The following is a 115343-nucleotide window of genomic DNA, read 5'->3' as shown; positions in this document are numbered from 1 at the left end:
AAACTGAATACTAATGGTTGCAACCTGTGCTTTGGCCATTAATGTTGTTTGCACCACGCTGACCTGCTGCGCTTTAAAGAGCTCACACACCGTGAGCACACTGCCAATTAGGCCACTGCGATGGATTAAAAACTCCTGCCCTTGATGACTGACTAACTGCCAGCCAAGACGCTTGTATATACAATAGTGGTAAAGCGCTAAAGGCAGTATTAACAGCGCCAACGCAATGAACGCCCAATGTAAAAAAGCCGCCAATGAACAACTCACTGTAGCTAATGGCAATGCGGCCAATAAACCGACGCGATGCCAAAAGTAGCGCCGAGATACCGGCTGCAAATCACTGTCATAGTTAGCAAACCAAGGAAACATCGTTGCCATCATCTGGGTCATCTGCGCATGCGTTAACACCGGCAATAACAGCGATTGCTTATCCTGCTGGTGTTTCGGGCCGAACGTAGCCACTTGCGCAAAACTCAGGGTATAACGGCGCAATAATACCGCGACCCAGTTTTGCTTAATGGTCGCGCTTTGCACCTTGGTAAAACGCATACTGAGTTGCTGGCGCTCTAACAACCCAGCAACTCGACGAAAACGGGCCTGCTCGATAAAAAGTTCAAAATTATAAAACCGTAATAACGCCATGATCACTGAACCACCGACAGTAAGTATCACTGCGGCGATAAGCAAAGTGATCAGGGTTAACTCTTCAGCGTATGCAGCCAAGAGGTCGTGAGCATTGAAAAAGGCATCTAAGTTAGCGATCACCACTTGCTCAAATAGTCCATCGACCATATTCACAATAGGCATGAGGGCCGCTAGCGCCAGCAATGCCATATTCGACATCAACCCATATTTAGCCACTTCATGGTTCGGCAAGGCTAAATCAGCCGAGGTTGCTACTTGAGCCTCTTGCTCTGTATCAGCCTCCTCTTCATCACTGCGCTGCTTCGACGCTAAAATAAAGCGACGTAATTGCTGCGCATGGGCATTACTCAAAGCGGGTAAGACTATCTCTTTGTCACTGCTACCAGCAGCGTCAAACTGGCAGTTTGTTCTTCCCAGAGGAGCAAAGTAAAAAGGCGTGGCAAGGTTAATATTTTGTACCCGTGTAAAACGTAACGCCAGACGCTCTTTAGTAAACACACCTTTATGAAGCAACACTTGAGCATCGCCTTGCACCCGAAAACGAAATGTAGCGTAATAAGCACAGCCATACGCAACTAATGCCAGCAGCGCGATTCCTCCACCCCATGTTGCCCAAAATATCTTACGTTCAACATTTACAACAAAGAGCACCAAGACCGGCAACATATTTAAGAAGCCATCAGCGATAAGTCGGTAACCGGTATTCACAATGAAATAAAGAATCGCCCATGGGCTCAAGCGCTGCCATTGCTGCGCAGGTTCAGCTGTATTACTGCTATTATTGCTCATCGTTGTGGTACTGCTGTATAACGTCGCGCAGGGCTTGGTTTTGTTGATGATGCAGCCCACTCATGGTTAGGTCGGCAGCAAAACCACCGGCACTAAATAACTGCAAGGTACTTACAGACCAGAGCCGCTCAAGTGGCCCATGATGAATTTCACTGTGCTGAATACGAGCAAAAGGAAGCAGGGTGGTTGTTCGCCAAATAACCCCCCGTTGATACATCACATCATGCTCGCGAATCGCATAGCCGCTATGGCGATAAGTAAGATACTGCCAGAGTATGTGTAGGCATGCATAAGCTGGGAGAACGTAGGGCAACCAGGGGCGCAAAACGGCAAAATCAAGCGGTCGCAAATACGCAACAGCGGCTGTAGCAACGAGCAACCCCACTAACCACAACAAGGCCCGTGTTAGGCGATAACCTAACGCCGCTCCCGGCAAAGGTTGCAATTGCACGGTTTGGTGCTGTGGCAGGTGCTCAATCTGCTCATTACTAAATGACGAGCCCATAGACCGTTACTAGCCCCAGCGAATAATGGTTGCTAGTGTATGGCTTTGCTGCGCCGCAAGTTCAACTTTATCGTCAAGCACATTTGCGGCCTCTAAACACAGCATTTTGTGGTATTCGTCGTCCGCAAAGTTAGATAACCGCTGAGACTTATCTACCCAGGGGTTCCATAAAACACACGAACGCGAGTTTTCCCGGGCAACCTCAATGGTGCCGTCAGGGGTGCGAATACGCTGCAATGGCTGTGCATCACTGTAGACCATATCGGTTTCACGGCCAAAGTGAACCACTTCTTGTTGCTCAAAGGGCCCTTCACCAAACTCAATGTACTGTGCCCCCTGCAAGCCGTCTACGGATGTTTGCGTAATATCTGGGGTCGGTAAGTAGCTATGCAGTGCTTGTGTTAGTTGCACTGAGCTGTCACCTAAGTTGGTGTTAGTCAACCGTACCTCGAGCTGTTTATCGCTCAGTACATATTCAACCTCTAACTTGGTGTTGTGAGGCCAGTAGGTTTTATCCACCTGCGCCATCGGCAAAGACAAGCTGATGCGAATGGCGTCTTGTTCTTCTTTTACTTCTTCTGCACGCCATAACGATACTCGAGCCACACCATGAATGGGCCATTCGGGATTTTGATGCACTCCAAACCAAGGCCAACAGATGGGGATCCCGCCACGAATACTTTTGCCCTCTTGGTAATCCTCCTCGCTCGATACCCAAATAAGTGGTTTTTGGTTAGCTGGAGTGTATTCGGTCAGTTGTGCGCCTTGGAGAAAAATACGGGCTTGGCACAAGGGTGAATTAACCTGTAAGTATTCTAAACCCGACTCACATCGAGCGATAGTAACACTAGGTGAAAGCTGCATACTTCGTTCCTTCTTAAAAAAGCCAATGCAGCTTCACCATACCCAAATAATCATAATTAAGTAAATATATCGCGAAAATAATTCATCTCGCGGTCATGTTTTTACTTTGCATTTAGGTTTTAAAGCGCCCAACTAGAGCGGCCAATTGTTTCGCAAGCGCATCTAAACGCTGGCCACTGCTGTCTGTTTTAGTCGCCACCTCACTGACTTCATCAGCGGCGGTTTTAATCTCTACGACATTACGATTAATATCTTCCGCCACGTGCTGCTGTTCCTCTGCAGCCGTCGCTATCTGCGTATTGAGATCACTAATATCCATCACTGAGCGATTAATTTCCACAAACTGCTGTTGCGCCGCATTGGTTTGCTCAACAGTTTGGGTGCTGCGAGCCAAGCTTTGATTCATCTCCCCCGCAACCCTCTCGCTCATCGCTCTGAGCTTATCCAGTTGCGTGGCGATTTCTTCTGTCGATTGTGAGGTTCGTTGCGACAGCGCCCGCACCTCATCGGCAACAACGGAAAAGCCACGTCCATGCTCACCGGCACGGGCCGCCTCAATTGCGGCATTGAGTGCTAATAAGTTAGTTTGCTCAGCAATGGCACGAATAACATCCAAAATGGAGGTAATACTTTCGCTCTCTTGTGCGAGCTGGGTAATGTCACTCGCCGCCGAGGTAATCGCCTGCGACAACTCAGTGACACTGGCCACGGCTTCGGTTATGACTTCTTGCCCTTGCTCGGAGGCATCGCGTGTTTGCTGCGCTAAATCGGCAGCATTGGCACAACTTTGCGCCACTTCATTTGCGGTTGCCGCCATTTCGTTAATGGCCGTAGCAGCCATTGCAAGTGCCTGCTGCTGCTGGTCAGTATAACCATTTAAGCTACTCGAAAGTGACAGTGAATGTGTTGCAGCCTCATTCACTTCTTTCGCGGTGTCATTTATTTGTGCCACCAACTTGGCAATAGAAGTTAAGAACACATTGAAGTTCGCTGCCAAAGCACCCGTCTCATCTTTCGAGCTTACTTGCAGCCGCTGGGTAAGATCGCCATCCCCTTCGGAGATATCCTCTAAGCCTTTGCTAACAGTAATAATTGGGCCGCTGATGAGCCCCGCTATGGTATTACCTAACAACGCAAATATCCCAGCAAGTACCAAGCAAACGATTATAATCGTCCACGTCATGGCGTTAGCCGCCGCCATCACCTCGCTTTGCGGTACTAAACCAATGAACTTCCAACCTAGCTGTGGCGAGGTATAGAGGTGGGCATAGTAGTCCTCACCGGCCAACGTCACTTCAAAGTCGCCATTACGGCTTTGCGCCAATTCGCTAAAAGCGCCGTTGCTGACTTGGGAGAATTGTTTAAAATTATGCTCTGGATCCTTAGGGTTAACTAATACCGTACCGCTATCCTCTACCAGCATGAGGTAACCCGACTCACCCAAAGTGATTTTTTTAACCATATCGGTGAGTGCCTTTAACGACACATCCATCCCCTGCACACCCACGACTTGCCCGCCTTCTTTCACCGCTTTTACGGTGGACACGATTACCGTATCATCAGCAGCCCAATAATAAGCATTGGTGCGCACCGTCTCGCCATTTGCATTTGCACCATGTTGATACCACGGACGTTGGGTCGGGTCGTAGCGAGGGCCAACTGCTGATTGTGGCCACTGAATATAGCCGCCCTCTTGGTTGCCCATATACACATAGGCAAGGCCTGGATGGGTTTCGCCAAAATGGCTAAACAACGTAAACGCCTGCCGCTCAATTTGCGAGCCAGCTAGCGCATCGAGTTCGCTGCTGGTGTCACTGTTTTTATACAGAGTGACATCCGTGGTTGCTGCCAACACTTTGGGATGTGAGGCGAGAAAGTCCACATCTTTCACAACCTCGGCAAAAAACGAACTGAGGCCTCTATCAATCTGGATGACTTCGCGATTAGTTAAGTCTTGAAAGTTACTCAGCGCTTGGTCACGCGCTTGATTAATAACAATAACAGCAATGATACCCAGAGGTAGAATAATTGCACTGACAAAGGCCAGTAATAACTTGCTTCTAATACTCATAGTTGTATTGCGCTAGGTAATAATGATTAACTTTAGTTTCAATAGCCTAAACTCGCCACGTTTTTATAAACCTTAAACGTAACGGTTTTTATCAAGGGGGTGTAGTCCGCTTGGTATTTAAAGGTATAATGGCTGCTTTAGTCAGTTGGAGGTTGGAAATGCAAAAGTATGACGAGTTATTAATTGCCCTGCGTAAGGTCATCCGCGCCATTGATCTGCACTCCAAACAACTGAACAAAACGTCCGGCCTCACTGGCCCCCAGCTGCTAATTATGCATGAAGTGGCACAAACCGATGGCATCACGGCCAGTCGCATTGCCCAAAATGTAAATCTTAGCCCGGCAACAGTCACCAATATTTTAGATAGGCTAGAGAGTCGAGCGCTGGTAAGCCGCGTGCGCAGTCAACTTGATAAACGCCGAGTGAGCTTATATTTAACCGAGCAAGGTAAAGCCTTGCTTGATCAGGCACCACAGCCACTTCAAGATCACTTTATCGAGAAGTTCAGTAGCCTCTCTGAATGGGAACAAACTCTGCTACTTTCGTCGATGCAGCGCATCGCCGCAATGATGGACGCAGATAACATAGATGCCTCTCCGCTACTGGAAGTGGGTGCAATTACCCGTCAGGTTGACCCTGGAAAATCAGAATAACTCTAATATTAGTAAACACTTACACATTTCCCCAAAACGGTTCCTCTTGCTACACTAAAGCACGGTTTGGCATAGAGGGGTCGTATCTAGGATGATCCCTTAACGCCACTGGCCAGTATTTAATCTGGTTAATCAACTTCGAAAAATTCAAATACTTAGTCTAGGCTAAGTGATTATGGCAACAACATAGGGCAATTATGACTACGTTCAAGAAGACCGCATTGGCTCTTGCCATTACCTGTGTTTCTGGCACCGCAATGGCGAACCCAGAAATGGAGGCAATGAAGGAGCAACTGGCACAGTTGCAAAAGCAAATGCAGCAGTTGCAGAAAAAGCTTGATGCCGCTGAGCAAAGTGCAGAGCAACAAGCACAGCAGCAAGAAGAGATTAATACCCGTATTGCTCAACAAGAGCAGCAGCTTGAGCAAACAGTGGCGATGGAAAAGAGCGCCGAGAAAGAAGATGGCATTCATGTAGGTGGTGCAGTACGTACTAACTTCAGCCATACCTCTTACGATGATGATAATAAAAATCGTGGCGGCGACTTTGACTTCGATATCTTCCGGTTAAATTTCTCTGGCGATATTGGTGATGTCGAGCTCAACGCTGAGATTCGCTTCTTCGACTACATGACGGCCGTGAAATATGCCTATGTTGGCTACGATTTCGCAGAAGACTGGCAAGTACAGGCCGGTATTACCAAAGTGCCTTTTGGTAATTGGCCGTACAACTCACACAACTGGTTCTTCGGCACCACTTACTACATTGGTTTAGAAGATGACCATGACATGGGTGTGCTATTTAAGCGTAAAGTAGCCGATAACTGGCAACTCGATCTTGGCTTTTTCAAAAATGATGAGCTAGGTGGCGTTGATGGTTACGTCGATAATCGCAGTGATCGTTACTCTTATGATGTTGTTGGCTTTAGAAATGTGGGTGATGGTATCTACGCAGAGCCAACCAACCCGATTGGTGAATACAACACCTTTTCAGGTCGTTACGCTTATCACTTAGAGCATGAAGGTGGCAAAACTGAGATTGGTGTTTCTGGCTTAGCCGGTGGCCTGCATGATGGTAATGACCGTGCCGGAGATTACCAAGCGTGGGCTGTACACGTAAATAGCAACATCGGCCCCTGGAACTTCCAGTTGCAACATGGTGACTACAACTACGATATCGACAACGTCGATCGCATGGCGGTAGGTGCTTACTCCTTCTATGACAGTATTGCCGCAGAAGCCACTATGACCAACGCCAACATTGCCTACAGCCTCCCTGTTGAGTGGGGTCCGGTCACCAATCTGCAGTTTTACAATGACTACGGCATCATCTACGACAAGTCTGACAACAGCGAAGACACGTGGATGAACGTAACCGGCGTTTCTGTTGCCGCAGGCGGGTTATTCACCTACTTTGACTTAGTACATGCTAAGAATCAGCCATTTGTAGGGGGTTCTATTGCTGGTGACAGCGACGAAACAGAACGCCGCTTCAATATCAATATTGGTTATTACTTCTAAGTAGTGAGTGATTTGAAAAAGGGCCTAGTAGCCCTTTTTTATTGCCCTGTGCGACCCGATTTACCGTTATTTTATTTCACCGCACCTTAGATGGGTGTGAAGTCAGATATAACTAAAGCTTATTTGAACAAACATTCAAATAAGCCTAGTCTACTTCCTACACACCAAAAGGAGATAGCGATGAAAGAATTTACTTTACATACCCCAGAGACCGCGCCAGAAAGCAGCAAACCCTTACTAGAGAAGTCACAACAAGCTTTTGGTAGTATTCCTAATTTGCACGCAGTCATGGCCGAATCGCCACAGCTTTTACACGGATACCAAGTATTGCATGAAGCCTTTTTAAACAGCTCATTCAATAATGCCGAAAAAACAGTGGTATGGCAGAGTATTAACGTTGAACACGAATGCCATTACTGTGTCCCTGCGCACTCAGCTATTGCCAAATCAATGAAGGTAGATGACGACCTTAATCAGGCTTTGCGTGACCAGGCGCCATTAGGTGACGACAAGCTAGAAGTACTGCGTGATACCACGCTCGAAATTGTGCGTCAGCGTGGTCACTTGAGCGATGAACAAAGTAAGACCTTTTTCGCTGCCGGCTATAGTCAGCAGAATTTATTGGATATTATTCTTGCTCTCAGCCAAAAAGTGATGAGTAACTACGTAAATCACCTCGCCGACACACCTCTGGACGATGCCTTTAAACCTTTTGCCTAACACCATAAAAAGGGCTGCGCTTGCAGCCCTATTCAGTTTTTATATTTGCGCACCTTGGTGCGCGTCGTCAGCACGCCAACCATAATGTTGCGCCAATTGTGCAGCCTGTTGAGGCACATCGGTTGCTACAAACTGCTGATGCAATACCTGAACGCCAATCATGTGATTAATCACCGCATCCAACTGCACCTTCAATGCATCATCAGTGTCAGGGGCATCGTGAAGGGCAAATAAATCCGCCACAGCTTGCGGGTCTAACAGGCCTGATTGTGCTAATGCCTCGTCGCTTAGGTACTTGTCAGCTAACTGCTTCATCGCTTGCCACTTTTTCTCATCGGTGTGAGCGGGCGGCGCCATAAAAGCAAACTTTTCTCGTTTGTATAAGGTCTCCGGCAGTAACCCTTTCATTGCTTCACGTAACACGTATTTTTCTTTGTTGTCTTTAATACGCAGGTGAGGGGGAATGTTAAAAGCAAACTCAGCAAGATGATGATCTAAGAACGCTGGCCGCGCTTCCATCGAGTTAGCCATATCGACTCTGTCACCACCCCAAGTGAGAATCTGCCCTTCGAGCATGGTTTTAATCCATACATACTGCGCCTTATCGAGAGGGTGACGCCCTGCTAACATATCGTTGTCAAAGGTGTCCGCAATGGCTTTGCCAGCATCATAATCAGCTAAGGCTGTTTTATGTTGCTCAGCCACCAACCCATCGGCGAACTCACCACAAGCCAGCCAAGGTTGTAAACAACTGGGGGTAAAACCAACTAGGCTTTCCAAGGCCTCATTACGACACTCATTGCGCGAGAGCATCGCGCCCTTAAAGAGCTTATTGGTTTTTTGTAACATGCTCTGCCACTTTGCGCGCTCATCGGCATCCACTTCATCCATACCATAAAGGAACAAGTCGTTACGGAACGAAGGGTAGCCAGCAAAGAGCTCATCAGACCCTTCTCCAGTCATCACCACTTTATAGTTTACGTCGTTCACCTGCTGGCTCATGAGGTATTTTGCCACACCTAAGGTGTTGTAAATGGTGCGCTCGGTATGCCATAAGGTGCGCTCAAAATGACTGTAAAGCTCATCACCGCTTAGTGACATGATGTGATGATCAGCCTGCGTGGCTTCGGCCATTTCTTTTGCTATGGGGGTTTCATCATAATCGTCGCTATCAAAGCCAATGGTGAATGCCTTGATAGGTTGCTGACTCGCCGCCGAAGAGAGCCCAAGAATCGCGCAAGAATCAATGCCACCCGACAGGTAACAGCCAACTGGCACATCTGCTGTTAAACGCAGCTGCACCGCTTCTAGTAACTTTTCGCGGACTCCTTGTATATACAACTGTTCATCGGTGTCATTTTGGTGCTCCTCAGCGCGGGGAAAGTTAACGTCCCAATAGCGGTTATCCGTGATTTGCCACTGCCCATTTTGCCGTTTAAAACTGACAACATGACCCGGCTTGACTTGGTGTACGTCAGCGAATGCCGTGCTCCCCGGCACCATCACTTGAATAAGCTGATGATAGAGCCCAGCACTGGAAAACTGTCGCTTAACCTTGGGGTGCGCAAACAGCACTTTTAGCTCTGAGCCAAACACCACTTCGTCTTGTGTTTGCGTGTAATACAGGGGCTTTATCCCGAAGCGGTCACGCACTAAATGCAGTGTGTCTTCTTTATTGTCATACAGTGCAAAAGCAAACTCCCCACGCAGTTGATCCAGCATCGCTTGCATCCCTTGGCGCTGATAAAGATGGAGCACAATTTCTGAGTCACTTTTCGATTGAAAACGAGCGCCTTGAGCCACTAAGTCGGCACGAATTCGGGCATAATCATAGAACTCGCCGTTGTGTGTAAGCATCAGTTGCTCATCACTGTTCATAAAAGGCTGTCGTGCTCGTTGCTCATTCAGGTCAATAATAGAAAGGCGGGCATGACTGAAGCCGATGCCTTTACCCTCAATACGACGGTAACCGAAACCATCGGGGCCGCGATGGTGTTGGATAGCCGCCATATTGACAAGCAGCTGTGGATCAATGGATTGAGTTGGATCGAGATTAAATACTCCCGCTATACCGCACATGTAAAATCCTTACTAAATTAAACTGCTAGCTAAATGACATCCATCACTGTATCGGCTCGCTGCACCATACAAGTGAGAAGTGCCATGCGTAAAAATACTGCGCCTCGCGCTTGGGAGAAATACCAATTATGAGGCGTATCATCTAAACAGGTGGAGAGCTCTTCACCTCGAGCTAAAGGGTGCAAGATGATGGCGTCTTTTTTCAGCTGAGATTTGCAATTGAGGCCGTATTTTTTGCCATAGGTTTCAAAGCTATCGCCTACCCAAGCAATGGCATTGATGTACACCACATCTAGCTGAGGCAGAACCTCATCCATCTCCTTGCTGGTACGAATATGGATACCGGCATCAATGAGTTGCTGTTTTTGGCCAGAGTCGAATATGGTGTCTTCATCTTGGTCGTTGAGTAATACTATTTCATCGACAATCTCGGGGAAATGCACAAACATTTTAAGCAGACTACGCACCGTGCGCATTTGATTCGGAACGCCAACAATGCCGATTTTTAGCTGGCGAAAATCCTCATGCTCTGGATTAAGTAGCGCTGGGCACCATTTGAAAATAGTGTATAGGTCGGACATTGCTTGTGTTGGGTGTTCATCAATACCGTTACCGGCATTAATAATAGGAATACGCAGCGGCCCAACCATCTCCGCGATAGACTCATTGGCATTGTCTCGCAGTACTACACAGTCGCCGTAGTTATTAAACATCTCTGCGACATCGGCGAGAGACTCGCCTTTGGCAATGCCTGTAGAGGAACGATCGGTAATTGACATGATATCGCCACCTAGGCGATGCCAGGCACTTTCGAATGATAACCGCGTACGCGTACTTGGTTCATAAAAAGCACTGATGAGAATCTTCCCTTGCAGCGGCGAGCGATAGCGTGCAGGGTTACTTTCATATTTCGCAGCCAGACGAAATAGCTGCACCAAAATATCGCGGTTCAACTGATCAGCACTGATGATATGCTGATTTTCGACTTGATGGAGTAAGTCTCCATCCTCTTCAATTGCTCGTAATAACGCCTTCGGATGAGCATCACCGTAAACATCAGGGCGAGCTCTATCAAAAGCGGCTTTTTCAATGGCGAGGGCACTTACCATAATTTTCCCTTAATATGATCGCGAACAAATAAGGTCACGAGTAAAATAGGACACAACAACGCCAGCACCAGAGCGGCGTATATCAACAGAGAAAACAAACTGCTAGAGATCATGGTTGTCCTCCATTGGTGTCTTTAGTTGCTGCCAATTAAAGGGCGTGTTATTCAGCTTGCATGCAATGATGCAAACCACCAAGGACACGGCACAGGAAATTAATGCCGCGACGTAAAAACCAATTGCAAAGTAACCAATCAACCCACTTGTTGTGCCCAAGAGCATAGCCAAACCAGCACTTTTGCCAATTAAGCGGCGGTAATATAAGCCAAGTACGATGGGCCAAATGGTGCTCGCAACGAACGCACCGGCAAAATTAAGTAAGGCACCCAGAGTCGCTAGTTTGGGCAGGCACAACACCCATGTAGCGACCCCTAGAATGACGATAACTCGCTTACCGATACGCATTAACGTTTCAGAGTCAGCATCAGGATTAATATGCTTGTTATAAATATCCTGAGTAATAAGGTCAGAGGTGGCTGCTAAAAGTGAATCAAGACTCGAGGCAAGCGCGGAGAAAACAATGATAAACAGTAAAATAGCGCCCCCATAACCAAGCACATTTGCCGCCACCATGGGGCCGACCATATCCGCACTGGGAGGGAAAATACCTAAGGTTGGCGCGGCAAGGGCAATAAACCCTGTCACTATGGGTATCGGTAACCATAATAATCCGGCGGTGAAGTACGCTTTTTTAGCGGTATCCACACGAAAGGCGAAAGCCCGTGACCACCATACGTTAGAGTGAAAGATCTCTCCTAAGCCAAAAAAGATGTTGTTAAACAAAAACAGTAATGCCGCAGGAAACAATAAATCCAACAGCATCGGATGCTCTGCGGCGAGGTTCTGATGCACCGTTTCCAAACTGTAGTTATCGATCACCACACCAGCCACAATGATCACGCCAATCACGATAATCAGCGCTTGAATAAAATCGGTAGCGATCACCGCGCGCATCCCACCGAATAAGGTGTATAGCACGCACATGGTGAGAATTACAGTCATCCCCAAGTGATAATCTAGGCCACTGAGTGATTCCAGCAAAATCCCCCCTGCCATGCCTAAACTGACTAGCCAGCTAAAGGCGTAAACCAAGGAAATAATGAGAAATATGCGCCAACTAAAGCGACCAAAGCGTAAGCGAATAAAGTCGCCACTGGTAAACCCTGTGGGCAACAGCCGCTTAATGCGTTGACTAAGCGGAGCAAATAACAACAGCCCTAACGCGGCAAAGGAGTAACCTACCATCCCCCAAATACCAAATTGGTACGTCAATTGTGGTGCCACCAAGGTGGTATTACTGGTGACCCAGGTTGCCATAGCAGTGGCGGTTGCAAAGGCAAAGCCAACATTACGTCCTGCCAAAGCAAAGTCTTCATGGGATTTAATATGACGTCCAAGCCACCAGCCGAAAACAACCCAAACGATAGCAAAAATAGCGGTGATAATGAGCGCAGTTTGCGTATCTAGCATGCTACTTCCTAAGAACCCGGCGCTCGGTTATCGGCTACATAGCCCCGCATTAGCACCAGGAACAAAGCGATGAAAAGCACCAAACCAAGCGTAAATAGTGGCCAAACCAAAGTCATACTGTGGTGCTGCACAACAACAGTGGCGTTGTCGCTGAGTGCTTGACCCTCTGCAACTAAATTGACGGTGTAATGACCCTCTGCCAAACCACTAATAGTAACGGCTTGCTGGCCATTGACTGCAGCTTCTATGGGAAACAGGTGGGAATCAGATTCAATATGCAAGTGCGCATTGGCTAATATTGAGGTGAGTTCTTGCTCACTAAGGGCCAAGGACGGTGCAGCACGCAACTTTACATCAAAGTAGCCGGCGCTGACCTTCTGCTCTGCGGGTTCAATAACAATAGGACGCTGACTCTGCGCACCAGCCACACCCCATCCCATTGCAAGCGCAAAGATGGTGAAGCTTACCAATACACACTGACTTAGTAATTTCATACTGCCGCAGGCGTCCCTAATGCGTAAAAATTAACCCTAACACTCAAATTTTTTGAATTCAAACTAAGCATTTAATTAAAAAAGTTTAGTGAAATAAGCCTAGTACATCTTTATGCAATTGCTGTTAACCCACTTTTTTATTTGAGTTATTAGCAATCTTTGTGACTTTTTTATCGCCTTTACGCGTCGCTTTGACTAACCCAGAACTGGTTGCTTGGGTGGCAACGCAGGCCAGCAACAAGTTGGCTCCGGCCTCTACGTCATGCCAATGCGACCACTCATCAGGGGCATGGCTTATGCCATTGACCGAAGGGATAAATATCAGCCCAGTTTCTGTGAGACTGGTAAAAAACTGACAATCATGGCCTGCACCACTGGGCATACGTTGATAGTTCAGCCCCAGCTGCTGCGCTTGCTCGGCAATAAAGTCTGTTAACACAGGGCTGCAATGCTGCGGTGCTAACCAACTTACCTGCTCGTATTCAAACATTAATTGATGGCGTCGAGCGATAGCAGAAAGGGCTTTACGGCAGGCTTGGCTCAACGCCTCCATGATATGTTGGTCCATATCACGAACCACTAAGGTGAAATCCACCTCACCGGCAATAGTGTGGGCAAACCCGGGCTTTAACTCTGCTTTGCCTACGGTAATACGGCTGTACTCAGTGCCATCTTCATCAATAATACGGTTTATTTCATGGGCAAAGTCCGCCAGCCCCATAAACGCATCAGAACGCATTTCCATCGGCGCGGTGCCCGCATGGTCGGCCTTACCCACCAGCTTCACAATCCACTTAAATACACCAGAAATGCCATCAACAACGCCAATTTGTATACCGGTTTGGTCAAGTACAGGGCCTTGTTCGATATGCAGTTCAATAAAGCATTTTAAATCCTCTGGGCTAAACGCTGCGCTCAGCGCTTGCATAGGATCAAGGCCGCAACTTTTCATAGCGTCACTAAGTAGGTAGCCGTCTGCATCATGCATAGTGAGAATATCGTGCGGGGTTAATTTACCGGTCAGTGCCTGCGCACCAAACATCCCGCCAAAGCGCCCTTCTTCTTCTGCAGTAGCAACTACCCGCACAGGGTGCTTCAAGGCAACGTCATGGTGTTTCAATACCCGTAAACATTCGAGCCCAGCAATCACCCCCAAAGTGCCATCAAACATGCCTCCCGCAGGCACGGAGTCAAGGTGTGAACCGACTACAACCGCACTGGTATTTTCCGGTCCATACTCAATGTGTACATTGCCTGCACCATCCATGTGGGTGCGAAAGCCTTCGCTTTGGGCCAAATCCATGAGCCAATTGCGCGCCTCAAAATCGGCGGCGCTAAAGCCAGGACGATAAATTCCCTTATCTTCCTCGTTATACCCGATCCGCGACAAAGTAAATAAAGTCTCTTTTAAGCGTTCGATATTAACGTTGTACATACTCCCTCCAAAAGCAGAACAGCTGTCCCCACAGTGTAGAAGAAAGCGCCTGTTTGTCAGGTGAACACGTCATATTGCCTGTTATTTCCGACACATGGGCTTATTGACACAACAGCAAACTGGTCTGAGTTGTACTTAAAACACAAACAATATGTGGAAAAGTTAATACGAACCATTATCATACGCACCTTCTTAAATAGGAGCACATTGTGAAAAGCAGTACAATTTACTCATTATTACTATGCAGTTTTTATGTTTCCGCCAACCCCTCTTCTCTTCAAGAGCCCATTCAAGAAATAGAAGTGATCACCGTTGAGGGTCAGCAGCTGTATTTAAAGAAGCGTGAAATCGAGCATGCCAAAGGGTTTAGCAACGCCGATATTTTCTCCACCTTTGCCAGCATTGATGCCAACAATTTACGTAATGAAGCGGGGGCACTCGATATTGGTATTCGCGGCGTGCAAGGCGAAGGGCGAGTACCCATTTTTATTGATGGAAGTTTACAATCGACCCACACTAACCGGGGGTATATGGGCACTTCTGACCGCACCTACATTGATTCAGATCTCCTCAGCACAGTGCACATTAGCAAAGGAACCAGTGTCAGTGCAGCGCCTTTCTCAGCCGGTGCGATTGGTGGTTCCGTGACTATGACCACGCTAACACCCGCTGATATTGTTAGTGGAGGTAAGCAGTATGGTGGGCTAATTAAGCTTAAAACCTACAACAACAATAAAATGCCCAACGTCAGCGATGATGCAAGGCAACAAAGTTATTATCAGATTAGCAATGACAGCGATGTCACCGATTTCAATCACGGCTCTATGCTTGTAGCCTCTGCATTTACCGGTTCACAACTCAGCGCCGTACTTGCGTACAGCGATAAGAAAACAGGGAATTACTTTGCCGGCTCTCATGGCTACCACGAATTTGTCGAACACAACGATTGGGGCGACGTTTTACCGCCAGTAAACCGTGGCGGTGAAGTGGTTAATACTAGCTTTGAGAGTCAATCGGCTCTGGCCAAGCTGAGCTACCAGCTCAGCGATGAGCACCTATTTGAACTCAATACCCGCCACCATCAGCAAAAAGCCGGGGAGATGCTCGCGTCTTATTGGTATAAACAGCAGGCTGACGATATTTGGCAACTCCCAGATGGCTCTTGGGAAGTCATGCCCGAAGGCGTCGAAACCATGCCACAGTGGCAGCCCGGCACAGCACAAGTCAACACTGTGAGTGCTAGCTACCGTTTTCTACCGACAAATAATGCGCTTCTCGATGTTCGCCTGAACGCTTGGAGCACACATGCCAAGTTAGAGCAATACAATGCGCTAGGCAGTAACTTTGGCCCCAATGCCCTGCAATACTTCCACAAATACACGAATAAACGTCATGGTATTGGCGCATACAATACCGCCTCTTTGATGCTCGCCAACACGTTACCGACTACGCTCACTTATGGCTTGTCTTGGCAATCTGAACGTTTGCAGCCAGAAAAGGACGCTGCTAATTACTTTTATGGCGACCAGCCCACTTCTCGCAATGGTAAACAAGTGAAGCGCAGTGCGTTTATAGATGCTGAATTTGATCTTGCGCCGTTCGAGTTAGCCCTTAACTTTAACCATCACGATTCCGAAACTGAAGATTACCAAGGTCATTACAGACTCGAGTTCAACGGCAAAACTGACGCAATCGCACAGCTAACCTATCGCTTTTCCAATAACGCCTATGTATTGGCTAAATATAGCAGCGCCTATCGCATGCCGAATGTCTATGAAACAACCGTCTCCAATGAGGTGTTTTCATATTCACCCTACTACCCACTCTCACCGGAGCAAACGAAATCATTTGAGCTAACTCTGGGTCAGCAACTCTCCGACTTATTAACGCCAAAGGACACCCTTGCCTGGTCAGCCACCTATTTCCACACCCGTATTGATGACATGCTAGGAACCGCGCAGTTGGCCAATCCAGACCCTCAGGCGCAGGGATGGCAAAAATCAGCATTCACCTTTACCAATTACGATAGCTTTACCCTTCCAGGTATTGAATTAACAGTTAATTATCGCGGTGCCCAATTCTATGGCTCTATCGCTTATACCCAATATACGGGGGCACAGATCTGCGCCACTGATGCGGCTGCGTTTAACGACGCTCAGCGCTGCAGTGCGCAAGGTTTCTCTGGCAGCCTAACGCCACTGCGTATTCCACCGAAACGAAAGTTGGTTGCCACTCTAGGTAAAACCTTCTTTGCTGATACGCTTGATGCTGGCCTGATTTACAAGGGGCATTCGCAAAAATATCATCCGGGCGGATTTTTAGTAGGCACCGGAGTTGATGCATTACAAAGGATCCCTGCAAGTTACCAGCTAGATATGTACCTTGACTACAAGATAAGTGACGCACTATCAAGCTCCCTTGCTATCACTAACGTCACCGATCGATACGTGGTTTCCTCGGGATCAATTGTTGCCATGCCAGAGCCGGGACGAACTGTCACGGTCGCTTTGGAAGTGAAACTTTGATGGTCACTCACCAGTGCCGCCATGCGCTGGTGACTTACATCCACACCTTATACCTATAAACCGTTTAAAGACTACCCGGAGTAATACATGACCCATAGCGATACCCTACTCTCTCGCAGTGAACGCCTTAAGCAAAGCACTCACGACTTGCATGAGAAAATTGATACCACCATTATGGCCAAGCACCCCTTCGAAAGTACCGAAAACTATTTACGCTTCCTGTCTTTGCAGTTTTATTTTCTGCGCGATGTGGAGGTTCTTTACACTCACCCCGCATTGCTTGAATGCATTGATGATCTGCCCATGCGCTCACGCATCAGGTTATTGGAGCAAGATTTTTTCGACCTCGGCTATCCTTTACCCAGTGGTCGTTTAGAGCCAGTGTTAAGTGATACCACAGAATTAGCTCGCGCTTTAGGTTGGCTGTACGTGGTAGAGGGCTCTAAAGTGGGCGCGGCGATGCTGGGTCAGCAAGTACAAAAGAAGTTATCTTTAAATGGTGAATACGGCGCACGCTTTCTTGCTGGACCGGGTGCAGGACGTGGCAGTGCCTGGCGACATCTAGTACACTTAATTGACAATATTGAGCTCGATGCGTACCAAGAAGAAGCCATTGTGTTTGGCGCGCGTCAAGCATTTACGCGCTTTCAGCTTTATCAAGCACAAGTGTATTCAGGGTAACGGAAGTACAAGTGAGCAAAACCACTGCTGCGGGTCTGATGACCCGCTATAAAAACTACTGCTTACAAGGCCTAGGGCTTGGTTTTGTTGGCCTCGGTATCATTGGTATTGCGCTGCCAGTGATGCCCACCACCATTTTCTTTATTCTTGCCTTGGCATGTTTCACTCATTCCTCACAACGCCTGGAAGAATGGCTACTCAATCACGCGCGCTTCGGGCCAATTTTACACAACTGGCAGAGCCATAAAGTAGTGCCACATAAAGCCAAGTGGCTCGCCGCGATAGGAATGAGCATAGGCCTATATTTTATGATGCACTCCTCTGCCCCGACGTGGGCTGTTGCGATAGTTGCGGTAATTGAAGCCTTGGTATTAGCCTATTTAGCTTATTGCCCAAGCTATCCTCAACAACCTGCGCACCGCGCTCGCGCCATTATTGCCATTGTAAGCGCGATGCTATTTCTAGGTGGGTGTTGTCTTATGGCCTGGCTAATGAATAAATTTTAGTCACCCTCTTCACATGTTCTCGCTTAAACTTTAAGCTAGCTAAGGAAGGTGTTTCGCACCGCCATTTTTTATTACTGTAAACAAGGATGTATTATGCTTAAAACCATACCACTGGTACTGGCGCTGGCAGCCAGTGCTTCAATTGAAGCCAAAGAGGTGATTCACGCCGATGTGAAAGTGCACTATCTAGTAAGCCAAGACGGGGAGCAGCTTTGGCAGCCACTTGATACCATAAATACCCCCCGCTACCCTATTGAACTAGCACGGGATGGAATTGCTGGCTGTGCAGTTGTAGGCTTTGATATTAGCCCTGAAGGCCAACCTAAAAATATCGAGGTCATTGCTCGCCAGCCACAGCGCCATGCTCGAGAGCTTCGTAAGGCAACACGCGAGTACATTCGCAATTGGCAATTGCCATCCAGAGAAAGTAGCGAGGATCTGCCTATGGCTTTACGCTTCGATTATTGCATTGGCGGTAAAAACGACGAACAAGCCCAGGCTTTATGCGCTAAGGCGGTTACCAAGCCCTGCGCTTAGCCACGATCAATTATGCGCCACAAGCCCATCGTCATTGTGCTCATTACTGTTACGGCGATGTGGCTTGCTTGGCAGAAATTATTACCAATCGAGCAACAAACGCACGAAACCAGCACACCAAGGGTTACAAGCTCCACGAGCTTAACGGTTGATAAAGAGCCAGTGCTATCACTCAGTGATGCGTCCACTTCACTAGCGAAGCCCAGCATCCATCAATGCACCAACGAATTGGCCCAGTATGAAAATCAACGACTCAGGTATTTCACCACTTTGAACTACCAGGCCCTATTACGCCAAGGGTACTCCTTAGATCAAGTCACTCTTGCTATCGCGCACTTTCTCGGGCCAAGCCATGCAACAACATGGCGCTATCAACAATTAAAAGCCAATACGCAAATGGCGCAGCGAATCGCGACTGCCAGCCAGCAATTCAGTGAAAATACCGCAACGGAGCTACTCGTTCAGCCCCACTCTCCACAACCTTGGCTACTGGAAAAGTTAGCTCATCCTTCATTCTCCCTCGCGCCAGGGCAACAGTTATATGTCGACGATATAGCCTGGCTAATTAGTAATATTGACATTTTAGATGCGCAGATTGTCACCGTTATTAAGCACTTTGATGATATTAACCTCGTCGTATCACAAGATTATGCTGATGCCTTGCGGTTAATTGATTTAGCCGCCAGAGCAGGACGAATAGAGGTGGTTAAAGCCCTATTAAACAAAGGGGCCACGCTGAGTGACGACAATTATCTACCTTCCACATTAGAGTGGGCAATATGGGGGTTGAGTAACGCTCCACAGTCTCGTTGGCCGGACTATGTCGAGGTGATTGAGTTATTGACCAGCCAGGGGGCTAGAGCAGCATTTATCTACAACGAAAAGGGCGACATTATTGAAGCGCAGGGGCGTCGCTTTAAGTTGACCGCTGAGCGTATACAGCAAATATATACTCACCACCAACTCGATTTTGACAGCCTGTGGCAAAGAGATGCTTTGCACTTGGACCTTGCTCAGCCGCTGATCCAACAACTGCAGCAGCGCGCCGACCAGCAACTGGTTATAAGCCAACAGTTGAAGAGCCGCTTAAGCCAGTGCCCCAGTTTACTGAGAGAGTTTCGTACTGACTGGCAACCGCTCGGGTTAGCGCATGCTCTGGCACAGGTGAGTTACGAAGGCGACGTTGATTTGGCCACGTTGAATGCTCGCTCCGTGCAACTTTACGAGTGTTACACCCGCAACCAAGCGCGCAACGCCGAGCGTACCGTTCATCACAGTCAAGCTGCAAAAGCTTATTTAAAGGTGCTGCGCAGAGAGGGGTTAGAGGCCGCCTTAGCATCGTTATATCGGCAACCACTCACCGAAGCGTTACGCCGAGATCTATTTTACGCCTCACTGAGCCGCGTCGGGGCACAGTCATTCACACGACTGCAGAGCTCACAGCTGGGTCAATCCCAGCTGGACTACGTGCGCTTGCCCGCAGGTTTGACGCTCCCGCAACTACGGGAGTATTTGCCGCGATTCGATAGTCACGGACATTCGCTACTGTATTATGCGATTAGCCACTACGATACCGAGCTACTAACGCAATTAGTGGCCGCTGGCGTCCCTTACCATCAAGGCATAACCGCGATGGATCCGCTTGCCCTGAGCCTACAGGGCATTGAGCTATTCGCGGGCCAAGCACCGAGCTTGCAGGTACTCGATGAGGTGATGACCTATCAGCCTTCGCTTACACCCTGGCACCGTAGTATGTTGGCACTCATCGCCCGTAAAAACCCAGCACTATACCAGCAGTTGCACACTCGTCACCCACAGCTACGCCATCAAGACGCGCCGCTGCCTGAGTATGACTGTAGCAGCCAGTTTTAGCGAAGCTGCTTGCCCTCACTAAAAGTCAAAGCCGATGGCCACTCGATTCCAGCCGTTAATTTGAATAATAACCGCGCATAAAGCCACTATTTGCTCTGCACGGTAATGCGCTTGCAGCCTTTGTATATCAGCCTTCAGCGGTTCATGCCCCGAAAGTGAGGTTAATGCCTCAGCCCATTGCAGCGCCGCCCATTGAGCCGCTGTAAAAGTTGATGCCGCTGGCGAGTTTAGCAATGCAGCTATCGTCGCCTCAGTAATATTGCTTTGCTGGGCTTCACGAGTATGCATGGCAATACAAAAGCGGCAGTCATTAATAGCCGATACGCGCAAACGCACCATATGTATTAACTCTGGTTCAAGTTGATGCTCTGCGGATTCGGTCATCGCCATCAATGCTTCAGGGAGTTGTGGTAATAGTTGATAAAGCTGCTGCTGAGATAGCATGGTTAGTTCCTCCTATGAATAATCACTATCAGCTTACAGCGCGCCACAATGGAACACTTGAACGTTTACGTCATTTCATTCTTTTAAAACGAACGGAATAGCGCAATTTAACTAATTTTCATTCTCTCAGGTTAAACCTATAGTGATTACATCGCCACTGCGGTGGCACACTTTTATCGAGGAGAGAACCATGAATATCATTAACATCATCCACACCGAAGCCTTTAACAACATTACCAAGCTACTTGCTCGTTTTGCTTTAGCAGCGCTGTTCATACTTACAGGACTCAGTAAGGTTGAGTTTTACGATGCGACCGCCCAGTACATGGCAACAATGGGTGTACCCGGCGTCTTACTGCCTTTAGTTATTGCTCTTGAGGTGATTGGCGGCGCAATGGTGGTACTAGGTCTACTTACCCGCTTAACCGCACTGGCCTTCGCCATTTTTAGTATCGTCAGCGCCTTACTATTCCACTTTGACTTGGGTGAGCAAACACAGTTTTTGATGTTTTATAAAAATATCGCCATTGCCGGTGGCTTTTTAGCTCTCGCAGCTAGTGGCGCAGGAAAATACAGCCTAGATCAGCTATTACTTAAAGACCGCAGTTAAGAGCACAGAGCCAGTGCCAAAGCGCTGGCTCACCCCATATACTATGGCAAAAATACTAGAAGCAACGCAGCACGATATTGGCGGCCTCACGGTCAAGCGGATACTGCCACACCTAGAAAAGAAAATGGTCGGCCCCTTTATCTTCTTTGATCATATGGGCCCCACCACGTTTGCGCCGGGACAAGGTGTGAATGTTCGCCCGCACCCACACATAGGTCTCTCTACCCTCACCTACTTATTTACTGGCAGCTTGTTACATCGCGACTCGCTAGGAAATCACGTTGAGGTAAGCCCTGGCGATGTTAATTGGATGACCGCAGGACGCGGTATCGTCCATTCTGAACGCGAGTCGATAGAAGTCCGAGCCAGTCACCACGATATAAATGGCTTACAATGCTGGGTCGCGCTACCGCCAACTTTATGTGAAATAGCGCCTAGTTTTACACATATCAATAAGGCCGCCTTGCCACAGCGTATTGTTGATGGGGTCACCATGCGCCTTATTGCTGGCGATGCCTTTGCCATGAGTTCCCCGGTAAAAACCTACTCACCGCTGTTTTACCTCGATATTATCGCCACGGCTCATAGCCGTATTGCGCACCCTAACCCGCTGCAAGAAGCGGCCATCTACGTTATTTTTGGCGCTGTCGAAGTAGGCGAGATCACTGCAACAGCTCATCAGTTTGTTCTTCTGCAAGAGGGGGACACCGAGCTCAAATGCCAAAGTGACTGTCGCTTTATTCTGCTCGGTGGCAATGCCTTTAATAAAGCGCCTTATTTGCACTGGAATTTTGTTGCTCACAGCCGCGAACGCATCGAGCAAGCTAAATCGGATTGGCAACAACGCCTCTTTGCCGATATTCCCGGAGACGATAACGAGTTTATACCGTTGTAATTAGTTTGTAGTTCCGCCACTCTAAGTGGCCTAACCGTGATTGAGTAGGATAACCTATGTTATTGATGGCCCTTATTTATTTGGGAGCAGCGATTATTGCTGTGCCGCTTGCTAAACGCCTTGGTTTGGGCTCGGTATTAGGTTATCTGCTCGCCGGTATCCTAATTGGCCCCTATGCCTTGGGCTTGGTCGGCGACCAAACCGAGGTGATGCACTTTGCCGAATTTGGCGTAGTGATGATGCTCTTTCTCGTCGGTCTAGAACTGCACCCGGCACGGCTTTGGCGCATGCGTCATGCCATTCTCGGCCTGGGTGGCTTACAAGTCACCTTAACGGCGGCAGTGCTATTTGCCCTGTGTTACTGGCTGTTGCCATTACCTTGGCAAAGCGCATTAGCCATTGGCTTAATGCTGGCGCTGTCATCCACCGCCATCGTTTTACAATCGCTCGAAGAAAAAGGCTGGTTGCGTATTGAGGCGGGACAAAACGCATTTTCGGTGCTGTTATTTCAGGATATCGCCGTTATACCCATGCTCGCCCTGCTACCACTGTTGGCGTTTGCACCCACGTCTGCGGCAACGGCCCACAGTAACCTTATTCAAGATTTGCCGGTGCTGGCGCAAGTAGGTATTTCCACCGCCCTTATTGCCGCAATTATTCTCGCCGGCAAGTATGTATCCGCACCGCTGTTTAGGTTTATAGCGGAAACCCGTATGCGCGAAATCTTCACTGTGTTTGCGCTATTCTTAGTGGTGGCGATCGCTTTGCTTATGCAGCTGGTGGGGCTGTCCCCGGCGTTAGGCACCTTTCTCGCAGGCGTAGTACTGGCAGAGAGTGACTTTCGTCATGAGTTAGAAGCCGATATCGAACCCTTTAAGGGGTTATTATTGGGGCTATTTTTTGTTGCCGTTGGCGCCAATATCGACTTTGCCTTGTTGGCCGACAACTTCGCTGACGTATTACTGATGGTGTTGATACTAATCACCGTTAAGGCAGTGATTCTATTTGCCCTTGCCCATATATTTAAGCTCGCAAGTGGTCACAAGCTGCTATTTACCCTGGCGCTCGCTCAAGGGGGCGAATTTGCTTTTGTGTTGCTGACCACTTCTTCATCACTGCAAATCTTAACCACCGAGCAAGTCAATCTAGTGACCTTGGTGGTGGCCATTTCGATGTTGATGGCCCCCCTTTTACTGATCCTTTATGAACGCTTACAACGTCGTAGCAATAGCAATAATACACCGGCCTATGATAAACCCGAACACATCGCGGCCAGCAAAAATGTGATCATCGCTGGCTATGGTCGCTTTGGCCAAGTCATAGGGCGCCTACTCAGCGCTCAAGGCTACGATATCACGGTGCTAGACCATAGCCCTAGCCAAATCGAGTTGTTGCGACGCTTTGGTACGCAAGTTTTCTACGGCGATGCGGGCCGCAAAGAATTACTCGATGCTGCGGGTGCTGAACATGCGCAAATGCTCGTTATTGCCATTGATGATGCCGATAAAACCTTGACCATTATCGAGCTGGCGAAAAAACATTATCCGCACCTGAAATTGGTCGCTCGCGCACGTGATAGACGCCATGCTTACCAACTGATTGGTGCCGATATTGATGCCTTTAATCGTGAAACAGTCGACTCCGCCATTAACCTTGCCGTTGAGTCACTGCAACTACTAGGAAATAGCACGCCCGATGCACAACGCGCCGGTGAGCTGTTTCGCAACCATGATCGGGAATCGCTATTGCAATTGGCTGAGTTATGGGGCGATGATCACAGTTATGGTGTCGCGGTACGCCAGCGTATGGACGATTTAAAACATGTGTTAGCGCAAGATAAGCAAGCACAGCAGAAACTCAATACCTGTGATAATGGTGATTGTTAAGTGTTAAGAATAACGTTAGAACAGTGGCGCATGTTTCGCGCCGTGGTGGAATATGGCGGCTTCAACCAAGCAGCCGCAGGCGTGCATAAAAGCCAGTCCAGTATCCATAATGCCGTGGCAAAAATAGAGGCCGCTTTAGGCGTGAAGCTATTTACCGTGCATGGCCGTAAAACCACCCTGACCGAGGCCGGTAATATGATGCTGCGCCGCGCTCAGTACCTGCTTGATGAGGCCGCCAAGGTCGAAGCCATGGGCCATACTCTAGGTGAGGGCATTGAGTCACAATTGCGTATTGCCGTTGACGAGTTACTCCCCAAAGAGCTGCTATTCAGTGTGCTTGAAGCCACCAGCAGCCAGTTTCCGCTGCTGCGCATTGAACTGTTTGAATCGGTATTAGCCGGTGCCAACGAACTACTGCAAGACAATAAAGTGGATATCGCCATCTCGCCATTGGCCAATGATGATTTTTGTGAGGAGCTTGGCCACTTTGAGTTTATCGCGGTTGCGCATCCGCAGCACGCATTGCAGCAAATCCCCCGCGCCCTCACCTTTGAAGACCTCAAAGCACATCGGCAAATCGTGGTGCGCGATTCAGCGCTAAATACGCAGCAAAGCTCCGGTTGGCTTGGCGCTGAGCAGCGCTGGACGGTCAGCCATTTACACACCTCTATCAATATGATCAGCAAAGGGCTGGGCTTTGCCTGGCTGCCCCGCATCGCTATTACCGAGCAGCTTGAGCAGGGCACCCTCAAGGCGCTTAATATTGCCGGCGCAGACACCCGTACGGCGTTGTTATATCTGCTCTTTAAAGATGGTGACAATCTCGGCCCCGCCGCGCGTACATTTATTGGTGAGCTGCGCTACCGACTGATGGCAGACGAATAAGCCCGAGGCCTTAAGCAAATACATTCGTTAAAAACGAACGCTAAGTACTTTTTTAACTCATTTTATTCACTTTTGTATGCTCTTAAACTGGCTCTATCAACATACTTTTGGAGTCTACTATGAACTATATTCGTCGCGCTGAGCAGCGAGGTCAGGTTAATCTAGGTTGGTTACAAAGCCAGCATAGCTTTTCATTCGGTCATTACTATGACCCTCAGCATATGGGCCTGTCCACCTTACGCGTTATTAACGAGGATAAGGTGGAACCGGGCCAAGGCTTTGCCACCCACGGCCACCGCGATATGGAAATCATTTCCTATGTCATTGAGGGCGCTTTAACCCATCAAGATAGCCAGGGCAACACTTTTACCCTCACTGCCGGCGAAGTACAACGAATGAGTGCCGGCAGCGGCATTATGCACAGCGAATATAACGCCTCGCAAAGCGAGCATGCGCATTTCCTACAAATTTGGATCCTGCCAAAGTTTAAAGGGATCACCCCTAGTTATGAGCAACGGCGCATACCACAGCAGGGGGCGATGACCCCGCTAGTGACGCCGCAAGGTGAAGGCAACACCCTAAGCATTAACCAGCAAACGCGCTTATCGCGGCTGATGCTCACCGCGCAGCAAAAGTTTCGCTTACAAAGCGGTACTAACCTTGGCTATGTGCATATTGTCAAAGGTGCATTAACAGCCGATGGCGCGCATTTTTCCAGCAGCGATGGATTTGCCTTGGAGCGCGAGCAAAGTATAGAGCTACAGGCTGAAAGCGCGCTAGAAGCATTGTATTTCGAGCTGCCTTAATGACCTTACTGACTCTTGCTGTTATCGCTTTGGTCGTGGTGCTGACCGGCATTTCCAAATCCGGATTTGCTGGCGCCCTCGGGGTGTTTGCTGTGCCTCTGTTACTGCTGGTGATGCCGGCGGTGGATGCTATCGCCCTGATGCTGCCAATTTTAATTGTTGCTGATGTATTGAGCTTAAAAAGCTACTGGCGTCAGTGGCGGGGGGATTTAATTACCCAGCTATTACCTGCGGTGATAGTGGGTGTAATTGTCGCGCAGTGGCTCATTACTGCGATCGATGGGCGCTGGTTAAGCGCGGCCATCGCCACTTTTAGTGCAGGTTTTGCCATTCGCAGCCTATTTTTTGCTAATACTCGTTATGCGTTGTTGGCCAGTCATTGGGGAGCGAAAGCAATGGGCCTGCTCTGTGGTTTAGCCAGCACCTTGGTTCATGCCGGCGGCCCACCACTGATTATGTACTTTAATGCTAAAGCACTGCCGCCCCACCACTATGTTGCCACCGCCGCTGCCCTGTTTGCACTGATGAATGGCGTAAAACTGATTGCCTTTAGCAGCCAAGGGTTGTTAACCCTCGATATCCTGCTGCTCGCCCTGGCTTTCTCCCCTTTAGCGCTAGTAGGTAATTGGCTGGGGGTCAAAATTCGGCAAAGATTCGACGCCCAGCGTTTTGTGCGGGTGATGAATGGGTTACTGCTGTTACTGACCACCGTGTTATTTATCAAGCTCATGCTCAGTTAACAAAGCCACAGCAATGCTGTGGCCTAATGTTATAGATACTTTAGCCACCACCGATGATGAGTGCGCTTGTAATCGCTAAACCACTTCACAGGCAAGTAAAGAGCCACGGCAAGCACCACAGCGATAAGCCATATCCAAGCAATGTGATTAACCCCCACATACTTGCCCTGGTTATTTCCCACCAGCCAATAAGCAGCTTGGTACAATACTAGCAACACGTACAAATGGACGACGTAAAAGAACATGGGTACCGAACCAAAGGTACGCAATATGTTGGTGACACTTCCCAGCGGCTTTTCAAAGACATAGAGGCCGACAAACATACCCGCCAGAGTAATGAGTAAAAAGCTCAAAGAGGGGGGATACTTAGTGATATTGAAAATCGACATGGTCGTTTGCATCGCCGAGTCGAAAGAATGCCAAGGCAATGTTTCACCATAAATATTGCCACCGCGTAACAAAGCAAAGAGCAACACACAGATTAACGCAAGCCCTAATAGCCAAGCCTGACGTCGTGGCATCGCGATGCCTTTGCCATACAGCGGTCCGGCACAATAACCAAGCAAGATTACGCCAATCCATGGTAGCACTGGATAGCTGACCTTCACATTGAGCCAACTTGTTTCCAAGATGTAGCCGCGATCATGCAGAATACGCCACAGCGTATACCCCCACTCATTTTCATTAAACTCGATGGGGGTGAGCATGTTATGAGTAAATACAATGGTTAAACCTAAGGTCAGCAACACCGGCATAGGTAGCTTGTGCAATATCGCCAGCACCAGCATACACAGGCCAATCGCCCACATAACCTGTAGCCATAGGGTATGGTAACTGCCCATCCACGAGTAGCTAATCAGGGTTACTTCAAGGGCTATAATAAAAAGCCCACGTTTGAGCAAAAACCCGGTGGCACTGCGTGGTTGGCCTTGCCTGGCGTGCTGATATAACCACGCCGACATGCCAGTTAAAAAGATAAATGCAGGCGCGCAAAAATGAGCGGCGAAACGACTCCAAAATAACCCCGGCGAAGTCGTTTCTATGACCATAGGGTCGCTCACTTGCATGTGTAAAAAGAAACGCTCACGCACGTGATCCACCAGCATTAGCAGAATCACCACACCGCGCATAATATCAATGCTATGAATACGCTTCTTTAGCTGCTCAGAAGTCATAACCGACACTCAGTTTAAACTGTGTTGGCGCACCCGGATACGCCCACATAGCATTGTAACTACTGGCAATATAGTGCTCATTAAAAATGTTATCGACATTCAGCGCCACCGATAGCTGCTGTGATGCAAACCATTTTGCGTATAGACCTACAAGTTGGTAGCTGGGAATACGAAAACTGAGATCGGCGGGGTCGCCCAAGCGGTCGGAGTTATACTTGTAATGAGCCCCTACTTTTATGTCTTGCTGCCACAGTGTCAGGGCATGGTTTATAGCCACAGCAGCATTATGCTTGGGTACGTTTACCAGCGGGCTGCCTTCGGGTATCGGTACTAACCAGTCAGCGTTAATTACGTCGTTGGCCGTTTTCGCATCAACATAGGCATAAGACAAGGTGTAATCGCTGTTACTACCGAGCGAGCCGGATAGATCAAGCTCAACGCCTCGGCTATTCGCCTCGCCTACCGGCGCTGAGTAACCGACATTGATTGGATCAGACACCAGCATGTTACTCTTGGTCGCATCAAACCACGCCAGCGTACCGCTAAGGTGTTCGGTACTAAATTTTATTCCGACCTCAAACGAGTCACTTTCCTCAAAGCCAAACGGCTTGCCGTTGGCATCGGTGCCACTGAGCGGTAAAAAGCCTTCTGAATAGCTGGCATATAAATTAATAGCGCTATTAACGTCGTAAACCACACCAAAGCGCGGGCTTATACGATTTTTAGTGCTTTTTGAAGCCACCCCAGACTTGGTTTCGAAAATATCTTGGGCTATTTCATCAAATCTGAGCCCGAGCATCACTTTGAGCGAATCACCTAGGTCGAGCTGATCTTGTACATAGATACCATAGGCATCTTGCTGTTCATTGTTCTCGTATTGCATGCTCACATCAGGGCCCGGCATAGAGTTATAATCAGGCTCGAATATATCTAGGGTATAGGTGCCGTAGCCACCCCGATACCGATATAGGCCCGTGCGCAACTCATAGTCATAACCATCCACACCGATCAGCACATGGTTAGTAATGCCGGCAACCTCAAAGTGGCCGCTTAGCTCGATACGTGCCGATAGATCATCAGACTTATAGTCGCGATAACGATGCTGACGCGTGAGAGTACGACCATCATCGTATACAGACTGTCTTGACGGCGACAATTCCGCATCAGAAGAATAACCCGTTAATGTACCCGTTCGATAACTGGCACCGACAAGCAGTGACCAATCGCTATTTAAATCATTATGATATTGCAGCTGGTGGCCGCGCGAATGTACCTTGGTAGGCGTATCGTTGGGGTTTCCTAAAAATCGCGACTCAGGCAGGGTTTCAATATCACCATTTAAAACCACAATACCGCGATCGTACATTTGCTGCTGATCAACATACTCAAACTCATAGGTCAGTGAAGAGTCATCCCCCACTTGGTAGTAAAGGGACGGCGTAATTGCGAACTTGTCATGGTGCACATAATCCCGGTAACTATCACTGTCTTGCCAAGCCCCGTTGATGCGAAAAGCAACATCGTCGTTAACTGCGTTCGTGTAATCTCCTTGCACACGCGTGTGATTGTCACTGCCTATCTCAGCTTGTAACTGTCCTTGCTGATAAAACTGTGGCTTTTTAGTAATAATATTAACTGTACCGCCCGGCTCTGAGCGCCCATATAATGCCGAGCCTGGCCCTTTAAGTACCTCAATATATTCAATATTGGATACGTCTCGCGGCCCAGCAAAGCCACGGCCACCGCTAAAACCATTGATAAGGTATCCCGAGGGCATATTTTCGTTGCCCGACAGGCCACGAATCGAATAGCTATCCCACAGCGCGCCACCATTATTTTTGCGCGAGATACTAGCAGAGAAATCAAGAGCATCACGAAAACGTGTAATGCCGTTATCGGAAATTAAGTCTTTGCCCAGTGTGGTAATTGATTGTGGCAACTCTTGTGCGGGAATATCACCGCGAAAAGCTTGCTTGTGCTCAACGGTAATCGTTTCTATGTCATTGTTTTGCTGTGCAAATGCCCAACTCGGCAAAGCCAGCACTAAAAGCGAAAGTGGATACTTCATAACATCACCCAAGTAGAATTTGTTATATCATAGCAAATGATATAAAGTAACAAAATACTTGTATGATAAATATGACTTATCGCGACCAACCGATGCAGTGATGGGCTAATTCTTATGGATAGGTTAAAGCGGCTCTACGCTACCCATCAGATAGCTAGTGCCAGGGAGTTTGGTTTTCTATATACAACAGGGCCAACATGTCTTCCTCATCGTCATCCATGCCCTGTTCAATGAATCCAAATTGGCTGTAAAACTGCTTCGCAACAGGGTTGGAGGGGTTATAGCAAATTTCAATTTCTGTGATCTGTGGCTGTTCTTTAATTTCGGCAATGGCCAACGTTAAGGCATAACGGCCATACCCTTGGCGCTGATAGCGCTCGTCAATCATAAACCGCCAGATTGATACCTTGTGCGCACTTTCCTGTACCCACATAAAGAACCCGATAGGCTGCTCACCCAAGTAAATTGCCCGGGTGCTATAGCCGCTATTAAATTGCGCTTCAACTAAGGACCACATATTACAGGCCACATAATCTTGTTGCTGCTCACTTACATCAAGGTCACATACGGCCTCATAGTTGCCTTTAGTAATCGCGCGCAACGACAAACTTATTGCTCCCATGTTGCGACCCTCTTTTTAGCGTTGGCGATAGTTTGAGCGTAATTTGCAGGGATGGGCATCACTTTAAATGGGCTGACATTAGCGCCACCAGTATTCCCCCTAGGCACCCAACCCAAGGCGGTTTTGCTGGCGGCCCCGAGAACTCTTACCAATTGCCCTGTGAATTCTGGTAAAACGCGGTTACACCACGCCCAACGTAACATCAACATATGCACATAAGTATGCCAATAGGTGGACTCTTGCCCCAATACATGGGCATTTTGCAAATGAAAAAACTGTTTATTGGGGTCGTTGGCATGCTGGGCTTGGCGTGCATACACCAACTCACGTAATACACTAAACCGAATGGCTTGACTAAAGGTCATGGACGCTCTTAAAAGTGAACAAACTTTCATCTAGCATACTACTTAGAGTTAGCTCCAAGGCAAGCATTAAATGGTGACTTCTTAATCGCTGAGCTGTACTCGCAATTGTTTTAAGGTATGTTGGCTAAACACACTCACGTGATTTGCTCGTAGCAGTGCACTCACGACCCCTTGCCCCGGCACCTTGCGAGCACCAAACTCGCCATTGTAAATGGTATTGCTACCACAGGAAGGGCTCGATTCTGTTAACACCGCATAGCGAATGTCGTGCTGTTTGCACAATGCTAGTGCCTGGCGAGCGCCTTGCAAAAACACCGCTGTGACATCCTCACCATCTGCGGTCACTATTTTAGCGCGCCCTGCGAGCACATCATCGCCATCACCCCCTACAATTTCTGCTGCCGCTCTGGGAATCGGCAAGCCCGCAGCAACCTCTGGGCACAATGGCATGATATGACAATGGCTACGCAGCCATTGCATATGTTCGCACTCTGCACTTACGCAGGTGGCGTTATAACGCACTTTACTGCCCAACAGGCAGGCACTCACTAAAACTGGGGTCATCACGATAATAAATGGCTGATATCAGCCAGTAACTTAGCGAAAATATCAGCGCTCGGCTAGTAAGGCGCTGTAATGACCCGTAATGGTTAATAATTTTCAGGGTGTTGTACTAATGGCATGCTTTTTCGGCTTTTTTTACTATGTGTCAGAATCATCAACTCAGCGGACAAGTAGCCGCATTTGCGCAGCTCTCGCTCTGTTTTTCGCCGTTGGATATTCTCAATTCATTGCCTGAGTTAACAACTCTGCCTTGGGTTCCTCATGTAAATACCCAACATTATCAGGGCCAGTGGGATGTTGTTCCGTTACGTTGCCAAGCCCACCATAAAAGCGCCCATGAGATCTTACAAAGCTTTAGTATTGACCAAGGCGAACATTGGACCAACTTAGCGTTATTACAAAACAGTCATGCGCTTGTTGAGGTGTTGGCGAGTCTGCCTTGTCCGGTAAAAGCTGTGCGACTCATGCGCTTACGAGCCGGCGCGGAAATAAAACCCCATCAAGACCCAGGGCTCGCACTGGAATTCGGCGAGGCCAGATTACACTTGCCATTGCGTAGCGACGAGCACCTTATATTCAACGTAGCTGATCATCGTGTGCCGATGCAGTGCGGAGAGCTTTGGTATCTCAATGCCAACATGACACATAGCGTGCACAACCGCAGTACTGAAGACCGCATCAATGTGGTGATCGACTGCCAAAGTAACGCCTGGCTTACTCACCAAGTTTATAACAGTGCTAATTGCCTATGGGTGTAAGCGTCATCGCGAAACCAGTGTTGCATAACGGGAAACCCCTGTGGTTGCTCGGGTGCAAGACACATAAACCAACTATAAAGTAGCGGCACACCCGGGCCTGGGTTAGTGCTAAAGGCAGTAATTAAGTTAGCGGCAGCGCCGCGATAGCCGTGTTCGTGAAACACGACACTAGGCGGCAGACCTATCGCTTGAAGTGCTGCCCACGACCACGCCATTGCCGCCATTTCTTCGCCGCCTTGGTGCCCCCATTGTTTAACATCACCGCTGAGTGTGGCGCGGTGATGCCAGTCTGTAACCGCTAAGTGCCCAGCCTCATGGAGTAAATCCCCTTCATGGGCTAAGCGCTTTTTATCAATCACTAATATCCCTTGATGAATATTGATACCCGGAAGAAAGCTCTCTTCAGTCACTGGAGCAAAGCGATAAGGCAGCTCGATATCATCGAAGAACTGCAAAATAGCAGGCAAGTGAGTGTGCACCATGATCACCTCGTCAGCTGTTGTGATACTTGCAGCTTACAGCGGCGACACTCACGCTTGCTATTACAGGCCATTACCCGGCTTTTGAGCTTAATGCCGCGTAGAGAGTGTCTAAATGTTTCACTAAGTCGAGGCCTAAATCGGTTAAATACCCCCCATCGGGACTATCGGTAATGCCTTTATCGAACAATCGCTGCGCTGCATCACGCAACGTTGCATCAGCATCACTGTGTACCTTTATGCCCTGCATGTGGCTAGCACGTGGAAACTTTGCCAACAGCTCCATTTCATCAATCATGGTTTTATTTATGCGCACGGTGATTCCTTATAATTGTTGTTGCTATCACTTTAATGCTAGTTGAAGATCAAATTTATGCCGCTTTTTTAAAGTACTTTATTTCTTGCTAAGTAGATGAAAGTAAATGCTTTACAAGGGCAACTAATGCGCCCATATTAAGGCCATAAAAGCCAAGATGGCGGAGGAACAATGTTGCTTGCAATAACAGCGATTGTAGCTGGTTTTATACTACTGGTTTACAGTGCCGGACGCTTTGTAGACGGCGCTGCGGCCACAGCGGCACACGCAGGGTTACCCACTATTTTGATCGGTATGCTTATTGTCGGGTTTGGCACATCCGCACCGGAAATGGTTGTCTCGGCGATGGCTGCGAGCGATGGCAATCCGGCGCTAGCACTAGGCAACGCTCTTGGCTCAAACATTGTCAATATTGGCCTAATTTTAGGGGTCACTGCACTGATTGCTCCCATCACAGTGCACTCGAATATTGTTCGCAAAGAGCTACCACTGCTTTTGGCTGTGGTGTTGCTGTGTGGCTATTTGCTCTACGATGGTCAATTGACCACATTCGATGCCACCTTGCTGCTTGGTGGCTTTGTTAGCGTGGTGGCATGGTCAATATATTCAGGCCTGCGCCACCACAACGATCCACTGGCAAACGACACCGAGCAGGGTGTTACCAGCCAAAGCATGGGGTTAAAAAGCGCACTGTTTTGGTTAGTGTGTGGCTTAGTGGTACTGGTGCTAAGTTCACGCATATTAGTGTGGGGTGCGGTGCAAGTCGCCTCAGCATTGGGAGTCAGTGATTTAGTCATTGGCCTGACTATTGTCGCTTTGGGCACTTCACTACCAGAGTTAGCTGCGTCTATTATTGCGGCAAAAAAAGGCGAGCATGATATCGCCATTGGCAACGTGGTGGGCTCGAACATGTTTAATATTCTTGCCGTTATTGGTATTGCTGGAGCGATTGAACCCTTCGGCCTTGGCGCAGATATTTTTTATCGTGATTGGGGAGTGATGCTGGTGTTAACGCTTGCTTTGCTGGTCATGGCCTATGGCATCGGCCGTCAAGGCCGTATCAACCGGGCAGAAGGGGGGCTATTGCTCAGCGGTTATCTCGCCTACAACGGCTACTTGCTGTGGACCTTAGTGTAAACGCGAGTGCGGGCAAACCCACTCTCTAATCATTGAACACCTTAGTTAAGGACAACCTATGCAATATAAGAAAACATATTATGCAATTAAGGCACTTGCTGTTTTATCTTTTGCTGCCATTGCTTTTACATATTGGGGAGCCGGTCTGGCTCTGTTATTGCTGCTATCGCCCTATGCTATCTTGTATTTTTTGGCCAACAGTCACAGCTATCGCAATACAAAATTAGCCGTGATGCGAGCCACGCCGGCGATATTCAGCTTTTTCATCATGCTGGGATTAGTGTTTGGGATTCAATCAGACCCACAGTCAGGTATCGGCGTTATGCTAGGCGTAACGGCGCAATTGGCCTCCATTAGCCTCGCCGAGTTAATCATTCTATTTTTCTTGCGAACGCCAGAATACGCACCTTAATCTGTGCGATAAACGCATAACTGTTATCCTTTGATAAAGTGTGCGCTTTAATCAAGTACTGCCCAGGTGATGCAGATGCAACACGCCAACGCCTCTGCCCACCACAGCCAGCAGGTACTCACTGGCTTTGACGTCGCCCTAGGCAACTAGGGCAATGACTGTTAACTCTGTGGGCACGCAGGGTGTTCTAAAAGCACTTGCGTGACAATTTGCCCAAACAGCGCTTGCTGCTGCTGGTCTAGCTGAAGCGCCGGATTATAAGGAATGGCGTCCGCCAATTCGCCAGTAATGATCTCATAAAAGGTCATTGCAGTGAGCACCTTCCCTGCATAAGATGCATGATTACCATCTGCATGATGTAGCTCAACCGTTGGCATAACGTCTAATACACGGTTCCAAACCAAGCCTACGGGCGCGACACAGCTAAGCTCTTGTTGGCTAATTGATTGATGTAAATTGTATACCCGCTCTGCCTCAGATGGGTCACCACGTTGTGGGTGCTCTGGAAATAATATCGGTGTGATGTTGTTTGATTTAGCCTTTGCGATTAAACGCTCAGTTGCGTGCGTTGGATAGTCGGTTGCGCCGGACTGAGAGTACTTTTGCCCTTGAAATATGGCGTGGCTCCAAGTGCTTTTTTCTAATTGCTCTACGTTTGCAGTAACCGCAGCAATTTCATCTAAAAACCGCCCACTAATTGTTACCGTTTCAATCGTTTTATTTGGAAGTTGGTCACTGATCAGTGTTTCAATGATTGAACCTAATTGTGAGCTATGACTGTTACCATAAATAACCAACCGATAGTCAGCAACAGCACTATTATCAACGATGTTACCTGTCGGTGTTGGTGTCAGTTGCTTCGGCTCATCATTTTTTGTGCCAGAGCCACAGGCCGTTAGGTTTAGCCCTATAAAGGCTATGAAGGATATCGCTAAAGGTTTTATCGACATGATCACCTCCCTGTTACATTGCGCAAAAGCGCATAGACGATAGATATATGATTCTTTTCGAAAATACACACATTAGTAGGCAACTGCAACAGTAAAAAAGAACAAATAATGTGCAGCGCCAGATAAAAGAATCAAAGGTTTACTATAATAATTAAGCGCGATAAAAACCCATAATGGCAATAACTTACATTATTTGATATTAATAAATCAGCGACCAAAGTAAACTTATCATCATTTTAGTCAGTGGAGGTTTTGTGCGCAGTTTTGAAAGTCACGGAGGTCATATGTCTCAACGGGAAAAGGTTACAACATGGTTAATGTTAGTGATTTCATTCGCTGTATTTATTGCTGCAACATATATAATTGGTTCGCTTATTGGCAGTCTATTTATCACCGCAACGGTTGAGTTATCAATTCTGCAAATCGGCATTATTTGTGGGGGGATCACAGCAATATCAGTATTTATACGTTGCGTGAAAAAGTTAAAAAATCATGCTGAATTAGCTCGCACTTCTAGGTCATAACAGAGGAAGCTTAGAGCAAGCGTCAGACGGCCACTCCCACCAAAACCACAGTGATACACCCATAATCGTTGAGTTTCTCCCATAGTCAGGAAAACGACCCTCAGGGTCGTTTTTGTCGAGTCTACGGTTAAAGCTATGTCGCGTAACTTCAACGCTAGTAAGTATTTCCTAAATTTGCTATCAATGGTCTAAAGACTAAAACGAGACAGGTTGCGGCAGAAAAACGACCCAATTGCTCGATATTAAATTGTTAGGGCTCCAAGGAAAATTAGGATGAAAGACGAAAATAAGAGTTTAGATTTGCTTGGAATAAAGCCGGTGGCTGACTCTGTAAATACTGTGACAAAAGGAACCGTTGATGGCGCATCCGCGTTTCTAAGTAGAATATGCTTGCCAGCCGCCGAGGAGTTTGGACTTCTGCTACGTGATAAAGTTAGTGCATGGCGCTCAAAGAATGCTATAGCAATAGCAAACAAAGCTCAAAAACTTCTCGAAGATCAAGTGCAGGACATCGTTTTAAGCGCTCACCCCAGAATAATCTACTCTACTATAGAAAACGGTTCGTGGGCTGAAGATGACTTTATGCAAAATCTATGGGCTGGGCTCTTGGCATCATCTTGCACTTCTGATGGCAAGGACGAGAGCAATCTTATTCTTATAGGTCTTTTATCTCAGCTAACCTCTAGCCAAGCAAAAATAATTACTCATATTTGCTCAATAGCTAAAACTTACAAAAGTAAAAGCGGTTTTATCGCGTGTGACTTTGTTTATTTAGAGGCAGATGAATTAATAAAAATATCGGGCATAACTGATCTCCATCAGCTAGATCGAGAGTTAGATCATCTTCGGGGGCTTGAACTAATCAATAGTGGGTTTCACCCTGATCATCTTAGAGCTGATGTAACACCTCATGCATTGTGCTTGCAGCTATTTGTAAGAGCACAAGGCTATGTGGGATCGCCTATTGACTATTTTGGTGCGGTGGAGAAAAGCCCTAACAAATCAAGTAACTCGGACGCTGCAAGCAGCGCCGGTTCTTGAGGCGTTATGTGACTAGGGAAGTTCAGTGTTTCTGGAGTACGAATTTTATTTCTGGATTTTATGGTGTTTAGTTACCTTTTTCTCTGCGAAAAGGTTCGGTTATCTTGGTCTGTTTATCGCCCATTTAATTGTCCTCTTATCCATTGCTATTAGTGATATTCATTTAATGTCAGAGTTTATGAAAAAGCCAGAGTGGGATGGTACTCCTGATATGGATATATTGTTTTTCCTAGGGATAATTTTTAGAGTAATTATCATTAATACATGTCTTTTACCAATAGGGCTTATAGGCAAGCATTTAGGTAAAAGAGTTAAAGTCACATAACAAATTAATTAAACCGTGGACGCAAAACAGTAGGCTTGCGCTCCTTCGTCGCTTATTTTAGCCTACTATTTTTCGCCGTTTATTAAGGCGTTAGGTGTTTTAAGGCATGGATGACTTTCCTGAGCAATACGAACTATTAGGATTCTTTGAGTCTGAACCTGAATTCACTGATAATATTGATGAAGTCCCGTTTTATTACAACAGAATGACTTACAGTACCAGTAGAGGTTCAGATGCCATCTATTGTGTTATTGAATTAGCAAGTGGATTGTTAAATTTGGTCTGGGAAAAAAGTGGTATTTTAGTTTCATCATTACATCTAGAGGAAATCACTTCCTTAATAGTTACCAGTAAAAATGGCGAAGATAAACTTATTGCTAAGTTTGGTGAGTCTAGTGGCTTACTAGATTTTGAGCTTCAATTAAAACCTAGTGTCCACGTAAAATGGGGCAATGAAAGATTGATGTAAAAAAACACCTAACAAGCCATTTCAGTGCGGGACTTTTAACAGTTGGCTTTCCTCACTGCGTTCGTTATTTTAGCCAACAATTAAAAGCCCCTGAATGGCGCGTTAGGTGTTGCATGAGAATTTTGCCAATTTTATTAATGTTAGGCTTTTCAGTTTCTAACTCTTCTACTGCCGCAGAATGTCCAGTGAAATGTGATACAGAACACATGTACTCTATCTTTTTCCATACCGCTTATAAACCAAACCCCGAAGAGCCAGGAACATATATCTATCAAATTCCTGAAAAATCTAAAGGTAATATTGCTTGGGCGTGTCTGGAAAAAGCGGCTAACTTAAAAAACTGCTCAGCAATTCGATCAATGGAAATGTATTATAAACATGGCGTTGGGCTTAAAACTTTTGGTATTGCCGCTAACTCTGAAAAGGCTGACTTTTATACTAGCCAACGAGTAGAGTACTGCGATAATAACACCTAACAAGGCAATTATGTGTGGGACGTCTAAAGCTTGGGTGACTAATGGTTGAATGGCGGTTAATGGCACTGCGCTGACCGTTGGGCTAACTACTAATAACCGTTCGCTCTAACACTTTATGCCATTGCAACAAAAAAGGCGCTTGCGCGCCTTTTTCAATTTCTTCTTATTCCACCGTTACCGATTTGGCTAGGTTTCGGGGTTGGTCAACGTCGGTGCCTTTAATAACCGCAACGTAGTACGAAAGCAATTGCAGTGGAATAGTATAAACCACTGGGGCAATGATGTTTTCCACATGGTTTACATTGATTACGCGCATGGTCTCGTCCGATGCAAAGTGTGAGTCCTTATCGGCAAACACGTAAATGATACCGCCACGGGCACGCACTTCCTCTACATTCGATTTCAGCTTTTCGAGCAACTCGTTATTCGGCGCCACGACGATGATCGGCATATCGGCGTCAATCAAGGCTAATGGGCCATGTTTGAGCTCACCCGCAGCATAGGCTTCGGCGTGAATGTAAGAGATCTCTTTGAGTTTCAATGCCCCTTCCATAGCAATAGGATACTGCGAGCCACGACCCAAGAATAACGAGTGGTGTTTGTCGGCGAACTCTTCCGCTAACTCCTCAATGCCTTCGGCTAGGGTCAACGCTTCTTCGAGCTTGTTAGGCAAGGTCTTAATTGCACTTACAATAGCACGTTGATTAAGGCCTTTTTCTTGGGCGATAGACGCCGTTAGCATCAATAAGCCAACTAACTGAGTAGTAAAGGCTTTTGTTGAAGCCACGCCAATTTCAGCCCCTGCTTTGGTCATAAAGGCTAGATCAGACTCGCGTACCAGCGATGAGCCCGGCACGTTACAAATGGTCATCGACGCCATGTACCCCTGCTCTTTAGCCAAACGCAAGGCAGCCAAGGTATCAGCCGTTTCACCCGATTGGGAAATCGTTACTAATAGGCTGTTTTCGTGCACAAACGACTCGCGATAGCGGAATTCTGAGGCAATTTCGACATTACAGCTGACGCCGGCAAACTGCTCTAGCCAGTAACGCGCGACCATTCCCGAGTGATACGAGGTACCACAGGCGATAATTTGCACATGTTTTACGTCTTTAAAAATTTGCGTTGCGCCCTCACCAAAGGCATCAACACTAACGCGCTCATCGTGTAAACGACCATCCAAGGTATTACGCACTGCCAATGGCTGCTCGTAAATTTCCTTCAGCATATAATGGCGATAGTCGCCCTTGCCAGAGGCGTCTTGAGTAATGTTAGACTCCACCACTTCACGCTCAACACTGTGACCGTTGCTATCGAATATTTCCACACTATCGCGGGTAATACGAGCCACATCGCCCTCTTCTAGGAAGATAAAGCTACGAGTTACAGGTAATAGTGCAAGCTGATCAGAGGCAATAAAGTTCTCGCCGAGTCCTAAGCCGATAACTAGCGGGCTTCCTGAGCGCGCAACAATCACTTCATTATCGTTGGCTTTATCAAATACCACCGTGCCATAGGCACCTTCTAGTTGCTTCACCGCCGCTTGTACGGCACTGAGCAAGGAGTTGTGCTGTTGGCGCAATTGATGGATAAGGTGCACCATAACTTCGGTATCTGTTTGCGATACAAACTCGTAGCCATCGCCTTGTAGCGCTTCGCGCAAACTGGCATGGTTTTCGATAATGCCGTTATGAACCAGTGCTAATTCATTGTTAGAGACATGCGGGTGGGCATTAGCTTCGGTAACGCCACCATGGGTCGCCCAGCGAGTGTGGGCAATGCCCGTTGTGCCGGAAACATTGGCTTCATTGAGCGCACTTTCCAACGCCGCCACCTTACCCACAGCTTTAACGCAATTTAAGGTGCTTTGTTGCGATAGCGCTACGCCTGCTGAATCGTAGCCACGGTATTCAAGGCGCTTAAGGCCCTCAATTAAAATTCGGTTCACAGGGCGTTCGGCAACAGCCCCTACTATTCCACACATAGATTCTCCATTTGCACAGTATGTGTTGTTAAAAAGCCCGATGTTGTCGGTCGGGTTATGTGTTTATACCTTGGCACAAATTAAATGTACGCCATGCGCGCTGATCTCTTGGCGCAAGTCTGCAGCCAAGGTGTTGTCGGTGATCAAAGTGCTGACCTTGTGCCAAGGCAGTTCTAAATTTGGGATACGGCGGCCTATCTTGTCAGACTCCACCATCACCACCACTTCACGGGCCGCTTCAGCCATCACTTGGCTTAGGCCGATAAGTTCGTTGAAAGTAGTGGTTCCACGGGAAACATCGATGCCATCAGCACCGATAAATAAAGTGTCGAAATCATATGAGCGCAATACCTGCTCTGCTACTTGCCCTTGAAAAGACTCTGAATGTGGATCCCAGGTACCACCGGTCATCAATAAGGTCGGCTCGTTCTCTAACGCCAGCAAACGATTAGCAACATTAATGGCATTGGTCATCACCACTAGGCCTCGTTTGCTCGCCAGTTCAGGGATCAAGGCGGCGGTGGTGCGCCCGCTATCGATGATAATGCGGTGATGATCTTTAATAAGCTGAGCGGCTGCCTTGGCAATAGCGCGTTTACGGGCTGAATCTTGCGGCTCTTCACTGGCAACGATTTCATTGGGTAAGGCAATCGCGCCACCGTATCGGCGTAGCAAGAGGCCGTTTTTTTCAAGTGTTGCTAAATCCTTTCGAATCGTAACTTCTGATGTTTGCAGCTGCTCCGCTAACGCCTCTACTGAGACTTCACCCACTTCATTAACTTGGCTAAGAATAGTATGGCGGCGTTGCTGGGTATTGCGCTTAGTCATTCAGTTACACTTAAGTTTCGATTCGAAAGATAAAACATTATAGTCGAAACTTTATGTTAAGCTCAATGCACAAATGGTATGCGCACAAAAATAGTCGCAAAACCCTTAATTACGGCTTAAGCACAATCAGTGAGTGATCAACACTGATACGAGCAACGTAATAATTTCATTACTTAATTTGCGCTTGCTCTCGCCAGCGCCTAGCCTAAAACAACGGAGTGTTTAATAAAGGAAGTTCAACTTGGTTAAATCCTCATCATTGTTCATATCGCTGTTTATTATTCTCACCGTTGAGTCGCTGGCACTGGGTCTGTATTACGACAACATCGGGCAAGGCTTAGTCATCAGCTTTATTATCGCTTCTTTACCCATATACCTGCTTAAAAGTGCCCCGCAGAGCCGGCTGACACATCATGTGAGTGCTGCCGCATTGATGATGTTCTCATTTTTGCATATTCACCAAGCCTACGGCCTGATTGAAGTGCATTTTGAGATTTTTATCTTTATGGCGATTTTGGTCATTTTTAAAAACTGGCGCATTTTTATCACCGCACTTTTATTAGTCGCTGCGCATCACATCAGTTTTTACTTTATGCAAACGGGCGATGTGGGCGTTTACGTATTCGACCCACAAAGACTCGCCTTTAGTACCGTGCTTATCCACGCTGTATACGCCACAGCAGAAGCACTCATTGCTGCTTATATCGCACACATGTTGTATCAGGAATATCAAGGTGGAAAAGCGCTGGAGTCTGCCATAGAGAAGATAGCCCGCGACCCAATGAAGCTAGACCTTTCTGTGCGTGTTGATGCGAAAGGTAGCAATGCACTGGCACAATTCAATACTCTACTCGATCAACTCAGTAGCGTTGTTGATTCGGTCCATAAAGAGCAGCAAGCGCTTATTCAAGGCGCCACCAAGGTGGCTGAGCTACAACAATTACTCACCCAAAACGCCGAACATAAGCAAACGCAAAATAACCTGATTTCTCAAGCAGGAGAGCAAGTGAGTGATGGCTTTAGCCAGGTTCAAAGCCAAAGCGAGCACGTGGCCGATCAATACGCGATGATCTCAACGCAACTGCAAGGTGCCATGAAAGAAGTCCATGAGACCGATGCACAAAGCCATGCTTTAGCGCAAATGCTCGACACCACGCAGCAGCAGTTAAAGGATTTGGAGTCTAGCTGTGCGCTTATCTCTAACCTGCTCAATGACATAAATGCCATTGCCGAGCAAACCAATCTATTAGCATTGAATGCCGCTATAGAGGCAGCCCGGGCGGGCGAACAAGGCCGAGGCTTCGCGGTAGTCGCCGATGAAGTAAGATCGCTTGCCAATACCTCAAAACAAGCCACCGACAAAATAGCGCATACGCTTAAAGAGCTGGTCGCTAACAGCGATAAATCGACCACCTCCATGGGGCACTGTATTGATAAAGTGAATATTGTCGAGCAACTGAGTTCCTCAGTCCTAGAGGCTATCTCAGCGGTGGAACAAACCATGATAGTGATTAAGGATGATTCTGATAATGTTAAAGAAATTGTTTTGCAGCAAGCCAGCAATACTCAGCAAATAGCCCAGCAAAGCGTTCATGTTCGCGAACTATCAGAAAAAGACAGTATCAACATCCATCAGCTTGATGAGCAGGTGGCCAACATGCTCAATGCTTTAGATGGTTTGAAGGCTCAGGTATCTCGTTTTGTCCAGCGCTAACAAACAAATATTGAAGTTGGTTATCAGCGGCCTATGGCTGCTATGCAGTGCAGTGGCTTTGTGGTTTGTGGCCGACAAACGGGCCACTGTATTTGATCCAAACAACATGTTGCAGCAGCCACAGTGGCAACGCTCGTTACTGCCGGTAATGGCGGATATTGATAGTGAAAAGCACAGCACCACCTTGCTATTGGTGGGCAATGAGCAATGTCATTGCCAACGAGTCGCTGCGCCTCACCAAAGTAAGGTCATAGCTGATGCTCGCCGAGCAGGAATAAAGGTTCGCCAGGTCGATGCATCGTCACTGCCCACAGGCCTGCTACCTGCTGTGCCCGCAGCCATTATGTTAGCGCAGGGCAGCGTGCTTTACGCTGGCCCCCTCTCTGTGGGGCTCGGGTGCGCCATCGAAGATGGCATTATTGATACCGTTATAAGCAACTACGAAAATGGCTATCACAGCTCGATGCTAGTAAGCAAGGTCTCTGGCTGCTACTGCCGTGTGTAGCAGCGCTACACCGTTGAGCCGGCTCGCTTGAGCTGACGAATTTCCATATTGCTGATGCCATCACCACAAAAATCACTGGGTCCTATTTCTTCATACGCAGACTGCATTTTCAATAATGCTTGAGTCGCGCCGAGTTCAACCAGCGCACACTCGGCTTCACGCAAAGAATTAAAGGGTTTCAATGTGTCGTTGTTATCGCTCAGAATATGATAATTACCGTCGGTATCAAGGGCTCCGGCTAAATAATGATTAGCATCGGCATAACTAAGGATGATGGCGCGATATTGGCTATCGGCTAACGCGGCTTTAAGTTGATTTGCTTGCATAAATTGCACTCCTCACTCTATTAACTGTTAAACGCAGCAACAGCGGGAATGGATTAAAAAAAGCGCACTTTCGTGCGCTTTGAGTAGGGTTGGGTTAATTATTCATAGCGCAGCGTTAACGAAGGCCGGGTGCTAGCCGCTCTAAAGGCGAGGCTAGCCACAGTTAACCAGGTGATCATGGCTACCAAAGCGGCGGCGACAACGTAAAACCATATAGCCTGATCAATACGCTCGTTAAAGTTGGCCAGCCAGTCACCCACTAACCAGTAGGTTAATGGAAAGGCAATGGCAGTACTTATGGCCACCAGCAGTAGGAACTCTTTGGCGAGTAAGTTAACGATACTTAACCTAGATGCACCGAGCACTTTGCGCACAGCCACTTCTTTTTGACGGCGTAAGGTAGAGAATGCAGCTAATCCAAAGGTACCTAAGCAGGTTAATAAGATTGCCAAAATACAGAAGATGGCAACTAAGGTAGAAACACGTTCATCGTTTTTATATAACGCGCGGTAGTTATCTGCTACCAGCTCAATATCAGCATTGTGCACATTTAACTGGTCACTGACGATCTGCTGCACCTGCGTTTTTACCGCGTTAAGCTGGCTCGGCTCAAAGTTAATAATCAACTTGCCCTCGTTGGCCCAGCTAAAGCCGCACACCAAGATTAAAGGCGATGCCGAAGCCTCACGCGCTGAACCAATGGTGACATCATTGATCACGCCCACAATTTTGAGCACTTCCTGGTTGTCTCCGGAGCTGCTGTAAAGCTCTTTGCCAATGGCTTGCTCAGCACTGTCATAACCGGCCACTTTAACGAATGATTGCGATACCAGCACCCCAGCCCGGCCGTTGCCATCGTCGCCTAAGCTATGCCAATCACTGCCGTAGTCGGCGCTCAGGTCGCGCCCAGCGATAACCTCTAGCCCAGCGGTTTCAGCAATATTAAAGCCCACACCAATAAAAGGGATCACAGCATCATTTAACTCACCGTTATCCGAAGTCACAGTAAAGCTAGTGTTGAATGACGAGGTAAAAGAGGCATCGGTAATGCTGCTAGAGATCACCCCTGGTACAGCATTGATGCGCTGACTCAAGACATTGTTGTGCTTGAAGTACAATTGTCTAGCCGGGATATCATCCACCTCTAAACGGTATTGTTTTTCATAGCCAACCGCCAGCGATTGCAAGTGACTAAGTTGCTGATGCAAGGAGAATGCACCGATGATCAGGGCAATAGATAAAGAGGCTTGCAAAGTCAGCAACAACTTGCGCACCAAAATAGCAGTACGACCACGCTGAATATCACCGCTGAGCACGCGTTTCGCACTAAACGCTGACATAAAAAATGCGGGGTACGCGCCAGCTAACACGCCCACCGATACCACGACCGCGACTAAAATAATGCCAAACTCTGAAAAATAGTTGATCACCAAAGTGCGCCCTACCAACTGGTTAAACGCTGGTAGTGCTAATTCCAATAACGCGCACGCAAGCACCGCTGCCACACTGGTTACCAATAAGGATTCCACTAGGAATTGATTAATAATTTGCGCCTTGCTCGCCCCCAGCGCCTTGCGTACACCCACCTCTTTGGCTCGTTTAGCCGACTGCGCGATGCTCATATTAATGAAGTTAAAAGCCGCCAACACGATTAATAGAATACTCAGCGAAAAGCTGATCAACACCACAGTGTACGAGCCATTTTCTTTAAGCTCATAACGGCTATCGGAATGCAGGTGAATGCTAGGTAGGTGCTCAAAGGATAAGGTCACGAAACCGAGCGGCTGATCTGGGTAAACAAGTTCAGGGTAAGCCTCGGCAAAACGTGCTTGCTCGGCTTTGATATCAGCGTCGGCAGCAAAGCGTACATACACATAAAAGTTATTGAGCTGGTAATTAGGATTTTCGTCCTGCATTGCCACTAACCCGGAAAAAGCAAAGTGGGTATTATCTTGCAAATCGGCGAATACGGCGGTAACTGTGTAGGTCGTTTGCCCTTTGCTTAAGGTCTCACCAATGGCATTAGCCTGGCCAAAAATACGTATGGCTTCATGTTCGCTCAACGCGATTCTGTTCGGTGCGCTCAGCGTGCGCTGCAAATCACCAAAAAGCACATCGAGCGCAACAAAGTCGGTGATATTGGTGCCTGTGGCAAATAAATCTTTCATTTTGTAATAGTTGCCATGAGCACTAAAATCCCCAGATAGCCGAGGGTGCATTTTCAAGGCAAAGATATCCTCTACCGCACCATTTTTTGCCACCTCTTGCGCTGCGTAGTAATTAGTAATCGGCGCATTCACTCCCATTTCACGAAAGTGTTGCGATAACCGATAAGTGTGCTCAAAGTGGGGCTGATGCGCGTCGACACTGGCCTCAAAACGGGCAAACAGTGCCATTAAAATAGCCGCAGCCAAGCCCACCGCCAAGCCAAATACGTTTAATAGAAAATGTTGTTTATGGGTTACGAATGCGCGTAGCGCAGCCGATAAGTAACTAGTGAGCATAGGTGCACTCCTGCTGATGTATATACAAGCTGAGTAATGCCAATATCTGTCTGCTTCGCGCGCTATTGTTCGCCACTTCGAAGTCGTTATTGTTGTTCGTCGGCATATTGCATATGTTTTTTATCATTGTGATTTTTTGCGGCGACGCCCTAACGGCGCCGCCTACACCCTATTCGTATCTCAGTGTTAATGAAGGGCGCGTACTGGCCGCTTTAAAGGCTAACCCCGCAACCGTCAGCCAGGTAATACCGGCAACAGCGAGAGCGGCGATGCCATACACCCAGATAGCCTGCTCAATACGGTCGTTGAAGTTTGCTAACCAATCACCCACCAGCCAGTAGGTCACTGGATAGGCTATAGCAATGCTCAGCGCCACTAGTAGTAAGAATTCTTTAGCTAAAATGTTGATAATACTGGCTCGGGAGGCGCCAAGAACTTTGCGTACAGCAATTTCCTTTTGTCGGCGAATAGTCGCGAATGACGCTAAACCAAAGGTGCCTAAGCAGGTTAAGAACACGGCCAACGCAGTGAATATAAACACCACTTGCGACACGCGCTCATCGCCACGCAGTAAATTTTTATAGTCCTCTGAGAGTAAACTGATTTTAGGCTCATAAATCTTGGCATGATTGGCTAATACCGTTGTTACTTGCTGCTGAATGTATGGCAAGTTTTGCTGATCGATATTCATTATCACCTCAGCCACAGGGCCATAACTCAGCCCACATAGGAACATGATGTTCGAGTTGGCATCTTGGGCATTGCCCACTTTTACATCGGCTACCACGCCGACCACTCGCATTGCCATCCCTTGCCCTTGAGTGGTGATGGTTTTACCCACCACCTCACTCGGCTGTGAATACCCCGCTTGCTTAGCAATAGATTCGGTTACCAAGGTGCCAACCTGAGTGGTACCGTTAATTCGCTGCGCCCAATCACCAGCATACTCGGCGCTAAAGCCACGACCGGCAACGAGCTTAAGACCTAAGGTTTCCACAACATTAAAATCGGTACCTATAATTGGCGTTAAGCCTTCGGTACTCTCACCATTAGGCCACACCGGTGCCACGGTATTGTTGATTGAGACAGTGAGCTGAGTATCCACCACACTGACATTGTTTACGCCTTCAATTGCAGCGAGATTTTTAACTAAGGCACTGGGCTCTTTGGTCAGCACCATTTTGCGCGGCAACTCAGAGATAACTAAGCGCTGTTGCGTTTCATACCCCAAAGGTAAGCTTTGTAAGTAGGCTAATTGCTGCTGCAAAGTCACAGTGGCGATAATTAAAGCTATAGATAACGAGGCCTGCAAGGTAAGTAAGCTCTTACGAACAAATATTGCGGTATTACCTCGCTGTAAATCGCCACTTAACACCCGTTTCGCGCTAAATGACGAAATAAAGAAGGCAGGATACAGCCCTGCAAGTAAGCCCACCGCTACGGCCACCGCCAGCACCACAACGCTAAACATAGAGGCGTAGTTAACCACCAGCTCTCTATCTACCAAGGCATTAAAACTAGGGAGAATAAGCTCAACGGCAATGCATGCGAGCACCATAGACAGCAATGATACCAACACCGACTCTGATAAGAACTGCGTCACAAGCTGAGCTTTACTTGCACCTAGGGCCTTGCGCACACCCACTTCTTTGGCGCGTTTAGCCGATTGCGCCACGGTCATGTTAATGAAGTTAAAGCCAGCGATAAGTATCAGCAATACACTCAGCCCGGCACAAATCACTACCACCTGTTTAGCACCCCCCGTTTTCATTTCAAACGGTGATTTGGCAGTTAAATGCAGATCACGCAGTGGGTGTAACTCAATGCTCACCTGATAGCTTTCATCGTTAGCGAAGTACTGCTCTGTGAGCGTTTGGGCCAGAGCCTGGGTGTCGGTGTTAGGAGCCAGCTTTAAATACACATAGCTGTGGTTGGCACGCAGGTTTTCCGGGTTATGTTCAAAGTAGGCCAGGGACTTGAAAGCAAAATGGGTGTTGTCGGCTAAATCGGCGAACACGGCTCGCACGGTGTACTGGCCATGCTCGTGCACCAAGGTTTCACCCACTGCATTCACCTTCCCGAAGATACGCAGTGCCTCAGATTCGCTCAATGCCAAGCCATTTGGCGTACTCAACGCCTGACTTAATGAACCATCTAAGGTGCGCAAGGCAATAAAACGCTCAATATTAGCGGTGGCGCCAAACAAGCCATCCAACTTATAACCTTGAGAGCGATAGGTCACATTGGCAGGGGTAGCCTGAGTTTGTTCTGACAAAGTTAGGGCAAACACATCCTCGATTTGACTGTAACTTTGCGCATTTTTTGCCTGCGTGTAGTTAGAGATAGGGATCACCGCCAAGCCAAGTTTGCTAAAGTCTTGGCCCACGCGATAAACCCGCTCAGCGTCAGGCTGCTGCGCGTCATAGGAAAGCTCATTGACGGCAAAAAGCGCCACCAAAATAGCTGCGGCTAAGCCCACGCTCAAACCAAACACGTTGAGCGCGAAGTGCTGCTTTTGTAGCTTAAAAGCACGCAGCGCTGTAATTATGTAACTTAAGATCATGGCTATGCCACCTCTGTATTAACCGCAGGATTAGCGGCATTGGCTTTATCCACCATGATTTGGCCATCAAGCAGGCGAACTAGGCGGTCGGCATAGTTCCCTTCTTTCTCTGAGTGCGTCACCATGATCACTGTGGTGCCCTCGCGATTAAGTTCACGCAGCATGGTCATGACTTCATCCCCGTTTTTAGAGTCCAAATTACCGGTGGGCTCATCGGCGAGGATCAGCTTAGGATTAATTACCAGTGCTCGCGCGACGGCGACGCGCTGCTGCTGACCACCGGAAAGCTGTTGCGGTAAGTGATCGCCACGGTGATCGATGCCTACGCGCTTTAAAATAGCTTCAACACGTTGCTTGCGCTCAGCTTTATCTATTTTTTGATATTGCAGCGGCAGCTCAACGTTTTCATACACGGTGAGCTCATCGATAAGGTTAAAGCTTTGGAACACAAAGCCAATGCTGGCTTTTCTCAGCTGCGCTAATTGCTTTTCGTTGTAGCCAGCAATGTCCTCACCCAGAAACTCAAACTGTCCGCTAGTTGGCGAATCAAGCATGCCAAGGATAGATAACAAGGTAGATTTACCACACCCTGAAGGGCCCATAATGGCCAAGAAATCACCCTCTTTAACACTGAGGTTAATATCGTTAAGTGCAGTTGTTTCAACGTCTTGAGTACGAAATACGCGCGATAAGTTAGTTAGCTTGATCATCATTGTTCCTTTAAAATTGTAATTGTTGTGCTTTATCGAAGTTGGCGTAGCTTGAGGTGATCACTTTGTCACCGGGCTCAAGGCCGCTGAGCACTTCGTAATAATCTTGGTTTTTTCGACCTAGGCGGATGTCGCGGCGAACGGCGCCACTGTTATCATCATTCATGACATACACCCAATTGCCGCCTGAGCTGCTAAAGAATGCGCCTCGCGACAACAACAGCGCATTATCTTGACTACCGCCAAGCATCAGCTCGACATCCAAGCTCTGTCCCCGCTTGATGTTGCTCGCTTGCTCTGGCAGTTCGACTTCAATTTGAAATTGTGATTGCTGCACGCGACTGTCTATTTTGGTGACTGTGGCGCTGACATCCCCTTGTTCAAGTTCAATAATGACCTCCATACCAGAGCGTACTTGGCTGAGATAAAACTCGTCTAAGCGGATCACTAGCTTGTACTCGTTGGGTATATCAATCTGACCTAAACGCGCGCCACGACTCTTTGATGCGCCAATTTCAACATCCAACTCACTCAAATACCCGTCCACAGGGGCAGTGATCAGCAAGTTATCGAGGTTGCGGCGCGCAAACTGAAGGTTTTTCTCGAGCATTTCAGCACTATCTTGTAGCTGTGCCAACTGCACTTCACGAATGCTTTTCTCTTGCTGTTGACGCTCAATAGTGAGCTCTTTACGCGCTTGATAATAAGCTAAGTCTTCTTTTAGCTCAGAGAGCTGCTCTCGGGAAAGCATGCCTTTTTCTACCAAGGGCGCAGTTTGCTTAAGGCGGCGAGTTAGATGAGTGATTTTCAGTTCAATTTCTAATAAATCTCGACGTAAGTTTAAGCGGCTGGTCTCCATATTCATCTGGGTGTTACGCAGAAAGTTAAGTTGCTCAGTAACTTGTGCTTCCCGGCTCATTACATCAAGTTGCAAATTGGTGTTACTTAAACGCACCAGAGGCTGACCTTTTTTGACAAATTCACCCTGCTCTACAAGACGCTCTTCCACCTGACCACCGGCAATAGTGTCGAGGTAGATGGTGGTTTTTGGTACTACTTGTCCACGTAAACTTAGTGCATCGACAAATTCGCCTTGGTTCACGGTGCTTACCGTTAAATTACTGGCATTAACCGTTTGGCTACGACCTTGTGAAGAGCTTTGACTAAACCCGTAAGCAGCGGCCGCAACACTGAGAGCAATAACCGACATTGCGACTTTCTTCGCGTGCTTTTTTAAGCCTGATGATTCTATTTTTCTATCCATCTCAGTCACCCAATATATGTGTTCGCTATATAAGGGGTAACTATCAAGCTCCGTGCCAAAATTTAATTTCCATATATTTCAACGACTTAATTTTAAGACGGGATTATTCTGAGCAATAAGGTGTCCGCTTATAGAACACCTCAATTCTTTACAGTGCCCATTTGTGGACAGGGAATGAATAACTGGGGTAGGCTAAAAAGAAAAAGCCAAGGCAGGGATATGAAACAGGCAGGCTCTATACTAGTGGTTGATGACAACCCCGATATTCTTATCGCCGCGCGTTTATTACTTAAACAGCATTATCAAAGCGTTAAAACCACGGACAACCCTTTTGATATAGAAGGTATTGTTAACGAGCAACAACAGGCTGACCAGCCCATTGATGTGATTTTATTGGATATGAACTTTACCCAAGACTCCATCAGTGGCCAAGAGGGATTCTACTGGCTAAAAAAAATCGCCGCGCAAGACCCCACGATTGTGGTGCTGCTTATGACCGCGTATAGCGATATTCAACTGGCTGTAGATGCAATAAAGGCTGGTGCCGCAGATTTTATCGCCAAGCCATGGCAAAACGACCAGCTGTTAGCCAGTGTCGCTGCGGCTTTTAGCCACGCCAAAGATAAGCGCCAAGTGGGTCAGCTCAAGCGCCAAACCCAAGGCTTAAACGATGCATTAAATAGCAATAAGTTTGCCTTTTTAGGGCAAAGCGATGCGATGTTAAAAGTATTCGATACCATCGAACGAGCAGCCCAAACCGACGCCAATATTCTTATCACCGGTGAAAGTGGTACCGGTAAAGAGCTCACTGCCCATGCTATCCACCAGCAAAGCCTACGTCATAGCGGCCCTTTTATTAGCGTTGATATGGGAGCCATGAGCGCATCACTGATGGAGAGCGAATTATTTGGCCATAAAAAAGGCGCTTTCACTGATGCCAAAGAAGACCGCGTTGGCCGCTTCGAACTCGCTGGCGGTGGCAGTTTATTCTTGGATGAACTAGGCAATTTGCCGCTGGAGCAACAAGTGAAGCTGTTGGCAGCATTGCAAAATCGGCAAATCACGCCCATTGGTGGCAGCAAAACCATCGATGTCGATATTCGTTTAATCAGCGCCACCAATGATAATTTACATGAGGCAGTAAGCGAAGGCCGTTTTCGTCAAGATTTACTGTATCGAATCAATACCGTGGAAATCGCCCTACCGCCGCTGCGCGAGCGTCATCAGGACATTCCTTTACTGGTTGACTACTACCTCAACCATTTTGGCCAAAAATACAAACGCGAACTTAGCGTTAGCAACTCCAGCATGCAGGCGTTAAGTAGCTATCAATGGCCAGGCAATGTACGCGAATTAGCGCATGCAATAGAACGAGCGGTGATCCTCTCTACCGGCACTGAGCTAGACATTGGCTCAGTTATTAGCGCACCGGCGACCACCGGTAGCGTAGCACCACAGCAAGGTGAGCAGTATGATACCTTCAACCTAGAAGAGCTGGAACATCGCGCAATTCGCGCTGCACTCACTCACTTCCAAGGTAATGTGAGCCACGCCGCTAAAGCATTAGGGCTGACTCGTGGTGCCATGTATCGACGCTTAGAAAAATACGGGCTTTAACACTGATGTCTGCAAATACAAAACTGTCGTTATTGTTAGCTGGCGTTATACTAACGGCATTAGGCGCCCAATATAGTTGGTACAGCTTACAATTACCGGCGCTAACCACAGGCATGGTATTGGTCGCACTGGCCTGCATTTGCAGTATTTTAGTGCTATTTAAACGCCAAAGCCGCCAAGCGCAATTAGCACTTAAAGCCCTGGCTAACGGGGATAGTAGCCTAGGGTTGCCTCGCAACCATCCTATGCGGGTACAGTATAACGAAGTTAAAGAGCAAATATTGCAAGCCCGGTTGGCTGCGGAGCAACAAGCCCAGTTTATGCAAACCCTGCTAATCCATATCGATATGGCGGTGTTAGTGTTCGATGCGCAGGGCAATATTATTGAGCAAAACCCGGCTGTCGCAAGGCTGCTCGGGGCTCCCGTGAAAGATCTGCAATCGTTAGCGCAGCTCGGTGAGTTTATTAGTGAAGCACAAAGTCAGTGTCAATCAACCGCTCTATGGCAGCGAGGAGAACAGCAGGACACCTTGTCTATACAAATAAGCTTGGCCACCATCCAAGGGCAAGAGCTAAAAATTGTCACTTTGCAGTCGATTCATGAGCAGTTACTACTAAAAGAACAACAAGCCTATAAGCGCTTAACGCGCGTTCTCACGCACGAAATTGCCAACTCGATTACCCCGCTGTCATCATTGGCACACACCTGCACCGGTCTGTTGCCACAAGGACTGAGTTTTACCGATAGCGAAGATAAAGAAGACTTAGCACTCGCCTTACAAACCCTTCATAGCCGCACTGAAGGGTTAAGCGCCTTTATCGCACGTTTTCGATCCATCAGTAATCTGCCCAAGCCAGATCTCAAGGCGCAATCTCTTGCAGATGTGGTAACACGTTGTTGTGCCCTATTCAAAACAGACTTGGAGCAGCAGCATATTGCTCTAAAGCTACAAACCCACAGCGACACTTTAGTGATGTGTGATGCCCAGCAAATTGAGCAGGTATTAATTAACCTGATCAAAAATGCCATAGAAGCGATGAGTGTGAACTGTGCAGACAAAACCTTGTCTATGGTTGTTGATAAAAATAGCCAAGGGCAGTTATACATTGCCGTGTGTGATACCGGTGGTGGCATCAGTAAACAAGCTCAAGAAATGATGTTTGTGCCTTTTTTCACCACTAAACAGCAAGGTTCAGGGATAGGTTTAGCGCTAAGCAAACAAATTATGGTTAGCCATGGTGGCGACCTAACCTACCATGAACAACCCCAAGGGGCATGTTTACGCTGCGTCTTTGGCTAACGCCAATGGGCTCTGAGGGCGCAGTTAGCAAGCCCTCGCTTCAGCGGCCGCTCAGATTTAGCTCACCTTATGTTAAGGTGCCAACGCTAAGCTGATTCGCCGAAATGACCGAATTCAGTTTATTATTTAAGTAGCATTTATGTATCGAATTTCAGCGCTATTAGTTTTTTTGTTCCTCGCGGGTTGCCAGAGCATGAGCTCGAAGCCCCAGCCCCCTGTAAACAATGACACCATAAAAACCGAGGCTCAGTCCCCAAGTGTAAGTGAAAAGGCGGTACCGCCGTCAGTGCAACCGAAACAGCCGCAACAAACACCGCAACAAGTGGACGATGTATGGCAGCGTATCCGTATGCAATTGAGCTTTGCAGACTCGACTCACCCGGATGTGATGAAGCGCGTTGACTGGTATTTATCACATCCTAATTATATGGATGAAATAAGCCGTCGTGCCGAGCCTTACTTGTATCATATAGTGACAGAGGTGGAAGCGCGAAACCTGCCAATAGAATTAGCGCTAATGCCGCTGATTGAGAGTGACTTTGATGCCAGCGCCTACTCTCACAAGCATGCTAGCGGCCTATGGCAGTTAACGCCTTCGCTTGCTCAATACTTTGGCGTTAAAATCACGCCTTGGTACGATGGCCGCCAAGATGTATTCGACAGCACAGCGGCGGCGCTGGACTTTATTGAGTACCTGTATAAGCGTTTTGATGGCAACTGGTATCATACTATTGCTGCATACAATGTTGGCGAAGGTCGAGTGCGCAATGCTATTGCGGCCAATAAAAAAGCTGGGAAAAGCACGGACTTTTTCGCGCTCAAACTGCCCAAACAAACACGCAAATATGTGCCCAAACTGCTTGCTGCAGTGCATTTGCTAAAACATGAAAAAATGGACTTCCCAGCAATTGATAACAGCCCAGCCATTTCGCCTCTCCCCATCAAAGGCGCAGTTATTTTAGCCGATAAGTCGCAATGGCAAGATGTGCAAGACCTCAATCACGGCGTAATCCGCTTTCCTGCGATCATCGATGCTCCGCATTTGGTCGTACCCAAGGCTAAACAGCAACACTGGCAGCAAGCCATTGCCAAACAACAAAGTAGTGATTACAGCCAATGGCAGCATTACACCATTGCCAAGGGGGATAGTTTAAGTGTTATTGCCGAGCGTTATGCGCTTAGTGTTAAGCAGCTAAAGACGTTTAATAACCTTAGCTCCGATCGCATTCGCATTGGTGATAAGCTGATTTTACCGGTATTAGCCGATGAGCAAATCGAACATAAGGTCAGCTCGGGGGAGAGCTTATGGAAAATTGCCCGCCATTACCAAGTGAGCATTGCCAAATTAAAACAGTGGAACAACCTTTCAAGCAATATATTACAGGTTGGCGACACTCTCACCGTGTTTCTATCACGCAGTTAATCCTGCAACCATTTACTCATGGCCGCATCAAAGGCGGCCTGCTTTCTTTGTTTGAGATGCGGGCAAATGACTTCACCTGCTGGCATATCCGCTTGTGCCATCGGTGAAGAAGCATCCATGACAAAGCAGCGGCCATCTTGGCGTAATAGATAGTTACCCGTCACCTTGTCACCGGCGAGCACCTGCATCGCGCCTGTTGATTGCTGCACTGATGTGATATCTGGACCGGAGTAACGAGGAAGCTCATCAAGCTGTACCTTGCCCACCCCAGCTGATGACTGAGTTTTTGCAAACGCACGAGTGACGCGTTGCTCAAAGTGCGCATAAGGGTTTATTCTCACCGGGGCTTTGTCTTTTTTTTCAGCAGCAGCCGCTCGGCTTTTTAGAGCTTCACTATGCTGATTAGCTTTTCCTTCACCTTCCTCTTTTTGAACGGGCGTGGCTGAGTGAGAGTCATTATTCACTGAGCGCTGCGGCTTAATCGGCTCTGGCGCATGCACGGGATGCTCTATCTTATTTTCTGGCGGTGGCAAGCTAATCATCACCACCTGCATGGTGGCCGGTGACTCTTCCTGATGCGCTCGCATTATCGCCGGAGTGGCGGTGCTCAACACATACCCAATAATTAGCATATGGCAAGTAATTGAAATGAGTAAGGCGCGTAAAAACATATCCCTATGCTACAAAAATAACATCACCTTATAAGGACTGCAGATACGACGATTTAGTTCATGGGGCTGCGTAAAAATAGAACAAGCCGCATAGCGCGGCTTGTTTAACTTGCGTTAAAAACTAACTACTTCAGGTTTTCAATGAGCTTATTGGTACGCAGAACGGTCTCATGCAAGCTGTTTTCCAATACGGCATCGACCTTGTCGTTGTGACAGATTTCAATATCCGTCACCCAAGCGGTGACGAAGGGCTCTCCCCAAAATAGAGTATAACTTGGGCAGGGCTGATAACCATTATGCGACGCCCATAATGGCCAGATAAAATAATACGCCACAACCATCAAAATGGTTAACAGAAGTAATATTGCTAAAGTCCATATCAGCCAATTTAAAGCTAAATTGATATGGTCATTTTCTGGCCATAATGCTTTTATAGAGTTTAATGCACCATATATAAAAAGAACGACACTAAATATCCAGCCTAAAACTAAACAAGATATAACAGGTTCAAACAAAATCAGGGCTAGACCACTGGTTGGATAAGTAAAGTGTGTTGCAGTTATGTCAAACCCAGCAGCAAGCATAAACCACGTTAGTCCAACAACGACTAATGACATACCTGCTAGGCAGTACAAATAGAAAGAATCAACCTCCCCACGCATTCAATAGTATCTCCTATTAGAGTAAGGGTAACTAGCTAGCAAACGTCGTAAGCGCTCGGAAACAGCTATCTCGACAACTTTAATAATCGCCCTAGATGTAACGTAGTAAACTTCTTGGATACACTCATCAATCTTGTGTTTGATTAGTTGTTCTTTGCGCTTTAAGCGTTCCTCAAATTGATTCAGAACCTCTATTAACGCCTTTGTCACTCCTAGTTGACCATCTCCCCAAGCCAGCCAGAAACCCAGTAAAACGGCCACCAATATACCACCAACCAAAGCAACAACCGTTACAGTACCTGCCATAGCGGCCGCTATAATCCCTGCTAGTGAGGCAATAAGTATTTTCACAACATCAGTGGCTGTTGTGGCAAGCCAATTAGTCCACCTGTATTCATCCTGAAAAATCCAGTTAATCGTATTTAACGTAATTGAAAAGACAATAGATATCAGGAAACCTTGTTTCGCCCCAGCTTTTATGGCTTCATGCCCCACCCCAACGGTCATAAGCTTAGGGCTTTTAACCGGATAACGCGCGCTTGTAACTATACTTCGTAATTTATGATTGCCTTTAAAAACAACATATTCTTTACCATTTTTAGTTACAATACTGTATTTACCTAGAATATTTCCAGACTTTTTAAAATCATTCACTAACCTTATAAGTGAACTGGTATCTTTAACCGCTGAACCCAAGTTTGCACCAAACCAAGCCGCGCTCTCTATTGCAGAAAGTGCTGTCACTCTGGAAAAATAGTCTTTCACTTCTTCTATAGTTTTATTTCTACGTTTATGAAACTCAATCCACAGCCTGACAAACTCTTCTTTTGTCAGTGCATAAATATCGTGTTGCTCTTTGTTTAGATCTCTTCTGAGAGCAGCCTGATTACGGCCACGAGTGATACTTGGGTGTTGGTGGGGTTTTTGATGTAAAAATGGACCTGGCATTTTGCACTCCTTGCTAATGTAAAAGTTTAGACTCAATCCCAGAGTCTTTTCGGCAATGTTATCAACTTTGAAACATAAATTAAATATATGTCGCACTAGTAATTATAGCAGGCTCTGCAACCGTCTTTAAAATAGTTTTTATAAATAACAAGCCGCATAGCGCGGCTTGTTTTATTATCACTTGGCAAGTGCTTAACAGCTTAGCTCTTTTTTGTAGGTCGTTGCCAGCCATCTAAATTACGTTGCTTGCCCCGCGCTACCGCCAGCTGCTTATCGCCCACATTAGTGGTCACGACTGAGCCGGCACCCACTGTGGCAGTGGCGCCAATTTCTACCGGAGCCACCAGCGAGGAGTTAGAGCCAATAAAGGCATGATCGCCGATAATAGTTTGCGACTTATTAACGCCATCGTAATTACAGGTGATTGTGCCAGCGCCTATATTCACCTTTTCGCCTATCTGTGCATCGCCCAAGTAGGTCAGGTGATTGGCTTTTGAGCCTTTTCCTAGACGGGACTTTTTCATTTCCACAAAATTGCCGATATGAGAGTCTTCTTCCATAACAGCCCCGGGGCGTAGGCGTGCATATGGGCCTAAGGTACACTTCGCAGCGACACTGGCATCTTCAATCAAGGTATTAGCCTTAATCATCACACCATCACCAATTTTGCAGTCTTTTAATACGCAGTTCGGGCCGATAACAACATCGTCGCCGAGCTCTACCTGACCTTCAAAGATGACATTAACATCAATGTGTACATCCTGACCCGTGGTCACTGTGCCACGTACATCGATGCGGGCCGGGTCGGCTAGACTCGCACCGTTGATCATCAACTGCTCGGCTTGCCAGCCTTGATAGGCACGCTCTAACTGAGCGAGCTGTACGCGATTGTTAGCGCCTTCAACTTCCATAGGGTGCGATGGTTGGCTTGAACTGATTTCAACGCCTTCTGAGTGGGCCATAGCGACAATATCGGTAAGGTAGTATTCGCCTTGAGCATTACTGTTCGATAGATTGCCCAACCACTTTTTCAACAACCCGCCATGACAGGCCATGATACCGGTATTAATTTCGGTAATTTTCAGTTGCTCTTCATTGGCATCTTTTTGCTCGACAATGCCCACCAGTTTGCCATTATCGCGCAGCATACGCCCATAGCCATTAGGGTCGGCCAAATCCACGGTAAGCACCGCTAGGCCACGCTCAGGAGTGGCTTTTAATAACCCTTCTAAGGTTTCTTGCTTGGTCAGTGGCACGTCGCCATATAAAATCAGTACTCTATCGTCATCGCCAATATGTTCTTTGGCTACAGCGACAGCATGGCCCGTGCCTAGCTGCTGCTCTTGTAGCACCCAATTGACCTCATTATAACCGAGTTGTTGTTTAAGTAACTCGCCACCATGGCCATAAACTAGGTTGGTGCTGGTGGCCCCTAAGGCCTTAGCATTATCAATGACGTGTTGAACCATCGGCTTGCCGGCAACCGGATGCAGCACCTTAGGCAACTTAGAACGCATGCGTGTACCTTTACCCGCAGCTAAAATTACAGTCGTTAAATTCATTCTAATATCCTTTTTTCGCGACGTGACAGCGCACACTCAGCTCACGCTTTAAGTTGGCACATCCTGTGTCCACACACAGCTGGCTAAAAAGCAGCCAGCGATTTTCTGGTATGGCTATCGACAATACCGACTATTGTATCTGCAACAGTGTGAACATAGAAAGAACAGACATAAAAAAACCCGCGCTTAAAGCGCGGGTTTTTGCAAACCTATGAGGTTGGAAGCGTTTAGCTGTTACGCAATTGACGAATAACACGAAGCTGCGCAAGCGCCTCTTCGAGTTGGATCGCTGCTTTATGGTAATCAAGCTCGCCACTGCCAGCTTTATCCATTTGCTCTTGCGCTTCACGCTTAGCCTGCTCTGCCGCTTGTTCGTCAAGCTCTTCAGCTCGTACAGCGGTATCAGCAAGGACAGTTACATTATGAGGTTGTACCTCTAATGTACCGCCAGCAACATAGATGATTTCTTCACCACCTAGTTGCTTTACTAAACGGACCATTCCAGGTTTGAGGGCAGTTAGTAGCGGTGCGTGGCCAGGCATAATACCAAGCTCACCTTCACTACCTGTCACTTGAAGTGATTCTACGCGGCCAGAGAAAATCATCTCTTCAGCGCTTACAACATCAAGATGTACGGTCATAGCTGCCATACTCCCCTCCTAGTTACATGCTTTTCGCTTTTTCAACAGCTTCTTCGATTGAACCTACCATGTAGAACGCTTGCTCTGGTAGCTCATCGTATTCGCCGTCAAGAATGCCTTTAAAGCCTGCGATAGTGTCTTTCAATGAAACGTATTTACCTGGCGCACCTGTAAATACCTCAGCAACGAAGAACGGCTGAGATAGGAAACGCTGGATCTTACGTGCGCGTGATACTACTTGCTTATCTTCGTCAGACAGCTCGTCCATACCTAGGATGGCGATGATGTCTTTCAGCTCTTTATAGCGCTGTAGTACGGTTTGAACGCCACGCGCGATGTCGTAGTGCTCTTGACCGATAACAAGCGGGTCTAGCTGACGTGAAGATGAGTCAAGTGGGTCAACCGCTGGGTAGATACCTAGTGACGCGATGTCACGAGATAGTACAACTGTTGCATCCAAGTGCGCGAACGTCGTTGCTGGTGACGGGTCAGTCAAGTCATCCGCTGGTACGTATACCGCTTGGATTGAAGTGATTGAACCGGTTTTAGTTGACGCGATACGCTCCTGTAGTACACCCATCTCTTCAGCAAGTGTAGGCTGATAACCTACTGCTGATGGCATACGACCTAGTAGTGCTGATACTTCAGTACCGGCTAGGGTATAACGATAGATGTTATCTACGAAAAATAGTACGTCACGACCTTCGTCACGGAACTTCTCAGCCATAGTTAGACCAGTCAATGCAACACGTAGACGGTTACCTGGTGGCTCGTTCATCTGACCATATACTAGCGATACTTTATCGAGTACGTTTGAGTCGTTCATTTCGTGATAGAAGTCATTACCCTCACGCGTACGCTCACCAACACCAGCGAATACTGAGAAGCCGCTGTGCTCGATTGCGATGTTACGGATAAGCTCCATCATGTTTACGGTTTTACCTACACCGGCACCACCGAATAGACCAACTTTACCACCTTTAGCGAATGGACATACAAGGTCGATTACCTTGATACCAGTCTCTAAAAGTTCAACTGAGTTGCTCTGCTCTTCGTATGAAGGTGCAGCTCGGTGGATAGACATACGGTCTTCTTCACCGATTGGGCCAGCTTCATCAATTGGGTTACCCAATACGTCCATGATACGACCTAGGGTCTTAGTACCAACTGGAACCATGATTGGCTCGCCAGTATTCTCTACTGCTGTACTACGACGTAGACCGTCAGTAGTACCTAGTGCGATAGCACGTACCACACCGCCACCTAGCTGCTGTTGCACTTCTAGTGTCAAACCTGCTAGGTCGCCTTCTGTAATTTTTAGTGCGTCATATACGGCTGGCACGTTGTCTTGTGGAAACTCGATGTCCACAACGGCGCCGATAATTTGGACGACCTTACCTAAACTCATGTCAATTCCTCTCGTTAAACTTTGCCGAAGCGTTAAACCGCTGCCGAACCGCTCACAATCTCACTGATCTCTTGTGTGATTGCTGCTTGACGCGCTTTGTTGTACTGCAATTGCAACTGATCCATCAGGTCGCCGGCATTATCAGTTGCAGCTTTCATTGCAACCATACGGGCGGCCTGCTCAGAGGCAGCATTCTCAACCACACCTTGATAAACTTGTGACTCAATGAAACGCACCAACAGAGTTTCCAAAATGGCCTCTGGTGTTGGCTCGTACAAGTAGTCCCAAGCGTGGGCTGATACTTCTTCTTCAGCTTTTGGCAAAGGTAATAACTGATCGATTACTGGCTCTTGCTTCATGGTATTAACGAAATGGTTATATACCACGAACAAACGGTCAATTTTGCCTTCAGCGAACTCATCGAGCATCACTTTCACAGGACCAATTACGTCCTGAACTGAAGGGGCATCTCCAAGGCCTGCCTTTTTCGCGGCAAGCTGACCACCAAAGCTTTGGAAGAACCCAGCAGCTTTGCTGCCTAGGGTTGCGTAAGTAGCGTCAACGCCCTTTTCTTTCCAAGCCTTTACGTCTTGTGAGACTTTCTTGAACTCATTAGTGTTCAAGCCGCCACACAGACCACGGTCTGTAGAGATAACAATATAACCAACTCGCTTTACATCACGCTCTTCTAAATAAGCGTGACTAAAGTCAAGATTCGCTTGAGCAATACGACCGATCACTTTGCGTAAGTTCTCAGCGTATGGACGGCTAGAAGCAACACGCTCCTGTGCGCGCTTCATTTTTGAAGCGGCAACCATTTCCATTGCGCTGGTGATCTTCTGAGTATTTTTAATACTCCCGATCTTGCTTTTAATCTCTTTTCCGCTGGCCATGACTCTCTCTCCGAATCTCGGTGAGCGCAATGCACTCACCTTAGATAACTAAATTACCAAGTTTGCGTTGACTTGAACTTCTCAAGAAGTTCTTTCAACTGTGCTTCAATCTCGGCGTTGTAGTTACCAGTTTCATTGATTTGCGCCATTAGCTCTGCGTACTCGCTTTTAGCGAAGCCGATTAGGCTTGCTTCGAAGTCCATGATTTTGCTTACTTCGATGTCAGCAAGGAAGCCTTTTTCAGCAGCGAAAAGTGATAGAGACATTTCCGCAACAGACATTGGCGTGTACTGTTTCTGCTTCATTAGCTCGGTTACGCGCTCACCATGCTCAAGTTGAGCACGTGTTGCTTCGTCAAGGTCAGAAGCGAACTGCGAGAACGCCGCAAGTTCACGATACTGAGCAAGCGCTAGACGGATACCACCACCTAGTTTCTTAACGATCTTAGTTTGCGCAGCACCACCTACACGCGATACAGAAATACCGGCGTTAACCGCAGGACGAATACCTGAGTTAAACAAGTCAGTTTCCAAGAAGATCTGACCATCGGTGATTGAAATCACGTTGGTTGGTACGAAGGCAGAAACGTCACCACCTTGAGTTTCAATGATTGGCAATGCCGTCAATGAACCTGTTTGACCTTTCACTTCACCATTGGTGAACTTCTCAACGTAGTCAGCGTTTACACGTGCTGCACGCTCTAGAAGACGTGAGTGAAGGTAGAAAACGTCACCTGGGTATGCTTCACGGCCCGGTGGACGCTTAAGTAGAAGTGAAATCTGACGATACGCTACCGCTTGCTTAGACAGGTCATCGTATACGATAAGCGCGTCTTCACCACGGTCACGGAAGAATTCACCCATAGTACAACCAGCAAACGGTGCTAGGTACTGTAGGGCTGCAGATTCAGAAGCCGATGCTACAACAACAATCGTGTTTTCTAGGGCACCGTGCTCTTCTAATTTACGTACTACGTTAGCAATAGTCGATGCTTTTTGACCAACCGCTACGTACACACACTTAATGCCTGTGTCTTTTTGGTTGATGATAGCGTCGATTGCTAATGCAGTTTTACCAGTTTGACGGTCACCGATAACCAATTCACGCTGGCCGCGACCAACTGGAATCATGGCATCGATAGACTTATAACCAGTTTGAACTGGCTCATCTACTGATTGACGGTCGATTACACCTGGGGCGATTTTTTCGATTGGCTCGAAACCTTCGCTGTCCAGTGCACCTTTACCATCGATAGGCTGACCTAGGGTGTTTACTACACGACCTAGAAGACCATTACCGACTGGTACTTCAAGAATACGACCTGTTGATTTAACTTTTACGCCTTCTTTAAGGTCAGCGTAAGGACCCATTACTACTGCACCTACTGAGTCACGCTCAAGGTTCAATGCGATAGCATAACGGTTGCCAGGAAGCTCGATCATCTCACCTTGCATACAGTCAGCTAGACCGTGGATGCGGATGATACCGTCAGTAACAGATACGATAGTACCTTCGTTACGTGCTTCACTTACAACTTCAAACTGCTCAATGCGTTGCTTGATCAGCGCAGAAATTTCTGTGGAATTAAGTTGCATGCTCTTTTTCCCAATTACGATTGTAGTGTGGCCGCTAAGCGGTCAACTTGGCCGCGTATAGACCCGTCGATTACGGTGTCACCGGCACGAATTACCAACCCGCCAACGACGGAGGCATCAACACTACAATTCAGCTTAACTTTGCGTGCGAAACGTTGTTCGAGTGCCGCGCCTAGTTTCTCTTGCTGCGCTGCAGCAAGCTCCGTTGCAGAAATCACAGTGACTTCGATTTCTTTGTCGAACTCAGCCTTAAACTCGGCAAATAGTTCGGCAACGTCAGGCAGGGCGGCTAAACGTTCATTTTCGGCCATTAGCTTGATAAGATTTTGACCCTGTTCGTTGAGTTGGTCAGCACAAACCTTGATGATTACATCGGCTTGGTCAGACACAGACGGCAGGCTGCCAATGACTGCATTAACCTGCTCATCGCTGGCCACTTGGCCAGCGAAGTGCAGCATTTCATGCCATTGGGCAACCGCGTTTTTCTCAACGGCAAGCTCAAAAGCCGCTTTAGCGTATGGGCGAGCGATGGTAGTCAATTCAGACATGCTCATACCCTCCTAGTTACAGCTCTGCGACAAGTTTTTCAACGATGTCGCTGTGTGCGGCTTGGTCGATCTCGCGCTCAAGAATACGCTCAGCACCGACTACTGCTAGAGTAGCAACTTGCTTACGTAAATCTTCTTTCACGCGGTTACGCTCTGCTTCAATCTCAGAGTGACCTTGAGCTATGATGTTTTCACGCTCTTGCTGACCACGAGTTGTCTCTTCGTCAACAATAAGCGAGGCACGCTTTTTAGCTTGCTCGATGATTTCAGCAGCTTGAGCTTTCGCTTCTTTTAACTGTTCCGTGGCTTTTTGACGAGCCAGTTCCAAGTCTTTCTCAGCTTTATCAGAAGCAGCTAAACCATCTTCAATTTTCTTTTGGCGAGCTTCAATCGCACTATTTAGCGGTGGCCATACGTACTTCATACAGAACAGCACGAACACCGTAAATGCGATTAATTCACCGATAAGAGTGGCGTTAATATTCACGACCGCTCCTCCTTATTGACAGTTGTTCTAAGAGCTACTAGTGAATTAAAGTGCGAACAACATGTACATAGAGATACCAACACCGATCATAGCTACGGCATCGATAAGACCAGCAAGGATGAACATTTTAACCTGTAGTGAAGGTGCAAGCTCAGGCTGACGCGCACACGCTTCTAGGAATTTACCACCCATGTTACCGAAACCAACTGCAGTACCGATTGCACCGAAGCCGATAAGTAGAGCAACAGCGATATACTTAAGACCTAATACTAGTTCCATTTTTTTCTCCAAAGTTTTTAAAGTAAATTAAAAAATAAAAGTTAATAAATCAGTTTATTAGTGGTTGTCTGAGCTAGCCATGCTTAGATAAACAATGGTCAGCATCATAAATACGAATGCCTGTAGTACGATAACCAAGATATGGAATACCGCCCATACAAAGTGCAGTGGTAACTGCATTAAACCCACAGCGCCGATAAGGATGAAGATCATCTCACCTGCATACAGGTTACCGAACAAACGCAGTGCCAATGAAAACGGCTTAGCAATCAATGAAATTAGCTCTAACAGCAAGTTACATGGAATTAAGAACACCATTGCTAGTTTGTTCTTAGTGCTAAACGGGTGCAGCGTTAACTCAGCAAGGAAACCACCGATGCCTTTAATGCGAATTGAGTAACCAATCATTAGCAAGAATACGCCAATGGCAAGACCTGCAGTCATGTTCAAGTCAGTGGTTGGTACGATTTTCATGTATACGTCATGAGAGTCCATACCAAATGCTGTTTCGCCCACCCAGCCTGCAAATGCAGGAAGGAAATCAACCGGGATCAAATCCATAAGGTTCATTAGGAATACCCAAACGAAAATCGTTAAGGCAAGGGGGGCAATTAACTTACTTTTACCGTGGTAAGTGTCGCGTACGTTGTCACCAACAAACTCAACAATCATCTCAATGAAACATTGAAACTTACCAGGTACACCTGTGTGTGCTTTTTTAGCGGCGCCACGGAAGATCCATAAGAATATAAGACCTAATCCGATTGACCATGCGAGGGTATCTACATGCCATGTCCAGAAGCCACTGTCCGCACATGCTTTGTTGAACTCAATACCGGCATCGGTTGAGCACATCTTTGCATTGGTCAAGTGGTGCTGAATATGGCTCGATAGAGTCACTTCTTCTGCAGCCATGTTTTATCCCAAAAGTTAATGATTAAAAAAAATCGGTGCTATCCACTGTGTGGCAAATATCAGCACATAAGCGCTAAAAAAGGGTACTGGAAGCAATAAAAAATGTTTAAAAGCCAGTACGAACATACACACAGTGAGCAAAAACTTTAACGCCTTTCCTCGTTTCAACGAGCTTAGGACTTGTTCTGATTTGCTTGCGCCCATATATCTAAATGCATAAGCGGCAAATACAAAATTAGGGAGTACAACAGTCAAGCCTCCAAGCCATGCTGAGAGACCGGCTTCTACTCCCCAACCTACTAAAACTATTACTGCAGCGATTGTTGCTACGACACCCTGAAAAAGAACGCCCTTAAATGCGGCGCGGCGATACGGGCCTGCTAACCTTTGCGTCACTTTTTATTAACCTTAATAACGTTAAATTTTATTAGGGTGTGAAAACTGGCGAAATTATACTTGTTTTTGGCTGATTTGCAACTTGAGTCAGTGCGATTTGGGGGAATTTCACCCCCGCGAAACGGGGGTGAGAGCGCCTTAGCGACTAATCTTTAAACTGTGGGTCAATACGGTGAAGAATTCCGTCTAACTCTTCGAGATTTGTATAAGAAATCACCAACTTACCTTTACCTTTTTGGTTGTAGTTAATTTCTACCTTAGCGCCGAGATTATCTTCGAGCTTTTGCTCTAACTGTATGACATCTGGATCTTTTTCTTTCTTCTGCGGCTTTTCTACGGGCTCTAGAATAGAACGCACGAGTTTTTCGGTTTCACGCACGGTTAGCGCTTTAGCTACGGCGGTGCGTGCCGCTTCAGACTGCAACTCACCACTTAACGCTAATAAACACCGAGCATGACCCATTTCAATATCGCCATGCTCTAACATGATTTTAACATCATCGTTAAGGTTATTGAGCCGTAATAAGTTAGTGACAGTGGTGCGCGATTTGCCAACGGCATCAGCCACTTGCTGGTGCGTTAACTCAAATTCATCAATCAGTCGACCTAAAGCGATGGCTTCTTCCATAGCATTTAAATCTTCACGTTGAATGTTTTCAATCAACGCAATAGCAACTGCTGCTTCATCCGGAACTGCCTTGATAAGGCAAGGCACCACATCAAGTTTAGCTAACTGGGCGGCGCGCCAACGGCGTTCACCGGCGATGATTTCATAGCTGTCAGGTGCAACTTGGCGCACGACGATGGGCTGAATAATACCTTGTGCACGAATGGAGGAAGCAAGTTCTTCTAACGCTTCCTCTGACATATCTTTTCGCGGCTGATACTTTCCAGGGCGTAAAAATTCGATCGCTAACTTTTGCAACTCACCACTTTGCGCATTCGCTTGCGCTTGCGCTTGTGAGTGTTCTTCAACAGGTGCATCTGCGCTTGGCGCTGGGCCAGGAGCTGGCTTAGATGACGTCAGTAGGGCGTCTAGACCCCGTCCTAATCCACGTTTTTTAGCAGACATTGGTTGGCTTACCTCTACGTTTAGGCGACTGCAGGTGTTTGTTTTTCTTTTCTGCGCAGTATTTCACCGGCCAAGGCAAGGTAGGCTTTGGCGCCTGCAGAGGCTCGGTCATAATACATGGCCGGCGCACCAAAGCTAGGGGCTTCTGCGAGACGAACATTGCGCGGAATAACGGTTCGGTAGACCTTATCGCCAAAGTGCTGTTTCAATTGCTCAGAAACATCATTGGCAAGGCGGTTGCGCGGATCGTACATGGTTCGCAAGATGCCTTCAATCTGTAATTTAGGGTTCACTAACTGCGCCAATTGCTCGATGGTTCCCATCAGCGCTGTAATTCCCTCAAGAGCATAGTACTCACACTGCATGGGAACGAGTACCGAATCAGCGGCAGCCATTGCATTGACGGTCAGCATATTCAGTGAGGGTGGGCAATCGATGAAGATATAATCATATTGCTCTAGAATTTTCTCCAACGCGTTGCGCAGGCGCACTTCGCGTGCGAACAATTCCATAAGCTTAACTTCAGCGGCAGTCACATCGCCATTGGCAGCAATTAAATGATACTCACCCGAGGTTTGCTGGATGACAACGTCATCAAAAGGTTGCTCTTCAATGAGTAAGTCATAAATAGTGGCGACATCATCGTACTTATCAACGCCGCTACCCATGGTCGCATTGCCTTGAGGATCGAGATCGATAAGTAAAACTTTACGCTTGGTCGCAGCCATAGAGGCCGCCAAATTCACGGCTGTGGTGGTTTTACCCACGCCTCCTTTTTGGTTTGCAATTGCAATGACTTTAGCCACGGTGATCCTCTGCCAATTAAGCTTTTTTTAGAATTATAAGATGACGTTCGCCCTGAAGCTCTGGAACTGATAACTCAATGTCCTGGGTAAACGAAAATCCAGCAGGGAGGTTGGCAAGTTCCTGCTCAGGATATTGGCCTTTCAAAGCTATAAAACGTCCATCTTGATCAATTAAATGTGCGCACCAATGCAACATATCATCAATAGAGGCAAAGGCACGAGAAAGCACTCCATCTAATTTAACACTTGGCTGATAATCTTCAACTCGACTCTGTACGGCGGTTACATTTTTTAGGCCAAGCTCATGTTTTACTTGCTTAAGAAAAGTCACACGCTTGCCAAGGCTATCCAGTAGTACAAATTCGGTGTCGGGTAGGGCAATGGCTAACACCATACCCGGTAAACCTGGGCCGGTGCCAACATCAATGTAGTGTTTACCCTCTAAATGTTCAGCTACCACCAAACTATCCATAATATGCTTTACCAGCATCTCATTAGGGTCGCGAACAGACGTTAAATTGTATGCTTTGTTCCACTTGTTTAATAAAGCAACATAAGCGAGCAACTGATTAATTTGTTGCTCGCTTAGAGAGATATTGGCTGCGGCCAATAACTGCGTAAATTTTTTTTCTAACATGGATGTGTTATGTGGTTACGCTGACTTGCGTAACATGCCCTGCTTTTTCAGATACACCAATAATAGCGAAATCGCCGCTGGAGTAATACCAGAAATACGCGACGCTTGGCCAATGGTGTCCGGGCGAGCTTCGCTAAGCTTGGCAACAACCTCATTTGATAAGCCAGATACTTGACTGTAATCAAACTCCGCTGGCAAAATAGTTTGCTCATGGCGCAACTGCTTTGCGATCTCGTCTTGTTGACGAGCAATGTAACCAGCATACTTTGTTTGAATCGCTACCTGTTCAAGTGCTTGCTGGTTGTCTGACTCACTCGCTAAACCTTCGATAGCGGTAAGATCGCGATAATTGATCTCAGGGCGACGGATCAACTCTTCTAAACTGGCTTCACGGGTCATCGGTGATTTTAATAACGCGTTCACTGCGTCCTGTGCTGGGTGATCTTTATGGATCCAAGTGGAACGAATACGCTGTGTTTCTTGTTCCATCACTTCTAATTTTTCATTAAATGCAGCCCAACGCTGGTCATCGACCAAGCCCAGTTCTCGGCCTTTCTCGGTAAGGCGCAAGTCAGCATTATCTTCGCGAAGTAGCAATCGGTATTCAGCACGTGAAGTAAACATGCGATAGGGCTCTTTGGTACCTAGTGTGGCTAAGTCATCAATTAATACCCCTGTGTATGCTTCATCACGTCGTGGAGTCCAAGCTTCTTTGCCTTGCACTTGCAACGCGGCATTCATACCAGCAATAAGCCCTTGTGCTCCGGCTTCTTCATAGCCTGTGGTGCCGTTTATTTGCCCAGCAAAGAAAAGCCCTTGAATAAACTTCGTTTCTAATGACGGCTTAAGATCCCGAGGGTCGAAAAAGTCATACTCAATGGCATAACCAGGGCGACAGATGTGGGCTTGCTCAAATCCAGCGATGCTGTTGACTATTTGCATCTGCACGTCAAATGGCAAACTCGTGGAGATACCATTTGGGTATAGCTCATAAGAGGTTAACCCTTCTGGTTCAACAAAGATCTGGTGTTTATCTTTATCAGCAAAACGAACTATTTTATCTTCAATCGATGGGCAGTAACGCGGACCGATCCCCTCAATCACGCCTGAATACATAGGCGATCGGTGCAGATTTTCATTGATAATCTCGTGCGTTTTGTCGTTTGTGTAGGTGATATAACAGGGGATCTGCTGCGGATGATCTTCCACCTTACCCATAAACGAAAACACAGGTGTAGGCGTATCACCAGGTTGTGTTTGCATTTTGCTGAAGTCGACGGTGCGAGCATCAATTCGTGGAGGCGTGCCTGTTTTTAGACGATCAACGCGAAAAGGTAATTCACGTAAGCGCTGTGCTAACGCAATTGAAGGCGGATCCCCAGCGCGGCCACCTTTAAAGTTTTCTAAGCCAATATGGATTTGGCCACCTAAAAAGGTTCCTACGGTGAGTACCACGGATGGCGCACTGAACTTCAATCCCATCTGAGTGACAACACCTGTAACTTTATCACCCTCTACAATCAGATCATCACAGGATTGCTGGAAGATCTTTAAGTTTTCTTGGCGCTGCAGAATCGCTTGTATTTCCGCTTTGTACAACGCTCTATCAGCTTGGGCACGAGTTGCACGTACAGCAGGGCCCTTCGATGAGTTTAATGTTCGAAATTGGATCCCGCCTTTGTCGATCGCTTTTGCCATGGCACCGCCAAGGGCATCGATCTCTTTCACCAAATGGCCTTTGCCGATCCCACCGATTGCAGGGTTGCATGACATTTGCCCTAAGGTGTCCATATTATGCGTTAGCAATAGCGTATTCATGCCCATTCGTGCAGAGGCCAAAGCGGCTTCTGTACCAGCGTGACCGCCGCCAACGACAATGACATCAAAGTGCTCATGAAAAATCATTTAATGCTTCCTACAACCAGTGAAATATTAAGAGGAGGCGTATTCTACCTAGAAATTAGCTTAAGGGAAATGGTTAAATAATGTTCACTCAAGGTAAAGAGATCTTATATATAAAAGGATCTTTTAAAGAGATCTTTTATTGATCTTACTACTAGGATCCTACTTTTCTGTTGATAACCCTATAAAACGTATGATTAACAACAAATTAAGCGATCTAAGTTATTGTGAGTATGATCGGATCTAGTAGGGGAGAACATCTGATCAAAAGGCCCTTTTATACACAGGCAAGATTCGCTTCGATCTTATCAAGTGTATAATCATGGTTAAGATCGCAAGATACCAAGCTTTTATCCACATACCGATTTAAAAAACAATAAATATGTGTATAACTTTTTAGTAAGATCGTTTTCTTACAAGTGTTTTAATAGTTCTGGTAACCACCGTTCAGCCGTATCTTCAGGTAGATCTTCGCCAAGAACATCTATCTCCAAGCGAGGTAAGAGTGGTTGAGCTTGTTTTGATAGCAACAACTGCTCGATGTTTTTGGCTGCATAGTTATAGGTATCGTAACTAGAATCTCCTATGCCAATGATCGCAAAGCGAATATTGTCGAGATTAGTGAGGCCATTGAGATCTTCAACAAAAGGCTGCAAATTATCAGGATAGTCGCCAGCGCCATGGGTTGATGTGCAAATCAACCACGCAGCCTCCATTTTCATATCCTTAAGATCAGGTTGCTCATGTAAAGTACAGCTTATGCCTTGATCTTCCATTAAGTCACGTAACTGTTCGGCCACATATTCAGTGCCGCCCATTTGACTACCAATAATAATTTCGAGCTGGCTCATTGTTACTACGCCTAAATGTTGTTGCGCCCATGATACCTGATCTGTGGTTAGGCTCAATTGATCTTAATCCCTGTGTGTAGTTCTGAACATCAATAGCTGTTTAAAATGAATATATAGTGATGATAAATATAGAGTTTTTAATTTTTAAAGCTGTTGATAAAAAGTCGATAAGCTTAGGTTAAAAAGCCATACCCGTTCATCATAACTGAGTAATTTCACACTGTTTTCTACTGATAAAGAAAAATTGCATGGGTGTGTATGCTTTGCTTGTGGATAATGATCAATAGAGATTATCTCGGCGTATTTTTGGATCTATAAAACTCATTTAATAGATCCAATACTTCTATAAATTTTCTATTTATTGGCTTCATTTCTTTTGAGAGTGCCCGTATTTTTGGATCTGATGCGCTTAATGTGCCAAGTCCCGAGTCTCAAATGCTTTGTTAATGTTAAAACGCATGAATGACTGCTACCCAAACTAGCTATGTGTGACAGATCTTTTCACTGTTAATCACGCTTTTTGGTGCAGATAGGCATGTCAGTTTTTAATTGATCGCTATAAAAATTGCTCAGTAACGAGTCGCTGGTAGCCAATATTTACACAAAATAGCGCCGATTTTGCCGCCAATATGCATAATCACTATGTTGCTGTGGGCACCCAGCATCGGTGGGATCTTATTTAACGCTAGTTTAGCGTTGTTTTTTGCCAATAAATTAGGGAGCGACGAGCTCACTTATGCGTTCGTTTTGCCCTGATAGCTGTCATTTTTGGATTGAGCTGTTGACTATTAGGTGAGCCGAGCTTTGCTTTTCTGATGATTTGGAGTGTTGAGTTACAGAGAGGGAGCTGAAAAAAAGCCCACACAAAGGTGGGCTCGCTAGACTTTATTAATCTATTTACCGATACAAAAGGAGCTGAAGATCTTGCCGAGCAGATCGTCAGAGGTGAATTCGCCGGTGATCTCGCTTAAATACTGCTGGGTTAAACGCAGCTCTTCTGCCAAGATCTCCCCGGCAACATGGGCTTCAAGTTGCTCTTGACCGGTATACAAGTGCTGCTGCGCTCGCTCTAATGCATCTAAATGACGGCGGCGAGCCATAAAGCTGCCTTCTTGGGTGCCCTCAAAGCCAATGCATGATTTAAGGTGCTCTCGCACATGGTCAATGCCTTGTGCTTGTTTGGCGCTGAGGCGAATGACCGGATGAGTAGGGTGGTCGTCAAACCCCGGTTGCTCGCCACTGAGATCGACCTTATTCCTGATCACGGTAATGCCCATATTGGCGGGCAGCTTAGCGGTAAACTCTGGCCAAATTTGCTCTGGAGTGGTGGCATCCGTCTCCGTGGCATCAACCATAAACAGCACGCGATCGGCTTGGTTGATTTCTTCCCAAGCGCGTTCTATTCCTATTTGCTCGACCTTATCTGGGCTTTCACGTAGTCCTGCGGTATCAATAATATGCAAAGGCATCCCATCAATATGGATATGCTCTTTTAATACATCACGAGTGGTGCCTGCGATATCGGTGACAATGGCGGCATCACGCCCAGCAAGGGCGTTAAGCAAGCTTGATTTACCGGCATTAGGGCGACCAGCAATGACCACGCGCATACCATCACGAATAATGCTGCCTTGCTTCGCTTGTTTGCTAACTGCCGCGATCTTATCGAGAATAGCTTGCAAGTCGTTGCCAACCTTACCATCACTAAGAAAATCGATTTCTTCATCAGGGAAGTCAATGGCCGCTTCCACATACATGCGCAAGTGAATAACTTGCTCCACCAGCTCTTCAATATGTTTTGAAAACTCGCCTTGTAGTGAGTGCAGGGCACTTTTAGCCGCTTGTTCTGAGGTTGCATTAATTAAATCGGCAATTGCTTCGGCTTGGGTTAAATCAAGCTTATCATTGAGAAAAGCCCGCTCCGAGAACTCACCGGGCTTGGCCAAGCGTACACCCTCAAGTTGGCTAATCTCTTTTAACAACATGTCGAGAATCACAGGGCCGCCATGGCCTTGTAGTTCTAGCACGTCTTCGCCGGTGAAAGAGTTTGGGCCTTGAAAGAACAGCGCTATGCCCTGGTCTAATTGTTGTTGCTGCAGGTCATTAAAAGGCAGGTATTCGGCGTAGCGGGTACGTGGGCAGCGTCCTAAAATGCGCTCAGCGACCAGCTTTGCATGGCTGCCAGAAACACGAATAATACCCACACCACCACGACCTGGCGCGGTGGCTTGAGCAACGATTGTATCTTGTGAAAGCATAGAATTACTCGATAAAGCCTGAATGGATGTATTGTAACCTAATGTTGTTATAAACAATAAAAAAGCGGCTCTTAGGCCGCTTTTTTTAGCTTCAATAGCGGGTTGTTAACCGCGTACTTTCATGCCTTTTTTCTCCATACCGCGATAAATAATCAGCATTTGCGCAATGGAGATAAGGTTAGACACGAGCCAGTATAGAACCAGACCTGATGGGAACCATAAGAAGAAAACCGAGAAGATTACTGGCATCCAGGTCATCATCTTTTGTTGCATCGGGTCGGTAACCGTCATTGGCTGTAGCTTCTGCATCAAGAACATACTCGCACCGAACAAGATAGGCAGTACGTAGTAAGGGTCTTTTGATGATAGATCTGTTAGCCATAGGCCGAACTCAGCATGACGTAATTCTGGCGATTCTAGGAATACATAGAACAGCGCCAAGAAGATTGGCATTTGCAGTAACAGCGGGAAACAGCCACCCATCGGGTTTACTTTTTCCTTCTTGTACATTTCCATCATGGCCTGACCGAACTTCTGGCGGTCATCACCGTAGCGCTCTTTCAGTGCTTGCATTTTCGGTTGCAGGGCACGCATCTTCGCCATAGAGGTGTACTGTGCTTTCGTTAATGGGAAGAGTAATGACTTCACCACAATAGTGATGGCGATAATAGCTAGACCCCAGTTACCTAAGAAGCTGTAAAGGAACTTAAGTAGGGTGAGCAATGGTTGTGAAATGAACCACAGCCAGCCATAGTCAACAGCCAAATCAAGGTTAGGGTGAATGGCTTCAAGGGCATCAGTGTCTTTAGGGCCCATATAGTAAGTGGCGCTGATGTCTGCGGTGCTATTGGCTGCCACTGTTATTGGCTCTGATTTTACACCAATTTGCGCAACTGAAGGCGTGATAAGGCGCATATAGACGGTGTTTTGTTGCTCTTGGTTTGGTACCCAGGCACTGACAAAGTAGTGCTGAAGAAAAGCGATATAGCCGCCTTGGGTGGCTTTATTTAATTGTTTGTCTTCAATATCAGAGAATGAGTATTTTTCATAATTTATCTCGTCTGTACCGTAAGCACCACCAAGGTAGCTTTGGTCAATTAAACTGCCTTTTTCTTGCACTGTACGCTTAACTTGTGCAAACAACTGCACTTGCAGTGGCGCTGCGGTGGTATTTTCTACGTTGTAGTCCATCGCTACATCGTACTGACCCTGTTTAAAGGTGTAAGTTTTAGTAAAGCGAACGCCTTGGTCATCAACGAAAGTCAGTGGCACCGTTAAGGTATCGCCATTGAGAGTATATTGTAGCTTCTCAGAGTCATACACTGGGCGTTCGGCCTGCGCATCAGGACCATTTAAACCAATTAAGCCACTTTGTGAGAAGTACTGATTGCCATCAAACTCCCCTAATAATAGGTAAGGAGTATCGCTGCCATGGGTTTCAGCGTGCTTAAGCAACTTAGTTTCGATGATGTCACCGCCCAAGGTATCAATTTTTACGGCAAATACATCGGTAGTCACTTCGATAATTTTACGGTCCACAGCAGTGGCAGTAAGGGAATTATCAACGTCTGATTGCGGTACATCTGACTGGCCGGCCTGCTGGCTTTGCGTCTTTTGTTGCGTTTGGGCACTAGGCTGCTGCGGTTGGTTGTAGTCATTATTCCACTCTTGGAATAATAAAAACGACACCAACAACAGGCCGATTATTAAAAACGTGCGTTGCGATTCCATAACAGCTCTTATTTCTCGTCGTTTAGATTAATGATGGTTACGTTTGCTGGGTACGGGGTCATCCCCACCAGCATGTAAAGGATGGCATTTTACTATTCGTTTCGTTGCCAACCAACTGCCTTTTATTGCTCCGTGCATTTTTATAGCTTGCAGAGCATACGAAGAGCAGCTCGGATTAAAGCGACAACTGGGCCCAAGTAGGGGGCTTATCCACTTTTGATAACCTCTAATTACAATAATGAGGCTGTGTTTTGGTATGGCCAAAATATGGGCGATCATAGGTAAGCCTCAGTACTGAGCAGAGTGATTGTGAATACTCAGTGAGTGTCGATTAAAAGGTGAGCTAAAGATACCTGAAAAAGACGCTAAATTCTATGATTGCTGGCGCTTTTGCTGCCCATTAGGACGCTTTTTGCTATGACGTCTGGGTGGTGGCTTGTATCCTGGTTTACAACGCTCATTGATTTTTCGCCATAACTTATCAAGTTCAGCACGAATCTCGGCATTAGAACGCTCATCAATACCGCGCTTAACCATAAGCACAATATCAATGTTATCTAACTGATGTTGATTGAGACGAAAACTCTCACGGGCGATACGCTTAATGCGGTTGCGTTGGTTGGCTTGCTTCACATTTTTTTTAGCTACGGTTAAACCAATGCGAGGATTATCTAAGTCGTTTGGTTTAGCTAGTAATGTGAATAGGGCGGTTGCTGCCCGAGCGGGCTCGTTAAAAATGCGGGAATAATGCGAGGGAGTTAACAGTCGTAACTCCCTGCCAAAGCGAAAGTCTTCCACTAATTAAGCAGAAAGTACTTTGCGGCCTTTAGCACGACGACGTGCTAGTACTTTACGGCCATTTGCTGACGCCATGCGAGCACGGAAACCGTGAGTACGCTTGCGCTTAAGTACGCTAGGTTGAAAAGTTCTTTTCATAACAATTCCATCCGATCGGTTAAGGTTTAAATTAACTGTGTGGGTCGCGATCCTCACACAGACGCAGACACTGCACAAAGCCAAGTGATTTACACCGGACAATAAGCGGTGCCTTAGCGAGCGCGGAATTCTATAGATAGTCTTGGTCAAAGTCAATGAAAATAACAGTGCTATAGGAGTAGGGGAGCGAAAAAATTGTGCTCAGATCGGCAAGCGATCCTAAAAAGATCGGTGATTAATTGAAGTTTTCCACAGGCTCTGTTTAAAAAGTGCATAAATCCACTTTATAACCTTAATTGATCTTAAAAATTGAATACGATCAAACCCTAATTAATGGTCTGCCTAACTTCTATTTTTAAAATTTATATTAAATAAAAACAATATCTTATGTAAATTTTGCGCAGGGAGCATAATTTCTAAAAAAATCAATATTGAAGTTGTGGATAAATAGGCGTCATAATGGACAGCCGGATCGCACCAAGGCGCAGATTCAGGGAAGACAAGCAACGACAACCTTCACCCGTGATGTACGGGTATCAATAATACAAACCTAATTTCGGGAGTACACTGTGTATCTGTCAGTTTGGCAAAGTTGTTTATATGTGTTGCAGGATGAACTACCGTCGCAACAATTTAGTATGTGGGTGCGCCCGCTCCAAGCTGAAAGTACAGACGACACTTTAACTATTTATGCGCCTAACCGTTTTGTGCTTGATTGGGTTCGCGAAAAGTACCTTAACCGGATCAATGAACTATTAGTTGAAATATGCGGTGACGAAGCTCCTGAATTGCGCTTTGACGTGGGCAGCAAACCGATACTCAACGGTAACACGCCCGCCCCCAGTAGCAATACGAATAATACCCAGGCAGCGAGTGCTAGCAGCGCTCCAGCGGTCACCCAAAGTGCGCAGGCACCTGCCGCCGTAGAACCGGCGCCCAAGTCACAGTACAAATCGAATATCAAAGAAAATTATACCTTCGACAATTTTGTTGAAGGTAAGTCAAACCAATTAGCTAAAGCAGCAGCCACACAGGTGGCCGATAACCCAGGTTCGGCATTTAACCCTGTCTTCATTTATGGTGGCACAGGCTTGGGTAAGACGCACTTACTGCACGCCGTGGGTAACGGTATTTTAGCTAAAAAAGAAAACGCTAAAATCGTTTATATGCATTCCGAGCGCTTCGTGCAAGATATGGTCAAAGCGCTGCAAAATAATGCCATTGAAGAGTTCAAGCGCTATTACCGCAGTGTTGATGCCTTACTTATTGATGATATTCAGTTTTTTGCTAATAAAGAGCGCTCTCAAGAAGAGTTCTTTCATACCTTTAATGCGCTGTTAGAAGGTAATCAGCAAATTATTCTGACTTCTGATAGATACCCAAAAGAAATAGAAGGCGTTGAAGACCGTCTTAAATCACGTTTTGGCTGGGGCTTAACTATTGCGATTGAGCCACCGGAGTTAGAAACTCGGGTCGCTATTTTGATGAAAAAAGCGCAGCAAAGTAAGATTAATTTACCCCATGAAGTGGCCTTTTTTATTGCGAAGAAACTGCGCTCAAATGTGCGTGAATTGGAAGGCGCACTTAATCGGGTCATCGCTAACGCAAACTTTACTGGACGACCAATTTCAATCGACTTTGTTAAAGAAGCCTTGCGCGATCTACTCGCTTTGCAAGATAAGTTGGTGACTATCGATAATATTCAACGCACAGTGGCAGAGTATTATCGAATTCGCGTATCAGATTTACTATCTAAACGCCGCAGCCGCTCTGTAGCTCGTCCACGACAAGTGGCCATGGCGCTATCTAAAGAATTAACCAATCACAGCCTGCCAGAAATAGGTGATGCCTTTGGTGGGCGTGATCATACAACCGTGCTGCATGCATGCCGCAAGGTTAAATCACTGCGTGAAGAAAATCACGAAGTGAAAGAAGACTATCAAAATCTAATAAGAACTTTGTCATCTTAAGGTCAGCCTTATGCAAATTACTATCGCTAGAGATCAGTTTTTAAAACCACTCATGCAAGTGTCTGGTGCTATTGAGAGAAAACATACCCTGCCAATTCTTTCAAATGTATTGCTAGAGGTGCGTGATGGTCAACTTTATATGACTGGGACAGACCTTGAGATAGAGCTTGTTGCCTCGGTCACTTTGGAGAAGCCCACTGCCGATACCAAGATTACTTTGCCAGCTAAAAAGCTCTTAGATATCTGTAAAAGCTTGCCAGATGGCAGTGATATCAATTTAAACTCGCAAGAGCATCAGGTGGTACTGACCAGTGGTAAAAGCCGTTTTGCGCTGTTGTCGTTGGCGGCCGAAGACTTTCCTAATTTAGAACAGTGGGATGGCGAGGTTGAGTTCCAGCTAAGCCGTATGGAGCTGAGAAAGCTACTCGAGAACACCCATTTTTCCATGGCGAATCAGGATGTCCGTTATTACCTTAATGGTATGTCATTTGAATTAGAGAATGATGAAATAAAAACCGTTGCCACCGATGGACACCGCCTCGCATTAGCGTTTAAAAAATTACCTCAATCGCTTAATTCGCAGCGCCAACTTATAGTGCCACGCAAAGGTGTGCAAGAAATCATGCGGTTAATGCCGGCAGATGATAATCCTGTGACTATTCAGTTTGGTGCCAATCATATTCGAATTAGCGATGCAGAGTTTACATTTACTAGTAAATTAGTTGATGGACGCTTCCCTGATTATCGCCGCGTTTTACCTCGTGGGGGTGACAAGATTATTACTGCAAATCGGGAGTGGCTACGCAATGCTCTGCACCGAGTGTCTATCTTGTCTAATGAAAAGTTTCGTGGTGTGCGCTTAAATTTGAGTAATGGCTTATTAAAAGTCAGTGCCAATAACCCAGAGCAAGAACAGGCCGAAGAAGTTGTCGAGGTTATGTATCAAGGTGATGAGTTAGAAATCGGATTTAATGTTTCTTATTTGCTGGATGTTCTAAACACGGTAAAAACTGAAGACGTTACAATTACGCTTGCCGATTCGAATAGTAGTGCGCTGATGGAAGCGACAGGTGATAGTGAAGCGCTCTACGTTGTTATGCCTATGCGTCTATAGATAATGAGCATTACTTCTCTCAGCCTCAATGATTTTCGAAATGTTGAGGCTGTTTCTTTATCTCCCCAAGACATAAATATCATCTACGGGGAGAATGGCAGCGGCAAGACTAGTTTTCTCGAAGCCATATACTTCCTTTCCCATGGACGTTCTTTTCGTACCAACAAGTATCGCAACGTGATTCGTCATGGGGCGCAAAAATTTACTCTGCACGCAAAAAAGCACAGTAATAATCTCACCATCCCAATGGGGATAAGTAAAAATGTACAGGGTGAGACCCAAGTCCGTATTCAGGGAAAAGCAAGCCGACGTATATCAGATTTAGCGCAGGTATTGCCTGTGCAAGTTATCACTCCTGAAAGTTACTCTTTCTTCTTTGGAGGACCGAAGGAGCGACGGGCATTTATTGATTTGGGTGTGTTCCACGTGGAACATGAGTTTTTAAATGCGTGGCAAAACTTTAACCGTATACTTAAGCAACGTAATGCTTTACTCAAGCAAAGACCCCGAGATATAAAGCTACAACTTGCTGTATGGGACAAAGAATTTGTCCGTTTGGCGCAGCATATTACGGCGCTAAGAGAATCTTATATTGAGAGGTTTAAAGCGCATTTTTTTGATAGACTGTGTGCTGAACTTGAATTGATGCAAGGCCTGAAAATCGAGTTCCATTGCGGGTGGAAACAGTTAGATTCACTCGCTGATGTACTGTCAGAAAACCTCGAACGCGACCTTGCACGTGGATATACATCGAGAGGGCCCCACAAGGCGGATATAACGATAAAAACCGATGTGGGTGCAGCAGAGCATGTCTTTTCAAGAGGACAGCTAAAACTGCTTTTATATGCGCTTAAAGTAGCGCAAAATAGCTTAATTGAAAAAGAGACCGGGAAGCAGTCACTGTTGCTAATAGACGACTTACCCTCGGAGCTCAGTGAAGATACAAAGCGCAAAGTGGGCCAATTATTATCCCATTGCCAAGCGCAAATATTTATAACGACAATTGAGTCCGAAAGTGTCTCTGCCGTGTTAGAAGCTTTGGATAGAACTGAAGCTTTGTTCCACGTGAAACATGGCAAACTAATAACAAGATAAATGGAAACACCATGTCTGAAAATTACGATTCATCAAGTATTAAAGTACTGAAAGGATTAGATGCAGTACGAAAACGGCCAGGAATGTACATTGGTGATACCGATGATGGCACCGGTTTACACCATATGGTTTTCGAGGTCGTCGATAACTCAATCGATGAGGCATTAGCAGGATACTGTGACGACATCTTCGTAACTATCCATACCGATGGCTCAGTATCAGTTCGCGATAATGGTCGTGGTATCCCAACTGAAATCCATGAAGAGGAAGGAGTCTCAGCGGCTGAGGTTATCATGACCGTACTACACGCCGGTGGTAAATTTGATGATAACTCATACAAGGTATCCGGTGGTCTGCATGGTGTAGGTGTTTCGGTTGTTAACGCATTATCAGAAAAGCTAGCGTTAGAAATTCGTCGCGAAGGTAAATTACATAAGCAAACCTACACCATGGGTGAGCCTGATGCGCCGCTTTCTGTGATTGGTGATTCGGAAACCTCAGGCACAGAAATTCGCTTCTGGCCGAGCTCAGAAACATTCAGCGATATTAACTTCCATTACGATATTTTAGCTAAGCGCTTACGGGAATTATCATTCCTGAACTCTGGCGTATCTATCATCTTGACCGATGAGCGCGAGGAAGATAAGCGCGACCACTTTAAATATGAAGGTGGTATACAAGCTTTCGTTGAATACTTGAACCGCAAGAAAACACCAGTTCATCAAAATGTTTTCCACTTCACCCATGAGCGTGAAGATGGCATCAGCGTTGAAGTATCGATGCAGTGGAACGATGGCTTCCAAGAAAGTATTTTCTGCTTTACCAATAATATTCCTCAACGTGATGGTGGAACGCACTTAGCCGGTTTCCGTGCAGCGCTTACCCGTACATTGAATGGTTATATGGAAAAAGAAGGCCTTAACAAAAAAGCCAATGCGTCGACCAGTGGCGATGATGCGCGTGAAGGTTTAACCGCAGTTGTTAGCGTTAAAGTGCCAGATCCTAAGTTCTCATCGCAGACCAAAGATAAACTTGTTTCCAGCGAAGTGAAATCTGCTGTTGAGCAAGCGATGGCCGAAAAATTAGGTGAATTCTTACTTGAGAATCCCAGTGATGCGAAGGTCGTTGTCAGTAAAATAATTGACGCTGCACGTGCGCGTGAAGCAGCGCGTAAAGCACGTGAAATGACGCGTCGTAAAGGAGCCATGGATTTAGCTGGCCTACCAGGTAAGCTCGCTGATTGCCAAGAGAAAGACCCTGCGGAATCTGAACTTTACATAGTGGAGGGTGACTCAGCGGGTGGCTCTGCTAAGCAGGGGCGTAACCGTAAAAACCAAGCTATCTTGCCACTAAAGGGTAAAATCCTAAACGTTGAAAAAGCCCGTTTTGATAAAATGCTTAGCTCGCAAGAGGTGGCTACGCTCATTACGGCGTTAGGTTGTGGTATTGGCCGTGATGAATACGACCCTGAAAAGCTTCGCTATCATCGTATCATTATCATGACCGATGCTGACGTAGATGGCTCGCACATCCGTACTCTGCTACTGACTTTCTTTTATCGTCAAATGCCAGAAATTATTGAGCGTGGTTATGTCTATATTGCTCAACCACCGCTATACAAGATCAAAAAAGGTAAGCAAGAGCGGTATATCAAAGATGATAATGCACTCGTTGAGTACTTAACTTCTCTCGCACTAAACGGTGCCGCACTGTATACCAGTGAGGGAGCAAGTGCCATTCAAGATAACGCGCTAGAAAACCTAGTTCGCGATTATCAGAGTACTGAAAAAGTTATTGAACGTTTAGCGAGAAAGTACCCATCTTCAATGATGAACAGCTTAATCTACCAACCTCGTATTAGTGAGTCTGAGCTTGATAATGAAGAGAAAGTGTTAGCATGGACGAAAACACTGGTAGAAGACTTAATTGCTAAGGATGAAGATGCGGCTATTTTCAGCGCACACACGCAATTCGACGAAGAGCGTAAACTCTATTATCCGCTGATCAATATTCGTCAGCACGGGGTTGATAAAGTCTATGTACTGAACCACGATTTCTTAACCTCCAAAGACTATCAGCGTATTAGTGTTACAGGTGAGAAAATCACAGACCTGATGCAAGAAGGCGCTTATGTTCAACGCGGGGAGAAAACGCAGCCAGTGAGCAGCTTTGTTGAAGCACTAGAGTGGTTAATTACCGATTCTAAGCGTGGCCTATACACCCAACGCTACAAAGGACTGGGTGAAATGAACCCTGACCAGCTGTGGGAAACGACAATGGATCCTAGTGCTCGCCGTATGCTTAAAGTGACCATTGAAGACGCCATAGCGGCAGACCAATTGTTCGCAACTCTAATGGGTGACCAAGTAGAGCCGCGCCGTGACTTTATCGAGCAAAACGCACTTCGTGTTGTGAATCTAGATGTGTAGAAATAAAGCCTAATAACGTATAACTAAAAGCCCTTACACAAACATGTAAGGGCTTTTTTGATTTAATACTTAATATTAAAGATGGATAATATCATCGGCATTGCCATCTGGATCGTTCAACGCCGATCCGTCTGTGCCTGGATTACCATTGCTCATCATGATCACCGCGCACGCCGCTGGTGAAGCCATTGATGTGCCAGACATTGTGGTAGTGCCACCCCCTTGGCGTGTGGAAAGAATACCGACTCCAGGTGCGGCATAATCGATAGGTGGGTTGCCAAAGTTACTGAAACTAGCAAAGCGGTCGCTGCTATCTGTTGCTGAAATAGTATAAACCCGGTTATGGGAGGCGCTCGCTGGAGAGACATTATTGGCATCTTGGCTTTCATTGCCTGCGGCCACTACAAAAAAGGCTCCCGATTGTTGTGCAGCATTTTCGACCGCATCGTTAAGTTCCTGATTGAAGCCTCCGCCTAAACTCATATTTGCACAGTCGCCTGGTGAGGCATTAGCGGCGACATGATCAATACCTGCTAGTACCCCAGACCAGCTGCCAGAACCGCGAGAATCGAGTACTTTTACAGGGACCACATCAGCACCTGCTGCAACACCAACGACATCGATACCGTTATTAAGAGCAGCGATAGTGCCGGCGACATGAGTACCATGACCATTGCCATCATCCATGTCTGCGTCACGCCCTTTAGTAAAAGCGGTAAAGCCACGGTTAGCATCAACGTTGAGATCAGCATGGTCTAAGTCAATACCGGTATCGAGTACCCAAGCGGTATAGCCGGAACCATCCACTGGACCTCCAACACGCGTGACGCTCCAAGGCGTTTGTTGAGATTGACTGCCGCCGCCACCGGGCTTACCTTTTTTTGCTGGTGAGGCATAGGCAATGCCATCTTCGGTGAAGCGCATCACATCGGCCTCGTTTGCAAATACCGTTTTCGCTTTAGCGCAGCTCATATTAACAGCCATACCTTTGATCGCATTTTTATATAGGTGCTTGGCTTGAACTTGTGCCTTAGTCAACATACCGCGTGCTTTACCTTCGACATCAAAGCGAGAAACCGAGTCATTAAAACGGATAATACAGGTATTATCGATCTCCATCTGTGCCGCCATGCCGGTAAAACTAGGGGCGCTTTGTGCAGTGGCTATACCGGTGGATGCAGCGAATACCGCTGTGGCTAAAAGTGTCTTTTTCATTTCGAATCCTATCTTAGTTATATTTTATTGGTCACAGTGTGGTTAACACTAATTTAACAAAGCTAGACTACTTTGCTGATAATGCAATAAAGAAGAATTAAAAATACGAATAATGAACTAGGTGAGAAGAAATAATTCAGTGATATTTAAATGAATAGATTATGAATGTGAAAGGAAGGGGCTGTTAGCTACAGAGCCACTGTAAAAGAAACTGCTTAAAACACGGCGTGGCAGCAGGTATACTGTGAGCAATAAAACCGCACTCAAAGCAGCAGAATCTAACCTCATTATGCAAAAATACGACTTACAAACCTTTCAGGGCCTTATCCTAGCGTTACAGGATTACTGGGCACAGCAGGGCTGTGTTATTGCACAGCCTTTTGATCTAGAAGTGGGCGCAGGCACGTTTCATCCACTCACCTTTTTAAAAGCCGTTGGCCCAGAGCCAATGTCGAGTGCGTATGTGCAGCCTTGTCGCCGTCCTACCGATGGCCGCTATGGTGAAAACCCTAATCGCCTACAGCATTACTATCAATTTCAGGTAGTTTTAAAGCCGTCTCCGGACAATATCCAAGACCTATACTTGGGCTCACTCGCTGCATTGGGAATTGACACACTTAAGCATGAAGTCCGTTTTGTTGAAGACAACTGGGAATCGCCAACTCTGGGTGCTTGGGGATTAGGATGGGAAGTGTGGCTAAATGGCATGGAAGTCACGCAGTTCACCTATTTCCAGCAAGTAGGGGGGCTTGAGTGTGCGCCAGTAACCGGCGAAATCACCTATGGTCTTGAGCGTTTAGCCATGTATATTCAAGGTGTGGACAGTATTTACGACCTCGTGTGGGCTGACGGCCCGATGGGCAAAGTGACCTATGGTGATGTTTTCCACCAAAACGAAGTAGAGCAGTCGAAATACAATTTCGAACATGCCGACGTTGATGCGCTATTTAAGCAATTCGACCAGTGCGAAAAGGAAAGTCAAAAACTCATAGAAGCAGAGTTGCCATTACCAGCTTATGAGCAAGTGATGAAGGCATCGCACGCATTCAACCTTCTCGATGCACGTCACGCTATCTCAGTGACAGAGAGACAACGTTATATTCTGCGCGTTAGAGCCTTATCTAAAGCCTGCGCAGAAAGTTACTACGCGGCGCGTGAAGCGCTCGGATTCCCGCTGTGTAAGGATTAAGAATACCTATGTTACAACAGAATCTTTTAGTTGAAATTGGTACTGAAGAGTTACCACCGAAATCACTGCGCACACTTGCAGAAGCCTTTGCTGATGCATTAACCGCACAACTGGACGAGCTTACTCTCGGGCACCAAGGTGTGCAGTGGTATGCGTCGCCTCGCCGGTTGGGGTTGATGGTGTTGCAACTGGACGAAAAACAACAAGACAAAGTGGTCGAGAAGCGTGGCCCAGCAGTCAAGGCTGCGTTTGACGCCGATGGCAACCCAACCAAAGCGGCATTGGGTTGGGCTCGTGGCTGTGGTATTGAAGTCAGTGATGCGGAGCGCCATACCACCGATAAAGGCGAGTGGTTACTACACAAGGCCAATGTTCCTGGTCAAGCGGTACAAGAGCTGATTGTTGACGCCGTAGCTAAGGCATTAACTAAACTACCTATCCCTAAACCTATGCGTTGGGGAGCTAACAAGACTCAGTTTATTCGCCCGGTACACACCGCGACCATTTTCTACGGTGCAAGCTTAGTTCAAGGTGAAATTCTTGGTAAAACGATCGGTAACGAGCTTCAGGGGCATCGCTTCCATCACCCAGAGAAAGTCGCTATTCATCACGCCGATGAGGCGCTAGTTAAGCTGAAGGAAGCCTACGTTGTCGCGGATTACGAGGCGCGCAAAGCGATGATCCGTAATCAAATTGATGCCGCAGCAGCAAAAGTGGGTGCCCAGGTTGCGATGGATGAAGAACTATTAGAGGAAGTGACCTCGCTGGTTGAATGGCCGGTGACGTTAACCGCCTCCTTTGAAGAAGAGTTCTTGGATGTGCCAGATGAAGCACTGATCTACACCATGAAAGACGACCAAAAATACTTCCCACTGCTTGATAGCAATGGCAAGCTGATTAATAAATTCTTATTTGTTTCCAATATTGAGAGCAAAGACCCAAGTGTAGTGATCTCTGGAAATGAGAAAGTAGTGCGCCCACGTTTGGCTGATGCACAGTTCTTTTATGAGGCAGATAAAAAGAAAACATTGGAAAGCCGCTTAGCGTCTCTTGATTCCGTGTTGTTCCAAAAACAACTAGGTACCCTGAAAGATAAATCAGAGCGAATTAGTGCGCTATCAGGCTACATTGCTGAGCAATTGAGTGCCGATAAAGCCTTAGCAGAGCGGGCCGGTTTACTAAGTAAAACCGACCTGATGACAGAGATGGTGATGGAGTTCACAGATGTTCAAGGCGTGATGGGGATGCATTATGCACGTCATGACGGCGAGCATGAAGATGTCGCCAATGCCATGAACGAGCAATATATGCCGCGTTTCTCTGGGGATGAATTACCACATAGCACTATCGCTTGTGCTGTGGCTCTGGCAGACAAGTTCGACACCTTAGTGGGTATTTTTGGTATCGGCCAAGCTCCGAAAGGTGACAAGGACCCATTTGCCCTGCGTCGTGCAGCAATTGGCGCGCTTCGGATCATGGTAGAGAAGCAACTACCTTTAGATGTGCTTGATATTATCGCCAAAGCACAGCAACTGTTTGCTGATAAGCTCAGTAACAGTAATGTCGCTGAGGATGTATTTGATTTCCTCCTAGGGCGTTTCCGTACTTGGTATCAAGAGCAGGGTATTGCCGTTGATGTAATCCAGGCTGTGTTGGCGCGTCGACCTTCTAAACCCCTTGATTTCGACCTGCGTGTAAAGGCGGTAAGCCATTTCCGTAGCTTAGAGCCTGCAGAAGCGCTGGCAGCGGCAAATAAACGAGTGGGTAATATCCTCAGCAAAAATGACATCAAGGAAGTCGGTGCCATTGATAAAGCGTTACTTCAAGAGCCTGCCGAGCAGACTTTGGCTGAGCAAGTAGCGGCCTATCAAGCGAAGTTATCGCCATTGTACGAACAGGGCGATTATCAGCAGGCATTAAGTGAATTGGCGAATATACGTCAAAGTGTTGATGCCTTTTTCGATAACGTAATGGTGATGGCTGACGATGATGCCGTTAAGAACAATCGCTTGGCGCTATTGTCACAATTACAATCGCTGTTTCTGCAAGTTGCTGACATTTCTGTTTTACAGAAATAGTGAGTATTTTTCATAGTGATAGTAAAAGCCAGCATTAAGCTGGCTTTTTTATTGAAGCCTTTGCACTAATTTCTTAGACTGGAGAAAAGTGCGCTTAAAGTGGAAACAAATAATAATGACAAAGCAAATTCCGTTACTCGTTTCAGCCTTACTATTGGGGGCTTGCTCAAGCTCAGTGACTATCGATGATATCGTGCCTGCTGAGGAAGTGAAAAAGCCGTTATTCTTGCGTGGCGATTTCTCGTTGTGGGATGCACAGCCAGAGTATCAAATGCAACGAGTGGCGCCAGCCATCTATGAGACCAAAATTCGCTTCTCTACGCCGGGGAAGGCCTATGAGTTCAAAATAGCCGATGCCCAGTGGAGTGCTGGTTATAATTGCGGTTATCTTGACGAAGCGCTCGATAAAACGTTAGAGCTTGGCCTACCAGTTCAAGCAGACTGCAACAGCGTCTACAACTATTTTAGTTTTACGCCAGAGGAGAAAGGTTGGTACAAAGTGTCTATCAATTTCTCTCGCTTTAAAAAGCCCTTGGTAACAGTCAATCAAGTGTTTGAATAAGGCCTACTGCCCTTTTCTGATCAAATACTGATACGGGGCTTGCTCGGTTTTCTGGGCCACCAAGGTGTGGTCCATAAAACGACAAAAACTGGGAATATCACGAGTCGTTGAAGGGTCATCAGCGGTGATTAGCAGGGTCTCGCCTTGGCGCATTTTGCGCACGGTGCCGCGCACCATCATCACCGGTTCGGGGCAACGTAGGCCCATGGCGTCAAGAACATGGTCAGCTTGGTCAAAGTTCATTGGTGTCGTTGCCTTAGAATAAAAGCGCTAGTTTACCCAAACTTTAGATAAGAAAAAAGGCGGGAGCAATAATGCTTAACCCGCCTTTTTGTCACCAAGCTGATGTGGCTATGGACGTTCGAACACCGTAGCAATACCTTGGCCTAAACCAATACACATGGTTGCAAGGCCGTATTTAGCGTCCTTATCTTCCATAATATTGATAAGCGTGGTGCTGATCCGTGAACCAGAGCAACCCAATGGATGCCCAAGTGCAATTGCACCGCCATTTAGATTCACTTTTTCATCGACCTTATCCAGTAGACCTAAGTCTTTAAGCACTGGTAAAGACTGCGCTGCGAATGCTTCATTAAGCTCAGCAACCTCAATATCATCAATGCTGATACCTGCCTGCGCCAATGCCTTCTTAGTCGCAGGGACCGGACCATAACCCATGATTGATGGATCGCAGCCGGCGACTGCCATTGACTTAACACGAGCACGAATTGGCAAGCCTAGCTCTTTAGCTTTTTCTTCACTCATAACCAACATGGCAGAAGCACCGTCAGACAACGCTGAAGATGTGCCTGCAGTGACGCTACCCGAGGCCGGGTTAAATACAGGACGAAGCTGAGATAAACCCTCGACGGTGGTTTCTGGACGAATAACTTCATCATCTTCAACCAAGGTCAATGCACCACTTTCATCATGGCCTTCCATCGGTAGGATCTCGCTTTTAAAGCGACCCTCTACTGTGGCTGCATGAGCGCGTTGGTGTGAGCGAGCGCCGAACTGGTCCTGTTGCTCGCGGCTAATACCGTGCAAGGTGGCAAGATATTCAGCGGTTAGTCCCATCACACCTGCTGCTTGAGCTACAGAAGTAGCGAGCCCAGGGTGGAAATCATTACCATGGGTCATTGGTACATGGCCCATATGCTCCACACCCCCGATAAGGTAAGTGTCGCCGGCACCGGTCATAATTGCGCGTGCCGCATCATGCAACGCTTGCATTGATGAGCCGCATAATCGGTTTACAGTGACTGCTGGCACTGTGTGTGGAATACCCGCCAACAGTGCGGCGTTACGGCCGACGTTAAAGCCTTGTTCTAAGGTTTGCTGTACGCAACCCCAGTAGATGTCGTCTATTGACGCAGGATCCACAGCAGGGTTGCGCTCTAATAGGCCTTTCATCAAGTGGGCACTAAGGTCCTCAGCACGCTTGTGGCGGAATACGCCATTTTTTGAGCGGCCCATAGGTGTACGAATACAATCAACGATGACAACATTATTCATGATTATTGTCCCTCCACTTGATAAAACACGCGGCCTTGCTCGGCCCATTGACGTGTTTGGTCAGATACTTGGTAAATCGCACCAAGGTGTGCGTACTTATCGGCAGTTGCTACAAAGTTAGCCAGGCCGACTTGGTCTAAATAGCGGAATACACCGCCTCTGAACGGCGGGAAGCCAATACCATATACCAACGCCATGTCTGCTTCTTGTGGTGAAGCAATGATGTTTTCTTGTAGGCAAAGCAGTACTTCGTTGATCATCGGCACCATACAGCGGTCGATCATTTCCTGCTTATCAACGTCTTTCTCACTGTCGCTCAGCGTTGATAGTAACTTTAATGCCTCGTCATCATGGCTCTTCTTCAAACGGCCACGGCGATCAGGGGCATAGCTGTAGAAGCCTTTGCCATTTTTCTGACCGTAGCGTTTAGCTTCTGCAAACACGGCGACCGGATCTTTCTCTTGGCGAGCCATACGCTCAGGGAAGCCTTCAGCCATCACGCCAGTGCAATGGAAGGCGGTATCAATACCCACCACGTCTAGTAGGTAGGCGGGCCCCATCGGCCAACCAAAGACATTTTCCATGACTTTATCGATTTTTGCGAAGCTGATTCCTTCGCTGACCATTTTGCTGAAGCCAGCAAAGTAGGGGAATAGCACACGGTTTACGAAAAACCCAGGGCAGTCATTCACAACGATGGGCGACTTACCTAGCTTAAGGGCATAGTCGACTACAGCGTTAACGGTATCTTCTGAGGTTTTCTCGCCACGAATCACTTCTACCAAAGGCATCTTTGGAACGGGGTTGAAAAAGTGCATACCGCAGAATTTTTCAGGTTTCTCTAGCGCTGTGGCAAGTTCATCAATACGAATGGTCGACGTGTTTGACGTTAGTACAGCATTGTCACCTAAGGTCTTCTCAAGGTCGCTTAATACTGCTTTTTTCACCTTCGGATTCTCAACCACGGCTTCAACTACGATATCAGCACTTTGCACATCCGCATCGTTAAGAGTCGGTTTGATTTTTCCTAGTACGCCGACCATCTTATCCATGTTCATATGGCCGCGTTTTACTTTTTTACCAAGTAGCTTTGCTGCCTCGCCCATACCTAAGTCGAGAGCATCTTGGTTAATGTCTTTCATGACAATAGGTGTGCCTTTGTAGGCTGACTGGTAAGCAATACCGCCGCCCATAATGCCTGCACCTAGTACCGCAGCTTGGTTGATGGTGACACTACTCCCCTTGGCTTGCTTTTTAGCTTTGCCTTTAATGAACTGATCGTTCAAGAAAATACCGGTTAGCGCAGCAGCTTCATTGGTTTTAGCCAGCTTGGCGAAGTTGGCATTTTCTACTGCCATGGCTTCGTCGCGACTCATATTTGCGGCTTCTTTAATGGTTTTCACTGCAAGCACTGGCGCTGGGTAGTGGCCTTTAGTTTTGCCCATAACCATGCCTTCGGCCATGGCAAAGCTCATACCTTGCTCTACCTTATTCATCTTCAATGGCGCTTGTTTTGTTGCGCGGCGCTTTTGCCAATCAAGCTTACCCGCAATGGCTTGCTCGAGCATGTTGATACATGCATCAACAAGCGCGTCATCAGCAACCACAGCATCAAGTGCACCTACTTTTAGTGCATCATTGGCGCGGTTTTCCTGACCCGTAGTGATCCAAGTCATGGCATTGTCTGCACCGATGATACGAGGTAAACGCACGGTACCACCAAAGCCTGGCATGATACCCAGTTTGGTCTCAGGTAAACCGATCTTAGCTTTGCTGCTACCAACACGGAAATCGGTCGCCAGAACCCACTCACAGCCACCGCCAAGAGCCATGCCATTGATGGCACTGATAGTAGGGAAAGGTAAGTCTTCTAAAGCATCAAACACATCGGTTGCGTTTTTAATCCAGCTTACAAGCTCTTGCTCTGGTCTTTGGAAAGTGGGTAGGAATTCAAAAATATCAGCACCAACGATGAAGTGATCTTTATCGCTGGTAAATACCATGCCTTTAATGTCGTCACGTTGACGTAATTCTTTGATGGCCTCTAAGCAGTCGTTTAAGGTTTGTTGAGATAGTTTATTCACTGAACCAGGTACAGTGAACTTAAACTCAGCAATTTGGTCCTTTATAAAAGAGACTACAAAGGAATCGCTCTGAAATATCATGGGTATCTCCCTTTGTTTCATGTGAAACTGGTACGATGAGTTGGGTTTTCGATCAGTGTCGCGTCTTTAATCCGAAAATGCAATGAAAATTTCCGGCTAAAATTTACATTCGGTTAAAAATTAACGCTGATACGAGATGCGACCAAAACACGTATAGATGCGGTTACTAAAGGTCAAAACTCATCCATTAATGTAGTACAGTTAAGATGGTTCGTTGAACCAATAATGGTAACGTGCCTTTTTGAGCATTTTTAGTGTTATTCCGTTACCTGTGTTTCGCGCGATAAAACGTAGGATTATCATGAAACGATTTATACATGTGTTACTGGCTGCATCCCTACTGCACGCCTCCAGTGCTTCTTTAGCCAGTGACAATGACGATTTTTTAGAGGCGGAAAAGGTGGCCTGGTCAGGCAACTATAAAGAGTTTAAGCGCCTTAATAGCCAACTCGATCACCCTCTTAAGCCTTATGTAGAGATGGCCTTTTATAAACGCCATCCGCAGTTAAAATATCAAACAGAAATAGAGCGCTTTTTGAGCGTGTACCAAAATACTCCCCTCGAGTGGCCGGTGCGTCGAGCTTGGCTTAACTACCTAGCTAAAAGAGGGCGAAAAGCCGACTTTGTTGCTAACTACCAACCCACAAGCGATGCGCAGTTAAAGTGCCAGTACCTAGATTTTCAATTGCAACTAGGCGCCCCTGAGCGAGCAATATTAGCGCAAGTTGCTGATCTCTGGGTGGTAGGGCAATCTCAACCGAAACAGTGTGACTCCTTATTCGCTAAGTGGCGTGATGCTGGGATGCAAACTCCACAACGGGTATGGCAACGGGTAGGGTTGGCAGCACGAGAGGGCGAACACCACTTGCTGCGCTACCTGAAAACGTTGCTACCGAATAATGAGCGTTATTTAGCTGATTTATATTCTGCGGTGCGCAAAGACCCCAGTGCTGCAGCAGGGTTGTACCGGTTCAAAAACAAAAGCAGCAAAGAAGCGGAAATTGCCCATTATGGCGTTAAGCGTTTGGTATGGCGAGATCCGGAACTAGCGATTCGAGCATGGACCAAACTCGATAACATGTTCACTTTTACCGACGAGCAACGTCGGGAAATTAACTATGCTTTTGCTTATGCATTGGCGGTAAAACAACATGATGAAGCGAAATTTTGGTTAAATAAAGTGCCCGATGCGGGCCATGATAAAAAGCTAATGCAGTGGCATCTGGCAAATATGCTCAGAGAGCAAGATTGGCCAGGGATATCAGCTTACTTCACTAATAAAACCAATCTCAGCAATGGCCATAAATACTGGCTCGCATACAGCTATTTTCGTCAAGGGCGGGCACAAGAGGCCCAAAATATATGGCTGCCGCTGGCACAACAACGAGACTATTATGGCTTTCTTGCTGCCGCACGCTTGGACCAACCGGTTAACCTCAATAGTAAACAGTTGATGTTGCCGCCTGGGTTGAAGGAAAAGGTGGCTCAGGCGCCAGGCTTCAAGCGCGCCAAACGTTTGCATGAACTGAAGCGCTACACCAGCGCGCGCAGGGAATGGAATTACCTAATAGATACGTCAAGTGAAGCGGAGAAACTAGCGGCTTCGGTATTAGCCGGTGAACAAGGCTGGCATGACAGTACCATCTTTACATTAGCGCGTATAAAGGCTTGGGATTACGTGGATTTACGCTTCCCTGATGCATTCACCGACTTATTTAAGCGCTATAGCCGCCGCAACAAGGTGGATATGGATTGGAGTATTGCGATTGCTCGGCGTGAGAGCTCTTTTGCTCCAGATGCCCGCTCTCGGGCCAACGCCCGGGGCTTAATGCAGCTTCTTCCTAGTACCGCGAAGTACATTAATCGTAGTACCGTGTCTTCACGGCGTTTGTACGAGCCCAGCACTAATATCAATTTGGGCACCAAGTACCTCAAGTACTTAGAGGGTAAAACTAATGGCAACCAAGTGCTAGCAACAGCGTCTTACAATGCGGGTTATCACCGTGTACGTAAATGGTTACCGGATCAAGCTATGCCTGCGGAGCTGTGGATTGAATTGATCCCGTATCGGGAAACGCGTGACTATGTCAAAAATGTATTTGCTTATCGGCAAGTATACCTTACTAAACAAGGCAAAAATGAAAACATCCTAGCGTCTATTCTTGATATGCGCATAGGTGGTTAGCCGCACAGCTGGCGGCTGTGATAGACTGCAGTTAATAATATTTAGCAAAGTGGGTGATACATGAATAAATTAGCGGTGTTATACGCTGAACATATTGCAACCTTGCAAAAGCGCACGCGCGAAATTATCGAACGCGAAAACCTAGACGGCGTTGTTTTCCATTCTGGCCAAGCGAAGCGCCAGTTCTTAGACGATATGTACTACCCGTTTAAGGTGAATCCACAATTTAAGGCCTGGTTGCCAGTGATAGATAACCCACATTGCTGGATTGTCGCGAATGGCACTGATAAGCCAAAGTTGATTTTCTATCGCCCTGTGGACTTTTGGCACAAGGTCCCCGATGAGCCGAATGAGTATTGGGCTGACTACTTTGATATTGAACTGCTGGTGAAACCGGATCAGGTAGAAAAGTTACTACCCTATGATAAGGCGCGATTTGCATATATTGGCGAATACTTGGAAGTCGCTCAAGCTTTGGGTTTTGAGCTGATGAATCCGGAGCCGGTAATGAACTTTTATCATTACCACCGTGCCTACAAAACGCAGTACGAACTTGCTTGTATGCGTGAGGCGAATAAAATCGCTGTACAAGGTCACAAAGCTGCGCGAGATGCGTTTTTTCAAGGCAAGTCCGAATTTGAAATTCAACAAGCCTACCTGTTAGCGACGCAACACAGCGAAAATGACACGCCTTACGGCAACATTGTGGCGCTAAATGAAAACTGCGCCATTTTGCACTACACGCACTTTGATCGTGTTGCTCCTGCTACCCATCGTTCTTTTTTGATTGACGCTGGTGCCAACTTCAATGGTTACGCAGCCGATATTACGCGAACCTATGACTTTACTGGTGAAGGGGAGTTTGCTGAGCTAGTTGCCACCATGAAGCAGCACCAAATTGCACTATGTAACCAGTTGTCGCCTGGCAAGTTGTATGGTGAGTTACACCTTGATTGTCACCAACGTGTGGCGCAAACACTGAGTGACTTTAACATCGTCAACTTATCGGCCGATGAGATTGTTGCCAAAGGCATTACCTCAACGTTCTTCCCACATGGTTTAGGCCATCATATTGGTTTACAAGTACATGATGTGGGTGGTTTTATGGCTGACGAGCAGGGCGCACACCAAGAGCCGCCTAAAGGTCACCCATTCCTGCGTTGCACGCGTAAAATTGAATCGAATCAGGTGTTTACCATTGAACCTGGGTTGTACTTTATTGATTCCTTGCTCGGTGATTTGGCAGCGACAGATAATAATCAGCATATTAATTGGGACAAGGTCGCAGAGCTTAAGCCTTTCGGTGGTATTCGTATTGAGGACAATATCATTGTTCATGAAGACAGCCTTGAGAATATGACTCGCGAGCTAGAGCTCGATTAACCACCCATTCACTGCGGGGCCGAAGTGCTCCGCAGTTTGCTATCAATGATCCTGCCGTTATGTCTGAATACTCATACCCTAGTGAGCCCTTAAGTTACGAAGAAGAAATCAAAAAGAGCACCTTTATTGTGCATGTGACGCACACGCCGGATATTAGTGCGGCGAAGGACTTTATCGCCGATATTAATCGCCGTTACCCCGATGCCCGCCATAACTGCTGGGCTCATGTAGCAGGGGCTCCAGGAGGCAGCCATGTGTATGGCTTTTCCGATGATGGCGAGCCCAATGGGACTGCTGGCAAACCAATGCTGAATGTACTTCAAGGCAGTGGCCTTGGCGAAATTTGTGCTGTGACAACGCGTTACTTCGGTGGTATTAAGCTTGGGACCGGTGGGTTGGTTCGTGCCTATGGTGGTACGCTTAATAACGCGCTGGCGCAACTAGTTACCCAGGTTAAGGTGCCTAGTGTGGTACTCATTGGCGACAGTGACTATGCTCTACAGGGAGTCATAGAGCAAAGGTTGCAAACTCACTATCAAGTCCTTGATATTGAGAAGCAATATGATAGCGCCATTCGTTGGCAGATATGTATTGATGAGCGCCAAAGCGATGCAGCGATAAAAGATATCTTTGATTTAAGCCACGGTACTGTTGAGTTAAAAATAAAACAGTAAGACAATAACATGCAAACAAAAGTCACGGCGATGCGCTAGATGCAATACCGCACGATAATAAAAATACTGGGCCAGCTGGTGGCGTTATTCAGCATCACTATGGTGCCGCCAGCCTTGGTCTCACTAATATACAAAGATGGTGGCGGTTTACCTTTTATTCTCGCTTTTGTCTTTAGCGTCATTGCTGGCTTAATTGCCTACTACCCCAACCGTAATGAGCATGGAGATTTAAAGGCTCGGGAAGGCTTTTTAATTGTGGTGTTGTTTTGGCTGGTGCTAGGCTCGTTCGCATCTTTACCGCTGATTTTTCTAGATGCACCCAAGTTATCAATGGCAGACGCCGTATTTGAGGCGTTTTCTGGGCTGACCACTACCGGTGCGACTGTACTTACAGGCATAGAATATTTACCTAAGTCGGTGCTTTTCTATCGCCAGCAATTACAATGGCTGGGCGGTATGGGGATCATCGTACTTGCCGTTGCCGTGCTCCCTATGCTTGGCGTGGGTGGGATGCAGCTGTACCGTGCTGAGACGCCAGGGCCGGTGAAAGATTCAAAAATGACACCACGAATTGCCGATACGGCAAAACACCTGTGGTATATCTATGTGTCGCTTACCTTAGCTTGCACGCTGGCTTATTGGGTTGCGGGAATGAATTGGTTTGATGCGATTTGTCATGCCTTTTCAACCATAGCCATTGGTGGTTTCTCTACCTATGATGCGTCGATGGGGCACTTTGATAGCCCCGTGATTAACCTGATCTGTGTGGTGTTTTTGCTAATTGCGGCAATCAACTTTTCACTGCACTACGCAGCGGTGGCCAGTCGTAGTGGCAAAGTTTATTTGCGCGACCCTGAGTTTAAAGCATTTTTTCTGATTCAAGTGGCACTCATCATTATCTGTTTCGCAGTGCTTTCCTCTAATAACATTTACGCCAATGGTGATGAAACGCTTGACCAGGCGATGTTTCAGGCCGTTTCCATCAGTACCACCGCCGGTTTTGCGACCGATAACTTCTCCGCTTGGCCGCTGTTTCTACCTATGCTGCTGATCTTTTCCAGTTTTATTGGTGGTTGTGCGGGCTCCACAGGCGGGGGAATGAAAGTAGTGAGGGTGTTTTTACTTTACTTACAAGGTATCCGAGAGCTTAACCGTTTGGTCCACCCGCGTGCCATCTATTCGATTAAGCTAGGTCGTAAAGCCCTGCCAGATAAGGTTGTGGAGGCGGTATGGGGCTTTTTCTCTGCCTATGCCTTGGTGTTTGTAATTATTATGATCAGCCTGATGGGGACGGGGCTAGATAATATCACTGCCTTCTCGGCGACCGCTGCCTGCCTTAATAACCTGGGTCCAGGGCTGGGTGAAGTAGCCGCTCACTATGGTGACATTAGTGATAGCGCAAAGTGGATCCTGACATTGGCAATGGTCTTTGGCCGGTTAGAGATATTTACTCTCCTCGTGCTGTTTACCCCAACATTCTGGCGTGGGTGAGGCACGGTCGCTTGCGACAGCGAGTGACTTAACGTCACTCGTTGAGGGCCGAACGCGAAGGCGTGGATGCCTGAGCCGGGCGTCGCTTCAGGATGAATTCCTGCCACCATGCTATCCCTTTTCTATCTCGTGGCAGTGACTTAACGTCACTCGTTGAGGGCCGAACGCGAAGGCGTGGATGCCTGAGCCGGGCGTCGCTTCAGGATGAATTCCTGCCACCATGCTCTTCCTTTTCTATCTCGTGGCAGTGACTTAACGTCACTCGTTGAGGGCCGAACGCGAAGGCGTGGATGCCTGAGCCGGGCGTCGCTTCAGGATGAATTCCTGCCACCATGCTCCCTTTTCTATCTCGTGGCAGTGACTTAACGTCACTCGTTGAGTGGCGTTGAGGCGTGGATGCCTAGCGTAGGCACTCAATTGTTTTTTTATCTCTTCTGTATTTCTTTTTGTCCTAAATTCCACCTCTTTACTGAACCAAAGATGCGTTGTTGCTAAAAAGCAACACAGCGCTTGGTGTGCAGTTGGGGCTCAATAAAAATCCCCTTACAAATAGTTATTTAAATTATAAGTTTTTGAATTTTATATAAATAAACATAAAAAATAATTTATGAGAATGATGGCATTACACTTTCATTCAGTTAAAAGTCACCTTCAGCTCAATCCTGGCAGGTAATTGGCTGAATTCAAGGTGAGAAGTTGCAAAATAACCTATTGAAAAATATAGATATTGTCTTTTAAGCCTGAACTGTGTCGCAAAAGGGCAACAGAAAAACATAGTGTAACGGCTCTTAACTCCCCTGATTTACATATATCTCCATGATAAATAGTGCTTTTTTAATGTTGGCACCGGACTTGTAATAGTCAGGGTGAGTTTAAAACGCAGTAGCAATTAGCACAGAACGTTACTGACACAGATTTCAACAAGTAAAGAAGGATATTGAGTATGAAACGCATGACTTCAACTTTAGCACTTATCACTTTAGCAGCTTCAAGCGCAGCGTTTGCAGCAGATTTCTCTACTTTAGATGCAGACGGCAATGGCGCTATCAGCAAGCAAGAAGCAGCAGTGGATGCAGAGCTTAGCAAACACTTCGACAAGCTAGATACCGATGGTAACGGTGAGCTGTCAAAAGAAGAGTTTGAACAAGCTTAAGCGCTTAGTTTAAACATCAATTTCAGATTTTAGTTTTCAGTCCAGAAGGATACTTATTATGAAACGCATGACTTCAACTTTAGCACTTATCACTTTAGTAGCTTCAAGCGCAGCATTTGCAGCAGATTTCTCTACTTTAGATGCAGACGGCAATGGCGCTATCAGCAAGCAAGAAGCAGCAGTGGATGCAGAGCTTAGCAAACACTTCGACAAGCTAGATACCGATGGTAACGGTGAGCTGTCAAAAGAAGAGTTTGAACAAGCTTAAGCGCTTAGTTTAAACATCAATTTCAGATTTTAGTTTTCAGTCCAGAAGGATACTTATTATGAAACGCATGACTTCAACTTTAGCACTTATAACTTTAGCAGCTTCAAGCGCAGCGTTTGCAGCAGATTTCTCTACTTTAGATGCAGACGGCAATGGCGCTATCAGCAAGCAAGAAGCAGCAGTGGATGCAGAGCTTAGCAAACACTTCGACAAGCTAGATACCGATGGTAACGGTGAGCTTTCAAAAGAAGAGTTCGAGCAAGCTTAAGCGCTATTCGCTCTTTCTCACGCACTTTATTTCCATTAAGAGGGATTTGTTATGAAAGGTATGACGTCAACAATCGCATTTGTCACTTTAGCTGCATCAAGCGCTGTATTTGCAGCAGATTTTAACGCACTTGATGCCGACGGCAATGGCGCTATCAGTGTTCAAGAGGCCTCTGTCGATGCCGCTCTAATGGAGCAGTTCGATCAACTCGATACAGATGGCAACGGTGAGCTCTCAAAAGCAGAGTTCGAAAAAGCCGAGTAACCCAATTATTTACCAAACAAGGTAAGGAGCAAGTTATGAAAACCATGAAACACACAGTCGCATTAATGGCACTTGTAGGCGCATCTTCAGCTTTCGCACTGGATGCAGATTTCAACACTATCGATGCCGACGGCAACGGCGCTATCAGTATGGAAGAGGCGTCTAAGTATCCTGAGCTTATGAGTCAATTTAAAGACTTGGATACTGACATGAACGGTGAGTTATCTGAGCAAGAATTTGCTAAAGCGCAGTAACGACTGCGCAACACCGGACAACACCACACAGTAAAGAGGATACATTATGAAAAATTCGACAAAAGCAGTCGCTATCGTAGGTTTAGTAAGCGCATCATCAGCATTCGCATTGGATATGGACTTTAACAGTGTAGACGTAGATAGCAATGGCGCTATCAGCATGGAAGAAGCGTCTAAGTATCCAGAGCTAATGCAGCAGTTCAAGGATTTGGACGCCAATAAAGACGGTGAGCTGAGCGAAAAAGAATTCGCAAAAGCTGAGTAATTTAACGCCAACTAAGAGGAGAGCGTGATGAAAACGACTAACACACTACTTGCTATGGCGATTTTGGCTTCTTCTGCAACAGCTATCGCAGGTTCTACTTTTGATACATTGGATGTCGACGGTAATGGCAGCATCAGCAAGGAAGAGGCAAGTGCAGATGCAGCGATTCTAACTAAATTTGATGAGCTTGATATTGATGGAAATGGCGAGCTATCTAAGGAAGAATTTGCTCACGCTGAGTAAATACCCAGACCCATTAGAGCAACGCAAAAGCAGTCTTAGTCCACCCACTAAGGCTGCTTTTTTATGTTTTACAGAAACATTGCGCTGACCTGGAAGAGCTTCTCAACCACATGAATGTGTTTTTTATCTATCAAGAACATAATGACATGGTCACCACTTTGGATCACTGTATCATCATGGGCTATCAGTACGTCATCATTGCGCACGATAGCGCCAATAGTGGTCCCTGCAGGTAGTTTAATTTCAGAGATAGCTCTGCCTACCACTTTAGAGGTGTTCTCATCACCATGGGCTACGGCTTCAATTGCCTCTGCCGCGCCTTTACGTAACGAGTAAACATTGACGATGTCACCGCGTCTTACGTGAGTCAGCAGGGCTGAAATGGTCGCTTGCTGTGGTGAAATAGCAATGTCAATTTCGCCGCCTTGCACCAAGTCAACATAGGCGCCACGTTGAATGAGCACCATGGTTTTTTGCGCCCCCATACGTTTTGCCAACATCGCTGACATAATATTGGCTTCGTCGTCATTGGTCACTGCAATGAATACATCGACTTGCTCAATATGCTCTTCTGATAGCAGCTCCTGATCAGACGCATCACCACAAAAAACCACAGTATCATCGAGCATTTCAGATAGTTGCTCAGCTCGTTGTGGGTTACGCTCCAGCAGCTTAACGCTATGGTTTTTTTCCAACGAGCGGGCCAAGCCAGCACCAATGTTACCGCCACCGGCGATCATGATCTTCTTATAAGAACGCTCAAGCTTTTGCAGTTCACTCATTACCGCACGAATATGCTTGGTTGCGGCAATAAAGAAGATCTCATCGTCGGCTTCGATCACTGTGGTGCCCAAGGGTTTGATAGCCTTGCCTTGGCGGTAAATTGCAGCAACACGAGTCTCTACATTGGGAATGTGTTCTTTCAATGCTGATAGCGCATAACCAACGAGTAAACCGCCATAGTAGGCTTTGACTGCGACCAGAGACAACTTGCCATCGGCAAATTGCAGCACTTGTAAGGCGCCCGGATAATCAATAAGGCGGCGGATGTACTTGGTAACAAGTTGCTCAGGAGCGATATAGTGGTCCACCGGCAAATCGTCATTATGGAACAACTGCTGACGATAGCGCAGGTATTGCTCCGAGCGAATACGGGCAATCTTGGTGGGGGTATTAAAAATACTGTAGGCCACTTGGCAGGCCACCATATTGACTTCATCGGAGCTGGTGACGGCAATAATCATATCAGCATCTTCAGCGCCGGCCTTGCGCAAAATATCGGGGTGAGCACTGTGCCCAGTGACTCCTTGCAGGTCATATTTGTCCTGTAGCTCGCGCAAGCGATCGCCATCAATGTCGACAACGGTGATTTCGTTCTGCTCGCCGACAAGGTTTTCAGCCAGTGTTCCGCCGACTTGCCCCGCGCCTAAGATGATAATTTTCATTGCTATATCACTGTTTTATTATTTTTGCGTAATAGAAGCCATCGGTGTCGCCAGGTAATAATTGCCACCCTGGTTGAGCTATAGAGTCTTGCTCGTGCAGTGGGCTATGCTGAGCATCACGATGGCGTGTGAAGAAGGCTTTCATCTGCTCTTGATTTTCTTCTGATAGCACCGAACAAGTTGCATAAAGTAAAGTTCCGCCCGGCTTCAATAATGGCCAAATAGCATCAAGGATTTGTCCCTGTAGCTTAGCGAGCTCGTCAATATCAGAGTGTCGTCTTAACCATTTAATATCAGGATGACGGCGTATCACCCCTGTTGCTGAGCAGGGAACATCCAATAAAATGCGATCAAATTGCTGACCTTGCCACCATGACTCAGTGTCTTGTGCTTGGGCGCAAACAAGTTCGGCATCAAGCTGTAATCGCTGTAAGTTAGCGCGCACTTTGTCTAGGCGTTCAGCATCACAGTCAAGCGCCATCACTTTTGCATCGGCCAACTCAAGTATGTGACAGGTTTTGCCGCCCGGTGCGGCGCAGGCGTCGAGCACATATTCACCATCTTGTGCACCAAGCAGCCTTGCGGCTTGCTGAGCAGCTGCATCTTGGACAGAGCTTGCCCCTGCGAAAAACTCTGGTAGTTTCTGCACATCTACTGCTTTTTTAAGCTTTATTGCATCTTGGTAATCGGCAAATTGACTGTACTCGATACCTTGTTTGCTGAGCAGGTGCGCATATTGCTCGCAAGTATACTGACGTTGATTCACGCGTAACCACATGGGCGCTTGCGCCTGGTTTTGGGCAACAATGGTGTGCCAATGTTCTGGGTAGTCGCGCTTAAGTTTTTTTAATAACCAGCCTGGGTGATTATATTTACAAGCATCGATCTGTGTTGCTGCGGCTTCGAGCTCATCGCGTTGGCGCTGAAAACTCCGTAATACGGCGTTAACTAGGCCTTTCAGGCCTGGTGCGCGCATCGCTTTGAGTGCATTAACGGTTTCACCCACTGCGGCATGCTCGGGAACACGCATATGTATTAATTGATACAGGCCAACATAGAGTAAAAACTGATAGACACGACGTTTACCTTTGAGGGGCTCATCCAGCAGTTGCTGACAATAAAACTCTAGGCTTGGCAGGTAGCGTAAGACGCCATAACAGATCTGCTGCATCAAAGCCTTATCTTTTGGATTGAGGTCCCGGCTGTAGCGGGGCAGAGCTGCCGAGAGAGAAACCCCGCGATCGACGACGTGATAGAGTGTGTGCGCCGCTTGGGCGCGAACATTACTCATGGGTTTCGCCTGCAATATGTGCCAAGGTGCTACCCACACTGACCCAATCGGCTCGGCCGTTTAAAAAGTCTTGGGCGGACATGGGTTTTTTACCTGGCGGTTGAAGCTCGGTAATGCACAGAGCATGGTTGGTGCAGGCGACCACAATACCGTTTTTATCGGCCCGCAATATTTGCCCTGGTGCACCTTGCTCGGTAACAACGTCGGCTTGCCATACCTTGACGGTATTGCCTTGCATCTTGGTAAAACAAATAGGCCATGGGTTAAAGGCTCTCACGTTGCGAGCTAATTGCTCGGCATCAAGCTGCCAGTCTAACTCCGCCTCTTCTTTAGATAATTTTTTAGCGTAGTTTGCTTGAGCATCGTCTTGGGGCTCTGGCTCTATGGTAGAGAGCTTGGCTAAGGTATCAATTAACGCTGAAGGGCCTAGCTGCGCAAGCTTGGCGTACAATGAAGCTGAGGTTTCATCAGCTGCGATAGGGCAACGAGCAATACTCAGCATATCGCCAGTATCAAGACCTTCATCCATTTGCATAATAGTGATGCCCGTTTCCTTATCGCCAGCCCAGATAGCGCGCTGAATAGGGGCTGCGCCTCGCCAGCGAGGTAAAATGGAGCCGTGGACATTGAGGCAACCTAATCTGGGGGTTGTTAAAATCGCTTTTGGCAATAACAACCCGTACGCAACTACCACCATAACGTCGGCGTTTAGCTCTGCAAGTTGCTGTTGTGCCTGCTCGTCTTTTAGAGAAGTTGGCTGATAAACAGGTAAGTTATGCTCTAAAGCAAGCGTTTTAACCTCACTGGCCTTGAGCTTTTTTCCTCTACCTGCGGGGCGATCAGGTTGGCTGTACACGCCAACCACCTCATGTTCTGAGTCAATAAGTGCCTGCAAATGGCGGGCGGCAAAATCCGGCGTACCGGCAAATACGATGCGAAGAGCTTGAGTCACTGTTTATCCTTGTTACTGAGCTTTTGCGGCAAGACGCGCTTCTTTTTCAAGCTTCTTGCGAATACGTTGGCGCTTCAAAGGAGATAAGTAATCAATGAATAGCTTACCTAGTAGATGATCTAATTCATGTTGAATGCAAATGGCCAGTAAACCGTCGGCGTCAAGGCTAAACTCTTCACCTTGTTCGTTCAGGGCTTTTACTGTCACCGTTTCAGCGCGATCAACCTTCGCATAGGAATTTGGAACGGATAGACAACCCTCTTCACTGACCGTAGAGCCGTCTTTATGAGTAATCTCAGGATTAATAAGAACCAACGGCTGGTCGCGCTCGTCGGAAACATCGATGACGACGATACGCTGATGAATATCAACCTGGGTGGCCGCAAGACCAATACCATTTTCATCGTACATGGTCTCTAACATGTCTTTGACGATGGTGCGAACGTCATCGTTAATATCGGTTACTGGTTGAGCGACTGTGCGCAAACGTTCATCAGGGAATCGAAGTACTTCTAAAAGTGCCATAGCTACCTTATTAAAAATTGTGCTAAATATCGGGTATTGTGTTATGTTTTTATTTTAGCCATTCGTGTGCACCTTTAACAGGTTATTGGGTAATAATTATAATAAAACAAGCTTGAGGAAGCTCATTACAATGATAAAACAGCTATCGGCTGCCGTATTAGCACTTGCGGCTGCTTTTCCATCATTAGCAGATGTTCTAACGGTAAAAGAAAATGCCCCTGAGCAGTATGTGGTAGAAAAGGGAGATACGTTATGGGATATCTCTGCTATTTATTTGGACAAGCCTTGGTTATGGCCAGAGCTGTGGCAAATGAATCCACAAATTGATAACCCTCACCTTATATATCCGGGTGATACGTTATACCTTGTGTATGACGCTCAGGGTCGACCTCGCTTAGTGATGGAGCGTCCAGAAAACTATCAAAAACTAACTCCCCATGGTCGCAAAACCATGAAGAGTGATAGCGCTATTCCAACTATTTCTTTAGAGCTATTGCGTCCATTTTTAACCTATGAACAGGCGCTAAGTGAAGAGCAAATAGCGGCTCAGCCCTATGTGTTAGGTGCTAACGAGAACGTTAAGCGCCCAACTAAAGGCCACATTCTTTACGTTAAAGGCGATTTAGAACGTAACCGTAACTACGCTATTTACCACAAAGATGATCCTTACATTGACCCACAAACAGAAGAAGTGCTTGGCTACGAGGTGAAACTCGTTGCCACTGCGCGTGCGTTCCGCTCGGGAGACTTCGATAACGGTGTACCAGCCTCTGTGTTTGTTAACGATGTGAAGCGTGAAATTAATGCTGGTGATTTCTTACTGCCCGTCAGCGAAGGGCAAAGCTTGCCTGCGTTCTTTAAAATGCGTCGCCCTGACAAGGAAATTGATGGCGAAATTATTGCGTCAACCAATGAGCTGCGTGAATTCAGCAAGATGGACATCGTGGTACTCAATCGTGGCCTGACAGACGAAGTGAAAGCAGGACATATGTTTGATATTCGTCGACAGTCACCCACCGTGGTTGATGGTGATGATGGACCAAGTTATAAAGAAGACGCGAGCACTTACGAGAAAGTTGCGTCTAACATTGAAGAGTCCTTTAATTTCGAAGAGGATGGTGACAACACCACGTGGCATATGCCGAAAGAGAAAGTCGGCGAGCTTATGGTACTGAAAGTACAAGATAGAGTGAGCTATGCCATTGTCACAAAAACGCTACGCCCAATTCGCGTTGGCGATGTAGTCAGTGTTAATTAGTAACAGCTGATCGTACACTGCGTTGGGTTGTGCTCAAGGAGGGAGCATGGCACAACAGTTACCTTTATCATCGGCCTCGTCAGAGGCCGATTTACATTTCCATCAAGCCGCATTACTGGCTTTGCTCTATGTTCGTGGACTCAGCTGCCGCGATGTCAATAAGCTGCTTACGCACGTACCGTTAGCCCGCATGGTTACGGAGCCTGAGTGTTTGCAATGCTACGGCGTAAAAGCCAACATCATTGGAGCCCTTTCAGCGCTTAATATTGCTAACTACAAGCGCAAGATTCAAGCATTCAAACATCAAGGTATTGATGTTATAGCCTTGGGTACGTCTGCTTACCCCGAGCTGTTAGCTGAGTTACCCGATGCACCGCTATTACTGTTTTGCAGAGGCAATACCCAGCTTCTCAAACGACCACAAATCGCGATGGTCGGCAGTCGCAGTGCTTCGCTTGCTGGGAAGCGATGTGCCCAAGAAATAGCCCAGCAATTGAGTGCTGCGGGGCTAATAATCACTTCAGGCATGGCAATGGGCGTAGACGCCATGTCTCATCAGGGGGCACTGATGGCGACAGGTCAAACTGTAGCTGTGCTTGGCACCGGTGTTGATATTTGTTATCCCCGCCGCAATAAAGCCTTACGTGATGATATTTTGGCAAAGGGTCTGTTAGTCAGTGAGTTTGTGCCCACAACTCCGGCTCGGGCTATGCATTTTCCTAGACGCAATCGCATTATAGCTGGCTTATCGGTCGCCACTTTAGTGGTTGAGGCTGAGCGTAAGAGTGGCTCATTGATCACGGCCGAACTGGCTGCGGACTACAACCGAGAGGTGATGGCTATACCGGGCTCGATTAATAATCCCTATGCCAAAGGCTGCCATAAGCTAATAAAAGAGGGCGCGGCCTTGGTCGAATCGGCAAAAGATGTATTGCTCGAGTTAGGTTTTTCTGCGCAAAACGGTCTATATATAAAGAGTGAACCTACTTACCGTGAGGATGAAAACAGCATACTTCGTCATATTGGTTACGAGCCTACTTGCGTTGATGATATTGCTAGTAGTGCCGAAGTACCCATTACAGAACTACTGACGCAACTAGTCGATTTAGAGCTGGAGGGGCTAATAGAGAGCACCTCAGAGGGCTATGTAAAAACAGGGGGCGGGTAACATGTTTGATATCCTAATGTATTTGTTTGAAAACTATATTCACAGCGAGAGTGAAATTTTTGTAGAAGAGAACGTACTCACCGACGAATTACGTAAAGCGGGGTTCAACAACAGCGAAATATTTAAAGCACTGGATTGGTTGGAGCAATTAGCTCAGTTGCAATATAGCGACGAGCGCCCTTATTTGCATAATGCCCCAACTGGAGCATGCCGTATCTATACCGAATACGAAAGTATGAAACTTGATACTCAGTGCCAAGGCTTTTTGATGTTCCTAGAGCAAATTGGCGTTATAGATAGCACAACTCGAGAGATGGTTATCGATCGCGCTGTGGCACTGGACCAAGAGCAAATTGCACTGGACGATTTGAAGTGGGTGGTGCTGATGGTGTTGTTAAGTGTGCCTGGGCAGGAGCAGGCTTATGCACAAATGGAAGATTTAATTTTCGATGACCCGAACCCAACACTGCATTAAGCTTGATCTCTGTGTTGGGGTCAGTATATTGGGCGCAAATTCACCAAAGTGCGAGTAGTGCGTGAGCAAGATCGACCATTCGTTATTTAATGCTAATCAACATGCTCTAGAGAAAGAATACGAGGTATGTCCCCAGTGTGGTTGTGAGTTGGTGATGCGGCACTCTAAGAACGGTCCTTTTTTAGGGTGCGCAGCCTACCCGAAGTGTGACTTCATTCGTCCTTTGCACCAACATGACACAGCCGTACTTAAGGTATTAGACGATAATCCCTGTCCTGAGTGTGATTCGCCTTTAGCGGTGAAAAACGGCCGCTTTGGCATGTTTATCGGTTGTACCAATTTCCCTCAGTGCCATTACATCGCCGATCAAAAGCAACAGCAGCCAGAGCAAAACCTAGTAACCTGCCCAAAGTGTCATGATGGTCGTTTAACTAAACGTAGTAATAAATATGGTAAAACTTTTTACTCTTGCGATGCTTACCCCAAATGCAAATACAGCTTGAACTATGAGCCCGTGGCTCATGCTTGCCCTCAGTGTGATTGGCCGGTCATGGTCAAGCGTAATCTTGCTGGGGGACCTGTGTTACAATGTCCGCAAAAGTCCTGTGGGCATAAACAAGCTGAGAATGTGGAGAGTTAGAAGGTGTCAGAGCCAATCACAGTAGACCCGGTTGTAGAAAGCTTACAACAGGGTGAGGTTATTCTTTACCCAACAGAGGCCGTGTACGGGCTGGGTTGCGACCCAATGAACCAACAGGCAGTAGAAAAGCTATTGGCTATTAAGCAGCGTCCGGTTGAGAAGGGTTTAATTCTTATTGCCGATAATTACGGTCAGTTACTGCCTTATGTGGCCGATCACAAAATTCCTATGGATAAGCGCGCTGATATCTTTTCGCAGTGGCCAGGCCCTGTCACTTGGGTGATGCCGGCTGCCGCTGATACGCCAAAATGGCTTACTGGCAAGTTTGATAGCATAGCGGTGCGAGTGACCAATCACCCAACTGTGAAGCGTTTATGCCAAGCCTTTGGTGGCCCTTTAGTGTCAACGAGTGCCAACTTAAGTGGCGAGCAGCCGGTTAGCTCAATTGCGGCTGCGAAAGCGGCGTTTGCCGAACAAGTGGGTTGCTATGTTGATGAACCCTTAGGTGGCCAGCAACAGCCCAGCACCATAAAAGACGCCCTCAGCGGGCAAACGTTTCGAGGTTAATCATGGCATCACAACTTTTAGCACAAGTGAAAGAATACCTTAAAACGTTGCAGGATGAGATCTGCGCTGGTCTAGAGCAGGCTGATGGCAAGGCACAGTTTGTAGAAGATGCTTGGCAGCGAGAAGAGGGCGGTGGCGGACGTACGCGCGTTATTCGTGACGGCGCTATTATCGAACAAGGCGGTGTCAATTTTTCTCACGTGTTTGGTGCGTCAATGCCGGCATCAGCAACAGCACATCGGCCTGAGCTTGCTGGACGAAGTTTTCATGCGTGTGGTGTCTCATTGGTTATTCATCCGAAAAACCCGCATATCCCAACCAGCCATGCCAACGTACGCTTTTTTATCGCTGAAAAAGAGGGCGAGCAGCCTATTTGGTGGTTTGGTGGTGGATTTGATTTAACACCTTTTTACCCTGAACGTGAAGATGTAGAGCATTGGCATCAGGTTGCTAAAGATTTATGCGATCCATTCGGGGAGGATGTGTATCCAAAATATAAGAAGTGGTGTGATGATTACTTCTATTTGAAACATCGTGATGAAACTCGAGGTGTTGGCGGATTATTTTTTGATGATCTGAATGAATGGGGATTCGAAAAAAGTTTTGCCTTTATGCAGGCAGTGGGTAATGGCTATTTAGATGCTTATCTGCCGATAGTCAGTAAGCGAAAAGACACTGACTATGACGAACAGCAGCGCCAATTTCAGCTTTATCGTCGCGGTCGTTATGTAGAGTTCAATTTAGTTTGGGACCGAGGCACTTTATTTGGCTTGCAAAGCGGTGGCCGCACAGAGTCTATTCTCATGTCTATGCCACCACTGGCGAGGTGGGAATATGACTATACTCCCGCCCCAGGCACTGCTGAGGCGAAACTATACGAGCATTACTTAAAGCCACAGGACTGGCTAGATATGAGTGAAAAATAGATGATTTCACGAGGTTGATAGATTCATCAAGTTGGTAAGAACATGACAGCCCTGATAAAGCACGTTCATGTTCTTACCATAAGTAGATAGTGTTTGTTAACTGTTGTCCAACCTAAAACCGCTAAACCTGTTGAGCTATTAAGGCTCTGATTTCGTCAAGGGTTGTCTCTTTTAATAACTTACCATCTTCAAAAACAACGTCTAAAAGTCCTTGTTGCTCCTCTTGTTCTGATACGTTATCAAATAGGGTTAGTTCACCATCAATACGTTCTACCTTTAACAACCCTTTCGATGATTTCTTTTTAGCGTCTGTTTTAGGGTCTTTGAAGATGGCTAAACGTTGACCATCCTTTACTACACTTGTGGCTTTAACTGCCGAGCCATGTGTATCTCGAGTTACGTATTGGTAGCTATATGAACCAATACCTAAAACAACCTTTGATGCGAAGCCTTTATCCATGAGTCGTTGTAGTATCTGACGCTGACGACTTAGGGTGATTGCGTCCCCGTAAATTGCGCCAATATGATCATCCAACAACTTGTATCCTTGAGCCGTAGTCGTGCCACCAAAAATGTCCCAGAGGCACTCTATCAAGCCTTTAACTTCGCACTCCATGAGCCTAATGGTCGAATTATTTTCGAATCCAAAGTATTCACCATTAAACCTGTAGGCCTCATACCCTTGCGAAATTGCTTCTTTTTCAGCCTCGATCTGGTTCTGAAATAGCTCACTGTAATCTGAGACAGGGGAAACTTTGTATCCTGTGAGTATTTTTACAGGGTCTCCTGAGTCAGGACGAATAACTAACGTACCGTCCCGCATCATAATATCGTCTTTTAATTGTGGGAGGTAATCAGTGACTAAAGTCCAGAAGTCCCAGGTATCAGACACTACGCTTAGTATTCCTTTTGGGGATTGTTCTTTCATTAGGTATTTAAAAAACTCAATTTCTCCCTCCATAATCCAAGAGCAAGTTACCGAGTGCTCTGTTGCATCTACTGAGCAGCCAACTAGTTCTTTATCAACATTTGCACCGTAGTATTTCTCTGCGAATAAAACTGCGGGAATAGTATCTGTGCCAACTAACCCTGATGCTAAATGGCCAAAGCCACTCATGGCAGCTGCATGCTTGCCAAACATTCCCCTAAAGCTGAAATCATGGCCTTGAAATGGCACAAAATCAGCGGGTAATCCCGTTTTAGTTGCAAACTCTTTAAATACTTTGAGATAGGCAACAGAAGTAGTTGCGCTTGTTTGAATTGGCCAATTCTCGCAACTTAACACGGTTTCGATCATATTGGTCAGCCATTGAAAACCCGGTTTTGTATTAACTATTGTGATGGGGGGTACTAAATAAGGAACCAGTGTTCCTTCTGGCAGTGCTTTGATTTTGAGTGGTAAATACCCCAAATCATGAAGATCTTCTAGGTATGTAACATCAACAGAATAGCCAAGCATTGAGCTCATAATTCGCTTATGAGTTGCTACAGCAACTGCTTTATCTTGTTTAAAAAACTCGTTCCACTCTTCTAACAGGTAGCTCTTTATAAAATATTGCAAGCCAACAAAAGCTACCTTGTCATTGTCTGTTATGTTGCTTAGCTTGCCACTTCTAGAAGTATAATTTGCATATACTTCGGTTACACTAGGGTGGTAAGCGCGACTATGAAACTCTTTATAAACATCCTTTTGCATACTTGCAGCTGTAATAGTCATGGTGTTGTCCCTACATCTCAATTATTTGTAAATTTATATCGCTGTTACTTTTAAACTCATTCGCGGGTCTAAATGAGTCGGTTGTATAGATGTGATCGATCAGCCCCTCAAACACATCGAGTCCTTTGGAAAAAATTCCATGGGTAATGAACAAAGACACTTCTAAAGCCCCTTCATTTTTGAGTACTTTCGCTAATTCAATAAAAGTTCTCCCACCATCACAGATATCATCTGCGATCAGTACATTTTTACCTTTAACATCGCCTAGTACTTCGGTTTTTATTATGTCGCCCGTTTTGAGATCTCTGACTTTGTGAGCTTGAATTACTTCGGGCACTCCATTAAATTTTTCGGAAATCCTAAGTGTCTTTTTGCTGGCACCAGCATCAGGAGAGATTAGCGTTAGTTCACCCACAGATAAGCGTTTGTTTAACTCTTCACACCGTCCCAGTAACGAGACCTGCTCGATATTGGTTACTCGATGTATTAGAGCTGGTGAGACATCACTGTGTGAATCCCAAATGGTTACTTTTGAAAAGTTTAAGCTGTTAATGATATTTGCCATAACAGCGGCACCCAATGCTTCACCTTCTACACACACTCTATCTTGCCGAGCGTAGGGAAAATAAGGGATCACAAGCTCAATAGTCGTGCTCTCACCTGTTATTCTTCTTAAAGCATCAACGGCCATCATCAGCCTGATCACTTTTGATGAGTCGTTAAGCCGTTCAAAAATTTCTATTTTTACAGTATGAAGTAATGAGGCTGGGCTGAATCGAATATGTTCTTCACCCCCTGAAAAGCTGAAGTTGTCATAATCGAGCTGTGATTTATTACCTGCTGAGTCATAGCTAAGTACTTTCATTTGGCATCCTTTCAATCTTTGTGTCCCATCGACACAAAGAAGGTTATCAAACGTACCTAAATCAAGCAAGATATTTTTTGAGCTAAAGTGCGACTAGCATAGTGGAGCGGTTAACTCTGCTAGTTGAAATTTTTGGGGCTACCAGATATTTTGTCGCTAAGATCTTAGTGTGGATGGGAAAGTGGCTGATAGTTACGATATTAGAAAATATAAAAACCCTCTATTTACAGTTGATAGTGTGTTGTTCACTGTAAAAGATGCGGATTTAAAGGTTTTGTTAGTCAAGCGAGCGAGCGACCCTTTTACCGGTCAATGGGCGTTACCGGGTGGCTTTATTGACATAGATATCGACCATGATGCGGATATGACCGCATTACGTAAATTAAAAGAAAAGACTAATATCACCCCTCAATATTTGGAGCAATTGCATACCTATTCGGGAGTGAGTCGCGATCCACGAGGATTTAGTGTAACCCTGGTCTACTTTGCGCTCGTCGCAGAGGGAAACGCATCAGCACATGTAGCCACAGTTGATGATGTGAAATGGACAAGTGTGAGGGATTTACAGGATCTACCTGTGGCCTTTGATCATAAATATATTGTAGAGCAGGCAAGGCAGAGGTTGAAGCAAAAGGCTTTGTATTCAATGGTGCCAGTATATTGCTTACCAGAATACTTTACCGTTGGGCAGTTCAAGTCTGTTATCGAAACTATTTTAGGCAAAACTGTACAGCGCAAGACCATTATCAGGCGTATAGAAGCAACTGATATGTTGGAAAAAATGGATGAAAAAGTTAGGTCAGGTGGCCGGTTCGCTCAGTTGTACCGAGTTAAGCCAGGCGTAGATATCGTTAATTTTGAACGCAACCTTAGTACATAATCCTTTGGGGATTATTTTATGGTGACTGCTTAATTTCGGATAAATTGTCCCTAACCTAATAGAGATAACATATTTAGTGCTGGTTTATCATATGACTAGCAAGCTGTGCCAATGATTGGCGCAGGTTTTCTCGCAATACTGGGTTGTCAATTTCTTGATCAAGCGCTTTGTTCATACAATGCATCCACTGGTCGCGTAAGTCTTTATCAATAGGAAAGGGCATATGGCGCTGTCTTAGGCGCGGGTGACCGTATTGTTCTACAAATAAATCAGGCCCACCGAGCCAGCCAGAGAGAAACTCAAAAAACACCTGACGAATGCGATCTAATGGCTGGGGATGCATATCATATAAAGGTTTTGCGTATTCATCTTGAGCCATAATGTCGTAAAATCGATTAGCTAGAGAACGGGCCCCTGGCTCACCTCCAATCATATCATAAGGGGTTTGTGACACGGTCGGGTGCTCGGTTTTGGCAGCGGTGGTTGATGAATTTGCATCTTTTTTGAGGATGCGTTTAAGTAACTGCTTCATAGCCTGCTCAATTATTAGGAAAGATAATGGATAAATACGCGGTTTTTGGTAACCCTATTAAGCACTCTAAATCTCCCCTTATTCACCAAGCGTTTGCTCGCCAACAGGGGATAGACGTGGATTACCAGCGCATTTTAGCACCGTTAGAAAGCTTTGAGCAGTCGGTGACTGACTTTTTCGCCGCCGGTGGCAAGGGAGCCAATGTCACTTTACCTTTTAAAGAGCGTGCTTTTGCGTTGGCTGACACATTAACTGAACGCGCGCAATTAGCGGCAGCGGTTAATACCTTAGTGCTTACTCCGCAAGGCAAGTTAATGGGCGACAACACCGACGGCATTGGCTTGGTCAGCGACTTGCAAAGGACCTTTGGTCCGCTGCGCGATAGACATGTATTGTTACTCGGAGCGGGAGGGGCTGCGAAAGGGGCTGTGTTACCCTTAATTGAAAGTGGTATTGGCTCACTCACGATCGCTAATCGTACCGCAAGTAAAGCACAGCAGTTGGCAGAGCGTATAGATAGCAACGTAGCGGTTCATGGCTGTGGCTTTGCGCAGGTAAGTGAAGGCCCTTTTGATATTGTTATCAACTCCACTTCGTCCAGTGTTCACGGTCAGGTGCCAGATATTGATACTAAGGTAATGCAACACTGCCAGTATGCTTATGATATGTACTATGCCGATCAGCCAACCAGCTTTATGCGCTGGGCAGGTGACATAAACAGTTATGTTTCTTGTGCTGATGGTCTCGGTATGCTGGTGGCTCAAGCCGCTCATGCATTTGCCTTGTGGCGTGGCTTTATGCCTGACTGTGAGCCAGTCATTCGTGCCTTAAGAGAGGGGCAGTTAAAATGAATCAAGCTATCCAATTCGTAGACCGTGTAGAGTACATCAATGGTGTACTCACCTTTTACGCTATGGCCAATGGCATGCTAATACCCTGCACTATAGATATGAACAATATCGAACGCAGTGATGCGCTTACACACTTTGCGCAATTAAGATTTGACTACGAAGAGGTCGCGCAGCAACTTATCGAAGATGAGGAGTTTACCGCCGAGGGCCAAGTGGTTATTCCACCACTGGCACCACTTCGTTAAGATATTCGTCTTTTAAGCGCACATAATTATCTGCGGATACTTTCAAAAATGTACGTTCGTCATCGCTCAGTGGTCGAGCTTGCTTTGCTGGGCTGCCAACATACAAGTATCCAGACTGCAGCGTTTTATTCGGGGGAACAAGCGCGCCACCGGCGATAATCACATCATCTTCGACGGTGACGTTGTCCATGATAATGGCACCCATACCAACGAGAATACGGTTTCCTAACTTGCAGCCATGGAGCATGGCCTTGTGTCCTACCGTGACATCGTCGCCAATAATAAGAGGGTAACCTTCGGGTTTCGCTTTGCTGGCGCGCGTAAGGTGCAATACCGAACCATCTTGAATATTAGTGCGTTTACCAATGCGCATATAGTTTACATCGCCGCGAGCGGCTACCAGTGGCCAAATACTTGCGTTCTCGGCGACCTCTATATCTCCAACCAGCACAGCTGACTCATGAACATAGGCTGTCTTATCAATATTCGGTGCTTTACCTTTGTAGCTTTGTATAGTCATAGTTATCCCTTTAAAGTGATCTTGTTCCACTTTAGCTAGAGCTCTGCCGGAGCACAATAGAGTTGGCGAAAATGTGTTCGGGAGATCGGTTTTCTCCCGAACATGAGGTAATTATAGCGTTAATAACGTAGTAAAAGTGTTTATATAGGCCGGAATTTGAGCGAACGATCCATTTTTTGCAGTTTTCTTTAAAAAAGGGGTTGCGTGGAAATCGAATCTCCCTATAATGCGCATCCACCGACACGGCGGACTGCTTACAAACAAGCACTTCAACGAGTTGGGTGAGTCAA

Annotated in this window: 113 protein-coding genes and 1 pseudogene (1 of these 114 running past the window's edge); 53 read left to right on the top strand and 61 right to left on the bottom strand. The window is 46.7% G+C overall.

The features are described from left to right. The 4 genes from MHM94_RS16160 to MHM94_RS16145 all read right to left on the bottom strand — a co-directional run. Positions 1-1434, bottom strand: partial view of a PH domain-containing protein gene (locus tag MHM94_RS16160; RefSeq protein ID WP_235420003.1) — the 5' portion only. It extends 105 nt beyond the left edge of the window; 1434 of the gene's 1539 nt are visible here — the first part of the coding sequence; its start codon is at positions 1432-1434; its stop codon lies off the left edge, out of view. Further along, positions 1424-1939 carry a PH domain-containing protein gene (locus MHM94_RS16155; protein WP_235420004.1) on the bottom strand — a complete coding sequence of 172 codons (516 nt, stop codon included), beginning with the start codon at positions 1937-1939 and terminating at the stop codon, positions 1424-1426. Before MHM94_RS16155 ends, MHM94_RS16160 begins: the two co-directional genes overlap by 11 nt. Positions 1940-1948: 9 nt before the next feature. Then, complete coding sequence (locus MHM94_RS16150; RefSeq protein WP_235420005.1) at positions 1949-2803, bottom strand: D-hexose-6-phosphate mutarotase; 855 nt, start codon at positions 2801-2803, stop codon at positions 1949-1951. 112 nt (positions 2804-2915) lie between these two features. Beyond that, positions 2916-4874 carry a methyl-accepting chemotaxis protein gene (locus tag MHM94_RS16145; RefSeq protein ID WP_022944949.1) on the bottom strand — a complete coding sequence of 653 codons (1959 nt, stop codon included), beginning with the start codon at positions 4872-4874 and terminating at the stop codon, positions 2916-2918. A gap of 158 nt (positions 4875-5032) precedes the next feature. Between MHM94_RS16145 and MHM94_RS16140 the strand changes: the two genes are divergently transcribed. From MHM94_RS16140 to MHM94_RS16130, 3 genes are all read left to right on the top strand, one after another. Further along, positions 5033-5527 carry a MarR family transcriptional regulator gene (locus tag MHM94_RS16140; RefSeq protein WP_022944948.1) on the top strand — a complete coding sequence of 165 codons (495 nt, stop codon included), beginning with the start codon at positions 5033-5035 and terminating at the stop codon, positions 5525-5527. Between the two features lie 197 nt (positions 5528-5724). Next, entirely contained in the window at positions 5725-7047 is a 1323-nt protein-coding gene (locus tag MHM94_RS16135) for a porin (RefSeq protein ID WP_022944947.1), read from the top strand. A gap of 180 nt (positions 7048-7227) precedes the next feature. Beyond that, on the top strand, positions 7228-7767 hold the full coding sequence (locus MHM94_RS16130) for a carboxymuconolactone decarboxylase family protein (RefSeq protein WP_022944946.1): 540 nt from the start codon (positions 7228-7230) through the stop codon (positions 7765-7767). 39 nt (positions 7768-7806) lie between these two features. Here the strand turns inward: MHM94_RS16130 and asnB are convergent, their stop codons facing one another. The 5 genes from asnB to MHM94_RS16105 all read right to left on the bottom strand — a co-directional run bounded on the left by asnB (position 7807) and on the right by MHM94_RS16105 (position 14411). Beyond that, positions 7807-9846: an asparagine synthase (glutamine-hydrolyzing) gene (gene asnB / locus MHM94_RS16125; protein WP_235420006.1), complete on the bottom strand. Its 2040-nt coding sequence runs from the start codon at positions 9844-9846 to the stop codon at positions 7807-7809. Positions 9847-9875: 29 nt separating this feature from the next. After that, complete coding sequence (locus MHM94_RS16120; protein WP_022944944.1) at positions 9876-10955, bottom strand: aspartate carbamoyltransferase; 1080 nt, start codon at positions 10953-10955, stop codon at positions 9876-9878. A gap of 102 nt (positions 10956-11057) precedes the next feature. Continuing rightward, on the bottom strand, positions 11058-12482 hold the full coding sequence (locus tag MHM94_RS16115; RefSeq protein ID WP_235420007.1) for a sodium:solute symporter family protein: 1425 nt from the start codon (positions 12480-12482) through the stop codon (positions 11058-11060). Between the two features lie 8 nt (positions 12483-12490). Beyond that, positions 12491-12976 (bottom strand): hypothetical protein, encoded by a 486-nt coding sequence (locus MHM94_RS16110; RefSeq protein ID WP_235420008.1) that lies wholly within the window; start codon positions 12974-12976, stop codon positions 12491-12493. A 124-nt stretch (positions 12977-13100) separates the two neighbouring features. Then, complete coding sequence (locus MHM94_RS16105; protein WP_130146740.1) at positions 13101-14411, bottom strand: Zn-dependent hydrolase; 1311 nt, start codon at positions 14409-14411, stop codon at positions 13101-13103. A gap of 209 nt (positions 14412-14620) precedes the next feature. On the opposite strand from MHM94_RS16105, the gene MHM94_RS16100 reads away from it, so the two are divergent. The 5 genes and pseudogenes from MHM94_RS16100 (at position 14621) to MHM94_RS16080 (ending at position 20532) form a co-directional block, all read left to right on the top strand. After that, a complete protein-coding gene (locus tag MHM94_RS16100) occupies positions 14621-16936 on the top strand; it encodes a TonB-dependent receptor (protein WP_235420009.1) in 2316 nt (771 codons plus the stop codon). A gap of 87 nt (positions 16937-17023) precedes the next feature. Further along, on the top strand, positions 17024-17617 hold the full coding sequence (locus MHM94_RS16095) for a biliverdin-producing heme oxygenase (RefSeq protein ID WP_235420010.1): 594 nt from the start codon (positions 17024-17026) through the stop codon (positions 17615-17617). A 38-nt stretch (positions 17618-17655) separates the two neighbouring features. Continuing rightward, a pseudogene (locus MHM94_RS16090) lies at positions 17656-18000 on the top strand (YbaN family protein); the annotation flags it as partial. Positions 18001-18216: 216 nt separating this feature from the next. Further along, complete coding sequence (locus MHM94_RS16085; protein ID WP_235420011.1) at positions 18217-18660, top strand: energy transducer TonB; 444 nt, start codon at positions 18217-18219, stop codon at positions 18658-18660. A 12-nt stretch (positions 18661-18672) separates the two neighbouring features. Next, complete coding sequence (locus tag MHM94_RS16080; protein WP_235420012.1) at positions 18673-20532, top strand: hypothetical protein; 1860 nt, start codon at positions 18673-18675, stop codon at positions 20530-20532. 18 nt (positions 20533-20550) lie between these two features. Here the strand turns inward: MHM94_RS16080 and MHM94_RS16075 are convergent, their stop codons facing one another. Then, positions 20551-20976: a carboxymuconolactone decarboxylase family protein gene (locus MHM94_RS16075; protein ID WP_235420013.1), complete on the bottom strand. Its 426-nt coding sequence runs from the start codon at positions 20974-20976 to the stop codon at positions 20551-20553. A 190-nt stretch (positions 20977-21166) separates the two neighbouring features. Here MHM94_RS16075 and MHM94_RS16070 point away from each other — a divergent pair, with 190 nt between their 5' ends. The 6 genes from MHM94_RS16070 to MHM94_RS16045 all read left to right on the top strand — a co-directional run bounded on the left by MHM94_RS16070 (position 21167) and on the right by MHM94_RS16045 (position 26798). After that, positions 21167-21586: a DoxX family protein gene (locus tag MHM94_RS16070; RefSeq protein ID WP_151173644.1), complete on the top strand. Its 420-nt coding sequence runs from the start codon at positions 21167-21169 to the stop codon at positions 21584-21586. Positions 21587-21629: 43 nt separating this feature from the next. Further along, positions 21630-22481, top strand: a complete 852-nt coding sequence (locus MHM94_RS16065; RefSeq protein WP_235420014.1) for a pirin family protein — start codon at positions 21630-21632, stop codon at positions 22479-22481. Between the two features lie 56 nt (positions 22482-22537). Next, the gene (locus MHM94_RS16060; RefSeq protein ID WP_235420015.1) at positions 22538-24367 is read left to right on the top strand and encodes a monovalent cation:proton antiporter-2 (CPA2) family protein; all 1830 of its coding nucleotides are present in this window, start codon (positions 22538-22540) and stop codon (positions 24365-24367) included. Continuing rightward, positions 24368-25252, top strand: a complete 885-nt coding sequence (locus MHM94_RS16055; RefSeq protein WP_235420016.1) for a LysR family transcriptional regulator — start codon at positions 24368-24370, stop codon at positions 25250-25252. Positions 25253-25371: 119 nt separating this feature from the next. Then, a complete protein-coding gene (locus tag MHM94_RS16050; RefSeq protein WP_235420017.1) occupies positions 25372-26058 on the top strand; it encodes a pirin family protein in 687 nt (228 codons plus the stop codon). Next, complete coding sequence (locus MHM94_RS16045) at positions 26058-26798, top strand: sulfite exporter TauE/SafE family protein (RefSeq protein WP_235420018.1); 741 nt, start codon at positions 26058-26060, stop codon at positions 26796-26798. Before MHM94_RS16050 ends, MHM94_RS16045 begins: the two co-directional genes overlap by 1 nt. Positions 26799-26827: 29 nt before the next feature. On the opposite strand, the gene MHM94_RS16040 is transcribed toward MHM94_RS16045, so the two are convergent. The 5 genes from MHM94_RS16040 to MHM94_RS16020 form a co-directional block, all read right to left on the bottom strand. Further along, positions 26828-27973 (bottom strand): heparan-alpha-glucosaminide N-acetyltransferase domain-containing protein, encoded by a 1146-nt coding sequence (locus MHM94_RS16040; RefSeq protein WP_235420019.1) that lies wholly within the window; start codon positions 27971-27973, stop codon positions 26828-26830. Then, positions 27963-30041 carry a TonB-dependent siderophore receptor gene (locus tag MHM94_RS16035; protein WP_235420020.1) on the bottom strand — a complete coding sequence of 693 codons (2079 nt, stop codon included), beginning with the start codon at positions 30039-30041 and terminating at the stop codon, positions 27963-27965. The genes MHM94_RS16040 and MHM94_RS16035 overlap by 11 nt, the downstream gene beginning before the upstream one ends. A gap of 154 nt (positions 30042-30195) precedes the next feature. Next, positions 30196-30654 carry a GNAT family N-acetyltransferase gene (locus tag MHM94_RS16030; protein WP_026111105.1) on the bottom strand — a complete coding sequence of 153 codons (459 nt, stop codon included), beginning with the start codon at positions 30652-30654 and terminating at the stop codon, positions 30196-30198. Beyond that, positions 30651-31028 carry a DUF3703 domain-containing protein gene (locus MHM94_RS16025; RefSeq protein WP_235420021.1) on the bottom strand — a complete coding sequence of 126 codons (378 nt, stop codon included), beginning with the start codon at positions 31026-31028 and terminating at the stop codon, positions 30651-30653. The genes MHM94_RS16030 and MHM94_RS16025 overlap by 4 nt, the downstream gene beginning before the upstream one ends. An 81-nt stretch (positions 31029-31109) precedes the next feature. After that, entirely contained in the window at positions 31110-31592 is a 483-nt protein-coding gene (locus MHM94_RS16020) for a DUF523 domain-containing protein (protein ID WP_151173767.1), read from the bottom strand. A gap of 140 nt (positions 31593-31732) precedes the next feature. Between MHM94_RS16020 and MHM94_RS16015 the strand changes: the two genes are divergently transcribed. Next, entirely contained in the window at positions 31733-32350 is a 618-nt protein-coding gene (locus MHM94_RS16015) for an aspartyl/asparaginyl beta-hydroxylase domain-containing protein (RefSeq protein ID WP_235420022.1), read from the top strand. On the opposite strand, the gene MHM94_RS16010 is transcribed toward MHM94_RS16015, so the two are convergent. Both MHM94_RS16010 and MHM94_RS16005 read right to left on the bottom strand, forming a co-directional pair. Beyond that, positions 32320-32832 (bottom strand): hypothetical protein, encoded by a 513-nt coding sequence (locus tag MHM94_RS16010; protein ID WP_235420023.1) that lies wholly within the window; start codon positions 32830-32832, stop codon positions 32320-32322. The two genes, MHM94_RS16015 and MHM94_RS16010, sit on opposite strands and share 31 nt — an antisense overlap. Before the next feature lie 70 nt (positions 32833-32902). Then, on the bottom strand, positions 32903-33145 hold the full coding sequence (locus tag MHM94_RS16005) for a TIGR02647 family protein (RefSeq protein WP_022944921.1): 243 nt from the start codon (positions 33143-33145) through the stop codon (positions 32903-32905). Positions 33146-33316: 171 nt separating this feature from the next. Between MHM94_RS16005 and MHM94_RS16000 the strand changes: the two genes are divergently transcribed. Together MHM94_RS16000 and MHM94_RS15995 are read left to right on the top strand one after the other, a co-directional pair. Continuing rightward, positions 33317-34282, top strand: a complete 966-nt coding sequence (locus MHM94_RS16000) for a calcium/sodium antiporter (RefSeq protein WP_022944918.1) — start codon at positions 33317-33319, stop codon at positions 34280-34282. 58 nt (positions 34283-34340) lie between these two features. After that, positions 34341-34694: a hypothetical protein gene (locus tag MHM94_RS15995; RefSeq protein ID WP_130146709.1), complete on the top strand. Its 354-nt coding sequence runs from the start codon at positions 34341-34343 to the stop codon at positions 34692-34694. A 161-nt stretch (positions 34695-34855) separates the two neighbouring features. On the opposite strand, the gene MHM94_RS15990 is transcribed toward MHM94_RS15995, so the two are convergent. After that, complete coding sequence (locus MHM94_RS15990; protein ID WP_151173656.1) at positions 34856-35644, bottom strand: hypothetical protein; 789 nt, start codon at positions 35642-35644, stop codon at positions 34856-34858. A gap of 284 nt (positions 35645-35928) precedes the next feature. On the opposite strand from MHM94_RS15990, the gene MHM94_RS15985 reads away from it, so the two are divergent. The 4 genes from MHM94_RS15985 to MHM94_RS15970 all read left to right on the top strand — a co-directional run bounded on the left by MHM94_RS15985 (position 35929) and on the right by MHM94_RS15970 (position 38479). After that, entirely contained in the window at positions 35929-36168 is a 240-nt protein-coding gene (locus MHM94_RS15985) for a hypothetical protein (RefSeq protein WP_235420024.1), read from the top strand. Positions 36169-36441: 273 nt separating this feature from the next. Then, positions 36442-37209, top strand: a complete 768-nt coding sequence (locus MHM94_RS15980; RefSeq protein ID WP_235420025.1) for an Abi-alpha family protein — start codon at positions 36442-36444, stop codon at positions 37207-37209. 431 nt (positions 37210-37640) lie between these two features. Further along, positions 37641-38003 (top strand): hypothetical protein, encoded by a 363-nt coding sequence (locus tag MHM94_RS15975; RefSeq protein WP_235420026.1) that lies wholly within the window; start codon positions 37641-37643, stop codon positions 38001-38003. A gap of 113 nt (positions 38004-38116) precedes the next feature. After that, positions 38117-38479: a hypothetical protein gene (locus MHM94_RS15970; protein WP_235420027.1), complete on the top strand. Its 363-nt coding sequence runs from the start codon at positions 38117-38119 to the stop codon at positions 38477-38479. Positions 38480-38642: 163 nt separating this feature from the next. Here the strand turns inward: MHM94_RS15970 and glmS are convergent, their stop codons facing one another. Together glmS and MHM94_RS15960 are read right to left on the bottom strand one after the other, a co-directional pair. After that, a complete protein-coding gene (gene glmS, locus MHM94_RS15965) occupies positions 38643-40463 on the bottom strand; it encodes a glutamine--fructose-6-phosphate transaminase (isomerizing) (protein ID WP_235420028.1) in 1821 nt (606 codons plus the stop codon). Between the two features lie 63 nt (positions 40464-40526). Continuing rightward, positions 40527-41291: a DeoR family transcriptional regulator gene (locus MHM94_RS15960; protein ID WP_022944907.1), complete on the bottom strand. Its 765-nt coding sequence runs from the start codon at positions 41289-41291 to the stop codon at positions 40527-40529. Between the two features lie 241 nt (positions 41292-41532). On the opposite strand from MHM94_RS15960, the gene MHM94_RS15955 reads away from it, so the two are divergent. Beyond that, positions 41533-43005 carry a methyl-accepting chemotaxis protein gene (locus tag MHM94_RS15955; RefSeq protein WP_235420029.1) on the top strand — a complete coding sequence of 491 codons (1473 nt, stop codon included), beginning with the start codon at positions 41533-41535 and terminating at the stop codon, positions 43003-43005. Positions 43006-43057: 52 nt separating this feature from the next. After that, entirely contained in the window at positions 43058-43510 is a 453-nt protein-coding gene (locus tag MHM94_RS15950; protein WP_235420030.1) for a DUF6436 domain-containing protein, read from the top strand. Between the two features lie 5 nt (positions 43511-43515). Here MHM94_RS15950 and MHM94_RS15945 read toward each other — a convergent pair whose 3' ends face one another. From MHM94_RS15945 to MHM94_RS15925, 5 genes are all read right to left on the bottom strand, one after another. Next, the gene (locus tag MHM94_RS15945) at positions 43516-43836 is read right to left on the bottom strand and encodes a DUF6482 family protein (protein WP_045979451.1); all 321 of its coding nucleotides are present in this window, start codon (positions 43834-43836) and stop codon (positions 43516-43518) included. A 98-nt stretch (positions 43837-43934) separates the two neighbouring features. Beyond that, positions 43935-46340, bottom strand: a complete 2406-nt coding sequence (locus tag MHM94_RS15940) for an ABC transporter permease (protein WP_235420031.1) — start codon at positions 46338-46340, stop codon at positions 43935-43937. A gap of 169 nt (positions 46341-46509) precedes the next feature. After that, positions 46510-48903, bottom strand: coding sequence for an FtsX-like permease family protein (locus tag MHM94_RS15935; RefSeq protein WP_235420032.1), 2394 nt, complete (start codon positions 48901-48903; stop codon positions 46510-46512). A 2-nt stretch (positions 48904-48905) separates the two neighbouring features. Continuing rightward, positions 48906-49613, bottom strand: a complete 708-nt coding sequence (locus tag MHM94_RS15930; RefSeq protein WP_022944901.1) for an ABC transporter ATP-binding protein — start codon at positions 49611-49613, stop codon at positions 48906-48908. 10 nt (positions 49614-49623) lie between these two features. Further along, positions 49624-50877, bottom strand: coding sequence for an efflux RND transporter periplasmic adaptor subunit (locus MHM94_RS15925; RefSeq protein ID WP_235420033.1), 1254 nt, complete (start codon positions 50875-50877; stop codon positions 49624-49626). Positions 50878-51096: 219 nt separating this feature from the next. On the opposite strand from MHM94_RS15925, the gene MHM94_RS15920 reads away from it, so the two are divergent. The 3 genes from MHM94_RS15920 to MHM94_RS15910 all read left to right on the top strand — a co-directional run bounded on the left by MHM94_RS15920 (position 51097) and on the right by MHM94_RS15910 (position 55218). Continuing rightward, on the top strand, positions 51097-52494 hold the full coding sequence (locus MHM94_RS15920) for a sigma-54 dependent transcriptional regulator (protein WP_235420034.1): 1398 nt from the start codon (positions 51097-51099) through the stop codon (positions 52492-52494). Between the two features lie 5 nt (positions 52495-52499). After that, positions 52500-53795, top strand: a complete 1296-nt coding sequence (locus MHM94_RS15915; protein ID WP_138507924.1) for an ATP-binding protein — start codon at positions 52500-52502, stop codon at positions 53793-53795. Positions 53796-53988: 193 nt separating this feature from the next. After that, on the top strand, positions 53989-55218 hold the full coding sequence (locus tag MHM94_RS15910; protein ID WP_235420035.1) for a LysM peptidoglycan-binding domain-containing protein: 1230 nt from the start codon (positions 53989-53991) through the stop codon (positions 55216-55218). Here the strand turns inward: MHM94_RS15910 and MHM94_RS15905 are convergent. The 24 genes from MHM94_RS15905 to rpmH form a co-directional block, all read right to left on the bottom strand. Continuing rightward, positions 55215-55889: a hypothetical protein gene (locus tag MHM94_RS15905; RefSeq protein WP_235420036.1), complete on the bottom strand. Its 675-nt coding sequence runs from the start codon at positions 55887-55889 to the stop codon at positions 55215-55217. The two genes, MHM94_RS15910 and MHM94_RS15905, sit on opposite strands and share 4 nt — an antisense overlap. A 125-nt stretch (positions 55890-56014) precedes the next feature. Beyond that, positions 56015-56551 (bottom strand): hypothetical protein, encoded by a 537-nt coding sequence (locus MHM94_RS15900; protein ID WP_235420037.1) that lies wholly within the window; start codon positions 56549-56551, stop codon positions 56015-56017. Continuing rightward, entirely contained in the window at positions 56552-57499 is a 948-nt protein-coding gene (locus MHM94_RS15895) for a hypothetical protein (protein WP_235420038.1), read from the bottom strand. Positions 57500-57699: 200 nt separating this feature from the next. Then, the gene (gene glmU, locus MHM94_RS15890; protein ID WP_235420039.1) at positions 57700-59061 is read right to left on the bottom strand and encodes a bifunctional UDP-N-acetylglucosamine diphosphorylase/glucosamine-1-phosphate N-acetyltransferase GlmU; all 1362 of its coding nucleotides are present in this window, start codon (positions 59059-59061) and stop codon (positions 57700-57702) included. Between the two features lie 227 nt (positions 59062-59288). Further along, positions 59289-59711 (bottom strand): F0F1 ATP synthase subunit epsilon, encoded by a 423-nt coding sequence (locus MHM94_RS15885; protein ID WP_022944891.1) that lies wholly within the window; start codon positions 59709-59711, stop codon positions 59289-59291. A 13-nt stretch (positions 59712-59724) separates the two neighbouring features. Continuing rightward, a complete protein-coding gene (atpD, locus tag MHM94_RS15880; RefSeq protein ID WP_022944890.1) occupies positions 59725-61110 on the bottom strand; it encodes a F0F1 ATP synthase subunit beta in 1386 nt (461 codons plus the stop codon). A 32-nt stretch (positions 61111-61142) separates the two neighbouring features. After that, a complete protein-coding gene (atpG, locus tag MHM94_RS15875) occupies positions 61143-62003 on the bottom strand; it encodes a F0F1 ATP synthase subunit gamma (protein ID WP_022944889.1) in 861 nt (286 codons plus the stop codon). 53 nt (positions 62004-62056) lie between these two features. Continuing rightward, positions 62057-63598: a F0F1 ATP synthase subunit alpha gene (gene atpA, locus MHM94_RS15870; RefSeq protein ID WP_022944888.1), complete on the bottom strand. Its 1542-nt coding sequence runs from the start codon at positions 63596-63598 to the stop codon at positions 62057-62059. A gap of 14 nt (positions 63599-63612) precedes the next feature. Continuing rightward, complete coding sequence (atpH, locus tag MHM94_RS15865; protein WP_022944887.1) at positions 63613-64146, bottom strand: F0F1 ATP synthase subunit delta; 534 nt, start codon at positions 64144-64146, stop codon at positions 63613-63615. A gap of 16 nt (positions 64147-64162) precedes the next feature. Continuing rightward, entirely contained in the window at positions 64163-64633 is a 471-nt protein-coding gene (gene atpF, locus MHM94_RS15860; RefSeq protein WP_022944886.1) for a F0F1 ATP synthase subunit B, read from the bottom strand. A gap of 45 nt (positions 64634-64678) precedes the next feature. Beyond that, positions 64679-64912 carry a F0F1 ATP synthase subunit C gene (gene atpE / locus MHM94_RS15855; RefSeq protein ID WP_022944885.1) on the bottom strand — a complete coding sequence of 78 codons (234 nt, stop codon included), beginning with the start codon at positions 64910-64912 and terminating at the stop codon, positions 64679-64681. A 57-nt stretch (positions 64913-64969) separates the two neighbouring features. Next, positions 64970-65827, bottom strand: coding sequence for a F0F1 ATP synthase subunit A (gene atpB / locus MHM94_RS15850; RefSeq protein WP_022944884.1), 858 nt, complete (start codon positions 65825-65827; stop codon positions 64970-64972). A 15-nt stretch (positions 65828-65842) separates the two neighbouring features. Next, positions 65843-66223, bottom strand: coding sequence for an ATP synthase subunit I (locus tag MHM94_RS15845; protein ID WP_045979460.1), 381 nt, complete (start codon positions 66221-66223; stop codon positions 65843-65845). A 145-nt stretch (positions 66224-66368) separates the two neighbouring features. Continuing rightward, positions 66369-67295, bottom strand: a complete 927-nt coding sequence (locus MHM94_RS15840; protein WP_235420040.1) for a ParB/RepB/Spo0J family partition protein — start codon at positions 67293-67295, stop codon at positions 66369-66371. 20 nt (positions 67296-67315) lie between these two features. After that, complete coding sequence (locus MHM94_RS15835) at positions 67316-68101, bottom strand: ParA family protein (RefSeq protein ID WP_022944881.1); 786 nt, start codon at positions 68099-68101, stop codon at positions 67316-67318. Positions 68102-68117: 16 nt separating this feature from the next. Continuing rightward, a complete protein-coding gene (rsmG, locus tag MHM94_RS15830) occupies positions 68118-68738 on the bottom strand; it encodes a 16S rRNA (guanine(527)-N(7))-methyltransferase RsmG (RefSeq protein ID WP_130146647.1) in 621 nt (206 codons plus the stop codon). A gap of 15 nt (positions 68739-68753) precedes the next feature. After that, on the bottom strand, positions 68754-70643 hold the full coding sequence (gene mnmG, locus MHM94_RS15825; protein WP_045979463.1) for a tRNA uridine-5-carboxymethylaminomethyl(34) synthesis enzyme MnmG: 1890 nt from the start codon (positions 70641-70643) through the stop codon (positions 68754-68756). Between the two features lie 410 nt (positions 70644-71053). Continuing rightward, a complete protein-coding gene (gene mioC, locus MHM94_RS15820; protein ID WP_138548736.1) occupies positions 71054-71491 on the bottom strand; it encodes an FMN-binding protein MioC in 438 nt (145 codons plus the stop codon). Positions 71492-72060: 569 nt separating this feature from the next. Further along, entirely contained in the window at positions 72061-72225 is a 165-nt protein-coding gene (locus MHM94_RS15815) for a hypothetical protein (RefSeq protein WP_235420041.1), read from the bottom strand. A 159-nt stretch (positions 72226-72384) separates the two neighbouring features. Continuing rightward, entirely contained in the window at positions 72385-73749 is a 1365-nt protein-coding gene (gene mnmE, locus MHM94_RS15810) for a tRNA uridine-5-carboxymethylaminomethyl(34) synthesis GTPase MnmE (RefSeq protein WP_235420042.1), read from the bottom strand. Positions 73750-73854: 105 nt separating this feature from the next. Next, positions 73855-75480, bottom strand: a complete 1626-nt coding sequence (yidC, locus tag MHM94_RS15805; RefSeq protein ID WP_235420043.1) for a membrane protein insertase YidC — start codon at positions 75478-75480, stop codon at positions 73855-73857. 27 nt (positions 75481-75507) lie between these two features. Next, positions 75508-75759 carry a membrane protein insertion efficiency factor YidD gene (yidD, locus tag MHM94_RS15800; RefSeq protein ID WP_082079318.1) on the bottom strand — a complete coding sequence of 84 codons (252 nt, stop codon included), beginning with the start codon at positions 75757-75759 and terminating at the stop codon, positions 75508-75510. 93 nt (positions 75760-75852) lie between these two features. Continuing rightward, positions 75853-76278: a ribonuclease P protein component gene (rnpA, locus tag MHM94_RS15795; protein WP_235420044.1), complete on the bottom strand. Its 426-nt coding sequence runs from the start codon at positions 76276-76278 to the stop codon at positions 75853-75855. 3 nt (positions 76279-76281) lie between these two features. Next, positions 76282-76416, bottom strand: a complete 135-nt coding sequence (rpmH, locus tag MHM94_RS15790) for a 50S ribosomal protein L34 (RefSeq protein WP_045980711.1) — start codon at positions 76414-76416, stop codon at positions 76282-76284. 569 nt (positions 76417-76985) lie between these two features. On the opposite strand from rpmH, the gene dnaA reads away from it, so the two are divergent. From dnaA to gyrB, 4 genes are read left to right on the top strand one after another with little or no spacing between them, the layout of a single operon-like run. After that, positions 76986-78386, top strand: coding sequence for a chromosomal replication initiator protein DnaA (gene dnaA / locus MHM94_RS15785; protein WP_026111101.1), 1401 nt, complete (start codon positions 76986-76988; stop codon positions 78384-78386). Between the two features lie 10 nt (positions 78387-78396). Beyond that, entirely contained in the window at positions 78397-79500 is a 1104-nt protein-coding gene (gene dnaN, locus MHM94_RS15780; RefSeq protein ID WP_022944872.1) for a DNA polymerase III subunit beta, read from the top strand. A gap of 3 nt (positions 79501-79503) precedes the next feature. Beyond that, positions 79504-80595: a DNA replication/repair protein RecF gene (gene recF / locus MHM94_RS15775; RefSeq protein ID WP_235420045.1), complete on the top strand. Its 1092-nt coding sequence runs from the start codon at positions 79504-79506 to the stop codon at positions 80593-80595. An 11-nt stretch (positions 80596-80606) separates the two neighbouring features. Next, a complete protein-coding gene (gene gyrB / locus MHM94_RS15770) occupies positions 80607-83024 on the top strand; it encodes a DNA topoisomerase (ATP-hydrolyzing) subunit B (protein ID WP_138548730.1) in 2418 nt (805 codons plus the stop codon). 75 nt (positions 83025-83099) lie between these two features. Here the strand turns inward: gyrB and MHM94_RS15765 are convergent, their stop codons facing one another. Then, positions 83100-84239, bottom strand: a complete 1140-nt coding sequence (locus MHM94_RS15765) for a S8 family serine peptidase (RefSeq protein WP_235420046.1) — start codon at positions 84237-84239, stop codon at positions 83100-83102. 289 nt (positions 84240-84528) lie between these two features. Between MHM94_RS15765 and glyQ the strand changes: the two genes are divergently transcribed. The 3 genes from glyQ (at position 84529) to MHM94_RS15750 (ending at position 88068) form a co-directional block, all read left to right on the top strand. Continuing rightward, positions 84529-85428, top strand: a complete 900-nt coding sequence (gene glyQ / locus MHM94_RS15760) for a glycine--tRNA ligase subunit alpha (RefSeq protein ID WP_026111100.1) — start codon at positions 84529-84531, stop codon at positions 85426-85428. 8 nt (positions 85429-85436) lie between these two features. Continuing rightward, positions 85437-87506, top strand: a complete 2070-nt coding sequence (glyS, locus tag MHM94_RS15755; protein ID WP_138548728.1) for a glycine--tRNA ligase subunit beta — start codon at positions 85437-85439, stop codon at positions 87504-87506. Between the two features lie 109 nt (positions 87507-87615). Further along, positions 87616-88068 carry a hypothetical protein gene (locus MHM94_RS15750; RefSeq protein ID WP_026111099.1) on the top strand — a complete coding sequence of 151 codons (453 nt, stop codon included), beginning with the start codon at positions 87616-87618 and terminating at the stop codon, positions 88066-88068. Positions 88069-88071: 3 nt separating this feature from the next. On the opposite strand, the gene tusA is transcribed toward MHM94_RS15750, so the two are convergent. From tusA to fadB, 3 genes are all read right to left on the bottom strand, one after another. Beyond that, the gene (tusA, locus tag MHM94_RS15745) at positions 88072-88311 is read right to left on the bottom strand and encodes a sulfurtransferase TusA (RefSeq protein ID WP_022944865.1); all 240 of its coding nucleotides are present in this window, start codon (positions 88309-88311) and stop codon (positions 88072-88074) included. A 108-nt stretch (positions 88312-88419) separates the two neighbouring features. Further along, positions 88420-89583, bottom strand: a complete 1164-nt coding sequence (gene fadA / locus MHM94_RS15740; RefSeq protein ID WP_235420047.1) for an acetyl-CoA C-acyltransferase FadA — start codon at positions 89581-89583, stop codon at positions 88420-88422. Positions 89584-89585: 2 nt separating this feature from the next. Beyond that, positions 89586-91748, bottom strand: coding sequence for a fatty acid oxidation complex subunit alpha FadB (gene fadB, locus MHM94_RS15735; protein ID WP_235420048.1), 2163 nt, complete (start codon positions 91746-91748; stop codon positions 89586-89588). A gap of 301 nt (positions 91749-92049) precedes the next feature. On the opposite strand from fadB, the gene MHM94_RS15730 reads away from it, so the two are divergent. The 11 genes from MHM94_RS15730 (at position 92050) to MHM94_RS15680 (ending at position 100196) form a co-directional block, all read left to right on the top strand. Next, entirely contained in the window at positions 92050-93933 is a 1884-nt protein-coding gene (locus MHM94_RS15730) for a transglycosylase SLT domain-containing protein (RefSeq protein WP_235420049.1), read from the top strand. Between the two features lie 60 nt (positions 93934-93993). Continuing rightward, the gene (gene pepQ / locus MHM94_RS15725) at positions 93994-95316 is read left to right on the top strand and encodes a Xaa-Pro dipeptidase (RefSeq protein WP_235420050.1); all 1323 of its coding nucleotides are present in this window, start codon (positions 93994-93996) and stop codon (positions 95314-95316) included. A 59-nt stretch (positions 95317-95375) separates the two neighbouring features. After that, complete coding sequence (locus MHM94_RS15720; RefSeq protein ID WP_235420051.1) at positions 95376-95990, top strand: YigZ family protein; 615 nt, start codon at positions 95376-95378, stop codon at positions 95988-95990. A gap of 39 nt (positions 95991-96029) precedes the next feature. Next, on the top strand, positions 96030-97481 hold the full coding sequence (locus MHM94_RS15715) for a TrkH family potassium uptake protein (protein WP_151172237.1): 1452 nt from the start codon (positions 96030-96032) through the stop codon (positions 97479-97481). A 943-nt stretch (positions 97482-98424) separates the two neighbouring features. Then, on the top strand, positions 98425-98634 hold the full coding sequence (locus tag MHM94_RS15710; RefSeq protein WP_022946908.1) for an EF-hand domain-containing protein: 210 nt from the start codon (positions 98425-98427) through the stop codon (positions 98632-98634). A gap of 58 nt (positions 98635-98692) precedes the next feature. After that, positions 98693-98902, top strand: a complete 210-nt coding sequence (locus tag MHM94_RS15705; RefSeq protein WP_235420052.1) for a calmodulin — start codon at positions 98693-98695, stop codon at positions 98900-98902. 58 nt (positions 98903-98960) lie between these two features. Beyond that, the gene (locus MHM94_RS15700) at positions 98961-99170 is read left to right on the top strand and encodes an EF-hand domain-containing protein (protein ID WP_022946908.1); all 210 of its coding nucleotides are present in this window, start codon (positions 98961-98963) and stop codon (positions 99168-99170) included. A 51-nt stretch (positions 99171-99221) separates the two neighbouring features. Then, positions 99222-99434 (top strand): calmodulin, encoded by a 213-nt coding sequence (locus tag MHM94_RS15695; protein WP_022946909.1) that lies wholly within the window; start codon positions 99222-99224, stop codon positions 99432-99434. Positions 99435-99469: 35 nt separating this feature from the next. Then, a complete protein-coding gene (locus tag MHM94_RS15690; protein ID WP_022946910.1) occupies positions 99470-99688 on the top strand; it encodes a calmodulin in 219 nt (72 codons plus the stop codon). 46 nt (positions 99689-99734) lie between these two features. Beyond that, positions 99735-99953, top strand: a complete 219-nt coding sequence (locus MHM94_RS15685) for a calmodulin (RefSeq protein WP_022946911.1) — start codon at positions 99735-99737, stop codon at positions 99951-99953. Between the two features lie 27 nt (positions 99954-99980). Then, on the top strand, positions 99981-100196 hold the full coding sequence (locus MHM94_RS15680; RefSeq protein WP_022946912.1) for an EF-hand domain-containing protein: 216 nt from the start codon (positions 99981-99983) through the stop codon (positions 100194-100196). A 68-nt stretch (positions 100197-100264) separates the two neighbouring features. Here the strand turns inward: MHM94_RS15680 and trkA are convergent, their stop codons facing one another. The 4 genes from trkA to def are packed head-to-tail and all read right to left on the bottom strand — an operon-like array spanning position 100265 to position 104409. After that, positions 100265-101641, bottom strand: coding sequence for a Trk system potassium transporter TrkA (gene trkA / locus MHM94_RS15675; protein ID WP_022946913.1), 1377 nt, complete (start codon positions 101639-101641; stop codon positions 100265-100267). A gap of 7 nt (positions 101642-101648) precedes the next feature. Further along, the gene (gene rsmB, locus MHM94_RS15670) at positions 101649-102932 is read right to left on the bottom strand and encodes a 16S rRNA (cytosine(967)-C(5))-methyltransferase RsmB (protein WP_151172239.1); all 1284 of its coding nucleotides are present in this window, start codon (positions 102930-102932) and stop codon (positions 101649-101651) included. Beyond that, a complete protein-coding gene (gene fmt, locus MHM94_RS15665) occupies positions 102925-103884 on the bottom strand; it encodes a methionyl-tRNA formyltransferase (protein ID WP_022946915.1) in 960 nt (319 codons plus the stop codon). Before fmt ends, rsmB begins: the two co-directional genes overlap by 8 nt. Before the next feature lie 12 nt (positions 103885-103896). Then, on the bottom strand, positions 103897-104409 hold the full coding sequence (gene def / locus MHM94_RS15660; RefSeq protein ID WP_022946916.1) for a peptide deformylase: 513 nt from the start codon (positions 104407-104409) through the stop codon (positions 103897-103899). Positions 104410-104539: 130 nt separating this feature from the next. Between def and MHM94_RS15655 the strand changes: the two genes are divergently transcribed. From MHM94_RS15655 to hemF, 6 genes are all read left to right on the top strand, one after another. Then, positions 104540-105667 (top strand): LysM peptidoglycan-binding domain-containing protein, encoded by a 1128-nt coding sequence (locus tag MHM94_RS15655; protein ID WP_022946917.1) that lies wholly within the window; start codon positions 104540-104542, stop codon positions 105665-105667. A gap of 46 nt (positions 105668-105713) precedes the next feature. Next, positions 105714-106835 carry a DNA-processing protein DprA gene (gene dprA / locus MHM94_RS15650; RefSeq protein ID WP_235420053.1) on the top strand — a complete coding sequence of 374 codons (1122 nt, stop codon included), beginning with the start codon at positions 105714-105716 and terminating at the stop codon, positions 106833-106835. Between the two features lies 1 nt (position 106836). Beyond that, the gene (locus tag MHM94_RS15645; RefSeq protein ID WP_022946919.1) at positions 106837-107310 is read left to right on the top strand and encodes a DUF494 family protein; all 474 of its coding nucleotides are present in this window, start codon (positions 106837-106839) and stop codon (positions 107308-107310) included. A 61-nt stretch (positions 107311-107371) separates the two neighbouring features. Then, entirely contained in the window at positions 107372-107950 is a 579-nt protein-coding gene (locus MHM94_RS15640) for a topoisomerase DNA-binding C4 zinc finger domain-containing protein (RefSeq protein WP_022946920.1), read from the top strand. 3 nt (positions 107951-107953) lie between these two features. After that, positions 107954-108517, top strand: a complete 564-nt coding sequence (locus MHM94_RS15635) for an L-threonylcarbamoyladenylate synthase (protein ID WP_022946921.1) — start codon at positions 107954-107956, stop codon at positions 108515-108517. A gap of 2 nt (positions 108518-108519) precedes the next feature. Continuing rightward, positions 108520-109443, top strand: coding sequence for an oxygen-dependent coproporphyrinogen oxidase (gene hemF, locus MHM94_RS15630; protein WP_235420054.1), 924 nt, complete (start codon positions 108520-108522; stop codon positions 109441-109443). A 121-nt stretch (positions 109444-109564) separates the two neighbouring features. Here the strand turns inward: hemF and MHM94_RS15625 are convergent, their stop codons facing one another. Together MHM94_RS15625 and prs are read right to left on the bottom strand one after the other, a co-directional pair. Further along, positions 109565-111160, bottom strand: a complete 1596-nt coding sequence (locus MHM94_RS15625) for a nicotinate phosphoribosyltransferase (protein WP_235420055.1) — start codon at positions 111158-111160, stop codon at positions 109565-109567. Between the two features lie 10 nt (positions 111161-111170). Beyond that, positions 111171-112025, bottom strand: coding sequence for a ribose-phosphate diphosphokinase (gene prs, locus MHM94_RS15620; RefSeq protein WP_235420056.1), 855 nt, complete (start codon positions 112023-112025; stop codon positions 111171-111173). A 181-nt stretch (positions 112026-112206) separates the two neighbouring features. On the opposite strand from prs, the gene MHM94_RS15615 reads away from it, so the two are divergent. Beyond that, positions 112207-112905, top strand: a complete 699-nt coding sequence (locus MHM94_RS15615; RefSeq protein ID WP_138588055.1) for an NUDIX domain-containing protein — start codon at positions 112207-112209, stop codon at positions 112903-112905. A gap of 73 nt (positions 112906-112978) precedes the next feature. Here the strand turns inward: MHM94_RS15615 and MHM94_RS15610 are convergent, their stop codons facing one another. Further along, complete coding sequence (locus tag MHM94_RS15610; RefSeq protein WP_151172248.1) at positions 112979-113437, bottom strand: group II truncated hemoglobin; 459 nt, start codon at positions 113435-113437, stop codon at positions 112979-112981. Positions 113438-113463: 26 nt separating this feature from the next. Between MHM94_RS15610 and aroE the strand changes: the two genes are divergently transcribed. Together aroE and MHM94_RS15600 are read left to right on the top strand one after the other, a co-directional pair. Beyond that, the gene (gene aroE / locus MHM94_RS15605) at positions 113464-114288 is read left to right on the top strand and encodes a shikimate dehydrogenase (RefSeq protein ID WP_235420057.1); all 825 of its coding nucleotides are present in this window, start codon (positions 113464-113466) and stop codon (positions 114286-114288) included. Further along, positions 114285-114533 (top strand): DUF1488 family protein, encoded by a 249-nt coding sequence (locus tag MHM94_RS15600; protein WP_151172250.1) that lies wholly within the window; start codon positions 114285-114287, stop codon positions 114531-114533. Before aroE ends, MHM94_RS15600 begins: the two co-directional genes overlap by 4 nt. Here MHM94_RS15600 and MHM94_RS15595 read toward each other — a convergent pair. Continuing rightward, positions 114505-115053 (bottom strand): gamma carbonic anhydrase family protein, encoded by a 549-nt coding sequence (locus MHM94_RS15595; protein WP_151172251.1) that lies wholly within the window; start codon positions 115051-115053, stop codon positions 114505-114507. The genes MHM94_RS15600 and MHM94_RS15595 overlap by 29 nt on opposite strands. Positions 115054-115343: the final 290 nt, after the last annotated feature.

Origin of the sequence: Pseudoalteromonas sp. CNAT2-18.1 (assembly GCF_022347865.1) — a bacterium.
GTDB lineage: Bacteria > Pseudomonadota > Gammaproteobacteria > Enterobacterales > Alteromonadaceae > Pseudoalteromonas > Pseudoalteromonas ruthenica.
Note: the sequence above shows the minus strand (reverse complement) of the source record. Positions and strands in the feature narration are given on the sequence as shown.

Excerpts from the sequence above, each read along its gene's own strand:
- MHM94_RS16145 (WP_022944949.1), bottom strand. The coding sequence starts at position 4,874 with ATGAGTATTAGAAGCAAGTTATTACTGGCCTTTGTCAGTGCAATTATT.
- MHM94_RS15730 (WP_235420049.1), top strand. The coding sequence starts at position 92,050 with ATGAAACGATTTATACATGTGTTACTGGCTGCATCCCTACTGCACGCC.
- MHM94_RS16120 (WP_022944944.1), bottom strand. The coding sequence starts at position 10,955 with ATGGTAAGTGCCCTCGCCATTGAAAAAGCCGCTTTTGATAGAGCTCGC.
- rpmH (WP_045980711.1), bottom strand. The coding sequence starts at position 76,416 with ATGAAAAGAACTTTTCAACCTAGCGTACTTAAGCGCAAGCGTACTCAC.
- MHM94_RS15765 (WP_235420046.1), bottom strand. The coding sequence starts at position 84,239 with ATGAAAAAGACACTTTTAGCCACAGCGGTATTCGCTGCATCCACCGGT.
- mnmE (WP_235420042.1), bottom strand. The coding sequence starts at position 73,749 with ATGCTTTCACAAGATACAATCGTTGCTCAAGCCACCGCGCCAGGTCGT.
- MHM94_RS15990 (WP_151173656.1), bottom strand. The coding sequence starts at position 35,644 with ATGTCGATAAAACCTTTAGCGATATCCTTCATAGCCTTTATAGGGCTA.
- MHM94_RS16020 (WP_151173767.1), bottom strand. The coding sequence starts at position 31,592 with ATGACCCCAGTTTTAGTGAGTGCCTGCCTGTTGGGCAGTAAAGTGCGT.
- MHM94_RS15885 (WP_022944891.1), bottom strand. The coding sequence starts at position 59,711 with ATGGCAGCTATGACCGTACATCTTGATGTTGTAAGCGCTGAAGAGATG.
- glmS (WP_235420028.1), bottom strand. The coding sequence starts at position 40,463 with ATGTGTGGAATAGTAGGGGCTGTTGCCGAACGCCCTGTGAACCGAATT.
- MHM94_RS16070 (WP_151173644.1), top strand. The coding sequence starts at position 21,167 with ATGAATATCATTAACATCATCCACACCGAAGCCTTTAACAACATTACC.
- atpB (WP_022944884.1), bottom strand. The coding sequence starts at position 65,827 with ATGGCTGCAGAAGAAGTGACTCTATCGAGCCATATTCAGCACCACTTG.
- mioC (WP_138548736.1), bottom strand. The coding sequence starts at position 71,491 with ATGAGCCAGCTCGAAATTATTATTGGTAGTCAAATGGGCGGCACTGAA.
- dnaN (WP_022944872.1), top strand. The coding sequence starts at position 78,397 with ATGCAAATTACTATCGCTAGAGATCAGTTTTTAAAACCACTCATGCAA.
- MHM94_RS15900 (WP_235420037.1), bottom strand. The coding sequence starts at position 56,551 with ATGCGTGGGGAGGTTGATTCTTTCTATTTGTACTGCCTAGCAGGTATG.
- trkA (WP_022946913.1), bottom strand. The coding sequence starts at position 101,641 with ATGAAAATTATCATCTTAGGCGCGGGGCAAGTCGGCGGAACACTGGCT.
- MHM94_RS16065 (WP_235420014.1), top strand. The coding sequence starts at position 21,630 with ATGGCAAAAATACTAGAAGCAACGCAGCACGATATTGGCGGCCTCACG.
- tusA (WP_022944865.1), bottom strand. The coding sequence starts at position 88,311 with ATGAACTTTGACCAAGCTGACCATGTTCTTGACGCCATGGGCCTACGT.
- MHM94_RS15920 (WP_235420034.1), top strand. The coding sequence starts at position 51,097 with ATGAAACAGGCAGGCTCTATACTAGTGGTTGATGACAACCCCGATATT.
- MHM94_RS15715 (WP_151172237.1), top strand. The coding sequence starts at position 96,030 with ATGCAATACCGCACGATAATAAAAATACTGGGCCAGCTGGTGGCGTTA.
- MHM94_RS16105 (WP_130146740.1), bottom strand. The coding sequence starts at position 14,411 with ATGTACAACGTTAATATCGAACGCTTAAAAGAGACTTTATTTACTTTG.
- MHM94_RS15655 (WP_022946917.1), top strand. The coding sequence starts at position 104,540 with ATGATAAAACAGCTATCGGCTGCCGTATTAGCACTTGCGGCTGCTTTT.
- MHM94_RS15960 (WP_022944907.1), bottom strand. The coding sequence starts at position 41,291 with ATGACTAAGCGCAATACCCAGCAACGCCGCCATACTATTCTTAGCCAA.
- MHM94_RS16110 (WP_235420008.1), bottom strand. The coding sequence starts at position 12,976 with ATGAAATTACTAAGTCAGTGTGTATTGGTAAGCTTCACCATCTTTGCG.
- asnB (WP_235420006.1), bottom strand. The coding sequence starts at position 9,846 with ATGTGCGGTATAGCGGGAGTATTTAATCTCGATCCAACTCAATCCATT.
- MHM94_RS15695 (WP_022946909.1), top strand. The coding sequence starts at position 99,222 with ATGAAAGGTATGACGTCAACAATCGCATTTGTCACTTTAGCTGCATCA.
- MHM94_RS16050 (WP_235420017.1), top strand. The coding sequence starts at position 25,372 with ATGAACTATATTCGTCGCGCTGAGCAGCGAGGTCAGGTTAATCTAGGT.
- MHM94_RS15840 (WP_235420040.1), bottom strand. The coding sequence starts at position 67,295 with ATGTCTGCTAAAAAACGTGGATTAGGACGGGGTCTAGACGCCCTACTG.
- MHM94_RS15915 (WP_138507924.1), top strand. The coding sequence starts at position 52,500 with ATGTCTGCAAATACAAAACTGTCGTTATTGTTAGCTGGCGTTATACTA.
- MHM94_RS15710 (WP_022946908.1), top strand. The coding sequence starts at position 98,425 with ATGAAACGCATGACTTCAACTTTAGCACTTATCACTTTAGCAGCTTCA.
- fadB (WP_235420048.1), bottom strand. The coding sequence starts at position 91,748 with ATGATATTTCAGAGCGATTCCTTTGTAGTCTCTTTTATAAAGGACCAA.
- glmU (WP_235420039.1), bottom strand. The coding sequence starts at position 59,061 with ATGAATTTAACGACTGTAATTTTAGCTGCGGGTAAAGGTACACGCATG.
- MHM94_RS16115 (WP_235420007.1), bottom strand. The coding sequence starts at position 12,482 with ATGCTAGATACGCAAACTGCGCTCATTATCACCGCTATTTTTGCTATC.
- atpH (WP_022944887.1), bottom strand. The coding sequence starts at position 64,146 with ATGTCTGAATTGACTACCATCGCTCGCCCATACGCTAAAGCGGCTTTT.
- yidC (WP_235420043.1), bottom strand. The coding sequence starts at position 75,480 with ATGGAATCGCAACGCACGTTTTTAATAATCGGCCTGTTGTTGGTGTCG.
- MHM94_RS15895 (WP_235420038.1), bottom strand. The coding sequence starts at position 57,499 with ATGCCAGGTCCATTTTTACATCAAAAACCCCACCAACACCCAAGTATC.
- MHM94_RS15595 (WP_151172251.1), bottom strand. The coding sequence starts at position 115,053 with ATGACTATACAAAGCTACAAAGGTAAAGCACCGAATATTGATAAGACA.
- rsmB (WP_151172239.1), bottom strand. The coding sequence starts at position 102,932 with ATGAGTAATGTTCGCGCCCAAGCGGCGCACACACTCTATCACGTCGTC.
- atpE (WP_022944885.1), bottom strand. The coding sequence starts at position 64,912 with ATGGAACTAGTATTAGGTCTTAAGTATATCGCTGTTGCTCTACTTATC.
- def (WP_022946916.1), bottom strand. The coding sequence starts at position 104,409 with ATGGCACTTTTAGAAGTACTTCGATTCCCTGATGAACGTTTGCGCACA.
- MHM94_RS15975 (WP_235420026.1), top strand. The coding sequence starts at position 37,641 with ATGGATGACTTTCCTGAGCAATACGAACTATTAGGATTCTTTGAGTCT.
- MHM94_RS15910 (WP_235420035.1), top strand. The coding sequence starts at position 53,989 with ATGAGCTCGAAGCCCCAGCCCCCTGTAAACAATGACACCATAAAAACC.
- MHM94_RS15690 (WP_022946910.1), top strand. The coding sequence starts at position 99,470 with ATGAAAACCATGAAACACACAGTCGCATTAATGGCACTTGTAGGCGCA.
- atpD (WP_022944890.1), bottom strand. The coding sequence starts at position 61,110 with ATGAGTTTAGGTAAGGTCGTCCAAATTATCGGCGCCGTTGTGGACATC.
- MHM94_RS16135 (WP_022944947.1), top strand. The coding sequence starts at position 5,725 with ATGACTACGTTCAAGAAGACCGCATTGGCTCTTGCCATTACCTGTGTT.
- MHM94_RS16035 (WP_235420020.1), bottom strand. The coding sequence starts at position 30,041 with ATGAAGTATCCACTTTCGCTTTTAGTGCTGGCTTTGCCGAGTTGGGCA.
- MHM94_RS16080 (WP_235420012.1), top strand. The coding sequence starts at position 18,673 with ATGCGCCACAAGCCCATCGTCATTGTGCTCATTACTGTTACGGCGATG.
- dprA (WP_235420053.1), top strand. The coding sequence starts at position 105,714 with ATGGCACAACAGTTACCTTTATCATCGGCCTCGTCAGAGGCCGATTTA.
- atpA (WP_022944888.1), bottom strand. The coding sequence starts at position 63,598 with ATGCAACTTAATTCCACAGAAATTTCTGCGCTGATCAAGCAACGCATT.
- MHM94_RS15680 (WP_022946912.1), top strand. The coding sequence starts at position 99,981 with ATGAAAACGACTAACACACTACTTGCTATGGCGATTTTGGCTTCTTCT.
- MHM94_RS16085 (WP_235420011.1), top strand. The coding sequence starts at position 18,217 with ATGCTTAAAACCATACCACTGGTACTGGCGCTGGCAGCCAGTGCTTCA.
- MHM94_RS15940 (WP_235420031.1), bottom strand. The coding sequence starts at position 46,340 with ATGCTCACTAGTTACTTATCGGCTGCGCTACGCGCATTCGTAACCCAT.
- MHM94_RS15945 (WP_045979451.1), bottom strand. The coding sequence starts at position 43,836 with ATGCAAGCAAATCAACTTAAAGCCGCGTTAGCCGATAGCCAATATCGC.
- MHM94_RS16000 (WP_022944918.1), top strand. The coding sequence starts at position 33,317 with ATGTTGCTTGCAATAACAGCGATTGTAGCTGGTTTTATACTACTGGTT.
- MHM94_RS15995 (WP_130146709.1), top strand. The coding sequence starts at position 34,341 with ATGCAATATAAGAAAACATATTATGCAATTAAGGCACTTGCTGTTTTA.
- aroE (WP_235420057.1), top strand. The coding sequence starts at position 113,464 with ATGGATAAATACGCGGTTTTTGGTAACCCTATTAAGCACTCTAAATCT.
- MHM94_RS15600 (WP_151172250.1), top strand. The coding sequence starts at position 114,285 with ATGAATCAAGCTATCCAATTCGTAGACCGTGTAGAGTACATCAATGGT.
- MHM94_RS16075 (WP_235420013.1), bottom strand. The coding sequence starts at position 20,976 with ATGCTATCTCAGCAGCAGCTTTATCAACTATTACCACAACTCCCTGAA.
- prs (WP_235420056.1), bottom strand. The coding sequence starts at position 112,025 with ATGAAAGTACTTAGCTATGACTCAGCAGGTAATAAATCACAGCTCGAT.
- MHM94_RS15705 (WP_235420052.1), top strand. The coding sequence starts at position 98,693 with ATGAAACGCATGACTTCAACTTTAGCACTTATCACTTTAGTAGCTTCA.
- MHM94_RS15985 (WP_235420024.1), top strand. The coding sequence starts at position 35,929 with ATGTCTCAACGGGAAAAGGTTACAACATGGTTAATGTTAGTGATTTCA.
- MHM94_RS16010 (WP_235420023.1), bottom strand. The coding sequence starts at position 32,832 with ATGGTGCACACTCACTTGCCTGCTATTTTGCAGTTCTTCGATGATATC.
- MHM94_RS16060 (WP_235420015.1), top strand. The coding sequence starts at position 22,538 with ATGTTATTGATGGCCCTTATTTATTTGGGAGCAGCGATTATTGCTGTG.
- MHM94_RS16045 (WP_235420018.1), top strand. The coding sequence starts at position 26,058 with ATGACCTTACTGACTCTTGCTGTTATCGCTTTGGTCGTGGTGCTGACC.
- MHM94_RS15980 (WP_235420025.1), top strand. The coding sequence starts at position 36,442 with ATGAAAGACGAAAATAAGAGTTTAGATTTGCTTGGAATAAAGCCGGTG.
- MHM94_RS15645 (WP_022946919.1), top strand. The coding sequence starts at position 106,837 with ATGTTTGATATCCTAATGTATTTGTTTGAAAACTATATTCACAGCGAG.
- pepQ (WP_235420050.1), top strand. The coding sequence starts at position 93,994 with ATGAATAAATTAGCGGTGTTATACGCTGAACATATTGCAACCTTGCAA.
- fadA (WP_235420047.1), bottom strand. The coding sequence starts at position 89,583 with ATGAATAATGTTGTCATCGTTGATTGTATTCGTACACCTATGGGCCGC.
- MHM94_RS15905 (WP_235420036.1), bottom strand. The coding sequence starts at position 55,889 with ATGTTTTTACGCGCCTTACTCATTTCAATTACTTGCCATATGCTAATT.
- MHM94_RS15970 (WP_235420027.1), top strand. The coding sequence starts at position 38,117 with ATGAGAATTTTGCCAATTTTATTAATGTTAGGCTTTTCAGTTTCTAAC.
- MHM94_RS15720 (WP_235420051.1), top strand. The coding sequence starts at position 95,376 with ATGTCTGAATACTCATACCCTAGTGAGCCCTTAAGTTACGAAGAAGAA.
- MHM94_RS15685 (WP_022946911.1), top strand. The coding sequence starts at position 99,735 with ATGAAAAATTCGACAAAAGCAGTCGCTATCGTAGGTTTAGTAAGCGCA.
- MHM94_RS16025 (WP_235420021.1), bottom strand. The coding sequence starts at position 31,028 with ATGACCTTTAGTCAAGCCATTCGGTTTAGTGTATTACGTGAGTTGGTG.
- MHM94_RS15935 (WP_235420032.1), bottom strand. The coding sequence starts at position 48,903 with ATGATCTTAAGTTACATAATTACAGCGCTGCGTGCTTTTAAGCTACAA.
- glyQ (WP_026111100.1), top strand. The coding sequence starts at position 84,529 with ATGCAAAAATACGACTTACAAACCTTTCAGGGCCTTATCCTAGCGTTA.
- MHM94_RS15930 (WP_022944901.1), bottom strand. The coding sequence starts at position 49,613 with ATGATCAAGCTAACTAACTTATCGCGCGTATTTCGTACTCAAGACGTT.
- rsmG (WP_130146647.1), bottom strand. The coding sequence starts at position 68,738 with ATGTTAGAAAAAAAATTTACGCAGTTATTGGCCGCAGCCAATATCTCT.
- recF (WP_235420045.1), top strand. The coding sequence starts at position 79,504 with ATGAGCATTACTTCTCTCAGCCTCAATGATTTTCGAAATGTTGAGGCT.
- yidD (WP_082079318.1), bottom strand. The coding sequence starts at position 75,759 with ATGATCGCCCATATTTTGGCCATACCAAAACACAGCCTCATTATTGTA.
- MHM94_RS15610 (WP_151172248.1), bottom strand. The coding sequence starts at position 113,437 with ATGAAGCAGTTACTTAAACGCATCCTCAAAAAAGATGCAAATTCATCA.
- MHM94_RS16155 (WP_235420004.1), bottom strand. The coding sequence starts at position 1,939 with ATGGGCTCGTCATTTAGTAATGAGCAGATTGAGCACCTGCCACAGCAC.
- MHM94_RS15625 (WP_235420055.1), bottom strand. The coding sequence starts at position 111,160 with ATGACTATTACAGCTGCAAGTATGCAAAAGGATGTTTATAAAGAGTTT.
- MHM94_RS16130 (WP_022944946.1), top strand. The coding sequence starts at position 7,228 with ATGAAAGAATTTACTTTACATACCCCAGAGACCGCGCCAGAAAGCAGC.
- MHM94_RS15925 (WP_235420033.1), bottom strand. The coding sequence starts at position 50,877 with ATGGATAGAAAAATAGAATCATCAGGCTTAAAAAAGCACGCGAAGAAA.
- MHM94_RS16140 (WP_022944948.1), top strand. The coding sequence starts at position 5,033 with ATGCAAAAGTATGACGAGTTATTAATTGCCCTGCGTAAGGTCATCCGC.
- gyrB (WP_138548730.1), top strand. The coding sequence starts at position 80,607 with ATGTCTGAAAATTACGATTCATCAAGTATTAAAGTACTGAAAGGATTA.
- atpG (WP_022944889.1), bottom strand. The coding sequence starts at position 62,003 with ATGGCCAGCGGAAAAGAGATTAAAAGCAAGATCGGGAGTATTAAAAAT.
- glyS (WP_138548728.1), top strand. The coding sequence starts at position 85,437 with ATGTTACAACAGAATCTTTTAGTTGAAATTGGTACTGAAGAGTTACCA.
- MHM94_RS15700 (WP_022946908.1), top strand. The coding sequence starts at position 98,961 with ATGAAACGCATGACTTCAACTTTAGCACTTATAACTTTAGCAGCTTCA.
- MHM94_RS16040 (WP_235420019.1), bottom strand. The coding sequence starts at position 27,973 with ATGACTTCTGAGCAGCTAAAGAAGCGTATTCATAGCATTGATATTATG.
- hemF (WP_235420054.1), top strand. The coding sequence starts at position 108,520 with ATGGCATCACAACTTTTAGCACAAGTGAAAGAATACCTTAAAACGTTG.
- MHM94_RS16015 (WP_235420022.1), top strand. The coding sequence starts at position 31,733 with ATGTGTCAGAATCATCAACTCAGCGGACAAGTAGCCGCATTTGCGCAG.
- MHM94_RS16150 (WP_235420005.1), bottom strand. The coding sequence starts at position 2,803 with ATGCAGCTTTCACCTAGTGTTACTATCGCTCGATGTGAGTCGGGTTTA.
- mnmG (WP_045979463.1), bottom strand. The coding sequence starts at position 70,643 with ATGATTTTTCATGAGCACTTTGATGTCATTGTCGTTGGCGGCGGTCAC.
- MHM94_RS16095 (WP_235420010.1), top strand. The coding sequence starts at position 17,024 with ATGACCCATAGCGATACCCTACTCTCTCGCAGTGAACGCCTTAAGCAA.